A 115,343-nucleotide genomic window follows, 5' to 3' on the forward strand; every position below is an offset into this window, starting at 1 on the left:
CCTCTCCGGCATCTCCACAAAGCTGATCCCCCTGGTGCTCTATGTGGTCGCCGGGGGCTCTGCGGGGCTCGCGGGTGCGCTCACGGCTGCGCGGCTCAACAGCGCCCCTGCAGGGCAGCTCGGTGCAGGATTCGAACTGGCGGTGCTCACGGCGGTGCTCATCGGCGGCATCGCCCTGACCGGCGGCGAAGGGAACATGTTCGGCGTGCTGATCGGGGTGCTGTTCATGGGGCTGCTCTCCAACAGCCTGACGCTGCTCGGGGTGGAGACCTTCTGGCAGAACGTGGTCAGCGGCCTTGCGCTGGTCGCCGCGGTCATCATCTCGCTGGGGACCCAGCGGCTGCGCGGGAGGCTGCTCACCCTCGAGGCGAAGAAGGTGGCCGCCCCGCAGGCGCTCAGTTCACCCGGGCCAGCACGAACCCGTCCCAGCCCTTGAGTCCCACGGTCTGCAGCGCGGTGGCGGTCAGTCGGTCATCGGCGGCGATCATCTCCAACAGCGTGCGGATGCCCTGGATGTCCGGATCCGCGCTGTCCTGGTCGAGCACGGCGCCGCCTCGCACAACGTTGTCCACCACGATCACAGTCCCGGGATGAGACAGCGCGATGGCGGCCTCAAGGTAGTGCGGGTTGTTGGCCTTGTCCGCATCGATGAAGACCAGATCGAAGGGTTCGGCGCCCTCTCCGATCAGGGTCTGCGCGGAGTCCCTGCCCGGTCCGACACGCACCTGCACGCGGTCTCCGACGCCCGCCGTGTCGCAGTTCCGCCGGGCCACGGCGGCCGCCGCCGGGTCGATCTCCAAGGTGACCACGGCGCCGTCGTCGTCCATCGCCCGGGCCATCCAGATGCTCGAGTACCCGGCCAGGGTGCCGAACTCGAGCACCCGCTTGGCACCGGAGACCTGCACGAGCAGCCCGAGGAACGCGCCCATGCCCTCGGTGACATCGATCCCCGGAGTTGATGTCTTCGAGGAGCTGCGCCGGGTTTCCGCGAGCGCCTCATCCTCGTCGACCAGCGTCTCGATCAGGTACTGGTCCACGGCCTGCCATGTGTTCTGCTCTTCATCCATATCAGCACCCTAGGCCCGCCGGGGTCCCCTCGGCCATGGCTGGCAGACCCCGACGGGCACAGGTCTATGCTCCTGGTATGCCCGACGCCGCGCTCATGATTCGACCCGCCGAGCTCCGTGACCTCTCCCAGGTCGTGATGATCCAGACCCATTACGCGCACCACACGGTGATCACCTTCAGCGAGGAGCCGATGAGCGTGGCCGAGTGGGCGGCCGCTCTTGAGGAGAAGCGGCAGGCCGCCCACCCCTTCCTGGTGGCGGTGCAGGCCGGCGTCGTCCTCGGTTTCGCCTACGCCGGGCATTGGCGGAAGAAGTCCGCCTACCGGCACACCGTGGAAGACACGGTGTATCTGCGACCGGGCTCGCAGGGGCGCGGGATCGGCCACGCGCTGCTGGGCGAGCTGCTGGACCGCTGCGAGCAGGCAGGTCACCGGGAGGTGATCGCGGTGATCTCCGAGGACGAGTCCACCCGCGCCTCGTACTCCCTGCACCTGAAGCTGGGGTTCACCGAGGTGGGGCGGCTCGCTGACGTGGGGGTCAAGCGCGGGCACACTTTGAGCACGATCCTGATGCAGCGGTCGCTGGGGCGCTGAAGCCTGCCTGGTAGGGAGGCCCGCCTGGTGCAGCGGCGTCACCGGCGGGCGATCGCCGCACGGACCTGCTCTGCTGCCTGGGCGAAGCCCTCGCGGGAATCCTCCAGGTTGAAGCGCAGCACCAGCCAGCCCGCCGCGAGAAACACGTTGTCTCGGCGCTGGTCGGCGCGCTGCTGCACCGGGGTGAAGTGCGTGTCACCTTCGTACTGGATCGCGATCTTCCATGCCGGGTAGCCCAGGTCTGCACGAGGAGAGCTCCGCCTTCCCGGCTGCGCGGGGACCTGGAGCTCCGGCTCCGGCAGCCCTGCTCGGACCAGCGCGAGCCGGAGCAGGGTCTCCTGCACGGAGTCGGACCCCATGCGGATCGACCCGAGAGCTGCGAGGCACCGTCGTCGTCCCGGCGCGCCGTGGGAGTGGTCGAGCAGGGCCTGGAGTTCCTGGATCGTGGCGTGTGCCTTCGAGCGCCCATCGAACTTGGGGTACGGGCGCCGCACCAGCTGATCCCCCAGGATGATCAGCTCTCCCACGCTGCAGAGTCCTGCGACATCCAACCAGACCCTTGCGGGGGAACTCAGCCTCACCCCCGAGCGTTCGACCACGTCTTCAGGTCTGACCGAGACGCGGTGCCCGCAGATGCCGCTGCGGCGTGCCCGAAGATCAGATGCCGCCGGAAAGGACAGGTGCACACGCTGATCACGCAGCACCCTGTCCGGCAGCCACAATCCATGAAGCCGCGCCGCACTGACATGGGAGAGCCACATGCCCGGGTGATCCCCGAGGAGAGCCGCGGCCTTGAGCTGCAACGTTCCGAATGGAGTCTGCGCAGCGGCGAGCCCTCGCCGGGCGTAGACGCCGGATCCGAGCGCAACGATGTCTCTGCGTCGCAGCCGCTCCCGGGAGACGCCCCGGCGCAGGGCCTGAGCCGCCGTGAAGGCCCGGCCTGAGAACTCCGGCGGGAGCGTATCCACCATGAACTCAGTGTGCCCAGAACCTTCCGGATCCTTGAGTTATCCACAACGGCACATCCAGTGGGCGATTTGAGGGAATTACTCGGCCGATCCGGGCCCAAGATTCCCTCATATCGCCCACTCGATGGGGACGGGCGAGGAGCGGGCGAGGAGCGGGCGAGACTGGGGTGAGGCGCGCTCACCCGTGAGATTTCCGGCCGGGAAGACTCGCGGCGATCGCCGCCATACCGAGCAGGGCCAGTCCGGCCAGGACGCCGAACATCGCCTCGTAGCTGCCCAGCCATTCGGCCAGGATCGCTCCCAGAAAGGGCGCCACCGCCACGGAGAGCATCATCGGACCGTTGAGCACCCCGGAGAGGCGTCCATACTCGCGGGTCCCCCACCTGTCGGTGACCGCTGTGGCCTGGAGCAGCGTCAGGATCCCGCGGGCGACGCCGGCGGCCATGGAGATCAGCACCAGCAGGACCGTCGGCGTGATGTCCCAGGCCAGGGCCCCCGTGGTCAGCGCCAGCAGGGCGTAGATGATCACGCTGCGCTGCCGAACCGAGGTGCGGCGGTCCAGCCGCGCGTAGAAGAGCCGTCCGAGGACCTGTCCCACGCCGCCCAGACCCAGCACCCACGCGGCGATCATCGGGGAGACCCCGCGCTCCACCAGCATCGGCACCAGGTTGATCAGGCCCGCGTACATGGCCACGGCACCCAGCGCCATCCCCACCACGAGCAGGATGTAGGGGCGACTGCGCATGATCCGAGGCGCGTAGCCGGTATCGGCGAGCACGGGCTCAGCGTGCGGGGTCTCGGAGTTCGCCGCAGCAGACCGCGCGGGGCGGGCGGCAGCGCGCGTGACATCCGCCTCGACGCGTCCGCGGGACGTTGCGGCTGCTTCGACCTCTTCGGCAGGCCAGGGTCGGCGCAGCACCAGAGCATGGACCGGGACCACGACCGCTCCCAGGACCATCGCCAGCACGACATAGGCCTCTCGCCAGCTCAGCTGGACGGCGAGGATCTCGGTCAGCGGGGCGAAGACCGTGCTCGCCAGGCCTCCGGCGAGGGTGACCATGGTCAGGGCGAAGATCCGCCGCGACCCGTACCAGCGGGTCAGCGCGGCGAAGGCCGGCGGGTACAGCGTGCCTGACATCGCCATGCCGATGCCCAGCCAGCCCAGCAGGAACACCCAGTACGACGGCGCCGCGGCCACACCCAGCAGCCCGAGGACGGCGAGCGCGGCCCCTGCGGTCATGATCAGTCGCGGACCGCGCCGGTCCAAGACGCGTCCCAGGGGAATGCCGAGCAGACCTGAGACCACCAGTCCAACAGAGAACGCAGCGGTCAGCGCGGTGGCTGACCAGCCGGTCTCCTCGGCGATGCGCGGCTGCAGGACCGGGAAGGTATAGAAGAGCACGCCCCAGGAGATGATCTGGGTCAGGCAGAGTCCTGCGAGGACCGTCCGTCTGGAGGGATGCACCCGCTCAGTGTTGCTGACCTCAGCCGTGGCGACCATGGAGCACGCCGGTGGACGCGCCGAGGCCCGCCCCGAGCGGCTCTGGAACCGCGACCCCGTTCTCTGTCTCCGATCGTTCCGGGGCAGAGCAGGACTGCGTCTGATCAGCCGCCGGGACTCCGCAGGACTGCTCGTCCTGCGGGCCGGGCGCGCTCACCCCCGAGCAGACCCCGGTCTCCGGCAGATGCAGATTCCGGACCGCCGCGTCAGCGCCTGCGAGGTGGGCCGCGATGGAACGAACCTGCTCGTAGCCGGTCGCGAGGAGGAACGTGGGTGCCCGCCCATAGGACTTCATCCCGGCCATGAAGAAGCCCTCCTCCGGGTGGGCCAGCACATCGGCACCGTGGGCCTCCACGGTGCCGCAGGAGTGGAACTCGGGATCGATGAGCGTGGCCAGCCGGCGCGGAGACTCCACGGCGGGATCCAGCTCCAGGCGCAGCTCGCGCAGCATCTCGAGCTGCGGCCGGAACCCGGTGGCAGCGGCCAGGAAATCGACCCGGACGCGGCGACCGTCGGCGAAGGCGACCTGCAGGGAGGAGGTGATCACGGCGTCGTCGTCGGTCTTCTCCTGAACTCCAGCGCTGCTCCCGGTGCTGCTCCCGGTGCTGACCACGGCACCCTCCAGAGCGTGGATCTCGGCATCCGTGACCAGCGTGATCTCGCCCTCTTCCACGAGCCGGCGGAGTCGTTGACCCAGGGCGCCTCTGGCCGGCAGCTGGTCCGCGTCCCCGCCGCCGTAGACGCGCTCGGCGGACTCGCCGCGGATGGCCCAGGTGATGCTGGTGGCACGATCTCGGCGCTTGAGCGCGGCGAGATTCAGCAGAGTGTTGACCGCACTGTGCCCGGCGCCCACCACCAGGGTGTGCCGGCCGGCCAGGCGCTCCGCCTCGGCGCCGAGCACATCGGGCAGCGAACCCAGCAGTCGCTGCACCACGGCGGGATCCTCCTCGCCCAGGGCGGGAAGTCCGGCGGCGCCGAGCGGGTTCGGGGTTCCCCAGGTCCCGGAGGCGTCGATCACGGCACGGGCCTGAAGCTCGGTCACCGCCCCGGCGTGGGCCACGCGAAGCACGAACGGCCGGCCCGCGCGGGCCTTGACGTGGGTCTTGTCGCGCTGACCGCGGCTGATGGCCAGCACCCGGTGATCAGTCCGGATCCGACCAGCGAGCCCCGGAAGTGCCGCCAGCGGTTCCAGGTAGTCCCGCACGAGGTCAGCGCCGGTCGGCAGTGCCGTGGGGCGCGGAGACTCCCAGCCGGTGGGCTCGAGAAGCGCTGCTGCGGCAGTGTCGATGTTGTACCGCCACGGCGAGAAGAGCTTGATATGACCCCACTCCCGAATGGTGGCACCGACCTGGTGCTCAGCCTCCAGAATCAGCGGTTCCAGGCCCTGGACCAGCAGGTGTGCGGCGGCGGCGAGGCCGATCGGCCCGGCTCCGATGACGACGACGGGCAGTTCAGCGGTGCTGGCGGTCTCGGTTGTCATGAAGGCTCCATCTCGGCGGTCGGTGCGCGAAGAAGGTGGAGGCATCGATGCGCATCGATATCATTCGATGAACTGAGCTTAACTCTGTTCATCGATGGACGTCAATGGACCGGGGATCGGGCTTCGGCGGATCAGTCGAGGCCGAGGTCGTTCCTCGAATACGCGAAGAGGTACGGAACCCCCGCCGTGGCTTCGATGTGCTCCTTGGCACCCGTGTCGCGATCGACGATCACGGCCACGGCCTGGACCAGGCCGCCAGCGGCGCGCACGGCCTCCACCGCAGTCAGGGCAGATCCGCCGGTGGTGGAGGTGTCCTCCAGCACGACGACCTTTCTGCCGTCCACGCCTGGCCCCTCGACCTGGCGCCCCATGCCGTGGGACTTCTGGGCCTTGCGGACCACGAAGGTGTCTGTGGCGACACCCTCCTGCGCCGCCGCATGCATCACCGCAGTGCCCACCGGATCCGCCCCCATGGTCAGGCCGCCGGCGGCCACATAGTCGATGTCGGCCTCACCGAGGAGATGTCGCATGACCCGTCCCACCAGCGGGGCGGCCTCGTGCTGCAGCGTGATGCGCCGAAGGTCGATGTAGTAGTCGGCCTCCTTGCCCGAGGACAGCGTGACCCGGCCGCGCACGACGGCGAGCTCACTGATCAGCTCCTGCAGGCGGCGTCGGTCGGCGGCGTGAGCGGAGGCGGACTGCGGAGTGCCGGGGGTGCTGGGGGTGCTGGGGGTGCTGGATGTCATGGAATCCATCCTATTGCGCGGAGGCAGGCTCTGACGGAGGTCCGGCCTCCTCGGCAGGCTCCTGCTGGGTCTCAGCGATCTTCTCCACGAACCACGAGGCCAGGGTCGCCGTCACCGAACCGATCAGCGCGATGCCAGAAACCATCAGACCGACCGCGATCAGCCGGCCCAGGCCGGTGACCGGATAGTGATCGCCATATCCCACTGTGGTGATCGTGACGAACGCCCACCACACGGCATCGGCGAAGCTGTTGATGTTGGCTCCCTCCGCGTTCTGCTCCGCATCAAGGACGCCCAGGGAGGCGACCAGCACGAGGATCCCGGACGTGCCCGCCACATACAGCGTGACCCGACCGCGCAGCGCAGAGCCAGCCGTCTTGTGCAGCACCGAGAGCAGCTTCACGAGACGCAGCAGCTGAAGCGGCCGGAGAAACGGCAGCAGGGCCATCGCCAGCTCATGGAGATGGGTGAAGAACCACCGCCTCCGGTTCTGCACCAGCACCAGGCTCACGACATAGTGCAGCGCGAAGATTACCCAGACGCCCGTCATGAATGCCTGCGGCCAGGAGACATCAGTGGGCCTGAGATTGGAGATCACGACATAGGCGTAGATCCCGAGGAAGAGCAGCGCAATGACGGCCATCGGCCACTCTGTGAACCGATCCCACCGCTCATAGCGCGATTCTGAAGTCTGTAGCATCAGGCATTCCCCTCGGACCCGCGGTGTGATGGACGTCCAGCGTACCGAGCAGGGCTTCGCACCCACCCCGGACCACGGGAGTGTCGAGCAGACTCACAGGAAGCGGAGACCTGACAGAAACGTCTCGCTGAGTAGACTCGGCTCATGCGAGAGCTACAGAGTGTCATCGTCGAGGAAATGGGCGTCAAGCCCGAGATCGATCCCGCCGAGGAGGTCGCCCGACGGGTGGACTTCCTGGTGGACTACGCGAAGGCGGCCGGCTCCACGGGCTTCGTGCTGGGCATCTCCGGCGGCGTGGACTCCTCTCTGGCCGGCAGGCTCTGCCAGCTGGCGGTCGAGAAGCTGCGAGTCGTATTTTCACGCCGTGCGCCTGCCCCACGGTGTTCAGCATGACGCCGACGATGCCGCCAAGGCAGTGGACTTCATCGCCCCCGACCAGACCGACACCTTCAACATCGAGAAGGCCGTCACCGGCGTCGATGTCGCCTTCCGTGAGTCCTTCGGGCGCCCCTTGGAGGACTACCATCGCGGCAATGTGAAGGCTCGACTGCGCATGACCGTGCAGTACGCCATTGGCGGGGAGCATGATCTGTTGGTGGTCGGCACCGACCACGGAGCTGAATCCACCACTGGCTTCTTCACCAAATACGGCGACGGCGGGGCCGATGTCCTGCCGCTGTTCACGCTGAACAAGCGTCAGGTGCGCCAGCTGCTGAAGCATCTCGGGGCCTCCGAGACCCTCTGGGCGAAGGCTCCCACGGCGGACCTTCTCGATGACAAGCCCGGCCAGCTCGATGAGACCGAGCTCGGCATCAGCTACGACCACATCGATGACTACCTCGAGGGCCGGGAGATCCCGGACAGCGAAGCAGAGGTGCTCGAGAAGCACTTCCTGCGCACCCGACACAAGCGCACCGTCCCGGTGAGCATCGCGGACGACTGGTGGCGCGAGAGCTGAACCGTGTGCCCGCGTGCGGGCCGTCCGTGAACCTGCGCGACGGGGTCCACGTCGCCGACCAGCGCCGCGGGTTCCACTGGCAGCCGCTGGTAGTTTGGGGGCCATGCGGATTGCGACATGGAATGTGAACTCGATGCGGGCCCGGGCCGACCGGGTCGAGGCATGGCTGGACCGATCAGACGTGGACGTCCTGGCCCTCCAGGAGACCAAGTGCAAGGACGAGAACTTCCCCTGGGAGGTCTTCGAGAACAACGGATATGACGTCGCGCATTTCGGGCTGAGCCAGTGGAACGGCGTCGCCATCGCCTCGCGTGTGGGCCTCACTGATGTCGAACGCACCTTCCCGGACCAGCCGAGCTTCGGCAAAGGTGGCAAGGACCCCATCCAGGAGGCCCGCGCCATCGCGGCCACCTGCGGCGGGGTCCGCATATGGAGCCTCTACGTCCCCAACGGCCGCGCGCTCGAGGACGAGCACATGGGCTATAAGCTCTCCTGGCTCCGCCACCTGCAGGTTCATGCGCAGACCTGGCTCGCCGAGGATCCGCAGGCGCAGATCGCGCTCATGGGTGATTGGAACATCGCGCCGCAGGACGAGGACGTCTGGGACATCGAGCTCTTCCGCAGACAGGGGCTGACCCATGTCTCGACGCCTGAGCGTGAGGTCTTCCAGACGTTCCTGGACAGCGGCTTCGCCGACGTCGTCCGTCCGCATACTCCCGGTCCCGGGGTCTACACCTATTGGGACTACACCAAGCTGCGCTTCCCCAAGAAAGAGGGCATGCGCATTGACTTCGTGCTGGGCTCCCCGGCGCTGAGCGAGCGCGTGAGCTCGGCCTTCATCGATCGCGAAGAGCGCAAGGGCAAGGGCGCCTCAGACCATGCCCCCGTGGTCGTGGAGCTGGACTGACCCCGCAGACACAGACCATACGACGACGGCACCTGAGCCTCCCCGGGGAGGTTCAGGCGCCGTCGTCGTTGCGTGCAGTATGGCGGATCAGGCTCAGCGGCGGCTTCTCAGTTCGCCGCGCAGCTGCTCCATCTCGACCCGGACTCCTGCAGTGTTCTGCGAGGTGCGGACCATGGCGATCATGAATTCCAGCGTGATGCGGATCAGGATCAGATAGATCGCGGCAGGGATCCATCCCAGCAGCAGCACCAGCAGCCCTGCGACAGGCCCCTCGGTGAAGGCAGAGATGACGGCCACCAGATACCCCAGGGCGATGAAGACCATCAGGATCACGTAGATGAACTTGGCGAACTTCACCGTCACGAAGCTCTGGAACGAGAGATCGAACAGCGCGGCGAAGAAGTTCTTGCCCTCGACTGAGTTCCGCTGCTGGGGCTGCTGCGGGTAGGGGTGCTGCTGGTACGGCTGGGGCTGGCCCCCGTATGGCGGGCCACCCTGGCCGGACTGTGGCTGGCCGCCGTACTGGGGCCCACCGGGACCGGGCTGACCCTGGGGCGGGTACCCACCGGACTGCTGGGAATAGCCGTAGCCAGAGGAGGCTGAGGCTGCCGACTGCGCCTGGTGCGCGCCCGAGGTGGGCTGCCCGTAGGGACTCTGGGTCGGCTGCCCGTATCCCGGAGCAATGGGTTCGGTCGGCCTGTGTCCCCCGGAGCCTGCTGCCTGCCCGCCTGTCTGATCGCCGGCTTCGGGTGTGTCCCCGTCCATCTCATTCGGAGTCTCACGACTCGGAGTCTCTTCGCCGTCTTCGGACCTGTCCTGACCTGGGTGTTCAGTCATTGCGCCTCCTGTACTGTGCGGTCATTACGCCCTGGACTCAACCTATACGAGCCCCTCCTGAACAGTCGAGGACTCTGGGTTGCCCCCGCCCCGCGTTTTACCTGGACCAAGGCGATCTACCGCCCCCACCGTAGGCCCCGTAGATTCCGCTCTGACGCCATAGGTCCGGGTCCGCTTGCCCCAGGCCACCAGACGACATAACTTGAGAACCGCAGCCTCATCGTCCCCTTCTTCCAGGAGGGATGAGGGCGATTCGAGTCGGTCGAGGGATGCCCGTGCGAACTGTCCCACGGCGGAGTCCGCCACGAGAACAACCGGAGGAGCCCAATGTTTCTGCATGAACAAGCCCTTCCGTGCAGGGCCGCCCCAGAACAGACCGCAGTTGCGCTCCAGGACAGGCTCGACAAGGAATAGACCCCTCCCCGCCCCCTGCGAACCCCAGAGGACCGATGAGCTTCTCCCTCCCATCTGAAATCGACGCCCTGGTAGTGGGCGGCGGCCCCGCTGGCCTGGCCGCCGCAACCTGGTTGGGCCGCTACCAGCGGCGCACCCTGGTGGTCGACGCCGGGGAGCACCGCAACCGGTTCACCGACCAAGTCCATGGACTGCTGGGTCGAGACCCCATCAGCCCCCAGGACCTGCTGGCTGAGGCTCACGCTGGACTTGAGCAGTACCAGCAGGTGGTCATCCACAGCGGGACGGTCACCGCCGTGGACCGCACCGAGGACGGCAGGTTCCGCGCCACGGTCGACGGCGCCCCAGTCTTCGCCGAGCGCGTCGTGCTGGCCACCGGGGTCCGGGACCAGCTCCCAGCGATCACCGGCATCGAGGAGCACTACGGCACAGATGTGTACCACTGTCCCGCCTGCGACGGCCACGAGTTCCGAGGGGGAAACGTGATCGCCCTGGGCGCGGGCGAACACGTGCCGGCCTACGCTGCCGAGCTGCTGGAGTGGGCCCAGGCTGTATGCGTCGTCACCGACGCCGACGAGCCGGTCTTCGACGAAACCCAGTATGAGACTCTGTCCCGGCATGGAATCAGAGTGGTCGACGGGGTAGCCCAGGCCCTGATCGGTCCTCCCGGGGCCTTGGAAGGGCTTCGACTGGACGATGGCACCGTGGTGGACGCCGATGCCGTGTTCTTCTCCTACGCGCATCATCCGACCAACGACCTCGCTCGCCACCTCGGGTGTGAACTGGATCAGGAAGGTCTGATCCAGGTGGACGGTGACCAGCTCACCAGCGTCGAGGGGGTCTACGCCGTCGGGGACATCACTCCCGGCATCCAGCTCGTCCCGGTGGCCATCAGTCAAGGTGTCGTCGCCGGAGTGGCGTGTGCGACCTCGCTGCGTGAGAACCGCACCACCCACGGGCCGGATCCAGCTCCGCCTGTGCGACGGTTCACCCTCGACCGATAGCGGCAGCACCCGTACTCCGACCGCACAGTCTGATCAGTCTCGGTCGCCTGTGGAGGACTTCGGCACGACCGTTCGACGACCAGGTATGGACACCGGCGCGGGGTACATGCGTACCCTGAAGGACCATCCACCGAACTGAGGTGAGTTCATGTGAGCATCTGCTCCGAACCCTCAGTCATCGTGCGTGCTCTGCGTCGAGCATCCTGCTGAGGCCATACTTCAGCCCCGCTTCCACACTCAGAGGTGAGCAGGATGAACAACGTGACTCCGCGATCCAAGAATCTCCGTGAACTGCTCCACCCCATAGGTCTCACGGTCTGTCAGACCCAGGGACTGGCCCGGGCAGCCCGACTGCTCCGTGACACCGGGGCCGGTCACGTCGTCATCACCAATATGTCCGAACAGCCCCTGGGACTGATCACCGAGCGCGATATCGAGAAGTTCAAGCAGCTGCACCCGGCAAAGTGGGCTTCCAAACGGTGCGCCTGCGCTGTGCGGGAACAACTCCGTGTGCAGATCGATGATCCTATGGACAGCGTTGTAGAGGTGCTCAGCCACAACGAGATTCGCCCCCCTTCTGGTCTTCGATGGCCATGCACTCGCGGGCGTTCTGCCTCCTGCCGAAGTCTTCCAATGGTGCGCTGCTCACAGGCGCCGAGATCTTGACCGGCTTGCTGCCCGAGCCCGCCGGGAAGAGCAGCAGCTCACCCGGGAGACGCCACCGCCGTCTCAGACAGGAACACAGCGAATACCGAGGTCCTCGGACCAGTCTTGAACACCGAGCAGCTCCAGAGCCCTCAGCTTCGCGGATGCCCCAAGACACTGCCCGCCGATCTACGATGGTGATACCTGCCTGGAAGACCATCTCTCTGATGTGGAAGGACGCGAGGTGCCGCCCTATGAGCGCCCCAGCACAACCCGATATCGCACTGGATCGCCGCTTCGCCGAGGAGTTCCCCGAGCTGTCGATTCCCTGGACTGCTGAAGAGGCGCCCGCCCCGCGGCTGATCGTGCTCAACACCCCGCTGGCTCATCAGCTGGGACTCGACCCCGCAGACCTGCGGAGCCCTGATGGCCTCCGCCTGCTGGTCGGCAACAGAGTGCCACCCGGCGCCGCGCCGGTGGCGCAGGGGTACTCCGGCCACCAGTTCGGCGCATACTCTCCGCGCCTGGGTGACGGACGGGCACTGCTGTTGGGCGAGCTCACCGACAGCGACGGCCAACTGTGCGACATACACCTGAAAGGATCGGGACGGACCCCCTTCGCCCGCGGCAACGCCGACGGTCAGGCTGCTCTCGGTCCGATGCTGCGCGAATACGTCATCAGCGAGGCCATGCACGCCCTCGGCATTCCTACCACCCGTTCTCTGGCGGTCCTCGCCACAGGTGACGTCGTCCAGCGTGAGAAGCCATTGCCCGGTGCGGTGCTCACCCGAGTGGCCAAGAGCCACCTGCGCGTCGGCAGCTTCCAGTATGCCCGCGCCACCGGCGGCAGCGAGCTGGTCCGCCGTCTGGCCGATCACGCCATTGCCCGGCATGCCCCTGAGGCCGTCAACGCTGAGAACCCATATCTCGCACTGTTCGCCTCGGTGGTCTCTGCTCAAGCGCAACTGTTGGCCCAGTGGATGCTCGTCGGCTTCGTCCACGGGGTGATGAACACCGACAATATGACCATCTCCGGGGAATCCATCGATTACGGCCCCTGCGCCTTCATAGATGTCTTTGACCCCGCTGCGGTCTACAGCTCCATCGATCAGACCGGCCGCTACGCCTACCGGAACCAGCCCGTGATCGCCGAATGGAACCTCGCCCGTTTCGCCGAGACTCTGCTCCCCCTCTTCGACGATGACGACGAGCATGCCGTTGCCCTGGCCCAGGAGGCCCTGGGGGCCTTCCGAGGTGAGTACAGTGCTGCCTGGTCGCGCGGCATGAAGACGAAGCTCGGTCTGCCGGAGGACCTGGACGACGAGATCAGCTCACCGGTGGTCGATGACCTGTTGACCCTGCTACAGCAGCAGTCGATCGACTACACCTCGTTCTTCCGGGCACTCAGCGACGCTGCCCGCGGCGACACTGAACCTGTTCGACAGAAGGCCCTGAATCTGGAGACACTCGACGCCTGGCTCGAAGGCTGGCGCAGCCTCGCCCCGGACGCCGAACAGATGGACAGGGTCAACCCTGCCTACATTCCGCGGAACCATCTGGTGGAGGAAGCTCTCGAGGCGGCAACCGATGGCGACACCGCACCGCTGCACCAGCTCCTGGAAGCCGTGACCGATCCCTACCAGGAACGGGACGGCTTCACTCGCTATGCTTCTCCAGCGCCGGCGAGCTTCGGCCCCTACCGAACCTTCTGCGGGACGTGAGGTCCCGGCACGTGTGAACCAGCAGAGCTGCCTCTTCGGGGTCACTCTTCTCACGAGTTCACTGAAAGTGCACTATAGTGCTCGAGTGAAGCACAGTCAGAACACTCTCTCCGCCGCAATCGGGGACCGAGTCCGGCACCATCGGCTCCGGCGCGGTTGGACTCTCGACCACCTTGCCGAGGCCTCCTCGGTCAGTCGGCGCATGTTGATCAACGTTGAACAGGGAGCCGCCAACCCAAGCGTCGGGACCCTGTTGAAACTCAGCGAAGCCTTGAGCGTGGGACTGCCCGAGCTGGTGGAGTCCCCCGAGGCCGGGTCCATCAAGGTCACGCGCGGTGGCCAGGGGGCGCTCCTCTGGTCAGGAGACTCCGGAGGGCGTGGAGTGCTCGTGGCATCAGTCGAGACCCCCGATGTGCTGGAGCTGTGGGACTGGAGTCTCGGTGCACACGACGCTCACACCAGCACCGCCCACACTCCCGGCACTCGAGAGCTGCTCCAGGTGCTGGACGGCTCGGTGACGCTCGACGTCGACGGACAGCTCCATCTGCTGGAGAACGGCGATGCCATCACCTTCCCCGGCGACGTGCCCCATTCCTACACCAATCCACACCCGCACCCCGCCCGCTTCACCCTGACCGTCTTTGAACCCGGCAGGACACCTACACACCGCAGGGAGACCAACCATGCCTGAGTCCACGGACGACCAGAAGCTTCTCGCGGCCGCGCACGTGGACGACGCGGTCTTCGACCTGCGGCCGGATTACCAGGCGCTGCTGCTCATCGTCGAGGGAATCGTCCCCGGTGCCTCCGACGAGTCCAGCGAGGCGCTGCTGAGCCAGGCCGAAGCATCCACCGCGCAGAGAGTGACCGAGGGTCCCATCGAGGAGCTCGAACACGTCGCCGCCTGGCGGGAGGCCTACCGAGCCTTCGGTGCCAAGCCTCAGCGCACCCGCAACAGCCTCGAAGCGCTGACCAGGCGCGCCGAGACCGGGCTTCCGCGAGTGAACCGACTGACCGACATCTACAACGCGATCTCGGTGCTCCACCAGATCCCCCTGGGCGGGGAGGACCTCGCCGGCTATGTCGGGGCCCCGCACCTGGTCCGTGCCAGCGGCGAGGAACCTTTCGAGGTGACCTCCGACGGTGAACCCAGCCTTGAATACCCCAAGCCGGGCGAGGTGATCTGGCGCGACGACGCCGGTGTGACCTGCCGGCGGTGGAACTGGCGCCAGGGTCCGCGCACCCAGCTCACCGCAGAGACAACCCAGGCATTGTTCATCCTGGACGCGCTGGCACCCGTGACCATCGAGGACCTGACCATGGCAGCAGATGCCCTCGTGCAGCACCTGAGTGACTTCAGTCCGAATCTGCGGACCTCCCGCCGGATCATCTCCGCCGAGACCACCGGGCAGACCCGCCTGTGATCTCGGGCTGGGGGCAGGCGCGAGCACCCGCTCTTGGAGACCAGCCCCCTTCCCACCCTCGGCCCCCACGACTGACCCCATAGGTGTCACAGACCCCGTAAGGGAAGCATGATGTTCACCGGCCGCAGTGCCTTTCCGCTCACGCCCATCAAAGACGACGCCGTCGATGAGACAGCTTTCGCCCGTCTGGTAGAACGCCTCGCCGCCGAGAACGTGGACTCGGTCACGGCTCTGGGCTCGACCGGATCCTACGCCTACCTCTCCACGCGGGAACGAGCCCGTGTCACCGAACTCGCTGTGGAGCATGCACAGCATGTTCCGGTCCTCGTCGGAGTCGGGGCTCTGCGCACCTCCGATGTCATGACGCACGTGGAGAACGCCCAACGCGCTGGGGCCTCCGGACTGCTGCTAGCGCCGATGAGCTACCAGCCACTGACCGAGGACGAGGTCTACTCGCTGTTTCGCACCGTCACCCAGAACGCCTCAGCACCTGTGGTCGTCTATGACAACCCGGGCACCACCCGGTTCACCTTCAGCACTGAGCTCTACGGGCGAATCGCCGCCCTTCCCGGCATCGCCTCGATCAAGATCCCTGCCGTCTCCGGGGAACTCCACCAGGCACGGACGCGCATCGATGAGATCCGTGCGGTGATCCCCGAGCACGTCACCATCGGAGTCTCGGGTGATCCGACCGCCGTCACCGGCATGCTGGCAGGATGCGATGCCTGGTACTCCGTCCTCGCGGGCACCCTGCCCCGCGCCGCGAAGCGCATCATCGGACCCGCCCTCGCAGGACACGCCGCCGAGGCGGTGGCCGAGTCTCAGCGGCTCGCTCCGCTGTGGGGCCTCTTCACCGACCACGGCAGCCTTCGTGTCGTGGCCGCGATCGCCGAACATCTCCGCCTCACGGACCACCCGAATCTGCCTGCCCCGCTCCGCGGACTCCCACCGACGGCGCGACACCATCTCAGAGAGGCTATAGAGAAACTCGCTCTTCTCCCGTGAGACTGATTCTTGTCGAAGTCACCAGGCGATGTTGGGACCACAGGGCAGTGGCCCACGCCTGCAGGTCTTCCTCGGTGACCCACTCGGCCAGTCGGAGACTGTGGTTCTTGGTCTAGTTGAGCATCCCCGGGTCAGCTGCCTTGAGCCGAGGCAGCTGAGTACTCCGGTCATTCCTCGCCAAGGGGTATCTTGGGTTGAAATTCTCCGTTTCCCTATGAGACAGCCCGTCGAGACGTATTCGAGGAGCCGATCCCATGTTGACCCGATTCCACGACCTGCTGCGGCTGCGCACCTCGCCGGCGGTGTTCTTCGGTGCCGCTGCAGTGATCATCCTGTTCGTGGTCACCACCGTGGCCTTCACTGACCCGCTCGATGCAGCCGTGACCGCCGCCTCGGACTGGTTGTACACCAACCTGGGCTGGTTCTACATCTTCGGGTTGACGCTGTTCCTGCTGTTCCTGATCCTCATCGCGATCAGCCGGTTCGGACGGGTGAGGCTGGGCCCCGACGAGGAACCTCCCGAGCATTCGGGCCTGACCTGGTTCGGCATGCTGTTCGCCGCCGGCATCGGCAGCATCCTGATGTTCTGGGGCGTGGCCGAACCGGTGAGCCACTTCGGAAATCCCCCGCGTGGACCTTCGCTGGGGGTGGAAGCCGAGACGACCGCAGCGGCCGTCGACGCCATGAACTTCACCTTTTACCACTTCACCCTGCACACCTGGGCGATCTTCACCTTGCCAGCGCTTTGCTTCGCCTACTTCATTCACAAGCGCAACCTCCCACCCCGGGTCAGCTCAATCTTCCAGCCGATCCTCGGGGACAGGATCCATGGACCGGTGGGCAAGTTCATCGACGTGGTCGCCATCGTCGGCACCGTCTTCGGCGTCGCCGTCTCCGTGGGGCTGGGAGCACTGCAGATCAACGGAGGCCTCTCCCGAGTCCTCGACGTTGACGAGAGTGCCATGTGGCAGCTGATCATCATCGGAGTGGTCGGCGGGACGGCCATGATCTCAGTCTCCTTAGGGCTGGACCGGGGCATCAAGGTGATCTCCAACGTCAACGTCTGGATGGCCGTAGGACTGCTGGTGTTCATCCTCATCGCAGGACCCACCCTCTTCGTGCTCGAGGGCACCATCGAGTCAGCGGGCCGCTACGTGATGAATCTCCCCGAGCTCGCACTGTGGAACAACGCCTACGCCGACACCGGGTGGCAGGACTCCTGGACGGTGTTCTACTGGGCCTGGACGATCAGCTGGTCGCCCTTCGTGGGGATCTTCATCGCCCGGATCTCGAAGGGTCGCACGGTCCGTGAGTTCGTCGCCGGGGTGCTTGGGATTCCAGCAGGCTTCTCACTGTTGTGGTTCGGGATCTTCGGGCACTCCGCCTTCGACATCGAACTCAATGGCGAGGGCGGACTCGTCCAGACCGTCGTCGAAGAAGAAGACATCCCCGGGGCACTGTTCGCGTTCCTCGAGCACTATCCCGCGACCACCTTCATCTCGGTGATCGCCATCATCCTGGTCGTGGTCTTCTTCATCACCGCGGTCGACTCTGCAGCGCTGGTGGCCGACACGATGGCCAACGGCCATGACGACTTCAACCCCCTGGGCCAGCGAATCTTCTGGGCCATCGCCATCGCGGTCATCTCTGCCACCCTGCTGGTGTTCTCCGGATCGGGCGGGCTGGAGGCGCTGGAGAAGACCATCGTTCTGGTCGGTCTGCCCTTCTTCGTGATGGGCTACTTCCAGATGTACGCCCTGTACCGGGGCCTGAGAGAGGACACCAGTGAGCTGCCTGTCATGCGCACGCGCTCCTGGAAGAAGGTGCTCCCACCCAAGGAGCATCGCCGTCGCCAAGGGGAGCACGGCCACAACGCAGCTGAGGTCGTCGTCGAACCCGAGGCTGCGGATCAACCCCCGGTGAGACGTGATCCCTATATCGACCAGGATTGAGGGATGGAGATTCGGATCCCTGGACAGAGCCCAATCCACGGAGCGATCGACTGAAAGCGTCTTCTGCGTCGCATTCGAGGCCCCCGGATCTCGGGGTATATGAGGCCCCGCGGCGATGCTGGAACCACAGAAGGACCAGCGCCTCTCCCCCGGCTTCCCCGCCAGGGGGTGAAGGGCCCGCAGTTGCAGCTGGTATTTGTCGATACACGCGGTGAGCCAATCGAGGCTGAGACGGTGAAGACGACACGGATGACAAGCCTCGTCGGCTCATCCGCGTAAACCCGCTCCGAACGGCTTGCCCCCGAGTATCGGACTACGTCACCCAGAAAGTCTCTATGCTGAGGGAAATAGCCGACACCCCGGAGGTGCCTGTGTTGACGGAGTTCGTGCGGGATCAATGCGTTCTGTATCGCGTGGTTCGGGCTTATGGCGATGGCATGGTTTGGCTGGGCCCAGGAGGACCCGCCCCGGCACTGGCAGGTGCGCCTGGGAATAGGGTCAGCTCTTGGGTTGCTCTTGGCAGGCGTATTCGGTTACAGCGTCTTTATGCACTGGGATCAGAACAGTGTCCTTGAAGGCCACTATGAGTGGTTCGGCCTTCTCGTTGGGTTTGAAGTCCTCTTAGCAGGTGCCGGGTGCTTTTATCTCTGGCGGAAAGACAGGCGTCGTTGGATGGCCTGGTGGGTAGCGCTCGTGGTGGCTCTGCACTTCTTCCCTCTTGCGCTGCTCCTTCAAGACATCTCCATCGCTCTCCTGGGCCTTTTGCAGGCAGGCCTTCTGGTGCCGCTGACGCGGCGACTCGGGGGACACGATTGGACTACCAGCCGTATCGTGGGACCGCTTATGGGGGTCTCGTTTCTAGCTTTCGCGGGAGCATCGACTGGGTTCTACCTACTCAGAACGGGACTTCCTTGGTAGGTGTTGAGCCATTGAAATCGCGACTCCGTTGCTCGTGTCAACGACGGCCGAAAACTGAACACTCAGCGACGGGTAAAAACTGAACGCCGTGTTTTCCTTACGGGGTTCTAGAGGTAGTGGTCTCGATGAGCTCGCGGCGGCTCCGTGTGCGGTAGGACTCTCCATCGAGGGTGAGGACCTCCGCGTGATGGACCAGCCGATCGATCATCGCCGCCGCGACGGTGTCATCGCTGAAGATCTCACCCCACCTGCCGAAGGAGAGGTTGCTCGTGATCAGCAAAGACTCCTGTTCATAGCGGGCAGCGACCAGTTGGAAGAACAGATTCGCCGCATCAGCATCGAAGGGCAGATAGCCGAGCTCATCAATGATCAACAGCCGGTACCTGCGAAGCCTTTTGAGCTCCTGATCCAGACCACCGTGGCGCTGATGCGCGTCGCTGAGCCGGTTGACCCACCCCGCAGCAGTGTCGAAGAGCGCCGGGTACCCGGCCTGGCAGGCCTTGATTCCTAGCCCGATGCCCAGATGAGTCTTACCCACCCCTGGGGGTCCCAGCAGGATGACGTTCTCTGCCTTGGGCACGAAGCTCGTGTTCTGCAGATGAGCCAGCACGTCACGGCGCAGGCCGGGCTGATAGTCGGTGTTGAAGTCCTCGAGGGTCTTGATCGCGGGGAACTTCGCGGTCTGGATCCGCAGAGCGGTGCCGTTGGCCTCTCGATCAGCGACTTGGCGCTCCAAGACAGCAGCGAGGTATTCCTCGTGGGACCAGCCCTGCTCCCGGGCAATCTCGGCGAGGTCTTCCCAGACCCTGCCGATCGTGGGAGTCTTCATCACCTTCACCAGATGCGCCAGGGTCGAGCCGATCTTCTCACCACTGGTGGCACTCATGCGGCACTCCTGTGATCATCAGCCGGCACCGTGGTGTGGGTGAGTCCGAAAAGCTCGTCATAGACGCTCAGCGGCCGGTAGGCCACCTCAGTGTCCTTGGTCCCGCGCACCTGGTGGCGCACGGTGTCGTTGTAATGAGCCCGCATGGCCTTCGCGGTGCCCACATGAGCCGGGTCTGTGATCACCTGGGCTCGGGCCCAGCACCGCCGGTGATCAGCAGCGATCTCACCGTCACACACGGCCACCACCCGGTCCAAGGTCGCGGTGACCTGGACCAACCGACCGATGAACCGCGGATCCACCGAGTAGTCATTCGCATCGATCCGCAGATAGTAGTCCCGGGCCAGACGCACCTGGTGCGAGAAACCTGTCGAAGGTGGGGAGGGCGGTAGCGCGGTCATCGCCGCCAGATCTCGGCCCAGGACGTTGACCGGTCTGTCCCCGAGGCTGCGGATCATGCGCTGATTGGCCCGGCCAGTGATCCACGTGCTGATCTGGGTGTTGAAATCTTGCGGTGAAGCGAAGGATCGGCCGGGCAGGAAGCTGGTCTCGAAGTACCCGTTGTTGCGCTCGGTCATGCCCTTGAACTCCGGGTCCCTGGGTGGAGCGATCACCATCTTCGTCGCGGTGGTCCCCGCGAAGGCCTGCAACGGCGGCAGCGGTCTGCCCTTGGGGGCGATCGCAGCTTCACGGTCCCAGATCAAGGACTTCGAGACCGCTCCGACTCCGCTGATCAGCTGCCACATCCCGGCCAGCAGGTCGCCGGACTGCCGCGAGGGCAGCATCGTGGCGGTCAGGAATCTCGAGAACGTCAGGGTCATCACCAGCACCGGCAAGGTGCGGGTCTGTCCGAAACCGACCGGGATCTGAGGTTCGGGGAACCATAGATCAAACTGAGCGGCTTCCCCAGGGCGGTGGACCAATCGGTCAGCCGGATCGACCCCGGTGTAGAGGGGGCGCAGTTCCCGGACCTTGTCTTTGAGCACCGTCATCGAGTGTTCCCACCCGATCCGTTCAGCGATCACCGTCGCTGGCATCCGGGGAGTGTCTTTGAGCAGCTTGTGGATCTCTGGGACGTACTCGTCGGCGATCGAGCCCTTAGGTTCGCGCTGGTACTTCGGAGGTCCACTGGATTCCAAGGCCTTATAGACAGTGGTTCGGGAGACCCCGAGCTTCTCAGCGATCTGCTTCTTCGGCATGGACTCGGCAAAATGTAGCCGACGGATTTCAGCCCAATCTTCCACAGTGATCATGTCTCCTAGCATGGTCCGGGTGTCCAGAATTCACCCGTCGCTAAGTGACCAGTATTCACGCGTCGTCGACAGCTCGATACGACTTCTAATCCGCGCCACCCGTGCCGGTCCTCTATGCCACGGCAACGCAGAACGCCGCAATATGGGAAAGATCCTTCCCGATCGCGAGTTTGAGGACAAAAGTCACCTCAACCCGAAGAAGTACGAGCACTTGAGGCTCTCCTGCGTTCACCCAACAGGGAAGCTCCGCATCGGATCATCGCCGGCGTCGCCATGACCCGCTTGGGGACGCCAGAACGACCTCATCGATGCGGGCCGCCGGACTATCATCAGATCATCCCGTGGGTCCGAGCAACTTGGTCTGCCGGGTTGGACGGCATCAAAGGTGCTCCGTCGACATCTGCGTGAAATCCCTGAGATCGTTGAAGCTTTCACCGGCTGATGTGCGTCCCCCGCGCGTCAGTCCAGCAGCGAGGTCCGGGAATCTAGGTATCGCCGCGCCACGCTGAGCCCGATGGTGGAACGGGTCCGGAGGATTCGCGCAGGATCAGCTGGTTCGCCTCCGGACTCACCACGGGAGGTGCCTCATCCCGCACCAGTGCGATCAGTCGGCTCATCGCCTGCCTGCCTTGGCCCTGCCGGTCCACCGAGACGGTGGACAGCGAGGGCGTGGCGTACCGTCCGGTGCCCAGGTCGTCCCAGCCGGTCACGCTCAGGTCCTGGGGCACGCGCCAGCCACGCTCGTGCGCCGCGCGCATGGCACCCATAGCCACATAGTCATTAGCAGCAACAACAGCCGTTACTCCACTTGCCGCATCCAAGTCGCTGACGGCCGCGTAACCGACCTCAGGACCCCACCCGCCGCCGACAACGCCACCACAGACGAGCCCAAGCTCAGCGACCGTCTCCTCGAAGACCCGACGCCGCGCCCGTGCTGAAGCCCAGTCCTGGGGCCCCGCGATGTGGAGGAACTTCCTGTGCCCCAACTCGGCAAGGCTGCGCACGATATCGGCCATAACGGACGCGTCGGCCAGGGGGCCGATGCCCCGCAGGTCATCATCGTACTGGTCCAGGACCGTAAGGGCGGCCGTGCCCGGGCCCTTGGGGCGGTCCGTCAAACCCGGAAGAGCGCTCAGTGAGAGTACACCCTCCACTCGTCCTGATTCCAGAAGCTCGATCGCCCGTGCCGCGCGGTCCTGCGCCGTGCCATCAACTACCGAAATCTCCATGAAACAGCCAGCGGCATGGGCGGCCTTCGCGGCTCCTGCGAGCGTGGGAGTGGGCATGGCGTCGAGCTGGGAGGGGAGGATCACTGCGAGCACCCCGGTTCGCCGGGTGCGCATGGACCGGGCAATCATGTTCGGCCGATAGTTCAACTCCCGGATCGCCTTCTCCACCCGCTCCGTGGTGGCCGGCTTGAAGGGACCCATGTCGCGCAGATAACGAGAGACGGTCTGGTGCGATACCCCGGCCCGCCGTGCCACCTCATGGATGGTGGGCGCCCGTGAGGTCCCTCCCACATCAATTGCCACTACGATGCCGCCTCCTTGGTCCTGCTGTGGATGGCGTCCTTTTACACGCTTGCCCTGCAGAGGCGCGAAAAAGTGACCTTTCTTACATTTTCCTATTGACAGCCTACTCGGTGCCTCAATACGCTCATGAACGCCACAATGTGATCGTTCACACAACGAGCGATCACCCTCCGCCCGCCGCTCAGTCAGGAATCTCATGGCCACTGAAACAGTCCCCAGCCCCCCTGGACGTGTCCGCGTTGGACTCGTCGGAGCCGGCGGCATCGCCACTGTCGCCCACTTGCCGACATTGAGATCTTTGGAGAGTCGCGTCGAGGTGGTGGGCATCACCGATCTGGATGCCGACCGAGTCACCCAGGTCGCCGATGAATGGGGTATCGCGGGGCGCTACGACTCAGTCGACGACCTGCTCTCTTCCGAAGAACCGGACCTGCTGATCGTGTGCACCCCCCCTTCGGCCCACCGCGATGCCGTGATCAAAGGTCTACGCTCAGGGGCCTGGGTGTGGTGTGAAAAGCCCCCGGTGCTCTCACTCGCCGAGTATGACGAAATCCAGGCAGAGGAATCCAACGGCGGGCCCTACGCCTCCTTCGTAGTCCAACATCGCTTCGGCTCCGGCGCTGCCGCATTGAAACAGCAGGTGCAAGACGGGGACTTGGGGCGGCCCCTGGTGGCGCTGTGCAACACGCTCTGGTTCCGGCCCCACTCCTACTACGAGGTGCCCTGGCGCGGACGGTGGGACACCGAAGGGGGCGGGCCAGCCATGGGGCACGGCATCCACCAGATGGACCTACTCTTTGAGATCCTTGGCGACTGGTCAGAGGTCACAGCAAGAGCTGAGGCTCTGGACCGGGACGTGGAGACTGAGGATGTCTCCTTCGCGATTGTGCGATTCGAGAACGGAGCCCTCGCCTCGGTAGTCAACAGCGTCCTGTCCCCGCGGGAAACAAGCTACCTGCGCTTCGACTTCCAAGACGCCACGGTCGAGTTGGAGCACCTTTATGGCTATGACAACTCCTCATGGACCTGGACCCCCGCGCCGCACCTCGCTCAAGACGATGGCGAGCGAGAGCGTGTCACCGAGTCCTGGCGGCCAAAGGAGGACGTGCCGTCCTCCCACAAGCAACAACTCAGCGAACTCCTGGACGCCATGGCCGCCAGAGTCCGTCCCCGCGCCTCCGGCCATGACGGCCGGCGAACCCTGGAATTCATTTCCGCGCTGTACCAGTCCGCGGAGACCGACCGGACCATCCGCCGGGACGAGCTAGTCAGCGAGGGGGTCTATTACACCGGGATGCACGACTCCAATTTCATCTACGGCAGCGCCCGCTTAGCCGAAGCTTCGCCCAGCAGCACCAAGACCACCCGCTGACAGCTTCCCAAGACCACCAAAGGACACACCCGCCGTGAACCAATTCGATGTCGAAACCTCCCGGGACGCGATCGCCGTCACTGTCGGAGACACCGAGATCCTTCGGTACGTCATCCACCCTGACTCTCCGAAGGACGAGGCTCCCAAGCCCTACCTCTACCCGTTGCGCTTCCTCGACGGCGGAGACGCCGCAGTCCGCCGCCCCTGGGACCACCGCTGGCACACCGGCCTGCAGTTCACCTGGTCCCACGTGGCAGACCAGAACTTCTGGGGTGGTCCCACCTTCGCCGTGGAGGACGGCTATCAGATGCGCGGAAATCTAGGAAGCATGAAGCACACCGGTTTCGCCACTGAGCCCGTCGGCGGAGATGACGTCGTCTTCGACGAAACCTTGGAATGGATGACCTCCCGGGACGAGCACTGGGTTGACGAGCACCGTGTGCAACGCGTCCATTCCTTGGACGCAGCGCGCGGAATCTGGACCATCGACCTGACCACGGAGCTCACGAACGTCTCCGACCAGACTCTCCCACTCGGTAGCCCGACGACGGCAGGACGCCCCAATGCCGGCTACACCGGATGGTTCTGGCGCGGACCACGGGCGTGGACTGGCTGCACAGTGGTCAATTCCAACGGCGATGAAGGTGAAGACAACACGATGGGCAAGGTCGCCGACTGGGTTGCCTTCTCATCCGAGCACGATGACATCGACGGTGGAGGCACCGTATTGGTGTTCGCCGGGACCTCCACCTCTGATGACGCCGAGGTTCCGCCCATCAAGTGGTTCACTCGCACCGGCATCTTCGCAGTGGCCAGCCAGTCTCCCGCCTTCGACCAGGAAATCCATCTTCCCGCCCAAGGCAAACTCACGCTGAACCATCGCTTCGTCTTCATTGCCAAGGTATGTGATCCTCAGGAACTCAACGCCCTCGGAGAGGAGTTTGCGCTCTGATGGCGGTCTCACCTGTGGAACGATCCCTCCCGAGGTTCCCCGGCGGGACCTCACTGAGCCACCTGTGCGTCTACGACTGGGAGACCGCTGACGGGCTCCACGGCGGATCCCCCCACCTACACACTGTGTCCACGGAAGCTTATGTCGTCACCTCGGGCCGCGGAGAAGTCCAGACCATCAGTTCGGCGGGATCCGCCCGGGACGAGCTGTCCGCAGGTTCGCTGCTGTGGTTCACCCCCGGCACAGTGCACAGGCTGATCAATCATGACCAGCTGGAGATGCAGGTGGTGATGTCCAATGCCGGGCTGCCAGAGTCCGGTGACGCCGTACTCACCTTCCCTGCCGAAGTTCTCGCAGACCCTGAGAAGTACAGGGCTGCTACAGCCCTACCCGTCGACGCCGACGAGCCCACGCGGGCGAAGGCCGCCCGGGCCCGCCGCGACCTGGCCATCAAGGGCTACGAAGAGCTGGTGAAGACCGTTACCGAACAAGGCCCCCAGGCCCTGGAAGATCTCTACGCGGCAGCAGTGAACCTGGTCCGGCCCAAGACCGCTCACTGGAGGGAGATCTGGGAAGCCAACGTCCTCGCAGAGGCCGAACGTACTCGCGCCCAACTCGACGCACTCGCCCAGGGCGATGGCGCCCATCTGAAACAGGCCCTCGTCATCCGCGGTGAACCACGCCCCCAACCGCGCCTCTACGGAATGTGCGGCCGCCTCCAGACATGGACAGGCGAAGAACCCGTTGCAGGATAAGTCCACCCGAGAACACCACACATCGGAGTAACCATGAACAAGACAGCACGCGGTGCCAAGACCGTCGCCATCGCTTCCCTCGCTGCGCTGACGATATCTGCCTGCGGCGGAGGCAGTGGGGACGATGACGAGAACGTCAACCTCCGCTTCACCTGGTGGGGCGGAGATACCCGTCACGCCTATACCCAAGAGATCATCGATGCCTTCGAAGAGGAGCACCCGGACATCACGATCAGCCCGGAGTTCGACTCCTGGGAGGGTTACTGGGACTCTCTCGCTACACAGTCCGCAGCGCGGGACACCCCGGACATCATGCAAATGGACTTGTCGTACATCCGTGAATACATCGAGAACGGACTGTTGCACGAGCTGGATCAGGTGGAGACGGCCGCATTCACCGACCAGCTCTTGGATACCGGCAGCTACGAGGGTTCACTCTACGGGATGCCTGTCGGAAGCACATCTCTCACCATGATGGCGAACGAAGCGGTCTTCGAGGACGCCGGTGTGGAGATGCCCGACGACGATACGTGGACATGGGACGAGGTGGCACAGACAGCCGCAGAGATCTCTGAGAACTCGGAGGCCTACGGCCAGGCAAGGCCTTTCAACGATGCTGGTCTGGGGGTCTGGCTGCGCCAACACAACGGGACAAACATGGTCACCGAAGACGGGGAAGTGGCCTGGGACCCAGAAGACGTCGTCCCCTACTTCGAGATGCTGGGCGAATCCCTGGATTCGGGAGCGATCCCCTCGGGATCGCAGGTCAACGAGGACCGCGCCGCTGCACTGGAACAGACCATGATCGCGACTGGCGACGCGGCGATGGACGTCTGGTGGGACACTCAAGTCATCGTTCTCTCCAGCAACGAAGGCGTCCAGCTCACGCCGTTGAAGCTTCCCAGCGAATCAGGAGACGCTCAGAACGCGCAACTGTACTACAAGCCCTCGATGTTCTACTCGGTGTACGAAGGTACTGAGCATCCAGAGGAGGCTCAACTCTTCATCGACTACCTGGTCAATAGCGAAGAGGCCGGCCAGCTCCAGCAGCTCGAGCGCGGCATCCCCGGCAATGCGGACGTCCGCGAAGCAATCCGGGATGACCTGGACGAGGCGGAGACCACTCTCTTGGAATACAACGAAGGTCTCGAAGAAGTCGTCGCTGATGCTCCGCCTCTCCCACCCGAGGGCTTTGGCGCTGTCCAGGAGATCATCTGGCGGTACGAGGAGGAGTTCCTCTTCGGCCGGGTCAGCGCCGAAGAGGCGGCACAGCGCATGCATGACGAGATCGAAGGTGCCCTGGGGTGAACCCAGCAACGTCAAAGAAGACGGACTACGCCCAAATCGTTCCGTTTCAGTCGTCAGAGCCAACACAAAAAAGGGGCCCCTGCCGTGCGGCGGGAGGCCCCCTTTGTGGAACGAAGATTCACTTTGTCCCAGAGCGTGGAGCCTCCACGGGCGTACCGACGACGACCAGCCCGAGCCGGGTCATACCGGCCTCGAGAATTCCTCTCGTGCGTCGAGGCGGTGGCGGCCTGTCGCAGTGCGGCGCGGGCATTCTTCAATCCGCAAGGGAGAAGCGTGGGACGTGGCGCAGATCCCAGACACAAGAAAACCCCTGGAAATCCAGGGGTTCTCTCACCCGATATCGGGTAAAGGTGGCTCCGACCGGCGTCGATCCGGTGACCTTTCGAGTAAGAGTCAGGCCCTATCAAGGGTTTCTACGGAATAGCACGAGCAGACGTTGTCCCAGGTCAGCGTTCTATCTGCCTACAGACAGCTCGCACCGGATGCTTGGAAATATACGGAATAGATCCGGAACGGGCTCCAGTCGCTATTCAGATCCACAGCTGCGTGTCCTCGATCTCGACCTGCCGCACCTCTCAACGATTCGGGCGCCCGACCGCGGCGTTCACTTGCCGTATCCATCCTGCCAGGAAACTCATCACCCTCCCGCCCTGCGCAACGACACTCGAACCTCTAATGCCATCGCTGCTCTCATGGCCCAGCATCGGACGAGGCGGCCCGGGGACGCAGGGACGGCCTGGTGCCTAGCTGCTGGACTCCGCGCGGGGGTTCGGAACACGGCCCGCATAGAGCGCGAGCTTCAGCAGCTCGGTGAGCACCAGGACCAGCACGCCTGAGCTGAGCGTGATCAACAGGTAGAACGGATCCAGCACGGCGGTGTCGAAGATGGTGTGCATCCAGGGCAGGTAGACGAATCCGACCTGCAGCAGGGTCAGCACCGCGACCATCAGCCAGGCGACCTTGTTCTTGAACACGACCGAGGGTCGCAGGCTGAATCTCTCCAGGGACTTCACGCTGAAGAGGTAGAAGACCTGGCAGACCACCAGCACCGTGGTGGCCAGGGTGCGCGCGCCCTCGAGGTCATCCCCGACGTCGATGCGCCAGCGGAACACGATGATCGTCACCGCCGCGATCAGCAGCGAGACCACCACGATCTGCACCACGTGACGCGACTCCACGATCGCGGCCTTGGGGTCCCGCGGCCGACGCCGCATGATCCCCTCCTCGGCGGGCTCGAAGGCGAACGCGAAGGCCAGCGTGACGGCGGTGACCATGTTGACCCAGAGCACCTGCAGCGGGGTCAGCGGCAGCGTCCAGCCGAACGCCACGGCGAAGAGCACCACGGTGGCCTGGGCGCCGTTGGTGGGCAGCAGGAAGACCAGCGCCTTGCGCAGATTGTCATAGATCCTGCGCCCCTCCTCCACGGCGGTCTCGATGCTGGTGAAGTTGTCATCGGCGAGCACGACCTCGGCGGCGTCCTTGGTGACCTCGGTGCCCTTGAGCCCCATGGCGACGCCGACGTCGGCCCGGCGCAGCGCGGGGGCGTCGTTGACACCGTCACCGGTCATGGCGACGACCTCACCCTCCGCCTGCAGGGCGCGGACCAGGCGCAGCTTGTGCTCCGGGGAGGTGCGGGCGAACACGTGGTGGCGCTGGGCCAGCTCGCGCAGCGCCTCGTCGTCGGTGGCCTCGAGCTGAGGGCCCGAGATGGCGCCCTCACCGTTGTCCAGACCCATGTGGCGGGCGATCGCGGTGGCGGTGCCGGCATGGTCGCCGGTGATCATCTTGACCTGAATCCCGGCGTCGTGACAGATCTTGATCGCGTCGATCGCCTCCTGCCGCGGGGGATCCACGATCCCGACCACTCCGGCGAAGGTCAGCTCCTCACCGAGCTGCTCCACCGCCAGGGATTCGCCGTCCTGCGCGTGAGCAGGCCGGAAGGCGGCGCCGAGGACGCGAAGACCATCGGCGGAGAGGGCGTCGATGTGTTCGTTCCAGGCTGCCGCGTCGAGCGCCTCGATCTGGCCCGCGGAGGTGAGCTGGGTGCTGGAGCGGGCCAGCAGCCGGTCCGGGGCACCCTTGACCAGGACGAGAGTCTCCCCCTCGGGCAGCTCGGCGGTGGTGGCCATCAGCTTGTTCTGTGAGCTGAAGGGCAGCGTGGTCAGTCGGGTGCTGGCGGCGTCGTCGAAGTCGAGCTTGCCGGCCAGGGACTTCAGCGCCCCCTCGGTGGGTTCCCCCGCGATGCCCCAGCCGCCGGCTTCGTTGCGGATCAGCTCGGTGTCATTGGTCAGGCTCATGATCTCCACGAACCGACGCAGACCCGAATGCTCGAGGGTGAGGTGCCGCCCGTCCTGGGTCACGGTGCCCTCGGGGATGTAGCCGGTGCCGGAGACCTCGAGGGTCGCGTCGGCGAGTATCACCCGCTCGGCGGTCATCTCGTTCTTGGTCAGCGTGCCGGTCTTGTCCGAACAGATGGTGGTCACGCTGCCCAGGGTCTGGACTGCGGAGAGCTTGCGGGTGATCGCGTTGCGCTTGGCCATGGTCTGCACGCCCAGCGCCAGGGTGATGGTGATCAGCGCCGGCAGCCCCTCGGGGATCGCGGCCACGGCGAACCCTGCGGCGGCCTGGAGCAGCTCGGTGATCGGGGTGCCGTGCACGAACCAGCCGAGGCCCACCAGCAGCAGCGTCAGCACCAGGACGCCCAGAGAGAGCGCCTTCCCGAATCGGGCGATCTGCTGGGTCAGGGGAGTCTCGAGGGTCTCCACCTCGGACATCATCGTGTTGATGCGCCCGATCTCGGTGTCATCACCAGTGCCGACGACGACGCCGGTCGCGGTCCCCGAGGTGAGCATGGTGCCGGAGAACGCCATGGAGGTGCGGTCCCCCAGCGGCGCGCCCTCCTCGCTGGGGTCGGTGGTCTTCTCGGCGGGGACGGATTCACCGGTCAGCGCGGATTCCTCGATCGCCAGGTCGGCGGTGTCGGTCAGCCGCACATCGGCCGGGACCTTGTCTCCGGTGCGCAGTCGCACGATGTCCCCCGGGACGACCAGCTCGGCGTCGACCGTGGTCCACGAACCCTCACGGCGGACATCCGCGCTGGGCGAGAGCATTTTGCGGATGCCTTCCAGGGCTCGTTCGGCGCGGCCCTCCTGCAGGAAGCCCACGAGTGCGTTGATCAGGACCACCAACAGGATCACGATGGTGTCGGCCCAGTGCTGCAGCACCGCGGTCAGGACTCCCGCGCCCAGGAGCACGTAGATCAACACGTCGTTGAAGTGCGCGATGAACCGGATGAAGGCGTTGTCCTTGTCCGGCTCCGCGAGCCGGTTCGGGCCGTGATGTTCCAGATTGGTCGCGGCGGCCTCGGTGCTGAGTCCCTGCTCGGGCTCGACCTTCAGGCGGCGCAGCACCTCCTGGTGTTCGAGTGCGTAGGCCGTGGCGACATCGACAGCCGCTGCATCGCTGGCAGCGGAGGAGGCGGCGGAGGGGTCGAGCGCGGACGGGGTCTGGGCGGGTGAGCTCACAGCGGCTTCTTTCATCGCCGGGGTCATCGGGTGCCCTCAGCCTACGGGGGCTGTCTGTGCGCTGGTCTGGATGGGCGTCCAGGGTGCTGAAGCTCACGGTGACGGCGATGACGGCGAATCAGCGCAGGGGGTGCTCGTCCGCATTGGGCTCGAGTCCCTCGTCGAGCCCTTCGGGGTCTGCGTCGAGGTCCTCCTGGGGCCACTCGGTCGCGGAGGCGAGCAGCTTGGCGGTCAGCTGATCCTGATCGGACATCAGCTCGGCGACTGCGGTGACCAGGTCCGCGTCCAGAGCCGTCCTGCCCTCCGCCGCGGCGTTGACCACCGCCCGGCGGATGGCCTCCTTCGCGAAGGATGCCGTGATGCCCTCGGTGGCGTCTGCGGCGTCCTCCAGACATTCCAAGGAGAACTCGAGCTTCTCGGAATACAGGGTGAAGAGCTTGAGCCGTCCTTCACGGTCGGGGAGCGGGATCTCGATCGCCAGGTCGACCCGCCCTGGGCGCTGGGCCAGGGCCGGTTCCAGCACGTCGGCGCGGTTGGTGGTCAGCACGAAGGCGACGTCGGCGTCCTCGGAGAGTCCGTCGAGGGTGTCGAAGAGCAAGGGTCGTCCGGCGTCGCCGAAGTCTCGGTCCTCGGCGACCAGGTCGCAGTCTTCGAGCACCACGAGGGACGGCTGCAGCGCTCTGGCGGTCTCGGCCGCCATGGAGATGTTCCTCGGGAGCCAAAAAGGCTGTTGGAATTCCACGGGCGCGTCCTTCTTTTGGAACGTCTCGCATATCACTGGTGAAGTACCAAGCTGGCCCCTCAACGCCTCGGCGCAGGGTTGGAAGTCTATGAACACCGTCTGGAACTTCTGAAAGATCGCTGACGAGACTCTCGTCTACTATCCAGGGTCGAGATGCCACTGATTCAGCCATTGGAACCACTCCTCATACGGTTTACCGATGCCATAGAGCTTACGAGAAGGTACCCGGAGAACAGCACGACGGGGATGAGGATGCCAGTGTGTAGCAAGGAACGAGCGGAACACCGGACCACTAGCTGTACTGACCTGACAGGTTAATCAATCTGGTGATGGGAGCCTTGTTCCCGCAGGCGGTGTGGGGCCGGTGATGATTATATTCGTGGAGCCATCCCGCAAGGTCATCCCGGCGCTGTGTCTCGCTGGTATAACAACGCGCATAACCCCACCCATCAGCCAGGGTGCGATGGAATCGTTCGATCTTGCCGTTGGTCTGTGGCCGGCGAGGCCGAGTCCGGCAGTGCCGGATGCCGAGTTCGATACATGTGTCTCGCCACAGGTGTGAGACGTAGGCCGAACCGTTGTCTGAGAGAACCCTTCGGGTGGTGACCCCGCGCTCGGCGAACCACGTCACGGCCCGTTTCAGCACCGCGGTGGCCGTGGCGGCGGTCTCGTCATCGTGGACCTCGGCGTAGGCCACCCGGGAGTGGTCATCGATCACCGTATGCACGAAGGCGTACCCCATTTTGGGGTTGCGATACTGATTCTTCGGCTTTCCCAGGGTCGCGGCCCGGTTCCGTCCACCCTGGGAGCGACCTACGAAGCGCCAGCCGCCGCCGTCGGGGATGTTGCCGAGCTTCTTGACATCTACGTGGAGCAGATCCCCGGGTGCAGCGTGTTCGTAGCGGCGAACGGGCTCACCGGTGGCCCGGTCCACATGGGCGAGCCGATGCAGCCCGCACCGAGTCAGCACCCGGTGAGCGGTCGAGGGAGCGACCCCGGTCGCGGCGGCGAGCTGGACCGGACCGACCCGCTTACGAAGCCGCAGCGACACGATCCGCTTCGTCACCGCAGGCGGGGTCTTTGCCGGCATGCGGTCTGGACGGCTGGAGCGATCGGCCATCGGCTCCCCGGCTGCGTACCGGTCCGCCCAGCGCTTCACGGTCGGCCAGGCGCATTGAAACCGTGCCGCGACTTCGGAGATCGGGACGCCTCGATCGATGACCAGCTGGGCGACCTTCAGGCGGTGACGCGGAGTCAGAGCAGCGTTAGCGTGGGACATGGGAGCCTCCTGTGCGTGAGCGGATACTTAGGCAGTTCCACTCCACCGCAGGAGGCTCTCTTTGTGCCAGGGTTCAGATCAGCGGATCACACAGAGTTAACCAACGTCCCCGGTCAGTACAACTAGCGCAGCGCACGGCTTTCGCGCTGCGCAGCGGAGCGCGAGGGCGGGCAGCTCTCGCCCGCTGCGCGCCCTCGCGGCGGTACGCAGCGGTCCCCCGATTTTCAGGCAAAGGACCGGGCCGGCCCTAGCTAGTTTGGATAGCTAGGACCGAGCCGGATTCGCCTCTACTCGATCACTGGTTGCGGTGGCGGTTCCACTGGCCCCAGGAGTGCTCTCGCACTGCGGCCCATCGGCAAACACCCATCCCGTCCAGCATCCGGGCAACTGGATCGTGGGGTTCATAGCCAGTGCCTTGTCTCCGAACTCTCCCCCGATGGAGCCCCGGCCCTTAGTCCACTCAACCCAGTTCATGACTGTGTAGGACTGCGCCGTGATCGGCCCGTTCGCCTTCAAGCCTGAGACGATCACCGCGAGGATCTCCGCTAGCGCGTCGATCCCTGCCCAGTTGGGGGCCTGCCCGGTGAGTCCGAGACGCAGTTTCTCGGCGCGCTCGTGCTGGGGCGCATCAGCACCGAGGTAGATAGCTCCGACGGCGGCGCGATCTCCTGCCGCCAGCACCATCACCGCGTCGCGGTGCTTGGTGCGCTCTAGGGACACTGCCAGGGTGGCCAGGGTGCTCGACAGGATCGGATCGTGCTACGTGATCCGCTCTAGTGCCGACTCCCAGACGGTAAGCACCTGGGCGGCATCGAGGTCAGCGGCTCGGGCCTCGTCCAAGAGGTCCGCAAACTCGGGGGCCTCCACGGTGGCGAACCGTTCCACCCGCTGAGCCGGGGTCACCAATGATTCCGTGGTGAGTCCTGCCAACTGTCGATCGCATATCTCGGTGACTACCTGCGCCACGTTCGATGATGCTTCCGGGGTGTTGAACCCGTGCATATCGTCTGCACCGACATACCAACCCATGACCACCTCGGGGCCGTTGAACAGCTCCAACTCGGCCGTGATCTCCGAGACCAGCGGGGCCAGGGCCTCGGCACCGCCCGGGGCCTGGTGGGCGTCGTAGATGCCAACGACGATTGCCTCAGCTCCGTTGCCCACCGTCGCGTCTCGGACCATTGCCAATATGCGGCCCGTGTCGTTGAGGTCCGGCAGATCAACGCGCAACGAGTAGGTCAGGATTCCGTCGTGGATACCCTGCACCACAAGGGAACGCTCTGGCAGGTATCCGAACTGCATCACGACAGTGGCAAGGTAGCCGGTCGCCTCGGTGATCTTCAGGGCCTTGTCGCTCTCGTTCTCAAACATCAGATGTTCCGTATCCGGACTATGAGACGGTGCCAGCTCCCCGACCCAAGCCCCTCATCGTTTTTTCTTCGTGCTGGCGAGCTTGTGAGCTGCTCGCGACGGAGCTGCCACACAGAAGCCCAGCCGGTTAAGGAGTTTTTCGAGGAAATAAGCGAGGAACGAGCGCCGAAAGAAAGTCTTGGTCGGCGCAGACCCGGTGAGGAACGAACCGGGTTGTGTCAGCGGCGCGCGGGCGTACGATCCGAAGGACAGCACGAGAGAAAAAACTGAGACGGTACTGTAGTGAGAAACGAGCACAAGGGCCGGACCAGCACAGCCGGACGCGCCAGCGGCCGTCCTCTAGTGTTGCACGCGGGATTCGGGCTACAGAATAATTAGTGTGGGCGATTCGATAAGCTACAAAACCCTCAGGAGGACCTTTTGCAGTCGTCAGTAAAGGGTGACCCCAGCACCGAGGCATGACAGAACAGTTGTCCCAGCGAGCCTTGGCTGGCTGGGCACTGTCTGGTCAATAGGGTCTACCTAGCGGTAGGTGTACTAATCTGACCGCGATCCAGGGCCAAATCTGAGTACCTAATATGCATCAGCCGTTTGGAGTATCAGGGGTGAACGACCAAGCGAACTGTTCTCTCATGACATGGGATCTGACAGGCTAGGGCTATGCGCCAATACTCTGCCCCACTGACTTCCGACCTGGCCCGAGCAGCGAGAGCCCTCACCCAGGTATCAGTAGAGGAAATCAGCGAGGCAGCCGCGCTTGATCCTGCGCTGGTCCGCGACTTTGAGCACCGCGGATCCCCCTTGCCGGCTGACGCGAACAAAAGACTTCGTGCAGCCCTGGAGGAATTCGGCGCTGTGATCTTCGCCGAAGATGATTTCGGTGGCCGCGGAGTGCGACACAAGTACACGGCTGCCAAGACTCGACAGTTGAACCGCTGGGAAGGCGAGGGCGGCCCCGCCTTCGGAGACCACACTTGAGGCACGCAGACCTGCCCGATTCCGCTGAACACCAAAATTTGCCACTTCGAGAAACTAGTGCACCCATAAGTCGCTCCTGGGTCAGTGCTTCTCACTGAGAGCGGGAACTCTTCACAAAGTCAGCCGATCTCCCGAGACACGGCGCAGGAGAGCTAGCTTCTAGCCTCCCCGCCGCGCTGGTAGACGCACACAGGCGACATTTCCTCAGTCTCACTCCTCATGATTTCGTCATACGGTGAAGGGTCCGCACACCCTAAGACCGCAGTCCCAACACCGCCCAGAAAACTTGTCCCCGCCCGAGGCGACAGACAGGCGATGGAAGTCTAAAAAACTACGCGTCACTCATTACACGATCTCTTTGTCCCGCTGATCCGCCGGGCCAAAAATCTTTCCACCCGGTGTCTGCAGGGTATGACGGTCAGCGAGCTCAGGTGATGGAGGTCCAACGCGGGACGCTCGGAGCGGATCCGCGGCAGCGAGTAGAAGTTGTGCCGCGGTGGCGGGCAGGAGGTCGCCCACTCGAGCGAACCGCCGAAGCCCCACGGGTCATCGACGAGGACCTTCTTGCCCTTACGGGAGGTGATCCACACGTTCCATAAGAACGGGATCAGCGACGCGCCCAGGAGCATCGAGAACACCGTGGAGAACTGGTTCATGGTGCTGAATCCGTCCTCGACCATGTAGTCCGCATAACGACGGGGCATACCCATGACGCCGAGCCAGTGCTGGATCAAGAAGGTGCCGTGGAAACCGACGAACAGCATCCAGAAGTTGATCTTGCCCAGACGCTCGTTGAGCATCTTGCCGGTCCACTTGGGCCACCAGAAGTAGAATCCGGCGAACATCGCGAAGACCACGGTGCCGAAGACCACGTAGTTGAAGTGCGCCACCACGAAGTAGGTGTCCGAGACGTGGAAATTCAACGGCGGCGCCGCGAGGATCACGCCAGTGAGACCACCGAGGAGGAACGTCACCAAGAAGCCCAGGCTCCAGAGCATCGGCGTCTCGAACGTCAGGGACCCTCGCCACATCGTGGCGACCCAGTTGAAGAACTTCACTCCCGTGGGCACCGCGATCAACATGGTCATCAGGGCGAAAAACGGCAGCAGCACCACACCGGTGACGTACATGTGGTGTGCCCACACGGTCACTGACAAGGCGGCGATGGAGATGGTCGCATAGACCAGACCCTTATAGCCGAAGATCGGCTTGCGGCTGAAGACCGGAAGGATCTCCGAGACGACGCCGAAGAACGGCAGCGCGATGATGTAGACCTCCGGGTGTCCGAAGAACCAGAACAGGTGTTGCCAGAGGACCGCACCGCCTGCTTCCGGGTCGAAGATGTGACCGCCGAACCGCCGGTCCAGTCCCAGTCCGAACAGCGCCGCCGCCAGCGGCGGAAAGGCCATCAGCACCAGGATCGAGGTGGTCAGCGTGTTCCAGGTGAAGATCGACATCCGCCACATGGTCATGCCCGGGGCCCGCATACAGAGGATCGTGGTGATGAAGTTGACGCCACCCATGATCGTGCCGAAGCCGGTCAGAACCAGCCCGAACACCCAGAGGTCTCCGCCGACCCCAGACGAGTAGGTGGTGTCAGACAGTGGAGCGTAGGCGAACCAGCCGAAGGACGCCGCACCCTGCGGGGTGAGGAAACCCATCATCGCGACCAGCGCGCCGAAGAGGAAGAACCAGAAAGCCAGCGCATTCAGGCGCGGGAACGCCACATCCGGGGCGCCGATCTGCAGCGGCATGATGACGTTCGCGAAACCCGCGAACAGCGGCGTCGCGAACATCAGCAGCATGACGTGCCATGCATGGTGAAGAGCTGGTTGTACTGCTCCTTGGTCTGCAGCAGCTGCATGCCGGGCTCGAAGAGCTCCGCGCGCATCAGCAGCGCCATCACGCCGCCGACGCAGAAGAACACGAAGGACGTGATCAGGTACATGTACCCGATCACCTTGTGATCGGCGGTCGTCAGCCAGTTAACGACGATCGTCCCCTTGGACCGAGGCACGACCCGCGACGCCTCACGTGGGTCGTCAGCGGTGTAATGGAACGTTGTCGCCATGACGCTTGTCCTCCGAGATTTTGGTGCCCTAGTGCGCACTCAATTGGTGGATGGTGCAGCGATGAGGACGCTGCAGTTCGAGGACTTCCATTTCGACCGATCCAGTGCACCCCCGCCCGGCACCGCGATCTGCAGCGGAGAGGAAAACAGTGCTCCGAGGTTGCACCGCAGAGCAGCTCACAGAGTTTTCTGGGTACAACCGAGCCTCAAGCAGTATATGATCATTACATCAAACAGTAAATATGTCGATCTTGAGCAGGAGACAGCCGTGAAGGATCTTGTAACCGGTCAAGGCTCCCTCAACCAGGTGAAGGCCAACCTCTTCAAGGGTTTGTCTCACCCAGTGCGGATCCGCGTGCTAGAACTCCTCACCGAGGAACAAGAGGTCTCAGTGACGGAACTGCTAGCGAAGACGGAGCTGGAAGCCTCACACCTGTCCCAGCACCTGGCCGTGCTGCGACGCTACGACCTGGTTGTCTCCCAGCGTCGCGGGCTGCAAATGTTTTACTCTCTTGCCCACCCCCAGGTGGCGCAACTTCTAGCGGTTGCGAAAGTACTCCTGCAGGAGATCCTGCGCACCACCGAACGCAATCTAGCGTTGGCAGCAGACTCGGAAGCACGGGCCACGCATACCGACGCCGAGACCCGATGAAGGCTGTCGCGTCCATCAAGGCGCTGCTGCCCAGACGCTCCGACTACACGCAAGTCCCCCGCACCTGGAAGGGCGATCTCGTCGCCGGGGTCACCGTGGGCATCGTGGCGCTGCCGCTGGCGCTGGCCTTCGGGGTCAGCTCCGGCGCCGGGGCCGCGAGCGGCCTGATCACCGCGGTGGTCGCCGGATTCGTGGCCGCGGTCTTCGGCGGTTCCAACGTGCAGGTCTCAGGCCCCACCGGTGCCATGGTGGTCGTGCTGGGCCCGGTGATCGCTTCCCAGGGCATCGCGGCCTTGGCCGTGGTCACCGTCCTGGCCGGGGTCATGGTGATCGCCGCCGGAGCATTGAAGCTGGGCCGGGTGGTCTCCTTCCTGCCCTGGCCGGTGGTCGAAGGCTTCACCCTCGGCATCGCGGTCATCATCTTCCTGCAGCAGGTCCCCGCAGCTTTCGGCGTCCTCGCCGGCCCCAGCGCCAATGCGGCGATCTCCGCGGCGCAGAGTCTGGCCACCGTGCCCTGGCAGGAGATCGCCGCCCCCGTGGGACTCGTCACCCTGGTCGCGGTGATCATGATCGGCACTCCTCGGATCCATCCGCAGATGCCCGGTTCGATCCTGGCGATCATCGGCGCCACCGTCCTGGCCACAATGCTGGACGTGCCCACCGCTCGGATCGGGGCCCTGCCCGACTCCCTCCCCGCCCCAGTGCTGCCAGCCTTCGACGGCGCCACCCTCATGGCGCTGGCCGCCCCAGCTGCCACCATCGCCGCTCTGGTAGCGATCGAATCGCTGCTCTCCGCCAGGGTCGCAACCTCGATCTCCGACACCGGCCCCTACGACGCCGACCGCGAGCTCGTCGGACAGGGGCTGGCCTCGGTGGCATCGGGCTTCTTCGGCGGCATGCCGGCCACCGGAGCGATCGCGCGCACCGCGGTGAACCTCCGCTCCGGAGCCCGCACCCGACTGGCCGCTATCACCCACGCCGCGGTACTTCTCGGTGTCGTCTATCTGGCCACCGGTCCGGTCTCCCAGATCCCACTCGCCGCACTGGCAGGAGTGCTGATGGTCACCGCGGCGCGCATGGTCTCGATCGCCACCGTCCGCGCGATCGTCGGCTCGACCCGCGCAGACACCATGGTCTTCCTCGTCACCGCGGTGATCACAGTCTCGCTGGACCTGATCGTAGCCGTGCAGATCGGCGTCGTCGTCGCCGCCTTCTTCGCACTGCGCTCCATGGTCGCCACCAGCGGGGTGCACCGAGAGGTGATTCCCGGACCCGCCCACTCCGGAGATGCGCACATCGCGATCTTCCGGCTCGACGGGGCCCTGTTCTTCGGCGCCGCTGAACGCGTCCTGGAGAAGGTCACCGAGATCCGCAACGTCGACGTGGTGATCATCCGGATGTCCCAGCTGCAGATCCTCGACGCGACCGGCGCCCGGGTGGTGTCAGAGATGGTCACCGCGCTGGAACGACGCGGTATCACGGTCCTAGTGAAGGGCATCCAGGACAGACATCTGGTCCTGGTCACCCGGGTCGGAGTGCTGGAATCCCTTCGTCACCACAACCACCTCTTCGCGGAGCTCGAGCCCGCAGTCGAACACGCCCGCAGTCACGTGAAGCGCAACCGTGACGAGCCCTAGCGCGTCGCAGAGGCCCTGCCGATCATGGGCTGCCACATCTCGGCGTGCGGCCACCACCACCCGTTTTCCACCAGCCCTCTAGTAAGGCCGCTTGTCGCCAGGCCAAGGAGAATCTCATGACGAACTCCGCAGAACGTGGCCTGAAATCTCCATCGAATTCGTCACCTGGATCTCGACTCGTGGGAGTTGGTGCCCACAACCCGATCAGCTCATCACCAACGACCAGCTAAGTCATATCGTCGATACCAACGACGAATGGATCACGAGCCGAGTCGGCATCCGTACGCGACGAATCGCTGGCACCGAATCCGTCACCGAGATGGCGACCTACGCAGGACGAGCAGCCCTTGCGGACGCGGGAATGGCAGCTGCAGAAGTTGATCTCGTGATCGTAGCGACCGTCACCAACCAAGATCGAGCACCCAGTACGGCAGGACGAGTCTCCGCGAATCTCGGAGCAAAAGCGCCGACCGTATTCGACATCAATGCTGCATGTTCAGGATTCACACACGCATTGGCAGCCGCTGACCACGCCATCAAGGCGGGGGCGGCCACGACCGCACTGGTGATCGGAGCAGAGAAGCTCAGCGACTTTACCGACTGGACTGACCGAAGCACCTGCATTCTGGTCGGCGATGGGGCCGGAGCAGTCGTTCTCACCGCCTCAGAGACCCCTGGAGTCGGCCCAGTGCACTGGGGATCAGTGCCAGAATTGGTCGAGACAGTGCGCATCGAACGTCCCAGCCTGCGCTTCGCGCAAGAAGGAATGTCAGTGATGCGTTGGGCCATCACCGAGGCAGCAGACCTGGCCCGCCAGACCTGCCACCTTGCCGGAATTGAGCCGCAGGACCTCGCTGCCTTCGTTCCACACCAACCGAACCTGCGCATTATCGAGCCACTCGCTAAGCAACTGGGCATCTCCATGGATATCACGGCCCGCGATGTGATCGACTCCGGAAACACGTCGTCCGCAAGCGTCCCCATTGCCTCAGCCAAAATTCTCTCTACCGACGCCGTGCCTCCGAATAGTCCCGTGTTGTTGTTCGCGTTCGGCGGTGGATTCTCCTACGCCGGACAAGTAGTCAATACACCCTCCAGAGGCACGTCCCACTGACTCTGCGCCAGTCACGCTCGCTTCAGAAGATTCAGACGTCTGCTTCAATCCCAACCACGTGCGCTCCACCGACCATCGAGGAGAACCAATGCCCGAGAACACATCCCACTCGACTGTCCACCCGTCCCACGTTCCGGATGACGCACCCGCTCAGAAAATTGCGGTTCGTGGACCGATCGTCGAGCTCGATGGCGACGAGATGGCAGGAATCCTCTGGCAGTTCATCAAAGAACGACTTATCCTCCCCTATCTCGAAGTAGACCTCCGCTACTTCGACCTCTCCATTGAGAATCGGGACGCCACCGCGGACCGCATCACCATCGAGGCTGCCGAGGCCATCAAAGAACACGGAGTGGGCATCAAATGCGCCACTATCACTCCCGATGAGGCCCGAGTCGCAGAGTTCGGTCTACGGAAGATGTGGGCCTCCCCCAACGGCACGGTCCGCAACATCTTAGGTGGGGTGGTGTTCCGCGAGCCCATCATCCTCTCCAATATCCCGAGGCTCGTCCCTGGATGGAACAAGCCGATCGTCATCGGACGTCATGCCTTCGGTGACCAGTACCGCGCCACCAACTTCAAAGTTCCCGGCGCCGGCACTCTCACCCTGACCTTCGTCCCGCAAGACGGAGGAGAGACGATCGACCAGGAAGTTGTCACTTTTCCCGCGAATGGAGGCGTGGCAATGGGGATGTATAACTTTACTGACTCCATCCGAGACTTCGCACGAGCCTCGTTTGCCTACGGGCTCAAGCGGAACTACCCGGTCTACCTCTCGACGAAAAACACGATCCTCAAAGCCTACGACGGTGCCTTCAAGGACATCTTCCAGGAAATCTTCGATGCAGAGTACGGGGATCTCTTCGCTAAAGCGGGACTGACCTACGAGCACCGTCTGATCGACGACATGGTCGCCTCAGCCATGAAATGGGAGGGAGGTTACGTCTGGGCCTGTAAGAACTATGACGGAGACGTCCAATCCGACACCATCGCCCAAGGATACGGCTCGCTGGGACTGATGGCCTCGGTGCTCATGACCCCCGATGGCAACACGGTGGAAGCTGAGGCCGCCCACGGCACCATTACCCGTCACTATCGACAGCACCAGCAGGGAAACCCACTTCTACAAATCCCATCGCCTCGATCTACGCCTGGACCGGGGGGCTCCGGCACAGAGGCGACCTCGATGGCACTCCCGAGGTTGTCGTGTTCGCGAACGACCTGGAAGATGTCGTGGTTTCCACGGTGGAATCGGGCCAGATGACGAAGGACCTGGCTTCCCTCATCGGCCCGGATCAGCCCTACCTCACGACCGAGGAGTTCCTCGCTGCCTTGGAGAGCAACCTCAGAACCCGTCTTGGATAAAGAGCCCCTGTGGGCGACCCCAAGCAACTACCAGACATCAGGCCCAAACTGACGGGGGGGGATTCGTCAGACACGATGTGACGCAGGTGGACCCAGCAGCAGGTCCAGCTCCGTGAGCATATCGATGCTCACCACGAAGGAAAGCCTGACCCGAGCGAACCGCTCGCCTCGCGCCCAGAGACTACCTCTCTGCATCTCCTACGCCCTCTACACCGAGCCGTAGCTGTAGTCACTGACCAACAGCTCCCCGTCGTCGCCTTCCTCGAAATTGAAGAAGAACAGCCGGCGCTCGGTAGGGTTGCTGACCACGTCCCCGTCCTCGGTGACCCACACCCACATTGCCTCGATAGAGACGACCTCGTTCGAGGTCGCCCGGTTCGGCTTCACCGTGGGCTGGCTCGTTGCCCCGGACTCGGCGGCTTCAAGCCATTCGGTGCCGGTAGTAGGCCGCTCGGGCGCGGTGATGGACTCTGCCAGTTCTTCGGTCATGAGGTCCGCTGCGCGTATTTCTGCAGCGGTCTGATTAAAGTCCTCGTTGAGGTCCCAGGTGATCATGATCTCGGCGACCTCCATCCCCAGTTTCTCCATCGCCTCTCGATCCGCTAGCGGATCTTCGTCCTGACCTTCATCCAAGGTCGCTTCGGCCGACTCAGGCTGAGACGCTGACGGGCTCGGCGGCGTGGTCCGCGCGGGCGCGGGATCCTGAACGGCGGGGTCGATGAGGTTTTCCACCCTGGAATGCTCTCGTCACCGTTGGGGGTACCGATTTGGAAGTGTAGGTGCTCCCCTGCCGATGAGCCGGTGTTGCCCTGGGTACATAGCGGGGTTCCTGCTGCCACGGTGTCACCGGGGTTTACCTCGATGCTGTTGGCCGCGCAGTGAGCGAATTCAACGTGCAACCCTGGGGTGTCGGGCATCCTTCCCAGTACTACCCAGCCGAGTTGTCCCCAACCGTCGATCACTCCGGTTGCGCGGATCACTAGATCCATCGGCGCGACGACGATTGAGCCAGATGGTCCGGCGAAGTCGATTCCCCGGTGATCGGAGACGCCGCCTGAGCAGTTCAAGGCGTTAAGGATCGGGCAGGTATATCCGGGCCTCGGCCACGGAGGTCTTCAGTCGGTCTATCCGTCTGCATCCGATCCAAATCGCGGGGAATCTTCCGCGAAACACCTAGAAGTCCGGGAGACCCCGACACCGGTTTAGGACACGGCGGCCTCCACCCAGGAAAAACGGTATTTCTCCGATGTCATCCTCAAACGTGCGCAGGCCCGCCTTCGCCCTCCCATCGCGACAATTGACGAATCTTGGCAGCCGTGTGCTTACGCCGCACCCCGTAGCCGCCCTGTCCGTCCTCTGTGAAGAAGACAGCCCCGAATTCTTCCAGTGCCACCCGCAGTCGGTAATTGTCGTCCACGGACAAAGGGATTCCACGGTGTTCGAAGTCGCGGACCCGCGCGAGATCAAGCGAAGCTGAACGACCGATCTCGTCCACGGAAACCTGGGTGAGCGCCCTAGCTGCCCGTGCCAAGTCGGGGGTCAACGGGACTGAGTAGTGTTTCATTTCTTGTGTCTCCTCATTGCAGATGGCACGGGGTAGACATCACCTCGGGACGGTGAGTGTCGTGTTTAGTCACTGAGATGCGGCGCTCTAGATGGATTGCCTGTAGCCGAAGAACTCGTGGTCGTTGTTGTAGCCACCTTCACCGCCACCGATCTCCGCGAAATCTTCAACAAACTCGATCCCCTTGAGCCACTTGACGAGCTTGAAGCCGAGCTGAACCTCGTTGCGCAGCCGCAGCGGCGCCCCGTGTCCGTAAGGAAGGGCCTCGTTATTCATGTCGTAGGCCAGCATCGTCAGGTGGTACCCCATCTGTTCGATCGGGTGTGCGTCGTAGTAGATTCCGCCATCAGGCCCTTCCGCGAACGAGTAGAAGATGACCCATTTGGCTTCCGGTGCTGGCTTCACCAGATCGACGATGGTCTGCATCGAGACGCCTCCCCATTTGGCGATCCCGGACCAACCCTGAATGCAGAAGTGCTGGGTGATCTGCTCATGGTGCGGAAGCTCGCGCAGCTGCTTCAGGTCCAGCTCCACAGGGTTACCGACCAGCCCGGAGACCCTCAACCGGTACTCGGCAAAGTCGTTGTCCAAGAGTTCCTTGTACTCGGTCGTCTCCGGATATTTGCCGTTGTGCCACATATACGGCGAGATGTCCTTCTCCGTGTACTGGCCGGGCTTTGAATCAAGGTGCTCGAAGAGCCGCTGCGCCGGTCCGATCAACGCATAGCCGATGCGTTGAACGGCGCGCGGATGCCGGTAGGTGAAGGGGGTGGCGCCAACCCAGAGGATGATCATCAGGACCAGGGAACCTGCAAAGATCCAGAACCCGGTCCAGCTGTCGGCATCGTTGCTGCTGGCGTACATCTTGTTGAAGTTGTGCAGCGCATCGGTCGCCACGACCAAGGTGACATGGACGATGATGAAAAGCAGGAACCAGATCAGCACCAAGAAGTGCAGTGACCGTGCAAACTGGATGCTGAAGACACGGCTGATCCTTCGGAACTTCGTCGACAGTGCGGGCGACATACCGAGACCGGTGATGAACGCCAATGGGGCTGCGACGAAGACGGTGATGAAGTAGACGATGATCTGGAGGCTGTTATAGGCCACCCAGGAATCGTCGGTGGGCCAGTTCAGGGACAGGTACTGAATCATGACCGAGACCGCATTGGGGATGACGTCCCAGCTGGTGGGGATCAGTCGCTGCCAGTGGCCGGTGGTGAAGACCAGGATGTAGAAGGCGATTCCGTTGAGCAGCCACAGCACATTGATCCCCAGATGCCACCAGCGGGCCAGGCCGATGGAATGTCGCCTTCCGGGAAGGCCGATGCTGTCGGGCAGCGTGATGGAATCCTGTTTGGCGGTCCACAGCGGATCGGCTGGGACCGGCTTCTGCACGCGGAACCAGTCTCTTCCGGGGGTGGAATGTCGGGTCCAGTAGAAGCGCGGGTGATCCGCAATGATGGTCAGGCCCGAGCGGATGATGGGGATCATCAGGAGCATGTTGAAGAGGTGCTGCCAGCCCACCCACGTCGGGATGCCCTGGCGGTCTTCTGCACCTGATGGCAGGACCGTGCCGGGGTGCTCAGAGACGAACTGGGCCACCGCGGGGACCTCGCGCAGACCTTTCGCGACCGCGATGGCGGTGATGAGCAGCACGAATCCGATCGGCACCAGCCACAGCAGGTTGAACCACCTGCTGCGGCCGATACGCACCCTCGGTGCCACCCCGTACTGCGCCGGCACCGAACCAGCCCAGGAATCTTCAACGGCGCTGTACTGCTTCTGATCAGTTTCCGCCCGGAAGCTTTTCGAGGCTGCAGAGGCCGGGTCGAAAGCGCCCGCCGGTGAGTCGTCTCCTGGAATGGAGCTCTCGTCGTGTGCCATACGTTTGTTCCTCGATTGTTGGTTTGACCAGTCCATCCCAAGCCAGGCAAAGGAGAATGTACCTTTGAAAAACTGAACCACACTGGGATTGATGGAGACTCCGGCTATAGGGATTCCACCAGGTCATTGGGTCTGGTGTTGTCATCGTAGAACAGGGCCTCGAATTCAGCCGGCGGCCGGTCACCGAGGTACCCATGGAGCCGCTCAGTGTTGTGCCAGTGCACCCACCCCAGAGTCGCCAGCTCCACATCTTCGACCGTCTTCCATGGACCGCGCTGCGTGCGCACCGGTCCTCGGATGAGCTCGGCCTTGTAGCAGCCGTTGACGCTCTCGGCCAGAGCATTGTCGTAGCTATCCCCAACGGTGCCGATCGAGGGAGTGGCCCCGATTTCGGCCAGTCTCTCGCCGTAGCGAATGGATGTGAATTGAGATCCTGCATCGCTGTGGCACCGTAGCTGCATATGCCGCGGGCCTCGAGACCAGCGGGCCATCTCGATGGCATCGAGCACCGTGTCGGTGCGCATAGTGGAAGCGACCCGCCAGCCGACGATCGTGCGGCTGAAGGCATCGATGATGAAGCAGACATAGGCCACACCGGCCCAGGTCGGCACGTAGGTCAGATCGGTGACCCAGAGCCGGTTCGGCGCGATCGCGGTGAACTCGCGGTTGACCAGATCCGGATGCCGCGGGGCTTCAGGGTCAGGTGTGGTGGTGCGGATCTTCTTGCGCCGGAGCACACCTTCGAGGCCAGCGTGGCGCATCAGTCTCGCCGTCTGATCTCTACCGATCTGCAGGCCGGCCCGGTTCGCGGTTTTCCAGAGTTTCCTGGCTCCGTAGACTCCGTAGTTCTGGGCATGGAGTTTCACCAGCTGCGGGATCAGCTCGGCATGCCTGAGGCTCCGAGCTGAGGGGGCGCGGTGTTTCGCGGCGTAGTAGGTGCTCGGAGCCACCTGCAGCATCGTGCAGATGGGCTCGACTCCGAGTCGACGGCCTTCAACAACGTCGTCCTTGTTGGCTTCGATGAAGGCGACTATCTCGGTGACTGGCGGTCGAGCTCCGCCCCGAAGAAAGTCGCGGCCCGTTTCAGAATCTCGTTGGCGCGCCGTAGTTCTCGGTTCTCTTGTTCCAGGGCTTTCTCTCGCGCGGACTGCTCGGTGCTCTGGCCCGGGGCGTGGCCTTTATCGATGTCAGCTTGGCGGACCCAGGACCGGACTGACTCAGGGCCGTAGCCCAGCTGGGTAGCGACTCGCTTCACGGTGCCGCGGTCGGTGCCCAGCTCCTTGCGCAGCTGGCGGACCATGCGGACTGCTGCGGCCTTCTCCTGCTCCGAGTATCGGCGCGTGGTCGCGTTGCCCGGGTTGATCTCTTTCGGCATGTCTCCATCATCCTTTCCAAACGATGGAGTCTCCAAGAATCCCAGTGCGGTTCAAACAATAGGACCAGGGCTTTGCTTGGGTTCTCTAGACCTGCCGGCCGCCGTACGAGCGACCCCTGCTCAGAGTTGCTTGACCACGGTCAACAGGAATGCAGAGTCCTCGACCGCATCGAGTGAATGCAGGCCCGCGGGGACGGTGATCAGGTCGCCGACCGAACCGTTCCAGGAGGCTCCCCCGCCGTGCAGCTCCACGCGACCCTCGAGAACCTGAATCGTCGCCTCCCCGGGATTCTCGTGCTCGGAAAGCTTTTCGCCTGCGGTGAGCGTCATGAGTGTCTGACGGAGCTGATGTTCATGGCCTCCAAAGACAGTCTTGGCGCTCCTGCCGCTGGACGCTTCACGCGCCTGCGCGAGTTCATGCCGGGCTAGTGCGATCAAAGAGGTTTTCTGCATGGGATCGTTCCGATCTGTTGAGAGAAGGACGTGTGACGTGCGATCAGCCGGTGGCGATGCCGATGAGCTGCCCCACACCCCAGGTGAACGCCATCGCCAAGGCTCCGCCGACCAGCAGGCGCAGGGCTGCGACCACACGGTTCGCTCCGCCGAGTGATGCGCTGATGGTTCCGGTGATGATGAGGGCGAGGACGACCACCACCACGGTGATCGGCACCAGCATGGACAGCGGGGCCAGCAGAATGGCGATGAGTGGGAACAGCGCACCCACGGTGAAGGAACCGGCAGAGGCTGCGGCCGCATGCCAGGGATTCACTAGCGCGTCCGGGTCGATGCCTAATTCCGCGTCGACGTGGGCGGCGAACGCATCATGCTTGGTGAGTTCCTCCGCGACCGTCCACGCAGTCAGGGAGGAGAGGCCCTTGGCCTCATACACGGCGGCGAGATGTGCACATTCCAGGCTTGGTTGTGCAGCGATGTCGGAGCGCTGCTCGGTGAGGACCGCGCGCTCGGTATCGCGCTGCGAGCTGACGGAGACGTACTCCCCTAGCGCCATAGATGCGGCCCCTGCGACGAGACCAGCGATTCCGGCAATCACGATGGGCTCCCGCGTAAGTCCCACCGCGGCGACACCCACGACAAGACCCGCGGTGGAGATGATGCCGTCATTCGCTCCTAGGACCCCGGCGCGGAGCCAGTTCATCCGCGAGGCGAGGCTCCTTGCATACACGTTGGAGGAAGGTACCTCTCCGGGTCGGTGGTCGGAAGGCAAGTAATCGGCAGGTGAGCAATCGGTGTCGCGCGCACCGTTCCGCGCCTGCGCATCCGAAGGATTTCCAGAGCGCGCACCGGGCGCCGGGGCGGGTGCTGGGTGAGTGTCGTTCTTCATATGATCCTTCACAGATTCTGGTGGGGACGGACCAAGACCCTTGTCCGTCGATACAGGTGTGGCTCACACACCGGCCATGGCTGGACCGCCTCGGATCTATCTGAAGAGTCCTGGCTGATCACGCAGTCGCTCGTCCTGCATATCGGGAACCACCATCACCGGACCGGCCGCGCGAAGCAGCAGTCCGCGGGACACCGAACCGAGCAGCGCACCGGCGAACCCGCTGTGGCCGCGCGTTCCGACCACGGTCAGCTGAGCTTCTCGAGCCTGTTTGACGAGCTCAGCAACGGGGTCGCCGGCGCGCACCGTCGCGGTGATCTCCAGTGACGGGTAGTGTGTCTTGACCCAGACGACCTCGGAGTCGAGTGACTCCTCCAGCTGGGTCTTTCGTCGGTCCGTGACGCTCTCGGTCGGGGAATCGAGTTCCGGATACCACTCGAGCGCCCCCCTCGGGGACGGCAGCGCCAGCAGCATGCGCAGGGGAGCTTCGTTGCTCTGTGCTGCCTGGGCCGCCTGCAGCACCGCGGTCCTGCTCTCCGAGGAACCGTCGAATCCTGCCAGGACTGGCCGTGAATCCACGTCCTGCGTGAAACGTTCCGCACCGTCGGTCGTGCTGACCTCATACTGCCGGGGCACGACTACCGTGGGGCAGTGAGCATGGGCTGGCAGCGCCGAGGACACGGACCCGAGCACACGGCCCAGGAAGCCTCCTCGACCCCTGGCTCCTACCACCGCGAAGTCCGCCTGTGCAGACAGGTCCACCAACACTCCGGAGGGGTCGCCGTGCTGTGCCCTATACGTAACCTCGCCCGGATAATCCTCCAGGTACGCCCGGGCGTCCTCAAGCATCGTCTCCGCTGCGGCGACCGCCGCTTCCGCCTCGGACGCCGCAGGAAGGGCAGCGAGAGTGGTGTACACGGGTGTGGGGATGGTGAACGCGCTCACCACGGTCAGGACTCGTCCGTGGCGCAGAGCCGCCACCGCACCGTAGTGCAGTGCCAAGATCGCCTGCTGGGAGCCGTCGAAGCCGACCATCACGCCCAACGCACGATGGGAGGCATCGTCAGTGCTGGGGCGGGCTGCGGGATAGGTGTCGCTCTTCATGATGCTTCTCCAGAATGTGTTGATGGGGATGATCGGATTTCGAGGCGGTTGTCGATTTCGGTCACATAGGGCGAAGACCAGGTGGCCATTCCCGCCTGATGCTTCTCTGCCAGCGACTGGACATGACCGGTTAGGGTAGCCACGGTCCCCGTGACAGTGACTTCCAGATGCTCCACATCGACGCGAGCATTGCGAAGCAGCGCGTTCTTGATCCGCTCCTCGGCAGCCTCATCAGAGGCTCGCGCCGTGAGCGAGATCTGGTTGTCCACGGAGTGGATCCCTGGAAGGTATTGGACGGCCCGCTTGGCAGCGACGCGCTGGAAGTTCCATCCGACCTCGCCGGCGAGCGTGACCGAGTGCCCATCCACCTCGGCCCTGACGGAGTCTGGGACGGTGATCTTCCACGCCAGCGCATGCGTGGCCTCGCGAGCAATGTCCGCCTCGGTCACCGTGGCACCGGAAGCCGGATCCACGAGCAGGTCCTCGACGATGGTGGAGACGCCTCGCACCCGTCGAGCGGCGCGTTTCGCGGCGAACAGCTCCGGGTAGTCACCCACCTCGCCTGAGAGGGTCACCACAGAGTTCAGGACGTTCACGCTGATCCCTGAGGCGTCGACCTCCGGGGTCCATTCAAGTTCAGCGAGGATCGCGGTCTGTAGGGTGCGGTCTGTGCGGGTCGGGGCGACGGCGCTCATGGCATGGTCCTTAGGGATCGGGACGAGCTTGTCTGCCCGTTGTCCCGAGTCTCCATCAGCCGCCCGGCGTGCGGCAGGGCCCTTGGTCCTATCGGCCGCCGCCCAACGGACCGATGCTCCACATGTCTGAGAAGGTCATGACAGCACTAGGTCTCGCGTGAAGCCTGCATCCCTTCACGGGCGCCGTAGGTCGCGACCTGAGTGCGGCGCTCCATGCCAAGTTTGGCCAACAGTCCAGAGACGTAGTTCTTCACGGTCTTCTCTGCAATACCCAGGCGTTCACCGATCTGCCGGTTGGTGAGACCCTCGGTGATCAGTTCCACGGCCTGGCGTTCTCGCAGCGTCAGGTCCACCGACGGCGTCTTGGCGTCGTCCTGGCGCGCGAGCAGGGAGAGTCGCACGCGTTCGGTCAGCTGCCGCGTGATGAGAGTCTTGCCCTCAGCCACCCGGTAGATGGCATCGACGAGGTGCCCACCCCGGATGTTCTTGAGCACGTACCCAGAAGCCCCTGCGATCACCGCCGCGAGACTGGCTGCATCCTCGTCGAAAGCCGTCAGGATAAGCGTGCGCATCTCCGGGTGCGCTGAGGTGATCGTGCGGCAGAGATCAATTCCGTTGCCATCCGGCAGATGCACATCGAGCACGACGACGTCCGGAAGCACCGCGTTGATGCGGTCGAGGGTCCCACGCACCGTCTCCGATTCACCCACCACCTCCAGCCCCGGCTGGGCGGAGATGAGCTGCGACAGTCCACGACGCACGATCTCATGGTCATCGACTAAGAACACTCGGGTCATGTTGTTTCCTCCAAAACACTCGGGAGCGGCACCTGCCAACACGCGCGCGCTCCGTGTGAACTCCGGTTGGTGAGGGTGAACTCGCCGCTGTGTGCACGAGCGCGAACCAACAGGTTCGCCGTTCCACTGGCCCGAACAGGCCCTGACGGAAGACCGACGCCGTCATCGACGACTTGAACCCTGACGAGGGCATCTGTCACGTCCACGCTGACGAGGGCGGTCGTCGCCCGGGAGTGGCGGGCAACATTGGTCAGCGACTCTCGGACCACGGCGACGACGTCGTCGGCCAGCTGGCCGATGACGATTAGGTCCACGGGCCCTCCAAACGTCACGCGTGGGGAGTAGTTCAGAGCTGGAGTCAGCTCAGCGGCCACGTCCATGAGTCGGTGACGCACGGACTCGAAAGAGTCGTCGACGTTCAGGCTGAAGATGGCTGTTCTGATGTCAGCAATGGCCGCATCGATCTGAGCCACATGCATGTCGAGCGTCTCGGCATGGGCGGGCTCCGTGGCGGCAAGAGCCTGCAGGCCCAGACCCATGCCGAACAGTCTCTGGATCACGTGGTCGTGAAGGTCCCGAGCCATCCGGGCCCGGTCTTCCACGACGTCGAGACGCTGTCTGTCGGCCCTGGCCCAGGCGAGCGCAACGGTGATGCCGACCTTCTCAGCAAACTCGGACAGTGTGTCGAAATCCTGCGCGGTGAACGATGGCCCGTGTGCGCGGCGGCTGGCACAGAGAAACCCGAGCGTTTCCCCTGAGATGACAAAAGGGGCCGCGAGAGTCGCCCCTCCCCGCAGCGGCTCCTCGAAGGGCGGCCTTCCCCGGGCTTCGTGCTCCCGACCCTCATCGCTGCCGGTATCGCCCCGCGTGTGTCCTCGATCTTCCGAGGGCAGCCTCATCCCCCGCACGCTCGGCGCCTGATCACCGCGGGCTGTCTCCACGCGAAACTCTCCGGCCTCGCGCCCCGGCACGACGATGCTCACCAGGTCGGCCTCGATGAGGTCAGAGACATGATCTGCCACCACGCCGAACGCGTCCTTGCCAGAAGATGCCAGAAGCTCTCCGCTGACCTCCGTCAGCGTTGCACTCATACGTTGAGCGTTCTGAGCGGCGAGATAGAGCCGGGCATTGGTGATGGCAGTGGCCGCCGTGGAGGCGAGCGCGGCGACGAGTTCTTCGTCCTCCTCCGTGAACGGCCCGTCGGCACGGTTCGTGAGGTAGAGATTCCCGTAGGTCTCCCCGCGAATTCGAATGGGCACCCCGAGAAACGCGTCCATGGGCGGATGGCGTTCAGGGAACCCGATGGACCGTGGATCTGCTCCAAGATGATCGATCCGGATGGGGCCGTCCTGATAGAGCTCCGCTCCAAGAAGCCCATGGCCCCTAGGGAGGCTCCCGATCTCCTGCGCCACCTGCTCCGGCATCCCGACGTGAATGAAACGTTCCAGGCGACCGTCGGAGTCCACGATGCCCAAAGCTCCATACTGGGCGTCCACCAGCGAGACCGCAGTGTCCACCACATGGCGAAGGACATGCTCAAGATCGAGCTCCTCCACCACGGAGCTGCTGGCAGTCATAAGGCTGCGCAGCCTCTGATGAGCGGTGAGGACGCGGTGCGTCTCCTCGACGAGCTCCGCGATCTTGCTATCCCGGGCCGATCGCGGCGCGTCCGGAGTTTCGCTTCTCTTCTGGTCCATCGGTGATCAGGCCTGCCGTCGTTGCCACATAGGACGACCGACAGATACACCCACCACTCTCGGTGCAATGCGCCGTGAGTGATGAATCGTTCGCAAGCCGCGGGGAAAGCGTTCTTCTCTCAAGGTACAAGACCGGTCAACTGGACGCTACGGGCAAGCCGGTCCGGTTCAGGCATCACCTTTGGCCAGGCGGGCGCGATCCTCCGCCGAGGACTCCCTGTCTGTTTTGGAATCAGCGCGGTCCTGGGCTGCCGCTCGCCGCTCACCATGACCCGAGTATGAACGGCCTGAGTCTGTGAACGCTTCTCGGTCCGCGACACGGGCCCGTTGCTCTGCCACAGCATCTCTGGCCGCCGCCGCATCGTCTCTGTCGTCTGCATCCTCGAGGATCTTCTGGGTCTTCTCACCGCGTCGGGCCCGATCGAGGTCAGCAGACTCGCCCTTGGACAGGTGGCGCAACGTCGACTCGGAGTCTGGATCGCCGTCTGAGTCGTCTGCGTGGAATGAGGTTCGCATATGACAACCCAACACCACCTTCGACGTCGTGTCGAGAACTGAAGTAGAGTTCCAGGGACGCGGCTTTACCCCAGGTCGAGGTGCGAATCGGCGGTGACACTGCTGGGCTCGCCATTCATATGGCGCACCTAGCCGACCCCGCTGCGCACGCGCCCGACAGACACCGCCGATCGTCCGGAGCTGCTGATTGACGTCGGTGTCGATGAGCGCAGCGACATCCGTGGCTGCATACATCGGATCCACCATCAGGTCTGCGCCGACGCGGCGATCAGACCCGCGACGGATCAGCTTCCATTGGCTCACTCACGTCCTGGCCTCTAGAGGCCGAGTCAAGTGCTAAGAAGTAGCAGACGACAGCGAGGAATGACACGAACATCAGGAGAAGGACCCCGACGGAGGACCAGATCGCGTTGACGTAGTAGCTCAGGTCGGACATGTGTACCTCGTCCTAGATTTTTTGGGCAGCTTGGTGGGTTTCGCCGAGTCAAGTGAATGAACGTCCGGAACCGATTGCAATGCTCTGTGCAGGGATCATGCGCCTTCTCAGCGGGACGACGCCTCTCAGGATGCCCTCCTTGAAATCAGCCGGTATCAGCGCCGGGTCTGCCTGTCCGGGCAGGGAGATGCTCCGGTAGAAGCTGCTGCTGCTTTCTCTGATCAGATAGGACCTCGGCTTCTGATCGTCCTGGTCCTGCCGTTCGGCATGGATCAGGAGATTTCCTCGATCCACTGTGATGGCGACATCGCTGTGGGAGTAGTTGTGCAGGTGCGCCTCGATGACAAGGTCCTCGTCGCCTGCGGTATAAACATCGATGGTGGGTGATTTACCGCGGAGGTCCCGACACATGTTGTCGAGCCCGGAGAAGGGAATGCAACGCAGGAGAGTGCGTGGCATGTGAAGTTCCTCGGGGCTGTGGAAGGGTGGGCGGAGCGGACTCTGTTGCGTGAGGGCGTCGGCGCGCAGTCGGCTTAGGTGGGCGATCCGACCAGTGCGTTCCCAACCTGTCCTCAGCCTCGGCAGTCCGATGGGCCAGGACCAGTCGATTGTCGACGGAGTGCACCCCGGGAAGATGCTGGACAGCCCGTACGGCGGCCATGCGTTGGACGTTCCGCTCGACCTGGCCCGAGAGGATCACGACGTGGTCGCGTATTTCGACCTGCACTCCATCGGGCACATTGATCGCGCTGCCCAGTGCGTGGGTCACACCTTGGGCGATATCAGCCTCTGTCGCGGGCTCGTCTGCTGCCGAGTGCAAGGTGAGATCGTTGACAATGGTCGTGACCCCTTTGACACGACACGCAGCTCGTTTCGCAGCGAACACTGTGGAGTGCTCTCCGACTTCCCCGGAGAGGGTGACCACGCAGTGGTGAACCCCGACTCCGATCCTGGAGCTCTCGACCTCGGAGAGCGATGCGATCTCGGTCTGAACCTTGGCTCGAATCAGGTGGTCGGTGCTGCCTGAAGTGAGGGTGCCCACGGGGGAGTCCTTTCGTTGCGGCGCGCTGATGTGCCCGCTAGATCCACTCTGGGGCCACGGGCCGGATCCGAGTAGGGCACTAGGTCCTATAGAGCTCCGTGCAGTCGATCCTTGTGCGCGTGAGCAGGCCCTCTCGGCCGTATGCCCGCTCCCCGCGAGAGCAACACTTAGAGGACGACTCATCGCACCCGCGCCCGCCCCTGAGCAATGACATGCTCAAGCTGCAGAACACCTACCCGTGTCTCGTGACGGGTCTGGTGAATGGGCGTGGTTTGCATCATGTTGTGTTGCGTCTTGCCTTGGGCCTCAAAGGACGGGAATGGATCATAGAGTTCGTCTTATGATGGCGTTCTTGACTTCGGAAATCGCTTTGGTGACCTCGATGCCGCGCGGGCACGCCTCGGTGCAGTTGAAGGTGGTGCGGCAGCGCCACACACCCTCCTTGTCGTTGAGGATCTCCAGGCGCATGTCGCCGGCGTCGTCGCGGGAGTCGAAGATGAATCGGTGCGCATTGACGATCGCCGCCGGACCGAAGTACTGCCCATCGGTCCAGAAGACCGGGCAGGCAGAGGTGCAGGCGGCGCAGAGGATGCACTTGGTGGTGTCGTCGAAGCGCTCGCGCTCCTCCGGGGACTGCAGGCGCTCGGCGGTCGGCGCCGGCGAGTTGTTGACCATGAAGGGCATGATCTCGCGGTAGGACTGGAAGAAGGGCTCCATGTCCACAATCAGGTCCTTCTCCACCGGCAGGCCCTTGATCGGCTCGACCAGGATCGGCTTGGAGGTGTCCAGGTCCTTCAGCAGCACCTTGCAGGCGAGGCGGTTGCGACCATTGATGCGCATGGCATCGGAGCCGCAGACGCCGTGGGCACAGGAACGGCGGAACGTGAGGGATCCGTCGATCTCCCACTTGACCTTGTGCAGGGCGTCCAGCACCCGGTCGGTGCCGTACATCGTCAGCTTCCACTCGTCCCAGCGGACGTCGTCGGAGAACTCGGGGTCGTAGCGGCGCACCTGGAGGGTGATCTCGAAGCTGGGGGCCTCACCGCCGCCGGTGCTCTCGGCCAGGTGGATCTTGGAAGCGGGCTCTACGACTTCTTTGGTGGGGGTGCTCATTAGTACTTACGCTCCATCGGCTCGTAACGGGTCATGGCGACTGGCTTGGGCCCTAGCCAGTTCTCGGCTGCTCAGAGAACTCCGTGATCCCGTGGTGGTTATCCTCGCGAGTGCCGAGCTGCGTGTCGTGAAAGCTGCGACGAAGGCGCCGCTGACACCTAACACCCAGCAACAGCGCCTGTCGGAGTAACCCGCTAACTTTTTCCATTCTCAGAGGAGGCTCTAGGGGCCACAGCCCGAGATCAGCTCTGGATCGTTGCTGTCAGAGCTGGAAGACGAGGCGACCAGTGACTTTCCCCGAGAGGACTTCAGCCATCGCCTCGTTGACTTCAACGAGCTCACGTGTCTCGGCGACCACTCGGGTGCGACCAGCCGCATGTAGCGCGAAAACCTCGACGAGGTCCTGACGGGTACCAACGATCGTTCCGATCACCGAGATGCCCTTGAGGACGGTGTCGAAAATCGAGATGCTCATCGTTCCCTCGGCTGGCAGTGCCACACAGATAAGACGCCCTCCCCGGCGCAGGGACTGGAAAGCCTGCTCGAACACCCTGGGTGATGCGGCCAGGACAACAGCAACATCGAGCCCGCCCTCCGCTTGAATCGTCGCCACCGGGTCTACTTCTAGAGCGTTGACAAGTTGTTCGGCCCCGAGTTCCGCGGCAAGGTCGAGCTTGGTCTTCTCGATGTCGACGGCCACGACGGTGCCGCCCATGATGCGTGCGTACTGCACGGCAAGATGGCCAAGACCACCGACGCCGAAGATGCCGACACGCTCGGTCGGGGTCACCTGCGCGACTTTCAGTGCCTTGTACGTGGTCAGGCCAGCGCAGCTGAGCGGAGCGGCGTCAATGGAGCTGATGCCATCGGGTACGGCAACGACGTACTTCGAGCTGGCTACCGCGTATTCGGAGAATGCTCCGTCGATGGAATAGCCGCTGTTTTTCTGTGACTCGCAGAGGGTCTCACGACCGTCGATGCAATAACGGCACTCACCGCATGCTTCCCCGAGCCAGGCGATCGCGACCCGATCGCCGACGTGGCGGTCCCGAACCCCTGCGCCAAGTTCTTCGACGATACCGATACCCTCATGTCCTGGAACGACGGGAAGCACCGGCTGAACAGGCCAGTCACCATGTGCCGCGTGGATGTCGGTGTGGCAGAGACCGCAGGTCTCGAGACGCACGAGTACCTCACCGGTCGACGGACGCGGCGTATCGCGGTCCACGATCTCGAGCGGGGCTTTGAACGATGTGACGACTGCTGACTTCATAGTCTGGTGCCTTCCGATTCAGGCGCCGCATGGCCTTCCCGGCCTGGTCGGCCGGGATCTGCTGTGCGCCCGTCGCTACTACTATCCCTGGCGTCCTAGATCAGGAACTAGAGGCGTAAGTCCCAATGACCTGTCGTATCTACCCGGAGAAATATGACCAGGACGGAGACCATGGGCGAAGCACCTCAGCCTGGATAGACGTCAAGACAGGCGGTGAAGTTCCGACCGCTGGCCCGCGGGTCAGCGGCGCTTAGCGGCGGTTAACTCTCTTCGACAAGCAGTCCTGCTCCACTCCCGAGCATGAAGACGTCGCTGGCGATGCTCATGCCGGCTGGGGTGGGTCGGATTCCGTCGTCCCTGGTCAATTCGGGTGTCTTGAGGTAAACGCCCATCAGCGTTCCGGAGAACCCGCCCAGACCGGCGGATACGAGCCACGTCGGCACTATGGGAATCAGAAGTGCTGTGCCGAGACTGATTTCGAAGGCTGAGAGGAGCTTCCCGAACCGCACGGGTTCCCTCCTTTTGAGTGGCGGGCAGAGACGGGCTGCTTGGTCCCGGAGACCTGTCGCCTTCTCTGCGCTCAACGATCTCTTGCTCATTCCGGTGTTGAGGATGAAAGCGCCGCATGCCAGTCGGGGCGGGAGCTGATGAATCTTGATGGTCATGATGTTCTCCATACGTGAAGTGGTGATCGTCGGTGATCGAATGGTGACCACGATCTGCTGTCCGGGATCCAGGTCATGTGTCGCGGATCTGGCACCGTGCATCACGGCCTGGTGCCGTGCGTCGCGGTCGGCTTGGCCTGACGGGCACGCTGCGGTTCCGTTAGTAGTGACTATCCCCAACGATTTCTCACAGCAGAAGACGCGAAAGTCCCTGTCACGCCGGTGGGATTTTCGACCCTGTCCCCGCAGGTGGGGAGGCTCGACACTCGGATGAGTAAACAAAGTTCTGCCCGTGGGCAGGACTTTCGACTCTGCCCCCCGCCTCGGGCCGCCTTCACACTCAGATGAGTACCGGGGGAATCAGAGGGCACGCCAACCGTCCATGAGGACCTCGGGCATCACCGAGACGGTGGGCAGCAATCCGTGCAGGCACTTCCCAGAGCATTGACCCGCCTGGTGTAAGGAGCCATATCGAATTCGCGCGCGGTCGGTCAAAAGTAGACGCTTCGGCACGAGCTACCGGTCCCACTGATGCGCCCCGATCCCTCACCCAGTATCTGTATATCCCTGAAAGGGAAGACACATCATGAGCGTTACCGCTTCGACCACCCTCCACACGATCCTCCGTGCTGAGAACTTTTCCTGCCCCTCCTGCGTCACCAAGATCGAGAAGCAGGTCGGACGAGTCGAGGGTGTGTCCGCCGTCAAGGTTCGGTTTGCCTCCGCCCGAATCGAGATAGAGCACGACCCGTCGGTAGTCAGTGTCGAGGACCTGATCACCGCCGTGGCAAAGGCCGGCTACAGCTCGCGCCTGGCCACCTTCTAATCGTCCCGCCACTCAGGAATGCACACCCCATGAACGCTCTCACCACATGGATGAACAACCGGTGGGCCATCCCGGCTCTCTCCGGATCCTTGATCATCGCCGCACTGGTCCTGCGGCAGGTAAACAGCACCGACACAGCAGGAAACATCGTCATGATCGCCGCCGCTGTGATCGCAGGCACGCATATCGTGATCGCCGCTGCACGATCACTTTGGGCGAAGGTGATCGGGATCGACCTTCTGGTCTCGGTCGCGGCTATCGGCGCCGTGATCATCGGCCAGTACTGGGAGGCCGCCGCGGTCACTTTCCTCTTCGCCATCGGTCACGCCCTCGAGGCGGCGACGCTGAACAAGACACGCTCGGCGCTAGCCGAGCTGATCGCGGTCGCTCCTGACGTCGCCGTCGTCGTGCGCGACGGAGAACAGGTGGAGGTTCCAGCCGGTGCCGTCATGATGGGAGAGACCGTGCTCATCAAGAACGGCACGAAAGTGCCCGTGGACGGACAGGTCATCGGCGGTACCGGTTCGTTGGACGAGGCGTCCATCACGGGCGAATCGATGCCGGTCGAGAAGGTGCCCGACGACCGCGTCTTCGCCGGGACCGTCGCTCGTAGCGGGTTCCTTCAGGTGCGCGCGACCGGTGTCGGCGCGGATACTACCCTCGCCAGGATCATTCACCGTGTCGAAGACGCCCAGGACGCAAAGGCGAAGACCCAGGTGTTCATGGACAAGTTCTCCGCCTGGTACACCCCCGCGATCATGGTGCTCGCAATTGTGGTCGGCGTACTCACCGGCGATGTCGTGCTCGCGTTGACCCTACTGGTCATCGGCTGCCCAGGAGCGCTCGTCATCTCCATCCCTGTGTCGATCGTCGCGGGGATCGGCAGGGCCGCAAAGGACGGCATCCTCATCAAGGGCGGAGAGTTCCTCGAAACCTCAGCGAAGATCACCGCCGTAGCGGTCGACAAGACAGGGACCCTCACCATGGGCCGCCCACGTGTCACCGACGTCGTGCTGCTCGACCCGACCATGACCGCCGACGAAGTTCTAGGCTGGGCCGCCCACAGTGAGGCGGGCTCCGAGCATCCACTGGCCCGCGCGATCCTTGACGCCGCAACGGAAAAGGGCATCAGCGTCACCGGCCTGCCCGACGTCACCGACCCGATCCCCGGTAAGGGCCTTGCCGCCACCGTCACCGGGCATCGCGTGCTGATCGGCAACCCAGCGCTGCTCGATGAGTACGGCATCGCTGACAACGAGGCCGCGGTCCGCGCCGCTCACCGCCTGGCCGAGGAAGGTCGCACGCCCATGATCGTCGTCCTCGACGACACCGTCGCCGGCGTGATCGGAGTTGCCGATGAGGTTCGACCCGCTGCAGCCCGCATGGTCTCCGATCTACACGCGGCGGGCGTGACGCGCGTGCTCATGCTCACCGGTGACGCGCCCCTGGTGGCAAACGCCGTCGGCGCGATCACGGGAGTCGACGAAGTACGTGCCTCGCTGCTGCCAGAGGACAAACTCGACATCGTCACGGCGCTGCAGGCCGACGGCTTCGTAGTCGCCATGGTGGGCGACGGCGTCAACGACGCTCCCGCCCTCGCAACCGCGGACATCGGTGTCGCAATGGGGGCTGCGGGCTCCGCCGTCGCCGTGGAGACCGCCGACATCGCCCTCATAGGCGATGACCTCCTCAAGCTCCCCGAGGCCATCTCCCTCGCCCGGCGCACCGTCAACAACATGCGCCAGAACATTGCCATCGCACTGATCACGGTGACCCTGCTGCTGTTCGGTGTGCTGCTGGGCGGAGTCACGATGTCGATCGGGATGCTCGTGCACGAGGCGTCCGTGCTCATCGTGATCGCCAACGCCATGCGCCTCCTACGCAGCCACGCACCGGTGGGTAAAGACGTCCGCACACCACCGACACACCGTGACCTGCCCTCACCGTCAACGGACGACCGCAACCACGCAGACCACGAAACACTGGCGAGCTGATGTCCGACACCATGCACGACCGGACCGGTAACCACCACCCTGAAAGAGGAAACACCATGTCCAAGGTCTACGTCCACAACCGCACGGGTGGCCCCGAAACCCAAGAGCTCATCGACCGCACCATCCCGCAACCTGGCCCGGGAGAACTGGGGGTGACCGTCCATGCCGCCGCAGTGAATCCGATGGATTGGAAAATCCGATCCGGGCTGTTCGGATCACAGCGTGATCTACCAGCACCCATGGGTCGCGAGGTGGCAGGAACCGTCAACGGCGTCGGAGCCGGTGTCGACGGTTTCACAGTCGGCGACGCGATCCTCGGGCCGGTGTCCCCGGACTTCGGTGGGTTCGCTGAGGACACGATCATGGTCGCTTCCGATGCTGTGGCGAAGCCGGAGGAGCTCTCCTTCATCGAGGCTGCGACGATTCCTATCGCGGCCGCGACCGCCTATGACGGTACCCACCAGATCGAGCTCACCCCCGGTCAGACGCTCCTCATCACCGGCATCGGAGGCGGCGTGGGCCTTATGGCCGCGCAGATCGGCAAGGTGCACGAGTTCCGCGTCATCGGCACCGGAAGCGAATCGAAGCGCACCATTGTCGAATCCACCGGCGCGACCCTCGTGCCCTCCGGCGACGGTCTCCTCAGCCGGTTGCGCACGGCAGCCCCGGACGGGGTGGACCTCATACTCGACCTCGTCGGCGGCGACGCCCTCCGCGAGGTCGCCGAGCTTGCTACCAGCCCGGAGCGGATTGTGTCCGCCGCCGATCCGACTACCGCGGTCCAACTGGGAGGCACAGCTCTCGTACACACCAAGGAAGCGCTAACCAGGATTACCAGTGTCATCGAGTACGACCTGGTCGACCCGCACATCACCGCAACCTTCTCGCTAGCCCGAGCCGGTGAGGCCATCGCCGCCGTAGAACAGGGACACGTCACTGGAAAGGTCGTCATCGACATGGACCTGCTATGACCACCAAATCACGGTGAAGGACTACCAGCTCATGATGGCCGCTACTCAATAACCAGCTACAGAAGCTGCCAAAGCGCTCATGCATAAAGATTCGGCTAACAACCGCGGTTACACCCGGTCCGCCCGAACGGGCGATGCCAGACCATCCAAAAGTCCACCAGGTCGTGGTGGCTAAGTGCTACACAGAAGGCCCACTAATGAAACTTTCTTCAGAGTCCACCATCGTCGTCGAGCAGACCGCCGGCGTGGTCGCCGAATACGCTGAGGAGATCAGCAAGCTCTTCTACGCGGACATGTTCGACGCCCACCCAGAGCTGCTGAACGTCTTCAACCAAGCCAACCAGGCGGTCGGTGAGCAGCCAAAAGCACTGGCGGCATCGGTCGTGGCGTTCGCGGTGCATCTGATCGACCCAGCTGCACCAAACTTCACACCCGTGATGAGACGTATCGCCCATAAGCACGTCTCGCTCGGCATTCAGGCCGCCCAATACCTGATCGTCGGACGCTACCTGCTTGCTGCGGTCAAGAAGGTACTCGGGGAAGCGATCACCCCGCAGGTCGCCGCCGCATGGGACGAGGTCTACTGGCTCTTCGCCACCTCGCTGATCGCCGAGGAAGGCAAGCTCTACGCCGAGGGCGGCACGGACCCCGAGCACCCCTACGCCAAGTACCGAGTCGTGGAGCGATTCGAGGAGTCCGACGAGGTGTTCTCGCTACTGCTCGCCCCGGTGCAGGGCCAGATTCCTTCACATCGGACCGGACAATATGTGGGGATCGCTGTGGATCTCCCCGACGGGCTGCGTCAGCCCAGGCAGTACACCATCTCTTCAGGACCGCGCGGCGACTCGCTGCGGGTCACGATCAAGCGGGTCCGCGGCGTCGACGGCACCCCCGACGGTCAGGTCTCGGGCTGGTTGTACGCCAACGCCCAACCGGGCACGCTCCTGGATGTGTCACAGCCCGCAGGCGACGTGTTGCTCGACGAGACCGATGTCCCGCTGGTGCTGGTCTCGGCGGGGATCGGTATCACCCCGGTGGCTGCCATCATGGAGGACCTCTCGCGGCGTCAGCCCGACCGCACGGTGCGGCTCTTCCACGCCGACAAGTCCCACGCCGACCATGCGCTCTACGACGGTCTCCGCCGGCAGGTTCTCGCGATGACCGATGCGCGAGCCCAGAACTGGTACAAGGAGGACGCCGAGATCGCCCCGACCCTGCATCCGGCGAAATCTGGATTCATGGATCTCTCCGACGTGGAACTTCCCGAAGAGACCCAGGTGTTCATGTGCGGATCACTACCCTTCATGCAGAGCGCGCGGCGATCGCTCATCGATCAGGGCGTGCCGAGCGAGAACATCCACTACGAGGTGTTCGGCCCGGACCTGTGGGCGCAGCAACCCGCGTAGACGCCATGTGGCGCCTGGGGGTCGTGGTCGCAGCGTGCTGCGTCGCATGGACGTGACTCCCCGCGGGGTTGACTCTCCTACACCCGAAAAACGCCTGGCACCGGAGGACCTCAGGAAGACGAAGACTTTGACAGCGACCATGGGAGCATTCGCCTTCGCCACAACCTTGACCGGCCGCGGAGCGTCGATGAGTAGCCCAGCGAGTCCGCTCCTGAGACTGCATAGAGCACAGAAGAGGTCTCGGACCAGCACAACGAGGCAGACGTCGACTACATCTCTGGGATGGTCATGCATCTCGCCCAAGCCGTAGAGATGTCAGAGATTCTGCTGGAAAAAGACGACATCGAAACCAGAGTCTCGACCCTTGCCGAGATGGACCCCAAATTTTATCCGCGGTCCTGGCGGTGACAGACGCGGTTTGCCTGACGGTTCCAGGAGCCCGACGCGGCAATCACTCTTGTGGTATACCCCTCAGGGGTATATACAGAAGGTACGGGACACCCCTGGTACCGTCCGATGCGATTCAAGGAGCCTGAGATGACCACCGAATCCCGACCTTTGCTGCCGATGGCCTCCACCGGCTGCAGCTGCTGCGCCCCGTCCACCACTGACGACCGAGAAGTTTCCGCCCCTCCCACTGCAGAGCTCTCGGCCCGGACCGACTCCTACGCCGTAGAAGGCCTGACCTGCGGTCACTGTGTCGGCACGGTCATCGAGGCCATCAGGGCGCTGGAGGGAGTCGAAGATGTGCGGATCGATCTGCAGGCCGGCGGCGTTTCTCCTGTGGCCGTGACCGGTTCAACGACCTCTGCGGCCGTGCGCACCGCCATCGAGGAAGCCGGTTACTCCCTGGCCACATCCTGAGCGCTGAGTCCTGAGTACTCATCCGGTCACTCCACACCGACTCTCCAGCAACCCCTGGACCTACTGACTCTCCCAGGATCCTGATTCCCCGGGCTCAGTGGAAGGAACACTATGACCACCTCTCACCACCACGGCGACCATGCTGACGCGGAGACCCACGGACAGACCATGCCCGACGGCCACGCACACTCAGGCCTGGACGAGGACCATCAGAAACACAGCCACGGGGAGCACGCAGGGCACTCCACGGCGATGTTCAAGAACAAGTTCTGGGTCTCCCTGGTGCTCGCGATCCCGGTGGTCATCTTCAGCCCCATGGTGGGACACCTGCTCGGCTACGACCTCCCCGAGTTCCCGGGATCCGGCTGGATCGCCCCAGCCCTAGGCACCGTGATCTTCTTCTACGGCGGGACCCCCTTCCTCAAAGGCGGGGTCACCGAGGTGAAATCACGCCAACCCGGCATGATGCTGCTCATCGCCATGGCCATCACCGTGGCATTCATCGCGTCCTGGATCACCACCCTGGGAATCAGGGACTTCAACCTCGACTTCTGGTGGGAACTGGCCCTACTGGTGGTCATCATGCTGCTGGGTCACTGGATGGAGATGCGCGCCCTGGGCGCAGCCTCCTCCGCCCTGGACGCCCTGGCTGAACTCCTGCCCGATGAGGCAGAAAAACTCGTCGACGGTGAGCCCACCACCGTTTCCATCGCCGAACTGGCCGTCGACGACATCGTGTTGGTTCGCTCCGGAGCCAGGGTTCCAGCGGACGGGACGATCACCGTTGGTGCGGCCGCGTTCGACGAGTCCATGATCACCGGAGAGTCCCAGGCGGTCTCCCGCGAGGTCGGCGACGCCGTGGTCGCGGGCACAGTAGCCACCGACAGCGCCGTGCGAGTCCGAGTCGGGGCGACAGGTGAGGACACCACTCTGGCCGGTATCCAGCGGATGGTGGCCGATGCCCAGGATTCCTCTTCCCGGGCCCAGGCCTTGGCAGACCGCGCCGCCGCCCTGTTGTTCTGGTTCGCACTGGCCGCAGGGGTCCTCACTGCCATTGCCTGGACCGCCCTCGGCAGTCCCGACGATGCGGTGGTGCGCACGGTCACCGTGTTGGTCATCGCCTGCCCCCACGCCTTGGGGCTCGCCATCCCGCTGGTCACTGCCATCTCCACCGAACGGGCAGCCCGCTCCGGAGTGTTGATCAAGGACCGGCTGGCGCTGGAGCGGATGCGCACCATCGACGTCGTGCTCTTCGACAAGACCGGGACACTCACCGAGGGCGCTCATGCCGTGACCGGTGCCTTTGCAGCTGCTGGGACCAGCGAGGGACGCTTGTTGGCCTATGCCGCGGCGGCGGAGGCCGACAGTGAGCACCCGGTGGCTCGAGCCATCGTCGCCGCCGCCGGGGATCATGCGGAGGCCGCGCGACTGGGTCTGCGTGGGACCGGGTTTCGCTCCACCTCCGGCCGCGGAGTGACAGCCACCGTCGAAGGCACGGAGATCACCGTCGGCGGACCTAACATGCTCCGCGAGCACAACGTGTCCATCCCCTCTGATGTCGCTGAGCAGACACAGGCCTGGACTGACCGTGGTGCGGGCGTCCTTCATGTCCTCGCCGACGGTGAAGTCGTCGGGGCGCTGGCACTGGAGGACAAGGTCAGACCCGAATCTCGGGCCGCAGTGGCGGCCCTGCAGGCACGCGGGGTGAAAGTCGCCCTGATCACCGGAGACGCGAACCAGGTCGCCCAGGCCATAGGTGCAGAGTTGGGCATCGATGAAGTCTTCGCCGAGGTCATGCCCCAGGACAAGGACACCAAGGTCGCCCAGCTGCAGGAACGCGGCAACACCGTGGCCATGGTCGGAGACGGTGTCAACGATGCCCCTGCCCTGGCCCGGGCTGAGGTCGGCATCGCCATCGGCGCCGGCACCGATGTGGCCATGGAATCTGCCGGAGTCGTCCTTGCCAACAATGACCCTCGAGCGGTGCTGTCAATGATCGAGCTGTCTCGAGCCAGCTACACCAAGATGATCCAGAACCTCATATGGGCCGCCGGTTATAACGTCGTTGCAGTTCCACTGGCCGCAGGGGTGCTCGCACCCGTCGGGTTCGTACTCTCCCCCGCCGTCGGGGCGGTACTGATGTCGGCATCGACCATTGTGGTGGCCCTCAACGCCCAACTCCTGCGACGCATCGACCTCAACCCCGCACACCTTGCCGTGATCGCGACAACCAACAAAAACGCTTCAAATCTAGGTCCGCGCGCCACGGCCTCCGCGTCCTGACGTTGACCTCCGCCCCTTCTCCTCGGGTTGGAGATCCGGTACAGCGAAGATGAAACCTCAGTACCGCGACCGAAGGCATGTCCAGGTATAGGCGCTCCGCGACATCGTCTTTCCGAGCTCGGGAGCACAGACGGACATCCGGTTCGGGAGAGGCTTGCGCCCCTGGCCCGGACTGGTCTACCTCAGTGCGCTGTGGGTCTACCCCCGCGCGTTGAGGAGCTCGTCGCAGGCCGCCTCGCAGCGTCGGCGAGCCTCTGCACACAAGCGGCAGTGCTCGTGCATCTTGGCGTGTTCCTCACATTCCTGGGCGCAGGCCCGAGACTTGCCACCTATTGCCTGTATGGCACTCGCTCAGCGGACACTCCCCACAGACCTAGCGCGAGTTGCAGCAATAGGTGGCGGCAGAATCGCAGAGCTAAATGTCATCCCGCTGCACGCAAGCCGATGGTCATCAGAGACGGCCTGAGAGACTGGGCGGATGGACGCCATGAGCATGTTGCCGGTCAGACGGCTCGAAGAGCACGCCTTGGCTCCCATGGATCGACACCGCTGGCCAGCCACGCTCGCGCCGATACGGCAGACTCTCGACTCAGGCCTGGACCTTGGCCCTGTCACTGTTTTCGTCGGCGACAACGGCGTGGGGAAATCGACGTTGGTCGAAGCATTGGCCGCCGCCTTCGGTCTCAACCCCGAAGGCGGAACTCACGCTGCAACGCATGAAACCCGTCCCACGGAATCTGACCTCGCTGATCATCTTCAGCTCGTGCGTGGCGCAGGTGCCTCCAAGAGAGGCGTTTTCCTGCGCGCGGAGACTATGCACGGCCACTTCAGTTACTTAGAAGCGATCGGTCCAAGCAGTCTGCATGAACACAGTCACGGCGAGGCGTTCCTCGACTTTCTGAGTACACGGTCGAGCGTGCGCGGTCTGTGGATTCTGGATGAACCGGAATCGGCACTCTCTTTCTCGGGATGTCTCGCCCTGATCACCCTGTTGCGCCAAGTCCAGTCGCAAGGGTCCCAAATCGTGCTCTCAACACACTCGCCGATTCTGGCGGCATTTCCTGGCGCTGAGGTGTTCGAGTTTGGACCTTGGGGCATCCGAGGTTCTTCCTACGATGACCTCGACCTCGTCCATAGCTGGCGACTGTTTCTCCAGGCACCTGAACGTTACCTCCGCCATCTCGATTGATCTCCACACAGGGACATCCACACCAAACCGCCCGCTGAGGGATCATCAAGCGAGCACCATACGATCCAACAGCGGGAGCTGAGTCCAGGCCCGGTAGACCGGAGGATCGGATTATGACTCGAAATTCGTCGATGTCGGCCCGTGTCCGACTGAGGCGATGACCTGCTCAGCCAGAACGCGCAGTTTGATGTTGCGGAGATTCGACGCGTCTTTCAGGATCCTGACCGCATCGTCCTGACTGCAACGGTTCTGACCCATGATGATGCCCGCCGCGAGATCAATCGTGGTGCGTGATTCCATAGCGATTCGCCGGTCTTCAGCGTTCTCTGCGTGGGCTGCGATGTGCAGCGCGATCGCTACCACTGTGGAGGCCAGCTCGGCGTATTCCTTGGCGGCCTCAACGTCTTCTTCTGTGAAGGCTGCGGCTTCGTGCGTGTAGAAGTTCATGGCGGCTGTGGCGGTGGCGTTCACGGTCAGCGGCACGGCCAGGGCGCTGCGGAGTCCGTGGCTGCGCACCTCGTCCATGTACTGGGGCCATCGCTTCTCCTGGCGCACATCGAAGACCCGGATGATCGTGTTGGACCGCTGCGCCTGAAGGCAAGGTCCTTCGTCGAAACCAGCCTGGGCCTCGTCCATCTGCTGGGCCTCAGGGGAGCTGCTGGCGACCACAGTGTTCTTCCTGGCACGTTCGAGAACGATCCCGCAGAGAATCCGCCGCCCGGTCGAGAGGCGCTGCGCGGCCAGGCGAGAAATGGAACTCAGGACTCCAGAGATGTCCTGGTGTTTGAGAAGAACTTTGGTGAGTTCTGCGGAATGATCGCGCGCAGCGTACGAGGTGTTTATGACGGACTCCATCCGGTGGGGTGCCCAGCTCAGACGGGGACCGGTACAGCTGACTTTACGCGCCCGGCCCAGTTGTCCCTGCTTCGCAGGGCTTAGTTCGCCATTAAAACTTTCGCCGTGCTGGTGCGCAGGGATGATCTGGTTCTAGCTCTAGCCACGAGCATTCGAATCATTCTTCTAGGGCCGGCTATGAAACACACCTCCCGGTGTCGACATCGGCGTTGCGGCTCCTTCAGGCCTCGTCCTCCCAGAGACGGCGGGGCACCTCACGCGGGACCCCTCTGGCCCCCTATACGGAATCTTGCCCTCCTGACTAGGGTGGGACACGTAATTCCTGTCCCACGGACGAACAGGTCGATTGCCGCGAACGGTGCACGGCAGGTGATGGGATCCCGGCGATCTAGCAGCGGGTTGGCGGGGTTCCTTCGTTGCGCCCTGCAGACCTGGAGTCCCTCTCTGTGTGATCGTGATCGTCATCCTGAACCGGGAACGTGCGGACCCGCATTGGCGTGGCCCCAATAAGGTGGCTGTATGACCACAGGTGAGATGACCACGGACCCGGCAGCGAACAATGGTCAACCGCGGCCGGCTAAACGTCGGTTGGCCTGGCTGACCGAGCTGGTGAAGAGACCGGTGTTCCTCACGGGCGCGTCGCAGATCCTCAAGAGCGTGATCGCGGCGGCGGGCGCCTGGTGGTTCTCAGTCGCGGTCCTGGAAACACCGTTGCCGTTCTTGTCGCCGTGGACGGCGCTGCTGACCGTGCATGCCACGGTGTACCAGTCATTGTCACGCGGCGTGCAGATGTCGATTGCCTCCGCCCTCGGCGTCGGCCTGTCCTTCCTGGTCGGCACCTACCTCGGCGTCGACGTGTGGACCTTCGCCCTGGCGCTGCTGGTCGGGTTGGTGGCGGCCCGCATTCCGTGGATCCGCGACGAGGGGGTTGCGGTTGCCACCACGGCGATCTTCATTCTCAGCAACGGCTTCGGCGAAGAGGCGCCCGTGTTGCTCGATCGTCTGCTCGAGGTCGGAGTAGGAGTCACGGCCGGTATTGCCGTCAATTTCTTGATTGTCCCGCCTCTGCGGGACCGGCAGGCCGCCCGCCACGTCGATTCCATCAATCGACGCATGGGCGACGTCCTGGTCAACATGGCCGAGGAGCTCTCCACCTCCTGGAGCACGGACCGCGCAGATGCCTGGCTCGAAGAGACACGATCGATGGAGCGGGAAGTGAACTCGGCCTGGCAGTTAGTGTGGTTCGCCCGAGAAAGCCACCGGGCCAATCCACGCGACTACCTGGGCCCCCATCGCCGCACGAAAAACCGCTCAGGACCATCCTCGGACTCCGGGCAGGCCGATTATGGGGAGATCTTGGTCCGCGTCGATGAAGGTATCTCGCATCTGCGCAACCTGGCCCGTACTCTGCGGGAGGCCACCTACGCCGGGGGTGAATGGGATGCTCGTTTCCGCAAACGCTGGGTCGCGGTGGTCCGTGACTGCGGGCGGTCGATCGCCGACCCCGACGCCGACGTCGAGCCCATCCGCGACCGCCTGACCGTCCTGGCCCAAGACATGTCGGACGGCCATGACCTGCCCAAGAGCGCGTGGCCGACCTATGGCTCGCTCATCACCAGCATGCGTCACGTCGCCACGATCGTCGACGATGTCGCGTCTTCCCGGGAAGCCAGGGAGGACGACTAATCAATCCGCCGCATCCGTGTCGCGCCACGACGGCGAACCACATCAGCTCAGCCCCCCCCAGGCACGAGACTCGACACGATTCGAGAAGACACTAAGTGGCTTAGCACCTTCACGACCTAGGGCACTTTTCGGGGGCTTATTAGCAGCGCTAAATGACACCCTGCTGCCCGCAAGATGATCGATTTACAGGCGATCTGTGAATGGAAGAGGAGGAGCGAGCCAGGAGATCCCTGGAATCGCAGGAAGAATCTACACAACGGATTCTGAAGCCCTCGACGCGACGGTCCCGTCAACAAGGCTCCAATGCGGATTCACCCTCCAGAAACACTGAGGTAGGCTGAACTGGCAGCTCAAGCAGTGGGCTCTTGACCAACTTTCAAGGGTGACTTCTTGCAACGCTGTTTTTCATTCCCCGCCCCTGGCGCGTCTTGGCTTACGACGGCTACCAACGCTCCAGGATCGTGGCTTCGATGGGGCCCGGCATGACCGAGGTCAACGATCGGGTCTGCTGACGGTTTAGTTGACCTCGGGGTTTACGCCGCCAGAGCGACGGTCGTTTTGTAAACGGTCTCGTATTCAACCGGGGTCAGCTTACCCAGACGACGCTGTCGACGACGCCGGTGATAAGTCCGCTCGATCCAGTAGACGATCTCTCTGCGAAGCTCATCCCGGGAGGACCAGCGGCGCTTGTTGAGCACGTTCTTCTGCAACGTGGAGAAGAAGCTCTCCATCGCGGCATTATCGCCTGCCGCACCGACCCGGCCCATCGATCCGAACAGACCATGAGCCTTGATCGCCCGCTGATACTTCCGAGATCGAAATTGAGACCCTCGGTCGCTATGAACGGTGCACCCCGCCGCTGCGCGAGCTCCGCGGCGGGCCACCGCGTCGTTCAGAGCAGCCACCGCCAGGTGCGACTTCATCCTGGGCCCGATCGAGTAGCCCACGATCCGATTCGAGAACACGTCCTTGACCGCGCAGGCGTAGAGCTTGCCTTCCGCGGTGCGATGCTCGGTGATATCGGTAAGCCATAGCTGATTCGGAGCAGTCGCGGTGAAGTCCCGTTCCACCAGATCGTCACTCACGGGAGGGCCTGGTTTCTTGTTCATCCTTCTGGCTCTGCGGATGGTGGCCGAGAAGATCCGCTGTTGCGAGCACAGCCGCCAGACCCGGCGCTCTGAGACATGATGTCCGGCTGCGCAGAGTTCATCAGCGATGAACCGGTGTCCGAACTCAGGGTCATCGGCATGGATCTCATAGGCGGCGTTGAGCAGCTGGGCCTCCTGCCAGTCACCTTCAGATTCGCTTGTGACAAGTACGCCGTGGCTCGACGCAGGATCTCGTTTTCTTGTTCGAGTTCGCGGATGCGTTTGAGCATCTTCGACTGGTCAGCTCGGCCAGCCGCATCCTCAGCAGGCTCGACACCGTGGTGATGTGCTCGATCCTTGCTCACCCACATCTGCAGGGCGGACTTCGAGATGCCCAGGTCTTCGCAGACCTGCTTCTGAGTCATCCCGGAATCGAGCAGCTCCAACGCGGAGGCCTTGAACTCCTCGGAGTAGATCTTCGGCATGGGACTATCCTCTCTGCTTTCTTAGCAGTCAGGAAGTCAACCGAACCGTCAGCAGACCCCGCAGATGCTTCGCTCCGAGCCGCCCCAGCACTGACTGGAATGCTCGGGACCGGGTATAGGCCATCGCGTTATCGGTCATCACTCGTTTCACCGGGGCCCCGTGAGCGGCCATGAACACCGCCGCCCGGGCCAGGAAGTCGGCACAGGTCTGCCCTGTCTCATCGGGCAGCGCCTCGGCGTAGGCGAGCCGGGAGTGATCATCGACGGCCACGTGGATGTAGTCGAAACCCACCCGCTGTCGCCCGGTGTTGTGGACTTCGCGCGTCTGGCCTGGGTCTGCTCGCCATCCGCCACCGTCGGGGATGCGTCCGATCTTCTTCACATCCACATGCAGCAGATCCCCAGGGCCGGCATGTTCGTAGCGGCGTTCGGTGGCTCGACCTGCTCGGATCCTGGCGCCGGTGATCGGGTCCAGCTCCCAGAGCCGGGGCCACCCGGCGCGGGCGATGATTCGCGAGATCGTGCGGGCCGGTACCCCTGTGCGCACGGAGAGGTCTGCGGGGCCTTCCCGGTGGTGCTGGCGTGCGTGGAGCACCTGCTGAACCCTCTGCGGTGTGGTGGCGCCGGGGCTGCGTCGTGGTCGAGAAGACCGGTCGACCAGGCCGGTGGGGCCCTCTTCGCGGTAGCGGCGCAGCCACCGGTAGGCCGCAGTGCGCGAGATGCCGAGTTCCTTCGCGACGTGGGCTGCTGGCTGGCCATCAGCGACACGTTGGACCAGCAGAAATCGGCCATGCGGGGTCAGCCGGGAGTTGTGGTTCAGCGCAGGGCGGCGGGCGGTACGGTGAGACAAGGAGACCTCTTAGATCAGTTGGCTGCGTGTGGTAACCACCAACCTAAGAGGTCTCCGCCCTCTTCACATGTCAACAACGTCGTGGCCGAGTACACCTAGGCCGCGCACCCCGATAGGCACCTACGGAGAGATCCGGGTCGAGATCCCACAGAAGGTCATGGACGACAACCTGCAGCGCACCCAAGCGGGAAAGCCGGTACGCGCCAAGCAGTACCGGGCCCGCACGTACTATCGCTTCTCGAACGGCAAGAACCAGCAGATCGAGCCGTGGGGCACAAGCCGCTCACGGGCGACCGCAGCGTTGAAAGCAGCGATTCTGACGATAGAGCCCGACGTCGGCAGTGAACTGAAACCCAGCACAAGTCTGCGCGCGCTTGGTCAGAGGTTCCTAGTCAGCAAGCGAGACTTGGGGCGCTCGGAAGGGACACTGGAGACCTACAGCTACGCCGTGGACGCGCATATCTCGAAGAAGATCGGCGACCTCAGCATTGCTGAGGCCAACCCGGAGCGGCTCCAGAGGTTCCTCACTCGCGTCGAGAAGGAGTCTGGACCTGGAGCTGCGAAGAACTGTCGATCGACACTAAGCGGGATGATGGGCCTCGCGGTGCGAAACGGCGCCATCACCCACAATCCCGTTCGAGAGCTTGAGCGCATCACGCAGCGCAAGAAGAAGGGCAGTTCGGCAATCCCCGTAGGCGAGCTCCCCACCTTCTTAGAGAAGGTGCACGCCGACTCAAGCTTGCTCGCCTGGGACACCGCGGAATTGATTGACTTCATGTTGTCGTCTGGCTGGCGCGTGGCAGAAGTCTGCGCCTTGGATGTGAAGTCGGTGAACTTCGCCGCGGGCACTGCCACGGTCGAAGCCATCAACGTTCGGGTGAAGGGTCAGGGCGTCATCCGTCAGGCGTTCCCCAAGACCACGAAGTCTGGCCGCACGACTCCTCTACCGAAGCCCACCATGAACCTGCTGCGCCGTCGCCACGAACGACTGAAGCACGAGACCACCCTGCTGTTCCCGACGCCGTTGTTGCGACTGAGGGACCCCTCCAACACTCAACGTGAGGTTCGGGATCGACGAGACCTTTTGGGCTACCCCGAACTTTCCACACACTCGTTCCGGAAGACCGTCGCTACGATCCTGGACAAGGCGGGGCTCTCGGCCACCGATATTGCCGACTACCTCGGCCATGAGAACCCGTCCATGACTCAGGATGTCTACATGAACACCGTGAAGGGGGCGGCGGAAGCAGCCAGAGTCATGGAGAAACAGCTCGTTGGACTGATTTGAATTTACGGAATTTATACGGAACGACTGACTGAAAGCATGGGTTATAGGAACAAATGTGTGTACAGCACGGCCCTGGATGCCTGATCTGACGCTGATGTAGAGGGTTGCACATGCTTTGAAAGCATGTGCTGTGACTCCTCCCTCGAATCAGCCGGTCTGTGGTGTATGCGCGACCAAGCTGGTGAAGAACGGTAAGACCAGCGCCGGGCGCACCCGATGGCGATGCAAATCATGCGGGTCCTCAGCGACACAGTCCCGGGCTGATATCTCTCGACGCGCAGAGCTGAGCTGGTTCCTGGACTGGCTGTTGGGCCGAGCGATTCAGAGCGACTTCGGGCTCACTGACCGAGGCTTCCGGAAGAAGACCGCCTGGTGCTGGGAGATCGAGGTCCCTCAGCCTGGGCCCACCGGTGAGATTCACCGACAGGTCATCTTTGATGGGACCTACTTCTCCGGCTGGTGCGTACTCATCGCCCACAAGGGCCAACATGTGCTGGGCTGGCAGTGGTGTGATCAAGAGAAGAAGGCCGCCTGGGAAGCGCTGCTGAAGCAGCTCCCTGCCCCAGACGTGGTGGTCACCGACGGCGGCACCGGACTCCGCGCCGCGCTGGATCAGCAGTGGCGGCACACCCGGATCCAGCGGTGTTATTTCCACATCTACGCCGCGGTACGCAGGCACACCACCTTGGCCCCGAGATTGCCGGCGGGCCAAGAGATCCTGGGGCTGACCAGGGATCTCATGCGGGTCAGGGACCTCGATGCCGCCGTGGCCTGGATGGGCGCCTACGCCTCCTGGGAAGCACGATGGGAGTCGTTTCTGAAACAGCGCACCTACGCCAGGGCCGGGGTGGACCGACCCTCGTGGGTGAAGCCGAATCAAGCGTGGTGGTACACCCACATCCGGCTGCGCCGAGTCCAAGGACTCTACCGGCAACTCCTGCGGGATCGATCGCTGTTCACCTGGCTCGAGGACCGTTTTCACACCGAGGGCAGCGCCACGGTGGAGCGGACGACTTCACGGTTAGAAGGTGGACCGAATAACGCGATCAAGCATCTGCTGCGTGGCCACCGCGGACTGAGCGAGAGTCATGCTCGCAGCGCTGTGGACTGGCTGCTCAACACCATGATTGAACACCCACACGACCCATGGATGCTGGCCCACCGGCATCGTGAGGGGACTGCAGAACCTGCACGGCGCAGATTCATCGCGGAAGAACATATCGGACCTGCGACCTATGGCACGGCTGCCACTGCTGAAGAGGGGCTCTGGGGCCGTTCAGGATGGGCAGGGATGCCATGACACGCCGGGGCTATACACACATTTGTTCCGATAACCCGAAAGCATTTCCGGATCTGGTCCCAGACCCAAGAAAACCCCCGGAAATCCAGGGGTTTTCTGTCCCGTTACCGGGTAAAGGTGGCTCCGACCGGCGTCGATCCGGTGACCTTTCGATTTTCAGTCGAACGCTCTACCAACTGAGCTACAGAGCCATCGACGCCATCTCAAGCGACGACTCGCTCTCCGGCCAGATCCTCTGTACAGAGAGTGAAGCGACCCTGACGGGACTTGAACCCGCGACCTCCGCCGTGACAGGGCGGCGCGCTAACCAACTGCGCTACAGGGCCTTACTTTGTGCCTTTTGGCACGGAGAGAAACTTTACCAGTCCCGCTCCTGCTGTCCAAATCACGCGCTCTCTCGAAGCTCCGCGCAACACTGGACCTGACGTCGCGACCACTGGCCGCGACTCTTCATTGCTGAAGCGTACCCCCAACGGGATTCGAACCCGTGCCGCCGCCGTGAAAGGGCGGTGTCCTAGGCCGCTAGACGATGGGGGCCCGATCCCCATGAGGGAACTGTAAAAGTCTAGGTCGAACAGCTCGCACAGAGCAAATCCGACGACAGCGTCACACCTCTGTGCATGCGTCCCTAGACTGTGCTCATGGCCTTTGAGATGAGCGACGAGGAGTTCGACTCCGCCACGGCCGACGCCCTGGACAGAATCCCGCCGAATCTCGCCGATCAGCTCGAGAACGTCGCCGTCTTTGTGGAGGATCGCTACGAGCCCCAGCCCTGGGAGGATCCCTCCACTGTGCTGCTGGGACTCTATGAAGGCATCCCTCTGACCGAGCGTGGTGGGGAGGGGTGGTCGATGCCTGATCGCATCACCTTATATAAGGAGCCGATCCTGGAGATCTGTCAGAGCCGCACCGAGGTGACCACCCAGATCACGATCACCGTGATCCACGAAGTCGCCCACTTCTTCGGCATTGATGACCAGACATTGCACCGCCTGGGCTGGGGCTGAACTGCGCACAACTGCCGAATGAATCAGCGACGCTGAAAATCGTTAGCACAGAGTGATTCGAATGTCTGGGAACCTCCAACCTTCAACCTACTTGAAGGTTGAGCCAAGCAGCTTTTACTCCTGCATCCCCGGAATGACGCGGAAGCAGCGTTCACAGCTTGATCACAGGAACGACACGACCTGTTGCCAATATGACGAATTCACAACTATCGTTGCCGGCGTAGCGCCAAAAGGCTCGAATCGCGGTTCCCATCGTTTCGCTTCGGCCTCTGAATCACATGGCTAGCACCGCACGGCGATCACTTCACGGTTGAGGGTTTCCCAGACCTTCTTCCCAGGGTCCGCCTGGCCACATGGACTCAGGAGCTGAGGCACCCGCGTTTCGACCGGCCCCTGAGAAGGGCTGCGGCGCTGCCCCCAGTGAGGACTAAGTGAGGATCTACCGTGAAATACCGTCGCAATCTTGCGGTGGCCGCAGTCACTGCCGCCGTCGTGACGACAGCATTGGTCGGGACGACGCTCCCGGATCTCGTGGCAGACCGTGCCGCCAATGCCGTCGAACAGAATGACAACAACAACTCCGACTCCGTCGCCCTGACCGAGCTCCCCGCCGTCCCCTCCGCCAAGGAGATCTCCTCCGCCCGAGGTTCCTCTCAGGCTACGGAGCAGATGATCGATGAGATCTCTGATCGCATCTCCCAGGCCAGCCAGCGAGCGCTGGAACTGGAAGCGGCGATGCAGGAGCAGCACCAGGCGGCAGTGCAGTCACAGGTCGAGGCCGATGAAGCCGCCGCCGCCGCCGATGAGGCCCGTGCAGCAGCTGAAGAGACTCAGGCCGCCGCCGCGGAGGAGTACCAGGAGCCGGACACCACCGCCGCAGAGGTCCTGCTGACCGAAGAGGACAGCCTGGCCGACGCCGCCACCGACACGCAGCTGGAGGAGCAGGCCGAACAGGACGCCGTCTCCGCCGAGCAGGAAGCTCAGGAGGCCGAGAGCCTCGCGGAGCAGGCTCGGCAGGACTCCACGAGTGCCGCCGAGGCCAGCGAGAACGCTGAGCGTGCCACCGAGACCACTCGCACAGATGTGGAACAGGTGGGCGATACCCTCCAGGACCTCCTCAAGACGCTCATGGAGCTCGAGGGCTGGGAGGGTGACCTGCAGAGCTTCTTCGAACAGATCCTCGGCAACGCCGACTTCGTCGACGAGGACGGCCAGGTCGACAACGAGGAGCTCACCTACCGCATCACTGCCCTCCGCGCCGATGCCGAGCAGGCTCGGGTCACCGACGAGGATGCAGAGGCAGCCGAGGCTGAAGAGGCCGACGCCGCTGAAGAAGACGAGGCCGCCGAGGCAGAAGCAGCCGAAGAGGCAGCAGAGGCCGAGGAAGCTGAGGCTGCTGAGGCGCAGGCCGCAGAAGATGCCGCCGCACAGGAAGCCGCAGATGAGGCCGCGGCAGCCGAAGCCGCTGAGGCCCAGGCCGCAGAAGATGCCGCGGCAGCCGCAGAGGCTGAGGCTGAAGAGACTTCCTCGGAAGGTGCGGACGGGGAAGCCGCACCTTCCGAGGAACCAGAACCGGAACCGGCTCCAGAACCAGTCATCGCCTCCTTCAGTGATCTCAGCGCCAGCATGCAGACGCTGATGCGTCAGGGTGCCGAGCTGGAGTCTGCGGACGGCGGTGCCCAGGATTATTACCGGACCGTGCTGAACAACGATGCGCTGACCAACGCGGACGGCAACGCTTCCTGGAGCAAGCTGCGTGGGCATGTCAGCTACCTTCAGGACCAGGTCGAGCCGGAACCAGAGCCCGAACCTGAGCCCGAGCCCGAGCCCGAGCCTGAGCCTGAGCCGGTCATCTCCTCCTACGGCGACCTCAGCACCAGCATGCAGACGCTGATGCGCCAGGGCGCCGAGCTGGAGTCTTCCTTCAACGGAGGCGCGCAGGACTACTACCGAGCCGTGCTGAACAATGGGGCACTGACCAACGCGGACGGAAACGTCTCGTGGAACAAGCTGCGGTGGCATGTCGATTACCTGCAGGACCAGGTCGAACCCGAGCCAGAGCCCGAGCCGGAGCCGGAGCCCGAGCCCGTCGAGCAGACTCAGGCTCCTGCACCGACTCAGTCGCAGAATCAGTCGCAGTCGTCGGCGAACGTGACCCCGGCCAGCAGCAACTCAAACGCTGCCGAGATCGCGATCAACTGGGCCGTGGGACAGGCGAACCGCGGCGACGTCCGCTACGTGCTGGGCGCAAACGGGCCCAATGCGTTTGACTGCTCGTCCCTGGTGCAGCAGGCCTTCGGTCAGGCTGGAGTCAGCCTGAGCCGGACCACCTACACCCAGGTCTATGAGGGCCGGGCGGTGTCTCAGGGAGATATGCAGCGCGGGGATCTGCTCTTCTTCGGAAGCGCGACCGCCCCGGGACACGTGGGCATCTACCTCGGCAATGGGCAGATGGTCGATGCCTCGAACCCCACACGGGGTCTGACTGTTCGCTCGGTCTACCAGACGCCCTCAGCGGTTCGCCGCGTGGTGTGAGCTGGAGAATACCCACAACTGAATAACCTCTCACTGGATTCTCCCGCTCGCGGTAGGGCGGAGAGATGATCACACGAATGAGGGCTCCCGGCGTCGGACACCGGGAGCCCTCATCTCTGCGTCTGTGCTGCTCGCGAATGGGCTGCGAGGCAGGGTCCTCTCCACTGCCGGGAGGGCAGGGGGCTCACTCTCCGAGCACGGGTCCGAACTCTGGCCTGTTGTCCAGTCGCGTGTCCTCGCTGTCGGGCACCACCATCAGCGGACCCTCGGCGTGGTGCAGCACGCCCTGTGAGGTGGATCCGAGCAGCATCCCCGCGAAGCCGCCGCGGCCACGGGTCCCGATCACGGTGAGCTGGGCCCCGCGAGTCTCCTGCACCAGGACATCCACTGCTGTGCCGTCGATGACCTCGGCGTCGATCTGCAGGTCCGGATAGTGGCTGTGCAGCCACAGCCGTCCCGCCTCGAGCTTCTCGCGCAGCTCCCCCAGAGCGGACTCGTTGTCGATGCTGGTGGGGATCCACACCAGCGTGGCGCCCACCGGAGGCAGCGCGCAGACGATGCGCAGGCTCGTCCCCCGTTCACTGGCCTCTCGGGCCGCCACCAGCGCTGCCACACGACCGAAGTCTGAACCGTCCACGCCGGCGGCCACGGGCCTGGGATCCTGCTGCGGAAGCGGGTGCGCACCCTGGGCGATCACCGATTCGGGAACCGGAGCCCCGGGCTGCGGAGATGCGGCCACGATGGGAATGGCCCCCGTGGCGGTGGTCACCGCGTTGGACTCCTTGGAGGAGAACTTCAGCGGCACCAGGACTGTGGGACACTTCGCGTGCGCCGGCAGCGCAGAGGAGACGGACCCGAGCAGCCGCCCGAAGAACCCGCCCCGGCCCCGGCTGCCGACCACCAGGACGACTGCCTCGTGCGAGTAGTCCAGCAGCACCCCGGCGGGATCACCGGACTCCACCTCATAGTGGACCTCACCCGGGTAGTCGCGGAGGAACTCAGCGGCCTGCTCGATGACCTTCTCCGAGCCCTGGCGCAGCGCAGAATCATCCATCAGCGCGTATCCGCCATCCATGGAGGAGGCGGCGAAAGCTGGGATGGAATAGGCAGTGACCACTGTCAGCGGCAGTCTCCGGCGATGCGCCTCGGCCGCCGCCCAATGAGCGGCGCGCAGGGACTGCTCCGAGCCGTCCACTCCGACGACGACGCCGCGTGACCGGCGTTTCGAGGCGGGATCACGAGATGCGTGGTTCTGTGGATCGTTCATGGTGGGCTCCTCTGGCCGTGGCGGTCAGCTTGCGCCCATGATATCGCCCCAGCCCCGAGCACACACCCGCTTCGGTGCCCGCAGACGGAAGACCGCATCCCAGAGCGTCGAATGCCTGCACGTCAGCGAGGTCCGGGTTCCCGCACGTCGGGGGGCTCAGGGGCGGAGGGTCACCGCATCGAGCAGGCGAGCGGGATAGTTCGTGGTGATCTCCTGGACTCCGAGGTCCAGCAGGAAACCCGCGTCCTGGGGATCATCCACGGTCCAGACGCGCAGCCGAGATCCGCGGGCGAGCCAGGCCTTCACCTGGGCCCGGTGATCTCTGACGTAGGTGATGCCGGGGCCTGCGATTCCCGCCCGCCCGTTCCAGACCAGGGCTTCAGAGTCACGCAGGGTCCCACGCATCACCGCGGCCACCAGAGGGCGCACTGCGAAGGCCAGGGGCACGCCGTGAAGCCGCTTCTGGACCTGGGCCTCGGTCACCCTGCTCAGCAGAGCGCACAGCTTGTCCGGTGCCACCATATCCGCGAGGTAGAGCAGCGAGCCGGGGTAGAAGCTCATGAATGACACCGTCACTGCGTACTTGTCAGCGCCCCCGGCAGGGATCACGGAGGTCTCGGGATCCCAGCCGAAGCGCAGCAGGGTCCGCAGGACCTTGGTCTCCAGACGATCCCCGAACGGAGACGGATGCTTGAGCTCGATGGCCAGGCTGAGGTCTCGTCCCGCCTCGGTGAGCAGCTCCAGGACATCGGCGAGCGTCATCAACTGATCCTGGCGACGCCCATATTCTCCGGGGAGTCTGGGGGTCTTCCAGCTGGTGACATCGAGTGATCGCATCTGCTGAAGGCTCAGCTCGGCCACGGCACCTGTGCCGTTGCTCGTGCGGTCCACTGTGGCGTCATGGAAGCAGACGGGCTCCCCATCAGCGGTCAGGTGCAGATCGATCTCCAGTCCGTCCGCTCCCTCCTCGAGAGCTCGCTGGTACGCGGCTCGACTGTGTTCGGGAAAGAGCCCGGAGGATCCTCGGTGGGCGTAGATCTTCGCCCGTCGCGTCGCCGGGTCCAGCTCACGGTCCAGCTGCCGGTCCAGCTCGAGGTCGAGAACATCCGCGCAGCGGAGCCCCTGCCCGGTCCGCACTTCGCGGCCCAGGGGAGACGCCGCACGCAGTGTGTCAGGAGCTTCGCGGGCGTGTGCGAGATCTGTGGTCACAGCTTCAGCCTGCTCCTGGAAGGACAACGGGGCACGACCATCCTGCGGCATGTTCGGAGAACAACCGGTGAACACGGGGTGCATGGCTCTGCGCGAGGCTCCTGAGCTCAGTGGCCGACGGTCTTGACCGGGGCCTCGGCGCCGACGTCTGTGATCTGCTGCGGGTCCTCGTCGCCGCGCCGCCTCCTGCGCTGCGTGAGTATCTGGCGCTTGCGGCCCCGACGCTCTCTGCGTTCAGCCCGCAGCCGCTCGCGCTCCAAGGAACGCAGCATGTCCTTGACCAGGGACTCCGGCGTCTGCTCGGGAAGCTCACCGAAGGTGAGATGGGCCGATTTCACGATCTGTCTCGCCAGAGAGTGGTTCGCCGCCCCACCGACGACGGCGCCGATGCCGAAGGGTATTGCCCGGCCCACCATGGAGGTGCCCTGGCGGATGAAGAACCGCCGGACGAACTGGCGCTTGAGCTGGTCGACCACTGCCCCCGTCAAGCCCGAGGGGCTCGCGGAGGACTTCAGCGGCACCAGCGAGGCGAACGGGCCCGTGCCCTTTCCTCCGGCCTGCGCCGAGAGCTCTCCCAGGAGCTTGCGGCCCTGTTCACCGAGCATCACGCCCATCACCAGCAGCTTGGCCCGCTCGGGATCGGCAGTGCTGATCCCGGAGAGCTCCGCCATGGACTGCGCGTAGAGGGCGCATGCCTCGAGGAAGGTGCCGGTGGCCGCGGCGGAGAGGCCGAGCGAGGTCAGCGTCCCGACGGCAGGCACCGCCGCGGTGGCTCCGATGAGCGCACCTCCCCCGGTCAGGCCGCGGACGAACTCACGCTCCAGCTGGGCTGCGAGCTGGCGATTCGAGAAGCTGGGGTGCGCCTTGCGCAGGCGGCGCAGATTGGCGAGCACCAGGGGACGCTGCACGGTGACAGCACGCGTCAACATGCTCTCGGCGCGGGGAGTCAGGCCGCCATGGTCGTCGAAGGCCTGGTCCTTGGCCATGGCGACTGTGCGCTGGAGGAAGAATCCAGTGGCTGCAGTGCGCATGATCGTCCCTTTGGTCGAAGACCCTGACGTGTGCGGAGCCGTGCCGCGTGATGCCATCCGGCGTGAGGGTGCCATGAGTTCAGTCTAGAGCTTCGACCGGCCTGCCGGGGAAGCGGTTCAGCTCCCGGCGATGTCGAGCCAGACCAGCCGACCAGCGGGGGCGGCCGGTTCATCCGGGTCCACGAGGTCATAGCCGAACTCCCCCTCCGCCGGCCAGAACACCCCGGTCTGTTCGACGTCCAGCGCGGCGGCCGGAAGCACATAGGAGGCGCGCACGGCCCCACCGCTGTCCAGGCCCTGGGTGGCCTGCAGGTCCGATGCCGGGTCGCGGCGCTCCGGGAGCGGCTCCTCGGTGATCGCCTGCGGCGCCGGGTCCTGCAGCGCATCGCCCTCCAGGAGTGTGGAGAGCTCCGGGACCTCCTCGGTGGAGAAGTCCAGCAGCTCCCGCTCCTCGGCGAGGCCGCCGGCGACTACGAAGGATGATCCGTGGTCGAGGCCGCCGTACGCGCCGTCGTCGTCGTAGAGGTACCAGGAAGAGTCCGAGACGAAGTCCGCCACCAGGCGGCGCTGGTCCTCGTTGCGGGCCGTGTCGAGTGCCCCGGACCCGGGTGAGCTGTTCAGGTCGGTGGCAACTACGTGGACATGCTTGTCTTGGTCTGGGACCTCGATCGGGATGTCCCACATGCTGGTGCTGGGGAGTCGGAGCACGGACTGCTCCAGCTCCGAGAACCGCCCCGCGGGCATCGCGTTCCCTGGCATGTCCTGCCAGAGGAACTCCTGGAAGGTGCGGATCTCGTCCTCGGCGATGGGGTGGGCGGAGAAGACCGCCATGCCCCGCTCACCGGCGTGACGTCCGTAGCCGATCGCGTCCTCGGGGCCACCGATGCGTCCATCGCCGTCCAGGTCCGCACCGGAATCGATCCCCGAATTGGTCGGCGCGGTGAAGGTGTAGGGGTACTGCATCCCGGTCTGGCCGTTCTGGCCGCGGGAGAGGTACTGCTGATTCAGCGTCTCGGTGATCTGCTGACTCTCGTCATAGCTGACTCCGGTGAGCACCAGCACGTCCGGGGCGTTGATCTGCACGGTCTCGGCGAGCATTCGCGCTGAGGGGTCCATGCCGCCCTGCAGGGCCTCGAGCAGCTCGGCCGAGGAATCGGCGCTCAGTCCCGCGTGCAGAGTGGCGACGCGGACATCACTCTCCTGCTTCGCCACCGTGGTCGAGGGCTGGTCATCACCAGCGGGAGCGGCGGGCTGCCCCGGCGTCGGGTAGCCGGAGGCCCGCTGCGGCGCGTCCACAGTGGAAGCGTTCGGGTTCGGGGCCTGAGCGGAGGCACTGGCCCCGGTGGTTCCGGCAAGCATCAGGCCGGTCACGAGACAGGTGCATAATCCGCTGCGCATCGCTCCCCCGGCCCGGAGCGCGGGTGAGTTCTGGCCATTGGGCATGGGTTACACCGTAACCGGGCACCCTGTCCCTGCCAACCCCAGGCGGGCACCTGTGGAAACAGTTATGAAGGCGTGACAGTCACCGCCGGGTCGACGCCTGGCCTGGGAGGCCGCGTGAGGGCCAGGTGCGCGAGAGTCTGAACGGCATCTCCCCCGGCGGACGGCGCTTGCATTATAAGCGCATGAAGTGTGTAAATAGTAGGAGAACGATCTTGGTGAGTCTGCTCAGTGACACGCAGTCACCACAGCACTTCTGACGACGACGCAGGACCTCTTCCGCCTGTCACGCCGGGCTCGGGACACACCCCGCCGGTGAGGCGACAGAGTCGGCGTCGTCTTTTGCGTGTCCGCGGGGAATCGACTGCGCAGAGCTGAATCACATTGCACTCAACCAAAGAGAACACTCTCACCTGACTGAGGAGGAACACATGGCTTCGCAACCCGAAGCTCGACTACGGGACTGGTCGCCGGCTGATGCCTGGCGCGGCCTGAACAAGCCCGTTTTCATTCCGGCGGTGCTCATCATCGTCATCGGCCTGATCTTCGCCACGTATTGGGGTGCTGCGAACGGCGCTGATGCATTTGAAACGCTGAACTCCACCATCGTGAACACCGTCGGCTGGTGGTACGTCCTGATCGCGACCGGCTTCGTGGTCTTCGCCATCTGGGCCGGTGCGTCCAAGGCGGGCAACATCCGCCTCGGCCGCGACGACGAGAAGCCTGAATTCTCGCTCGGCTCCTGGTTCACGATGCTCTTCGCCGCAGGCATGGGCATCGGACTCGTCTTCTGGGGCGTGGCCGAGCCGCTGTGGCACTTCATCGCTCCCCCGGAGGTCACCGGCGAGATGGGCATGGATGCCAACGGGGAGATGATCTCTGCTTCCGAGTCCGCGCTCTCAGGCACCGCCATGGGACAGTCGGTCTTCCACTGGGGCCTGCATGCCTGGGCCATCTACGTGGTGATCGGTCTCGGCCTGGCCTATATGACCTTCCGTCGCGGGCGCCCGCTCTCGATCCGTTGGCTGCTGGAGCCGATCTTCGGCCGCAAGCTCATCGAGTCCTGGGTGGGCCACGTCATCGACGTGGTCGCCATCGTGGGCACCGTGTTCGGCATCGTCACCTCGCTGGGCATCGGCACGCAGCAGATTGCGGCCGGCCTGGGCTTCATGGGCTGGATCGAAGACCCGGCGAACACCACGCTGCTGACACTGATCGTCGTCATCATCATGGCGATCGCCACCTTCTCGGTGATCTCCGGCGTGAACAAGGGCCTGAAATGGCTCTCGAACTTCAACATGGTGATTGCTGCGCTGCTGGCGCTGTTCGTGCTGATCGCAGGGCCCACGCTCTTCCTGCTCCAGTCCTTCGTGGGCAACCTGGGCGAATACCTCATGGCCTTCCCCCAGCTCATGTTCGAGACCGGCGCCAGCTATGCCGGCGGCGACGAGGGCGGATGGTCCGCTGACTGGACCATCTACTACTGGGGCTGGTGGATGAGCTGGGCGCCGTTCGTCGGCATGTTCATCGCACGGATCTCCCGCGGTCGCACCATCCGCCAGTTCGTCATAGGCGTGCTGCTGGCTCCGACTCTGGTCGGATTGATCTGGTTCACCATCTTCGGCTCCTCCGGCATCTGGTACCAGATGACTGAGGGCGTCATGGTCGGCGAGGACGGCAGCATCGACACCGTCGGCGCCACCTTCACGCTGCTGGAGCAGCTGCCGCTGGCCTCCATCACGGCCGTGGTCGCCATCCTCGTGATCGCCATCTTCTTCATCACCTCCGGCGACTCCGGGTCACTGGTCACCGATGTGCTCGCCTACGGCGGACGCACCGACACGCCGAAGCTGACACGGGTCTTCTGGACCGTGTTCATCGCCATCACCGCCATCGTGCTGCTGGCCGCCGGTGGCGGCGAGGCGGCGGACGCCTCCCTGCGCGTGCTGCAGGTGGCATCCATCGCCGCGGCGGCCCCGCTGTCCATCGTGATGGTGCTGGCCGTGATCGCACAGATCAGGATGTTCAACTACGAGACCAAGACCATGCCTCGCTACATCCGGATCCGTCCGACCGCGAGCAAGTCGGCTCTGGTGGACACTGCTCGCAGCGCCGCCGGCGGCGGGGACTCCACGCCTGGAGTCCACCGCAATCTGCGCACACTCCTGACCGGTCAGCGCACCGCGCTGAAGGGCTTCCTGGGCACCACCTCAGCGACGCTGTCCGGCCTGGACAAGCCGGAGTCGAAGGAGACTGGCGCAGCCGATCCCTTCTCCTCCGACGACATGGTGTTCGCGATCCAGGACGTGCCGTCGCATTCCACCACGGTCAACCCGGAGACGGGAACCCTGGGGTGGGACGAGGACGTCGCGTTCAGCGATCCGATCGCTGATCAGGTGTTCGAGACTCCCGAGTTCGCTGAATCGGCCACTGGTCAGCAGCTGGAATCCGAGCAGCTCTACGACGACGCCGTCAGCAACACAGGGGCGGGGACGACCCCTCCGGCTGCGCCCGATGAGGAGACGCCGCGCTAGAACCCTGGTCGAAAGACAGAGAGCGGGGCCCCAGTTCACCGTGAACTGGGGCCCCGCTCTCTGTCACTGAGTCAGCGCGAACATCACTGTGTCTGCGTGAACGTCAGGACGGGTTGAACTCTGCCGGGTTCGGGCCGGAGCGGCCGTCGCGCTCCAGCGAGTCGATCGCCGAGAGCTCGGCCTCGCTGAGCTCGAAGCCGAACACGTCGAAGTTCGACGCGATGCGCTCTGGAGTCACCGACTTCGGGAAGAGGATGCGTCCCCGCTGCAGGTGCCAGCGGATGACCGCCTGAGCCGGCGAGACGCCATGCGCCTGAGCGGCCGCCACGACGGGCTCGTCCTCGAAGACCGCGCCCTGGGCGAGCGGGCTCCAGGCCTGGGTCTTGATGCCGTGCTTCTCATCGGCCTCCTGGATGCTGCGCTGCTGCAGGGCCGGGTGGATCTCGACCTGATTGATCGCAGGCACGATGGTCCCGGCTTCCAGGACACGATCCAGGTGCTCCGGCAGGAAGTTGGACACGCCGATGCTGCGTGTCAGTCCCTCCGCCTGCAGCTCCTCCATGGCCTTCCACGCGTCGAGGTAAGCCTCATCGGCCGGTGATGGCCAGTGGATCAGGTACAGATCGACGTAGTCCAGGCCGAGCTTCTGCAGCGAGGTGCGCAGAGCCTCCTTCGTCCGGCCCGCCTTGAAGTCACCGACCCAGAGCTTCGTGGTGACGTAGAGCTCCTCGCGAGGAATGCCGGAGTTCGCGATCGCGCGTCCCACGCCCTCTTCATTTCCGTAGACGGCCGCGGTGTCGATGTGCCGGTAGCCGACCTTCAGTGCTTCGGCGACGACATCGGCGGCATCATCCGCCGGCACCTGCCAGACACCGAAGCCGAGCTGGGGAATCTCAGTCCCGTCGTTGAGCGCGATGGTGGGAACTGCAGTCATGTGAACCTCTCTCGTCCTGCGTGCATGGGCAGAGCATCAGTGCTCTCCTGAACTGCGAACCACTCCGTGCACAGGTTCATTCCACAGGATGAGCGGGCGGACCTGCCTGATGCCCTCCACGCATCACACGAGCCTGTCCTCACTGGTCAGCTGATGCTCACGGGCTTAGGCTGAGATCGCGGCCTGCTCCTGAGCAGCGCAGCGCACCATGTACGTCACGACACGCCCCACGCAGAGGATCTCCCATGATGGCAGAGGCCACGACATCACGACGCCGAGCAACTGGGCGCACCCTGCTGATCGTCTCAGCGCTGGGGACCGCGGGATTCGCCGGCTGGTCCATGGCGCAGCTGCAGCTCTCGACACCCGAGACATTCCTCGCGGAGGCATGGCACGCCTTCGGACTCGTGGTCTTCGCAGGCCTGTTCGCCCTGGTGGCCTGGCGTCCTCGGGCTTATCCAGGGCTGATGGAGCTGACCATCCTGCACAGCGCCGGGATGTTCACGCTGGCCTTCATCAACCAGGACGCGGAGGGATCCACCGCGAACATGGTCCTGCACGGCCTGCTGACCCTCGCCCTGCTGGTGGCGTATGTGGTGCTCGGCTGCGTCAAGGCCTGGGGACGCCAGTCGACCGGCGCACCGGCGGTCTCCTCCAGCGCGAGGACGGGCGGGACAGCGAAGGAGGCCCCGCGTGCCTCGTCAAGCAGCTCCAGCCCCACGAACAGCTCCGGGCCCGCGCAGGGCACGGCGGCCGATTCCACGAAGAAGCCGGCCCCCGGGGCCCAACCGCAGCGCGGCCTGGATCGCGGGACTTCGCCCGCGAACCGCGAATCCTCGCCGACGACTCAGCCGGGCACCCAGCCCACCAAGCCGATACCGCAGAGCCTCCCCGAGGATCGCCCGCGGGGCTGAGGTCCCGGGGACCCGAGAATCCGAGGCCGGGCCTCAGATGCCGAGCCGACGGCGCAGCTCCGGCGCGTGCCTCCGTGAGACCTCCACCCGGCTGCGCTGACGGTCGTTGAGCACCAGCACCAGAGTGCCGCGGAAATCTGGGACGAGCTCCCGGACATAGCGCAGATTGACCAGGTAGGAGCGGTGCACGCGGAAGAAGTGGCCCTGCAGCCTGCGTTCGAGCTCGTTGAGCGAGAAGGACACCAGCACGCGGTCATCGGCAAGCTTCAGTGACGCGTATCCGCGCGCCGCGACCGCGTAGACGATCGCATCACCCTCCACCAGGACAGTGCGACCATCCCGCTGGACCGGGATGCGCACGAGCTGGTTCTGCGCTTCCCTGACGCCGGCCTGCGCGAGAGCGGAGCGCGGGGCAGCCGTCGCCGAGGCGAGAGCACCTGGACCGTGGCCCGGCGCGTGATCTGGGGCGGAGCCCGTGATCTGGCCCGCACCCTCGCCCGGTGCTCCGGCCGAGGAGGGAGAGGCGGTGGCCTCCGCGCTGGAGAGCGCCCTCTCCACCGAACGCTGAAGCCGCTCTGCTGAGAAGGGCTTGACCAGGTAGTCAGCCGCGGCCAGATCGAATGCCTGCACCGCGTGGTCGGGGTAAGCCGTGGTGAAGATGACCTGGGGTCGGCGAGCACCCTCGACGCCCGCCGAGCCGCGCAGCCGCTCGGCCACCTCGAGCCCGGTGAGGCCCGGCATGCGGATGTCCAGGAAGACCAGGTCATAGGCCAGCGAGTTCAGCAGCAGCAGCGCCTCTTCGCCGTTGGTGGCCTCACCCACGACCTGGACTCCGCCGATCTCCTCCAGCAGAAACCGCAGTTCCTCGCGGGCGGGCGCCTCGTCGTCCACGATCAGTGCCCGGGGGTGCATTCGCCCAGTATAGGGTCAATGCCCAGCTTCCTGTGATCCGGATCACCGAAGCGGTATCGTCAGCTCCACCACAGTGCCGCCCGAGCGCGGCGTGGAGATCGACAGCTCATAGCGGTCGCCGAACAGCGAGCTGAGCCGTTCACTGATGTTCTGCAGTCCGACCCCGGCATGGCTGGGGTCCTCCTGGACGGCCTCGCGGCCGCGCAGCTCTCCGGTGCTGTCCGCCATCTCCGCCAACACCTCGGGAGCCATCCCGACGCCGTCGTCGCTGACCCTGATCGTGGTGGTGCGCGCCAACGGATCCACCCGGGCCCGCAGATGCACCGTGCCGCCCGCCGCCTTGCCGGCGATGCCGTGCTTGACCGCGTTCTCCACCAGCGGCTGGATCATCAGCACCGGCACTCTGGTGGTCAGCACCTGGGGGTCGATGTCATAGCGGACCTTGAGCCGGTCCCCGAAGCGCGCCTGCTCCAGGGAGACATAGGTCCGCACGAAGTAGTACTCCTGGGCGAACTCGGCGTAGTGCCCCTCCTGCCGCACGGCATAGCGGAAGAACTCGGAGAGTCGCAGCAGCAGCTCACGAGCCTCGTCGGGGCGGGTGCGCGCCTTCGAGGCGATGGTGTTGAGGATGTTGAACAGGAAGTGTGGGTTGATCTGGGCGCGCAGAGCGTTCAGCCTCGCATCGGTGGCGAGCTGCTTCTCCCGGTCCAGCTCCGCGAGCTCCAGGTGCAGGGAGAGCATCGACGCCATGTCCTCCACGAGCTGCCGCGGCGGGATCTCCGTCTCGGCCTGATAGACCCCCAGCGTTCCGATCACGCGGGCGCCGACGCGCAGCGGGACGATCACGGCGGAGATCAGCTCGCACCCGGGGACGCGGCAGCCCAGTCCGGCCCGGTCCCGGACCACCTGGGTCTTGCCCTTGGCGATGGTGCGGGGGGCGGCCGAGGTCTGCATCTGCGCACCCTCCCGATGATGGTCCGCCCCAGGTCCCACATAGGCGAGGATCTGCTCGCGGTCGGTGATCGAGACCGCGTCCCCGGAGAGCATCGGGCGCAGCAGCTCGCAGGTGCGCCGGGCGGCCTCCGGGGTGAGCCCGGCGCGGAGCGGCATGGAGCGCCCTGCCGCGGCGAGGTTCCGCACTCCGCGGCTCACCTCCACCTCGCGCGGGGAGACGGGACGCTGACGCCGCCTCCCGCTGGCGCCGCGCAGGGCCGAGGGGTAGCCCAGCACCGCGCCGACCGTCAGGGCGAGCCCCAGCCCGAGCGTGGGCAGCATGGGCAGGGCGGGATCGGCGAAGATCTGGGTGCCGAGATAGACCAGGACCCAGATGAGCGTGACCGCCGCCGCCAGCACCGCACTACCGCGCATCCATGCCTCCTCGGGTCAGTCGGGCCATGCGTTCGGCTCGGCGGTCAGCCGCCGTGCCGTGCATGCGCACCCAGTGGCTCTGGACTCCGGCGGGGGCCGTCGTGCGCAGCGAGACCAGCACCACCACCGCCACGGTGATCGGAGCCACCACCAGGGTCGGCGCGGCGAACAGCTCCCGAAGCCATACGACCTCGATGAATCCCGCGCTCAGGAACATGCTCACGGAGAGTCCCGCTCCGGTGAGCAGTCCGGCCAGGGAACCGGCCGCCGTCGTCCTGTGCCACCAGATGGCGAGCACCAGCACCGGGGTGAGCGCAGAGCCTGCGACGGCGAAGGCCCAGGTCACCATGGTGGCGACAAGGGAGGGCATCGCGGGGGCGAAGGCTTCGGGGCGCAGCGCGATGGCCAGCGCGGCCGCGAGCGCCGCACCGACCAGAGTGGTGATCCGACCGGCCCAGACCGCCTGACGCTGCGTGGCCCTGGGATTGATGTGGCGTTCATAGACGTCATGTCCCCAGGTGGCCGCCGAGGCGAGCAGCAGGCCCGCCACCGTGGACATCGCAGCGATCAGCGCCGCCGCGGCGATGAGACCCAGACCGGTCTGGTCACCATAGATGCGTCCCAGCACCGGCAGGGCATGTTCCGGAGTGTGCAGCACGCCGTTGACGGTCAGCTCTTCGAGCCAGGGCCGTCCCCGCACCGCGTCCGGGATGATGTCTCGAGCGGCGGTGCCGAGCATGATCGCCATCGCATAGAACGCCCCGATCAGGATCAGCACCCAGACCGTCGTGGTCCGTGCCGCCTTTCCGGTGGGCGAGGTGAAATACCGGTTCATCACGTGCGGCAGCCCGGCGGTGCCCAGACCCAGCGTCACCACCAGCGCCACCTGGCCCAGCGGCCCGTAGCGTGCGCCCGGCTCTCCGAAGCGCGCCGGCTCATCCGGGTGCATGTGATTGGTCTCCTCGGTCAGCACCCAGGTCTGTCCTCCAGCTCCCGCGCCTTCGAGCGAGGGATTCGCCAGCGGAGACCGGCTCAGGCTCTCCACTGCCTCCCCGTAGCGGAAGCCATCGGCGGTGACCACCGCCGCGAGCCAGACCAGTGCGGCGAAGAGCAGCAGAAACTGGACCGCCTGGTTCCAGGTGGTCCCGCGCATTCCGCCGAAGGCGACGACGACGGCGACCACTGCGGTCGAGAGCAGCACTCCGGTCGCGTAGGGGGAGAATCCCAGCAGACCCTGCCCGACCAGCAGCTCCCAGGTGATCCCGCCGCCCACTGACTGCGGGACGAGATAGCAGAGGATGACCAGCTGGACCACGCCCACCGAGGCCAGGCGCACCGGGTCCGAGTCCATCCGGCGTCCGAGGAAGTCTGCCAGCGAGAACTCCCCGAAGCGGCGCAGCGGGGCGGCGATCAGCAGCAGCACCGGCACGAATCCCGCGGCGAAGCCCACTGCGTACCAGGCTCCGTCGAGCCCAGAGACGTATACGGCGGCGGCCACCCCCAGGAAGGACGCTGCAGAGAGGTAGTCGCCGCAGATGGCCCAGGAGTTCGTCATCACTCCCACACGCTGTCCTGCGAGGTAGAAGTCCACCGTCGAGGGGCCGCGGGGACGGCTGATGAAGGAGACACCGAGCACGATCACCAGCACAGCGGCCAGAGTCACCACTGCGGTGGAGGTCATGGCGGGTTCTCCTCAGCCGAGACCTCTGGATCGTCGAGCTCCTGCTGACCACCCAGCATCCGGGACTCCACCGAGGCGCTCAGCCGAGCGGCGGCGATGCCGAGGATCGCGAAGACCAGATAGAGGCCGCCGGCCGCGGCCACGAAGCCGGGGCTGAGCTCCCCGAGGACACGCGCTCCGGTCCACCACTGCAGGGTCATGGTCAGCACGGGGAAGGCCGCCACGAGGATGAGGAACACGAAGAAGTAGGCCAGGGCGATCGCGCGCTGGGCGCGGAATGCCGCGTCCACCTCGGCGGGGGTGTCGCGCACCTCGCGGTCCGAGGATGCGCCGAGACCGGCCTGCGACACCGCGTGCTCGGGTCGGCTCAGGCGGGGATCCACGTTCGGTACATGGTCCAGGCAGACTTGATCAGCACGACGGCGCCGCCGCCTGCCAGCACGAGGCCCATGCCCGGCAGCAGTCCGCCCCAGGCGTCTGCCTGGACCGAGAACGCGATGATTTTCCATGCCTGGAGCAGCACGATCACGGCGACGATGAGCCCCGGGATCGCCGCGTGAGCGATGGCCAGCCTGCGCCGGGGGACGAATGCCCCGGCGAAGGAGAGAAAGCCGACGGCCAGCGTGATGACTCCCGGCCCGTCGGTGCCGCGCAGTGCGTAGGTCTCACCGGTGACCTGCTCCATGAAGGGCAGATAGACCCAGGGGAGGAACGCGGAGACGATCAGCATGAGTCCACCGAGGATCATCGCCTTGCTGCCGGGATGGAAGACGCCCCAGCCGGTGGCGCTGCCAGCCTTCAGCCGAGCACTGATGCCGCCGTAGATGCCTTTGTCCGCTGTCGTGGTCATGCCGTCATCCTAGATGTGATCAGCACCACAGACTAAGCGGGTGTCGGGGAAACTGATCAGCGGTGCTTTTTCGACGCTGAACGGCGGTTTCTGCCGATCGAGTGGTCGTTCTGGCCTGCTTCTCCGCTCAACGTGCGATTCACGCCGCTGGCAAACACAGATGCACCGTTGAGGGTCCTCGCACTTGTGATCTGAGCCACATTTTGACTGTCTTAGAGGACTCCCTGCGCATCCCGCGCGGGTGAATCGCCTCGCACTAGGAAGAAGGGAGCCTCCCATGTCCGATGTGGCACATGAGGGAACCTCAGGTGTACCGCCTGAGGCGGAGGACACCAGTTGGCGCCAGCGCTACTGGAAGAAGAACCTCCGGCTGATGATCGTTCTGCTGGCCATCTGGTTCACCGTCTCATTCGGCTTCGGCATCCTGCTGATCGAACCGCTCAACAACATCGTCATCATGGGCTTCCCGCTGGGCCTGTGGTTCGCCCAGCAGGGATCCATCTACGTCTTCGTGATCCTGATCCTGGTCTATGCGCTGTGGATGGACCGGATCGATGACGAGTTCGGCGTCGCCGAACGCAATGGAGAGGGTGGTTACAAGTGACTGAAACCCAGTTCTGGACCTTCTTCTTCATCATCCTGACCTTCGGCCTCTACATCATCATCGCGTGGCGCTCCCGCGTGAAGGAGACCAAAGAGTTCTACGTCGCCTCTCAGGGCGTCCCGACCCTCGCCAATGGTGCGGCCATCGCCGCGGACTGGATGAGTGCGGCGAGCTTCATCGGCATGGCGGGCCTGATCGCCTTCCTGGGCTCCGACGGCTCGGTCTATCTGATGGGCTGGACCGGCGGCTACGTTCTGCTTGCACTGCTGCTGGCCCCCTACCTTCGCAAATGGGGCAAGTTCACGGTGCCCGAGTTCGTCGGGGATCGCTATTCAGAGTCGGTGCGCATCGTCGCAGCGGTCTGCGCCATCGTCGTCTCCTTCACCTATGTGGTCGGACAGATGGCCGGCGGCGGCATCGTCTTCAGCCGTTTCCTGGGCCTGAGCATCGAGTGGGGCGTGGTGCTGGTCGCCGTCGTCATCTTCTTCTACGCCGTGCTCGGGGGCATGAAGGGCATCACCTACACTCAGGTCGCCCAGTACACCGTGCTGATCATCGCGTACCTGATCCCGGCCTTCGCCGTGGCGTACCAGACCACGGGCATTCCGGTCCCGCAGATCTCCTACGGACGGATCCTCGCCGAGCTGGACGCGCTGAGCACCGAGTTCGGGCTGAGTGAATTCACCGAGGCCTTCGCCGGCCGTGCCGGCGGACAGGTCGACGTGTTCCTGGTGACGCTCTCGCTGATGCTGGGCACGGCGGGTCTGCCGCATGTGATCATCCGCTTCTACACGACCAAGACGGTCCGCGGTGCTCGCTATTCGGCCTTCTGGGCGCTCTTCTTCATCTCGCTGCTCTACCTCACGGCTCCGGCTGTGGGCGCGTTCACCAAGCTGAACCTGCTCCAGGGCGTCCAGGGACAGGGTCCTGACACCCTGCCCAACTGGATCAACACCTGGGGTGCGACAGGGCTGGTGACCGTCAACGAGGACGCGGAGACGATTCAAACCGTGTCCAACCTGGCGACATCCGGCGCGGATCTGATCGTCAACAATGACATCCTGGTCCTCGCCTCACCGGAGATCGGAGGGCTTCCCGCTCCGATCGTCGGCCTGATGGCCGCCGGCGGCATGGCGGCAGCCATGTCCACCGCTGCAGGCCTGCTGCTCGTGATCTCCTCGGCCGCTTCCCATGACCTGTACTTCCGGGTCATCAAGAAGACCGGTGCTTCAGAGAAGGAGCAGATGCTGGTCGGACGCATCGCCATGGCGGTCGCGATCCTCGTGGCGATCTGGGCCGGCATCAACCCGCCGGCCTTCGTGGCTCAGGTGGTCGCATTCGCCTTCGGACTCGCGGCCTCGACGTTCTTCCCGATCCTGATCCTCGGGATCTTCTGGAAGAAGGCGAACGGGCCGGGTGCCACCGCAGGCATGCTCTCCGGTCTGGCGTTCACCGCGACGTACATGATCTACACGCTGGAGGTCTTCGGAACCGGCGCCAACGATCACATCCTGAACGTCTCCCCGGAGGGAATCGGCGCGATCGGTGCTGCGGTGAACTTCACCGTGACCATCATCGTCTCGAAGCTGACGAAGCCGCCGAGCCCACTGGTCCAGGAGATGGTCGAAGAGATCCGGTATCCGCAGACCCGAACGGCTGCTGTGCGGTCCTGAATCGAGACCGCACGGGTCAGAGAGGACCCCGGCGGGAGATGAACCACGAAGCGGCCCCCGCACCAGACCTGGTGCGGGGGCCGCTTCGTGGTTCATGTTCGTGGTTCATGCTGTGTCGCTGTGCCGCCTGCTCGCTGGGTGTCAGCCTTCTTCGGTCAGCGAGGATTCGGCATCTCGCCACGAGTGTCTGGGCTCATAGCCCAGCTCGCGGCGGGCCTTCTCGATGGAGAGCAGCGTGTCATTGACACCCAGGTCCGCAACGAGCGGAACGTCGGGATAGACCTCCGCGACCAGTTCAGCATTGGGACGGGACATCACGGTGTCGGCCGCAGCGATGATGTAGCGCTCGAATCCCGGACCCGCCACAGCAAGAGCACGTTCGATGGCCTGTGCCCCGTCGCGGGCGTCGATGTACCCCCAGAGGTTCCACCTGCGCTGCATCGCGTCCGCGTCGAAGTCGGGGAATGCCGCATAGTCCTCGGGGTTCATGACATTGGAGAACCGCAGGGCGGTGATGGAGAGCTCCGGGTTCCAGCGCACGAGCTCGACGGCCATCGTCTCCTCGAGGTGCTTGCCCAGGGAGTAGGTGGATTCTGGACGCGCCGGATACTCCTCATCGACAGGGATGTACGGCGGAGGGGTGTCGAAGGGCAGCCCGAGCACGGTCTCGCTGGAGGCTGCGACGATGCGTCTGATCCCGAGCCGTGACGCGGCCCAGAACACGTTGAAGCTGGCGGTGATGTTGTTGTGGAACGTCGCGGCGTCCGGCCGGATGCCCGGGGCGGGCACCGCTGCCAGGTGCACCACGGCGTCCACGCCCTCGTGCCGGTCCCCCACCGCGCCGAGGGCGTCGATGACCTGGCCATAATCGGTGAGGTCGACCTTGACGAAGCCCGGCGCACGCGCACCTTCGACGTCGAGGCCGATCACCTCGTGGCCTGCCGCGCGGAGCTCCCGCGCGACGACCGTGCCGAGCTTGCCTGTTGATCCTGTGACTGCGATTCTCATGCCGCCACGCTACTTCACATATGGGGTTCCATTCGCTGCTGGGGGGCGGACCCGACCGACGAAGCCCGCCACCGCGAGGATCGTGATCACATAGGGCAGCATCAGCAGCGCCTCGGAGGGGACCGGAGTGCCGATCGCGGCGAGCACGTTGCCCAGCGAGGTGGAGAAGCCGAACAGCAGAGCCGCCAGGACCGCTCCGATCGGGTGCCAGCGACCGAGGATCATCGCGGCCAGGGCGATGAATCCTGCGCCGGCGGACATCTCCTTGCCGAAGGCCAGCCCCTGACCGATGGTGAAGAAGGAGCCGCCCAGCCCGGCGATGGCCCCCGCCAGGATGACGTTGTACACGCGCATCCGGTTGACCTTGATGCCCACCGTGTCCGCCGCCCTGGGGTGCTCCCCCACGGCCCGAGTCCGCAGACCCCAGCGGGAGCGGAACAGGAAGACGTTCAGCACCGCGACCAGGACGTACATCAGGTAGACCAGGATCGTCTGGTCGAAGAGCACCGGACCGATGACCGGGATCTGGGAGAGCACCGGGATCGGCAGGTCAGGCAGCTGCTGGCGGGCGTTCCAGAGCTCGGCGTTCTGCGTCAGCGTGGTGGAGAAGAGGAAGCCGGTCAGACCGATGACCAGCACGTTGAGCACCACGCCGACGATGATCTGGTTGACCTGATACTTCACCGAGAAGAACACCAGCACCGCGCCGACCAGGGCCCCCGCCAGCGGCGAGAAGAGCAGACCCAGATACGCGCTGGTGAAGACGGAGGCGGCGACAGCCGCCAGGAAGGCCCCGGCCAGCAGCTGCGCCTCGATGGCGATGTTGATGACCCCGGAGCGTTCGCCCACGAGTCCGCACATGGCGCCGAAGATCAGCGGCACCGAGAGCGCCAGGGCCCCGGTGAGCATGGTGACCAGCGGGATGACCGCCCCACGGTCAGCGCCGGCCCAGACCAGGAACGCCACGACGAAGAGCACCCCGAAGAGCAGCGGGAGCCAGAGCCTCGCCTGCGCCCTGTTCGAGGCCCGCCAGAACGCGTAGACGGTCAGCGCGAGGAGTGTCGCTGCCAGCACCCACCCGGCAGGCCGGGAGGGAAGCTCGATGACCGGAATCTCGAAGAAGTCCCCTGCGGAGGCCAGACGGAAGTGCGTCCGCCCTCCTGCAGGGCTTCCCAGCGCGAAGAGCAGCCCGAGCACAGCCAGGATCGCGTAGGTGATGGGGTATTTCCAGGAGACGGGCCGGACGCTGGCGGCGGCTCGCTCGGCCGGCTGCGCCTGAACAGCGGCGGGACTCACGGTCTGGTCGCTCACTTGCCAACCTCCTGTGACGTGGTGCTGGACGGTTGGTGAGCGGGACTCGGCCTGCTGTGATCCTGGTCCTCCGCCGCATCGGTGCCGACGGACCCGGAGGAACCGGAGGAACCGCCGCTGCGGCGTCGACTCTTCTTGAACCGTGGACGGCCGTCGGCATGCGGAAGGAAGAAGATGGCGCGCACCAGCGGAGGCGCCGCGATCATCAGCACGATCACCGCCTGGAGCACCAGCACGATGTCGATGGGGGTGCCGGTCTGTGCCTGCATGAGCACGCCGCCGGCACGGAGACCGCCGAGCAGAAGCCCAGCGAGGAAGGTGCCCAGCGGCTTCGAGCGCCCGAGCAGGGCCACGGTGATCGCGTCGAAGCCCAGGGTGCCTGCGATGCCTCCGGCGATCCGGTACTCGGTGCCCAGCACGTGGGCGGCGCCGCCCAGGCCCGCGAGACCGCCGGCCACGATCAGCACCAGGGCGGTGGCCTTGGACACGTTGATCCCCGCCGTGCGGGCAGCCTCAGGGTTCTCACCGATGGCGCGGAACTCGAAGCCGAGAGCAGAGCGTTCCAGCAGCCACCAGACGAAGAGCGTGGCGAGGATTGCGATGAGGAACCCGGCATGGATCCGGAAGCCCGGTCCCAGCAGCGAGAAGAGCTGGGCGGAATCGTCGACCGAGCTTGAGAGCGGCTGGTTGGAGCCGGTCTGCTTGTACCACTGCTGCTTCAGCAGCCATGCCAACAGGTAGATCGCAATATTGTTGAGCATGATCGTCACGATCACCTCATTGGCTCCGGTGCGCGCCTTGAGCACACCGGCGATGCCGCCCCAGATGGCGCCGCCGAGGATGCCGCCGGCGAGCGCCAGCAGCACATGCAGCCCGGCCGGGAGGGAGAGCGCATAGCCCAGGAAGCCCGCCGAGGTGGCGCCCAGGATGATCTGACCCTGGCCGCCGATGTTCAGCATCCCGGAGCGGAAGCCGATGGCGATGCCCAGACCTGCCAGGATCAGCGGCACCGAGTAGACCATGGTCTCGGTCAGCGGGCGGATGGATCGCGCGGCCGAGGGTGCCTGCCAGTCGAAGACGGCGCCGCGGAAGAGCGAGGAGTAGGCCTCGCGCAGAACCTGGAAGGAGGTCTCCAGGAAGTCGGTGGGCTGGGCGAAGAAGTAGCTCAGGCTGCCCTGGACCTCCTGATTGGCGCCGAGGATCAGCACTGCTCCGACCACCAGTGCGACGACGACGGCCAAGACCGTGACCACCCAGGAGGTCTGGCCCAGTTCACGCAGGGCGCGGGAGAGCCTGCCTTCCGCCTCGGCCCATGCTCCCTGATGGTTCGGGGCAGGGGCAGGGGACGTCCCGGACTGGGACCCTGAATCGGTCACGTGCTCTCCTCTGCTTCGGCCGAGTGATCGGTCCCGGACAGCGCTGTGTGATGGGTGGCGGCCTGCTCCTCGGCCTCCTCCACGGGCACACCGGCCATCATCAGCCCCAGCACATCACGGCTGGTGCCGGCCGGGACGATGCCCACGATCCGACCGCGGTACATGACTGCGATGCGGTCGGCGAGGTTCAAAGCCTCGTCCAGCTCGGTGGAGACGATCAGACACGGGGTGCCCTTGTCCCGCTCCTCGATGACGGTGCGGTGGACGAACTCGATGGAGCCGACGTCGAGCCCACGGGTGGGCTGGCTCGCCACGAACAGCCGCAGGTCCCGGCTCATCTCTCGGGCCAGCACGACCTTCTGCTGGTTGCCGCCGGAGAGCGTGGAGATCGGGTCATCCACGCTGCCCATGCGGACGTCGAAGCGCTCAGCCTGGGCCTGCGCAGCCTCGCGCATCACCGGCAGGCGCAGTGCGATGTTCCCCGGGCCCCCGGAGTAGGGCGCCCGATCGTACATGTCCAGCACATAGTTCTCCGTGACGGTGAAGGCCCCGATGACACCGTCGGTGCTGCGGTCCTCCGGCACGAAGCCCAGTCCTGCGGCCAGCCGCTGTTTGACGCTGAGCGGAGCAAGGTCCTGGTCATCGAGGAGGATCCGACCCGCCACAGGCTCGCGGATCCCCAGGATGGTCTGGGCGAGCTCGCTCTGACCGTTGCCGTCCACCCCGGCGATGACGAGGATCTCTCCCCGGCGCACCTCGAGATCGACATCATCGACGACGACCTTGTCCATCGAACTGAGCACGGTCAGTCCCTCCACCGCGAAGCTCACCTCCCCGGGGGATGCCGGCTCCTTGGCGGTGGTGAGGTTGACCTCACGCCCGACCATGAGCCCGGCCAGCTCCGTCTCCGTGGACTCGGGGGTGGTCTCTCCGACGACGGCGCCGCGCCGGATCACGGTGATCCGGTCGGCCACCGCGCGGACTTCGCGCAGCTTGTGCGTGATGAAGACGATGGAGGTCCCGGAGTCCCGGAGCTGACCCATGATGGTGATCAGTTCGTCGGTCTCCTGCGGGGTCAGCACGGCGGTGGGCTCATCGAGGATCAGCACCTTCGCGTCGCGGGAGAGCGCCTTGATGATCTCCACCCGCTGCTGGGCGCCGACGGGCAGATCCTCGATGCGCGCATCGGGGTCCACGTCGAATCCGAAGCGCGCGGAGATCTCCAGCACCTTCTCGCGCGCCTGACCCATGTCCATGATGCCTGCGGCGCGGGTGGGCTCGTAGCCCAGCGCCACTGACTCGGTGACGGTGAACACCGGGATCAGCATGAAGTGCTGGTGCACCATGCCGATCCCGGCGGCCACCGCGTCCCCGGGCCCGTTGAAGCTGACCGGCTCGTCGTCCAGCAGAATCTCACCATCGTCCGGGGCGTAGAGCCCGTAGATGGTGTTCATCAGGGTGGACTTGCCGGCCCCGTTCTCACCGAGCAGAGCGTGGATCTCGCCCGGTTCGACGGTGAGCGATATCCGGTCATTCGCGGTGAAGGAGCCGAACCGCTTGGTGACCCCTCTCAGCTCAAGCTTCATCTCTGCGGTGTCACCAATCAGCTCAGCGTGGGTCAGGAAGGAGCGTTCTCGGACTCGATGACGGTCTCGCCATCGATGATCTCCTGGCGGAGCTGCTCGATGGCATCCTGCACCTCAGAGGGGACCTCGTCCTCGAAGTCGTGGAAGGGAGCCAGGCCGACGCCGTCGTTCTCCAGGGTGCCCACATACGGCTCACTGGTGAACTCGCCCGCTGCGCCCTCTTCGATCGTGGTGTAGACGGCGGTGCCGATCTCCTTCATCACCGAGGTGAGCATGATGTCTGGGAAGTCGGTGGACTCATAACCGTCGGAGTCGACCCAGATCATCTTTGCCTCGGCGTTCTCCAGCACGGGGCCTGCGCCGACACCGGCGTTGCCGGCCACCGGCATGATGATGTCGGCGTCCTGGCTCAGCAGCTGCTCGGTGACTTCGCCGCCCTGAGTCTGGTCGCTGAAGTCGCCGGAGAAGGTGCCGGACTGCTCTTCCTTGTCCCAGCCCACCAGCTCGACCTCGGCGTCGTTGTCCTCGTTGTACCGATCCACGCCGTCGGCATAGCCGTCCATGAACACGGTCACCGAGGGGATCTGGACTCCGCCCCAGGTGCCGACCACGCCGGTCTCGCTCATCGAGGCGGCGACGTAGCCCGCCAGGTAGGCGGCCTCACCGGTGTTGAACACCAGCGGCTTGCCGTTGGTGAGCTCCCCCTCGAGCTCCTCCTCGTTGAAGTAGGAGTCGATCAGCGCGAAGTTGGTCTCTTCATTGGCCTCCGCGGCGAGGCGCAGCCCCTCCTCCAGCAGGAAGCCGACTCCGAAGACGACGTCGCAGCCCTGCTGGACCATGGTGTCCACATTGGGGGCGTACTCGGATTCCGCAGTGGACTGCGCCTCAGCGTGCTCGATGCCCAGATCCTCGATGGCCATCTCCAGGCCCTCATAGGCCGACTGGTTGAAGGAGCGGTCGTCCCAGCCGCCCTCATCGGAGACGACACAGGCCTTGTAGTCGACTTCTTCGGAGGCGGCGGCGTCGCCGTTCTCCGACTCTTCCTCGGGCGCCTCGCCGCAGGAGGAGAGGACGAGTGCTGCGGCTGCGGTCACGGCGAACGCGCCGCTGGTCTTGAAGGACCTCTTCATGGGGATGCTCCTCATGGTGCAAGAACGGCACCCCGAGGGTGCCGTGAAACGAGTGATGCAGGCAATGGTACGACACATTTCCACACGAAACATTGCACAGATGTTTCATCCGATGTTCACCGGCGCAATGCCCGCCGTCATCCCTCAGTCAAGGTGCTTGGAGGTGGTGTCCGGTGCGAGCTTGAGCATCAGCAGGACCGCGAGCACGACGCCGACCAGACAGATTCCGAAGGCCCCGGAGAGCCCGAAGGTCGGCTCCATCCACGCGATGAAGACGAGCGGGCCCAGACCGGCGCCGATCCTGGAGATGGTCGAGGCCCAGCCGAATCCTGAACCGCGCAGCTCGGTGGGATAGAGCTCGGAGACGTAGGTGTAGAGCACCGGGATGCTGATCTGGATCACCATTCCGAAGCCGAGCAGAAGCAGCAGCACGGCCGTGGGCAGATGCATCGTCAGTCCGAGCACCACCAGCATCGCGGTGGCCACCGGGGCGGAGACGGCGAGCAGCACCCGGCGCCCGGTGATCTCGACCAGGACGGTGGAGATCACCACGCCCACCAGTCCGACGGCGGCCATGCCGGCCGTGCGGATGAAGGCCTGGTCCTGCTCGTAGCCAGCCTCGATCAGCAGCGTGGGCATCCACTGGATGGCGATGTAGTAGACGGTCATGATGGCGAGGAAGAGCACCCAGGAGACGGTGGTGACCCTCCAGCTGTGCGCCCAGACCAGCTTGAGCTGCTCTCCCACCGCGGCGAAGGTCAGCTTCGCCGGAGCCTGAGTGGCTTCAAGCGTGTACTGGCGCACTGGCGCACCGGTGCGGGCGACCAGCCCGTCGATGACCCTGCGGGCCTCGGCCATCTGTCCCTGGCGCATCAGATACATCGGTGACTCGGGGACGAAGAGCCGCACCGCAAAGACCAGCAGCGCGGGCAGGATCATCGCCAGCAGGGGGAGCCGCCAGTCTCCCCAGGTGCCCACCAGCCATGCCGAGACGAAGCCTGCGAGCGCCGCACCGATGGGCCACCAGCCGTCCATGGCCGTCAGCACACGTCCGCGCTGCCTGGCCGGGGTGAACTCTCCGACCAGGGCGTAGTCCACCGGGATGCAGCCGCCGAGCCCGACCCCGGCGAGGAAGCGGAAGAGCACGAACCATTCAAGGCTCCCGGTCATCGCCCCGGCCACGGTGAACAGCGAGAAGATCAGCAGGGTCCAGGCGAAGGCCTTCCTGCGGCCGATCCGGTCTGCGATCGTGCCCCAGAGCACTGCGCCGACGGCCATGCCGATGAGGTTCGCGGTGCCGATCCACGCCGCGTCCGAGGCGGTCAGGTTCCACTCTTCGGAGAGCAGCGGGATCAGGATGCCGTTGAGCGAGACGTCCCAGGCGTCGAACATGAATCCGAGCCCGCCGACGACGAAGATCCGACCCTGCGTGTTCCATCGCCAGGGGAGGTTCTGCAGGACTGATTCACCGGTGGGCAGCGCCGCAGCGGGCGTGGAGGTGTTCTGATGCACGAGGAGAGTGTAAGCCACTCACCCCCGCCGCCTACTCCCAGATGACCTCGGGCTCATCGGCGGTCATGTCGACCAGCGGTGTGCCCAGCGTGCCCGGATCCCCGAAGTAGAGCTCGTAGAGGCTGGTCACGCCGCCCTCCTCCGCCTCGTATTCGACGTTGACCTGACCGGTGAAGTACTCGGCCTTGACCAGCGTGGGCGTGGTGTAGCTCGGACTGGGAGTCAGCCGCTGCAGCGCCTGGTCAGTCTCGGCCGGAAGCGATCGGGAGATGCTCCCCTCCACGACTGCGGCACCGGAGACGTCCGCCGGCATGTCCAGTCCGCAGCCCGCCTCCATCTCCTTGGAGGCGATGCAGTCCTCCACGTCGGCGATGATCAGCTCGCGCCAGGTCTCAGTGGCCGCTTCGGTGAGGGCCACCTCCAGGGTCGTGGCCGTGGTGTAGGTCTCGGTCACTTCGACCACTCCGTCACCGTCGAAGCTGAAGTTCTCCTCCTCGAGATCAAGCTGGTACATCAGACCGAGGAACACCGTGGCCTCGCCACCCTCCACGGCTTCACCGTTGACCGTGACAGCCAGGTCTCCGAGATCCGGCTGCATGAGCTCTGCCTCAGCATCGACCTCCCAGGCATCAGTGTCCGGGTTCTGGTAGGTGTAGACCCGTTTGGTCACGCCGACCTCGCCGAGGGTGTAGCTGACCTGGACCTCCTGGGAGTACGCGGCCTCTTCAGCCGCGGCATCCTCAGTGACCTCGACGTCAGTGATCGGAGCCAGCTCCAGTGAAGCCGCAAGCACCTCCTCCGTCATCAGGCTGTCGTCACTGACCTCATAGAGCAGTGACCGCGCGGCCTCCGCCTCGCCGTCTGCCAGCGCGGTGAAGTAGGACTCCACCGCGGCGGCGGGGCTCTCGGCATCCACGGCAGGCGCCTCGGCCGCCGCAGAGTCCTGAGGCTGGGTGGTGTCATCATCGGCCGCAGCCTCACCCCCGCGCACCAGCAGGAGGATGAGAGCGATCACAGCGACCACGACGAGGACGCCGACGGCTATCAGCGTCCAGAACAGCCCCTTGCCGTGCCCGCTGCCTCCTCCGCTGGGCCCGCCCGGGCCCTGGGGATACATCGGATCGCCGGGCCCGTCGGGATAGCTCGGTCCCCCGGGAGTGTTCGCAGGACCCTGGTATCCGTACCCGGACTGGCCCTGCGATCCGTACCCGGACTGGCCCTGGTATCCGTACCCGGACTGGCCCTGCGGCCCGTAGGTCGGCTGGTGATCTGACATGTAGCGCCCCGTTCGCTGCCAGCCTGCACTGGCTCCTGACCTGCTGTGTCCGCCGAAACCGCATGGCTCGGTCGTGGAGGCGCGACATCTGCCCGACCCGCGCCTCTGAGAACAAACAGTACTGCCAAAATCGCCTCGATCGGCTTATCGGCGGGGATCCGTCTCAGTCGAGAGTGCCGGCGCGGGAGCCGCGCGCCGCGCCCTCGAGCTCCTCGGCGGTGCGCAGCAGCTGATTGGCACGTTCGGTGAGCCTTCGGGCGGCTTCTGGACTGTGCCGTTCGGAGCCTCCGGCCCAGAGCGCCTGACCTCGTGCCACGACGCGGCAGAACGCGCCCGCACGATCGAAGGCGGAGTCGATGTCCCCGCGGTACATGCCCGCCAGGACGAGATCAGCCAGTCGGTCCATCTCCTGCGCGGTGGGCGGCTCCGCGATGCCGGCGATGGCATGCGGAGCGGAATCCGTCTTGCCCAGGCTGTAGTACTCGCTCATCCGCTGAGGGTCCTTGTTCACCGCGGCACGGATCGCGTAGATCCGCCAGAGACCGCCGGCGAGCGAGTGCGCGGGGGAATCGGACCACAGCTCCGCGATGGCCTCGATGCCCTCGGTCTCCGCCAGCCGGATGAACCGCTCGGTGACCTCCGGGTCATCGGAGTCCCGCCCGTGGAAGACGAGCGCGTGGGCGGTGTCGTGAGCCGCCTGGGCGATGATCGCCGGATCAGCCCCGCCTTCCCGCTGGTCGAAAGCTGCTGGGTCGATGTACCTGGGCCTGCGGTGGCGAGGCTGGCTGCTCATCGCGTCCTCCTAGAAGAGATTCGCTTCGGTCCTTCATCGGCTGCACTGCCGTGCTCGCACGGTGTGCGTCATTATGCCGCAGGCCGCGGCGGCGATACCATAGGGCACGTCTTCAGGGGCTTCACAGGGGCCTTTAGCTCAGTTGGTAGAGCATCGGACTTTTAATCCGCTGGTCGCGGGTTCGAGTCCCGCAGGGCCCACCGCGCTCCGCCGAGGAAGACAGTGATGCCCAGGTCAGCGCCGTGCGCGGACCTGGGCATCACTCGTCCACAGGACTTTTCTGCAGCCGGGGCACCGGCCCGGGCTGCCCGGTTGACCTCGCCCCTGCCGAAGGAGCACACTGGAGATGTGCCGGGCTGTGGTAACCCCCGGGCTCCATTCTCGAGCCGCTTCGAGCGGCCACGCGCCGTGAGGCGTTCCCAGCCCGGCACACCCCCACTCAGCGTCACCCGTTCGCCAGGCATCGTCAGAGCGTCCGCGGGACAGGCAGCCGGGCAAGGTGTCCGAGGGCGTCGCCCGGATGGCGCAGGGATGTTCATCTCTGCGCTATACACTCGGGCCCGACACGTCGACAATCGTTCATCCTGGGGACATTCATCGCATGATCGTACGCAGAGGCCAGCGCCAGCCTGTGGCCACCGACCTTCTGGCCGGCATCGCCCGGGAAGTGCGCTCCGGAGTCCACCTGATCTCCCAGCTGCTGGGCAGCACCCACGAGAACCGAGCGGAACTGCGTGAACAGCTGATCGATCTCGAGGGCCGCGCGATGGACCTCCATTTCAACCTGATGACACACATCCGCAGCGTCTTCCTCACCCCGCTGCCGCGGCAGGACATCTACGCCCTCTCGCAGCAGCTGAACCGCACGATGGAGCATGTGGTGGCCGCCGGTGATCTCATCCTGGCTCGGCCGAATCTGAGTCTGCCGGCGCAGAGCGCCGACCAGCTGGAGACCCTGAGCCGGCAGCTGGACCTCACCGTCGCGGCCATGTCCCGACTCGAAGACTTCGACCTGCTCGAGGAATACTGGATCCAGATGCAGCGCCTGACCAAACAGGCGAATCGGACCCACCGGGTCTGGATGACCTCCAGTGACAATGCCTTCCAGCCGAACATCGCACTGCAGCAGTCGCAGATCGCCGACGCTCTGCTTGCCGCCGTCCACGATCAGCGGACTGTGGCGGTCACTGCCGGTTCGATCATCGTCCGCGAGTCCTGAGGCCGCCGGGTGGAGCCGATTCTGCTCGGGCTCATCTGCCTGCTGCTCGTCCCCAACGCCTTCCTCGCCGGGCTCCACGACGTGCCCAACGCGATCGCGATCCCGGTGCGCACGCGTGCGCTCACCGCGCAGGCCGCTTCTCGGCTCGCGGCCATCTTCAACACCTTGGGGGTGCTGCTCGCGCTGCCGCTGGGCATGTATCTCTACACCTGGTTCGACTTCCCACAGATGAGGTCGAGCGTGCTGCTCGCCGTCGTCCTCTCGGCCCTGATCTCTCTGCTCGGCTGGAACCTCTTCACGTATCTGCGCGGGATGCCCACCTCCACCACCCATGCGCTGCTGGCCGCATTTCTGGGCGGAACGGTGGCCGCCTCCACAGTGGCCGACCTCGACTTCGCAGAGGTCCTCGCCATGCCGTGGGCCGGTGCGGTGCTGACGCTTCTGCTCTCGCCGCTGGTCGCGTTCGGATTCGCGTATCTCCTGGTCTTCGCCGCCGTGCGCGTCGCCCGCGGAGAGGACCCGGACGCGGTGAACACCACCTCCCGGATGGCGCAGTCGGTCAGCGTCGGGGTCACCTCGCTGGGAACCGGACTTCAGCAGGGCCAGCGGTTCTCCTTCGTCCTGCTCACCGCACTGATCGCCGCCCAGGTCGAGGACGCCCAGTCCTGGCTCCCCGCCGCATATTGCACGTTCGCCGTGCTGATCGGCGCCGGATGCCTGACCGGGGGCTGGCGGATCGGGCACACGCTGGGGCACCGGCTGGTGGACATCGACCCGCTGCGCGGCATGGTCGCGACGACGACGACCTCGGCGCTGCTCTTCGTCGGCTCACTGAGCTTCGCCCTGCCGCTCTCCACCTCGCTGACCGCGGCGTCCACGATCATCGGTGCAGGGTCGAATCAGCGCTTCGCCACAGTGCACTGGCGCCAGTTCCGCCGGATCTGTCTCTACTGGGTGCTGACCCCGCTGGCCGCGGGTGCAGCGACGGCGATCTTCACCCTGGCCATCAGCCCGCTGCTGGGCTGACGGCCGCCGAGCCCGCCGGGGCCCGCCCTCCGCTCACCCGAAGCGGCCGGAGACGTAATCCTCGGTGGACTTCTCGTTCGGAGTGTTGAAGATCGCGGAGGTGTCGTTGTATTCGATCAGCTTGCCGGGTTTTCCGGTGCCTGCGATGTTGAAGAACGCGGTCTTCTGCGAGACGCGGGCAGCCTGCTGCATGTTGTGGGTCACGATGATCACCGTGTAATCCTGCTGGAGCTCACCGATGAGGTCCTCGATGGCCAGTGTGGAGATGGGGTCCAATGCGGAGCAGGGCTCATCCATGAGGATCACGTCAGGCTTGACCGCGATCGTCCGGGCGATGCAGAGACGCTGCTGCTGGCCGCCGGAGAGACCAGAACCGGGCTTGTCGAGGCGGTCCTTGACCTCCGCCCACAGGTTGGCGCTGCTCAGCGCCGACTCCACGATGTCATCCGATTCGGACTTCGACAGGCGCGCGCCGTTGAGCTTATAGCCGGCCAGCACATTCTCGCGCAGACTCATGGTGGGGAACGGGTTCGGGCGCTGGAAGACCATGCCCACCTGGGTGCGCACCGTCACCGGGTCCACGCCCGGGTCATAGATGTTCTCACCATCGAGCAGGAGTTCACCTTTGACCCGCGCGCCGGGAAGCACCTCATGCATGCGGTTCAGCGACCGCAGAAATGTGGTCTTCCCACAGCCGGAGGGACCGATGAAGGCCGTCACGGCCCGGGCATCGATGCTGATGTTGATGCCTTCCACGGCAAGGAAGTCGCCGTAATAGACGTTGAGGTCAACGGCATCTACACGCTTAGACATATCTGGTCATCACACTTTCTCTGGGTGGATCAGGGGCAGCCCGCAGCGACGGCTGTCAGCGCCCGGCCTGCTTGGGAGCGAAGAGCGTGGCGATGAGGCGGGCGAACAGGTTCAGCCCCATCACGATCAGGATCAGCACCAGGGCCGCGGCCCAGGCGCGCTGCTCCGACGGGTCGGAGAAGTTCGGCGAGGTGGGATTCTGGAACTGGCGGAAGATGTAGACCGGCAGTGCCGTCATCCAGCCCTGGAACAGATTCCAGTTGGTGTTGACCACGAATCCGGCTGTGACCAGGATCGGTGCGGTCTCACCGATGACGCGGGCGATCGCCAGCGTGACGCCCGAGGCGATGCCGGAGATCGCCGTGGGGAGGACCACCTTGAGGATCGTCCGCCATTTGCGCACTCCCAGGGCGTAGGAGGCCTCGCGCAGCTCATTGGGCACCACGCGCAGGATCTCTTCTGTGGTGCGCACCACCACCGGGACCATGAGCACCGAGAGCGCGATGGCGGCGGTGACCCCCAGCGTGGAGCGCTGGGTGGAGAGCAGTCCGGTCAGGCCGCTGAAGACCGAGAGGAACCACGCCATGGCGGCACCGGCGAAGAGCCCGGCCACGATGGAGGGGATGCCCGTCATCACGTCGACGAAGAAGGTGATCGCTCGAGAGAGCGGACCGCCACGCGAGTATTCCACCAGGTAGATGGACGTCATCAGCCCGATCGGCACTGAGATGAAGGTGGCGGCGAGCGTGATCAACAGCGAACCGATCATCGCGTGGCGGATGCCTCCGAGCACCGGTTCACCCTCGGTCTGGGATCCCTCGTCAACGAGGCCCGTGACGCCCTGCATGTCCGAACTCAGGAACCCCGGCTCCATCAGGCCCTGGATGCCGACCGAGGCGACCGACCAGATCACCGAGATCAGCGGAAGGATCGCCAATGTGAAGGCCAGATAGATCAGGTTGGTCCACAGCGCATCAGTGGCCCTGCGCCGGTTCACCCGGGTGCGGGTGACGATGTAGCTGCTGGCCACATAGATCACGGCGGTGAAGATGAACCAGGTGGCGAGGTTGAATCCCAGCAGCGCCGAGAGTGCCGCGCCGAGCACCACGGCGGCGGCGAGCAGGGCCATCCACAGCCACGACGGGAGCACGTTCTGCGTGAGCGAGCTCCGGCGCGGAGTGGGCTCGCTGAGCTGCGGCGGACCTGCGGGTCCCTGGACAGAGGTGGGAGTGGGCGTCTGTGTCATCAGTTGGCTCCCGAGAATTCCTTGTGGCGGCTGACGATCCAGCGTGCTGTCATGTTCACCAGCAGAGTGATCACAAAGAGGACCAGGCCGATGGCGATGAGCTGGGCCTGGCGCTCCGACCCAGGTGGAGCCTCGGGGAAGCCGAGGGCGATCTCCGCGGGGATGGTGCTGTTGCCGTTGGAGATCAGCGAGGCGGTGAGCATGCCCGGGGAGAGCACGAGCGCCACTGCCATGGTCTCGCCGAGCGCGCGGCCCAGTCCGAGCATGATCCCGGAGATGATGCCGGCCCGGGCGAACGGGAAGACCGACATCTTGATCATCTCCCACCGGGTGGCGCCCAGCGCGAGGGCGGCCTCTTCATGCAGCTTCGGCGTCTGGATGAAGATCTCTCTACAGACCGAGGTGATGATCGGCAGGATCATCACGCCCAGCACGATTCCAGCCGTGAAGATGGTCCGACCGGTCTGCGAGGGGTCACCGGCGAAGAACGGGATGAAACCGAGGTTCTCATGCAGCCAGTTGTACACCGGGATCAGCTCTGGTCCGAGGAAGCTCATGCCCCACGCGCCGTAGACCACTGAAGGGATCGCGGCCAGGAGGTCGATCACGTAGCCGATGGACTTGGACCACCGCGGGGGCGCGAAATGGGAGATGTACAGCGCGACCCCGACCGCCACCGGGGCGGCCAGCACAAGCGCGATGAGGGAGGCTATGAGCGTGCCGATCACCAGCGGATAGGCGTAGTCGAAGAACGCACCGACGATCCATCCGCCCTGTTCCTCCTGATAGACCGCATCCCGGGAGTTTGCCGCCAGGAACAGGACCACAAAGATCAGGGTCAGCAGGATGATCACGCCGGCGGACACCGTCAGCGCGGAGAAGACGCGGTCTCCTGCGACTCCCCGTTTATCGGACTGAGTCAGTGAGCTGCTCACCTGGTCTGCCTCTCAAATCTCGGTCGATAGTGCTGGGTAAAGCATGTACGGACGTCGGACGGTCGAAGTCTGAACTGCGACCCGACCTGCCCGACGTCCGCATCATTCATGCGTTGCAGTACTCGCTCAAGCTCACTCTGCGACGGTGATGGCGGAGAGGGACTCCATGGCCCCGTCACGCAGCTCGTCTGAGATGGGCGCGTTTCCTGCGGCGGCTTCGGCAGTCGCCTGGCCATCCTCGGAGAGGACATACTCGCCGAAGGCGACAGCCAGATCGGCAGTCTCCTGCTCGGGATACTCGTTGCAGAAGATGTGGTAGCTCACCAGGACGATCGGGTAGGCGCCGGACTCTTCGGTCCTGCGGTCCAGCTCGAAGGCCATGTTGTTCGAAGCCTGTCCCTCCACAGCGGAGGATGAGGCGACGGCCTGGGAGGCGGCTTCCGGCGAGTACTCGACGTACTCCTCGCCGACCTGGACGGCGACCGTGTTGAGGTCACCGATCTGGGAGGCATCGGCATAGGTGATGGCACCGTCGGTCTCTGAAGTCAGACCGACCACGCCCGAGGTCTGCTGAGCGGACTCGGCGGCGATCTCACCGGGCCACTCGCCGGAGACTTCGTAGTCCCAGACATCCGAGGCCGTGGCCAGGTAGTCCACGAAGTTCTCGGTGGTGCCTGAGTCGTCGGCGCGGTGCACGACCGAGATCGGAGTGGACGGCAGCTCCATGTCCTCGTTGTGCTCCGCGATGGCCTCGTCGTCCCAGCTGGTGATCTCACCGGCGAAGATCGAGGCGATGGTGTCGGCGTCGAGGTTCAGGGTCTCGTCGATGCCTTCGACGTTGAACGCCACGGCGACCGGAGAGATGTAGGACGGAACGTGGAAGGCGCCCTCAGTGCCGCAGATCTCTTTGGAGGACTCCCACTCGTCATCGCTCATCGCCGCGTCAGAACCGGCGAAATCGTACTCGCCGCCGAGGAAGCCGTCGCGACCGCCGCCGGATCCGACGGAGGCGTAGTTGACCTGCGCGTCGGGTGCGACCGAGGTGAAGCCGTCGGTCCAGGCAGTCATGGCAGCCTCCTGTGAGGAGGCACCGCCACCCACGAGGGTGCCCGCAACCTCGCTGCTCGCGCTGTCGCCGCCGTCGGCATTGCCCTCCGCCGCCGGGGTGTTGGACTCGCCGCAGGCCACGAGGGCCAGGGATGACACGGACAGGATGGCCGCTGCGCGACCGAAGTTCTTCATCTTCACGTTTACATGCCTCTCTAAGGTTTCATCGGGCGACATTGGCGCCGTTTGAAGGAGTCTGTGCGGCCTGCCGGGGGTGCGTCCGGCGAACCTCGATTCACATTAGGCAGTGCAGATGACACTGCGACCCTCCCAAAGTGTCGGGCGCTCCCATGTTGGGTGAACGCTTGGTGAACGACCACGCCGTCGGCGTGACGGATGTGCCGAGCAGGGCACCGGTGTCCGCACTGTGAGCCGACTCGTATCCCTGGGGAGCCCTGCGGAATAGACTCTTGGGGTGACATCTGAGCGCACCCCCTCCTCCCCACTGGCCCGTGCGCGCCGTTTCGCGAAGCGACGTGCCCGGGTCGGTCTTCGCAGGGCCCGGCGCTCAGTGGTCCCTGCACTGCAGATGACTGTCGCCGGGGTGGGTGCCTATACCGTGGCTGAACGGGTCGTCGGCCACGATGCCCCGCTCTTCGCCGCCATCGCGGCCCTCATCGCGCTGGGGTTCTCCAAAGAGCCGCGGATGCGCAAGGTCCTCGAGGTCAGTGTGGGCTGCACCCTGGGCATCCTCATCGGCGATCTGCTGCTGCACCTGCTGGGCGCGAACCTGGCCACGGCAGCTGTGGTGCTGTTCCTCTCGATCATGCTGGCCCGCTTCCTGGACTCGGGCCCGGTTCTGGCCATGCAGATGGGGCTGCAGGCGCTGCTCGTGGTCCTGATCCCGCCGCCGGAGGGCGGAGCGCTGGGGCCCTTCACGCGCAGCCTCGACGCCATCATCGGCGGAGCGGTGGCCCTGGTCATCACGCTGCTGACCCCGAAGGATCCTCGCCGGGAGCCCATCGCGGAGCTCAAGAGCGTGGTGGACGCGATGACCGCCTCCTTCCGCGATGTCGCGGAGGCCGTGCGCAGCTCAGACTCCCGCCAGGCGTGGCATTCGCTCATCCGCTGCCGCGGCCTGCAGCCGCAGATCGATGAGCTGCGCAGCGCGGTGAGCTCGGCCAAGGAGCTCACCAGCTTCTCCCCCGCCTACCGCAAGCACCGCCACTACGTCCGGCATATGGGGGAGGTGGCGGATCATGTCGACCTCTCGGTGCGCAGCATGCGAGTGGTGGCCCGGCGGATCATCAGCACCGTGGACAACGCCTCCCTCAGCGACGCCGGAGTCGAGAACCTCTCCGCCGTGCTGGACGAGTTCGCCGACGCCTCACTGCTGCTGTCCCAGGCAGTCTCGGAACCAGGTTCGGCGTACTCGCAGCGGATGGAGACGGCCCAGGAGGCGCTCGCCTCGCTTGCCCAGCAGCTGCACCCGAAGTGGCTGGGGATCGTGACCCTGGAGGGAGAGACGGTGGTGCTGCTGCTGCGCACGCTGGTCGTCGATCTGCTGCAGGCGGCCGGGGCCAGCCACGAGGATGCGCGCGACCAGCTGCCAGAACTCTAGGCGGCGCCTGCGGATCAGAGGGTCACACAGGTCAGCGCTCGAGGACCAGAGACCGAGGATCAGAGCTCGAGGATCATGCGGGTGTTGCCGAGGGTGTTCGGCTTGACCCGGGCCAGGTCCAGGAACTCGGCCACACCTTCATCCGGGGAGCGCAGCAGCTCGGTATAGACCTCAGGGTCCACGGTCTCCTGGTCATTCATGATCCCGAACCCGTGCCGGGTGAAGAAGTCGACCTCGAAGGTCAGACAGAAGACGCGGGCCACGCCCAGTTCACGGGCCCGCGTGGTGAGTCCCTCCAGCAGCGCCGATCCCACTCCGTGACCTCGCCAGCGTGAATCCGTCGCCAGGGTGCGCACTTCGGCCAGGTCCTTCCACATCACATGCAGCGCACCGAAGCCGATGAGGCTCTGATCCTCTGCCTCGGCGACGAGGAACTCCTGGATGGACTCGTAGTAGGCCACGGCTTCCTTGGGCACCAGGACCCTCTGGTCGACCAGCGGCTCCGCCATGCCCATGATGGCCGAGACATCGGCGGTGCGTGCCGGCCTGGTGATGAAGGAACCCATCTGCTCAGTCTAGGCCGCGGCCTGTTCAGCCCTCGCTGAGGATGAACTCATGGGGCTCGGAGCGGACCCCCTGCAGGCTGACGGTCAGCTCATAGCTGCCGGGGCTCAGCGAGCGGTCCGGTTCGGTGCAGTCCGCGGAGGAGTCCGAGCGCGGCCAGGTGAAATGGGCCTGCTCGACCTGCCCCGGCTCCAGCTCGACCTCGAGGGACTCGCGGGTGAGGGTGCACTCCGCCGTGGAGAAGACTGTGGCGCCGGCGTGGGCGACGACGAACTCCTGCTCCGTGGTGCCGAGATCGGCCGTGCATGCGTAGTCGGCGGTGTTCTCCACCTCCATCACGAGCATCGGAGCGAAGCCGGGCGCGTAGGACTCCGATCCGGTGTCGGCGCGGACCTGAAGGTCTCCGCTGCGGCAGCTGCCATCCTCGGGCGGTCCGTCCGCGGAGTCCTGGTCCTGGGCTGACTCCTCGCCGCTCTCCCCGGTCTCGGATGCCTCAGGGTCCTCAGTGTCCTCGGGGTCCTGCCCAGCTTCAGAGGAGGGCTGCGTCGGCGAACCGGTCTCGGCGGGACCGGAGGACTCCGCGCTGGAGCTCGAGGAGCCTGCCGGAGCTCGGGTCTCCGCAGAGTCGAACCAGCCCGTCACGATCAGGGCCAGCCATGCGCCCAGCGCCATGAACAGCACGGCCAGGACACCGACGAGGATGCGCCGGCGCCGGTACACCTCGGCAGACTGCCGCCTTCGCTTCGAACCCATGGCCCCAGGTTAGCGGAGGTCCCCGGTGGTGATCCTCAGCCGAGCAGGCGGTCGCGCAGCTCCCGCACACGCAGGTGGATGTCGTCGCGGACAAGCTCCATGCGTTCGCGCCCCGTGATGCCGCGCGCACTGGGCTCGTCGACCTCCCAGCGCTCCACCTCCACGCCGTCGAGGTCCGGAACCTCAGCCTCGGCTCCGATGAGCACAACGTGCCCAGCCTCACGCATCGCCTCGGGCGTCAGCTGCGTCGGAGTCTCTCCCGTGATGTCGGCTCCGATGTCCTGCAGGACCTCCGCAGAGAGCGCGTTGATCTCAGATCCTGGCTGCGTCCCGGCGGAGGAGACGAGGACGGCACCTTCTTCTCCCGCGACGGCGAGGTCATGCCGCAGCAGTCCGGCCGCCATCTGGGACTTGCCGCCGTTCTTGACACAGACGAAGAGCACAGCAGGAGCCTCGGTGCGCGGAGCGGGAACTGCCACCGGTGCGACCTCCTCCTCGGCGGCGCGAACTGGCCGCTCGGCGGGGTGCGTGGATGATGCGTCCTGGCTGCTCGCTGCTGCTGGTTCCGTCACCGGGCGGTCCTCTCGGTCATGGCATTGAAGAGTCTGGGCAGGGCACCCTGCACGACAGAATAGTAGGACCAGGTCCCCCGCTTCTCGCGGGTGAGGAACCCGGCGTCGACAAGGACCTTCAGATGGTGGGACACCGTGGGCTGGCCCAGCCCGAGCGGCTCGGTGAGGTCACAGACGCAGGCTTCCCGCTTCTCCTCCGCGGCGATCAGCGTCAGCAGCGTGATCCGGTGCGGGTCAGCGAGCGCCTTGAATCCTGCGGCGAGCTCGGCAGCCTCTTCCGGATCCAGTGAGACGCTGGCCGTCATGGGAGTCTGACAGTCGGTCTGGAGGGTCATCGCAGCTCCTGGATTCTCAAGTGCAGTGCGGCCGCGCCGCATGGATTGACATCTGTCGATGTTTCTGAGGATACTCGTTGCATCGAAGCTTGTCGATCCGTTCAGGAGACCCCGTGAGTCAGTCTGCTCCACCCATGCCCAACACCTCAGCTGTCGTGGCCAAGCTCTCGGTCCTGGACCGATTCCTGCCGGTGTGGATCCTCGCCGCCATGGCGCTGGGGCTCGCGCTGGGCGCCGTCGTCCCTCAGGTGGGCACCGCCATGGAGTCCATGGAGGTCGCCGGAGTCTCACTGCCCATCGCCATCGGACTGCTGGTGATGATGTACCCCGTGCTGGCCAAGGTCCGCTATGACGAGACCGGCAGGGTCCTGACGGACAAGAAGCTCGTGGTCACCTCGCTGCTGATCAACTGGCTGCTGGCCCCCGCCTTCATGTTCGCGCTGGCCTGGGCCTTCCTCCCCGACCTGCCGGAGTACCGGACGGGCCTGATCATCGTGGGACTTGCTCGCTGCATCGCCATGGTGCTGATCTGGAACGATCTGGCCTGCGGTGATCGCGAGGCAGCCGCGGTGCTCGTCGCGATCAACTCGGTGTTCCAGGTGTTCATGTTCGGTGTGCTCGGCTGGTTCTACCTCCAGGTCCTGCCCGGCTGGCTGGGGCTGGAGACCACCTCCGCTGAATTCTCCGTCGCTGCGATCACCATCTCCGTCCTCGTCTTCCTGGGCATACCGCTCGTGGCCGGCTTCCTCACCCGCACCTTCGGCGAGCGCGTGCGGGGCCGTGAATGGTACGAGACCACGGTCCTGCCGAAGATCGGACCCTGGGCCCTCTACGGCCTGCTCTTCACGATCGTGGTGCTCTTCGCCCTGCAGGGTGAACAGGTGCTGACCAACCCGATGGACGTGGTCCGGATCGCCCTGCCGCTGCTGGTCTACTTCGTGGTCATCTTCGGCGCCTCGATGCTCATCGGCTGGATGCTGCGCATGGGCTACGAGCGCACCACCACGCTGTCCTTCACGGCCGCCGGAAACAACTTCGA

Annotated in this window: 96 protein-coding genes, 4 tRNA genes and 6 pseudogenes (2 of these 106 cut by a window edge); 39 read left to right on the plus strand and 67 right to left on the minus strand. The window is 64.8% G+C overall.

Going from position 1 to position 115,343, the window contains the following annotated elements:
- Positions 1-436, plus strand: partial view of an ABC transporter permease gene (locus H4W27_RS10435; RefSeq protein WP_225939085.1) — the 3' portion only. It extends 590 nt beyond the left edge of the window; only the last 436 of its 1,026 coding nucleotides appear in the window; the start codon falls outside the window, past its left edge; the stop codon is at positions 434-436.
- Here H4W27_RS10435 and H4W27_RS10440 read toward each other — a convergent pair.
- Positions 396-1,067, minus strand: coding sequence for an O-methyltransferase (locus tag H4W27_RS10440; protein WP_192595880.1), 672 nt, complete (start codon positions 1,065-1,067; stop codon positions 396-398). The two genes, H4W27_RS10435 and H4W27_RS10440, sit on opposite strands and share 41 nt — an antisense overlap.
- A gap of 77 nt (positions 1,068-1,144) precedes the next feature.
- Between H4W27_RS10440 and H4W27_RS10445 the strand changes: the two genes are divergently transcribed.
- A complete protein-coding gene (locus H4W27_RS10445; protein WP_192595881.1) occupies positions 1,145-1,660 on the plus strand; it encodes a GNAT family N-acetyltransferase in 516 nt (171 codons plus the stop codon).
- 38 nt (positions 1,661-1,698) lie between these two features.
- Here the strand turns inward: H4W27_RS10445 and H4W27_RS10450 are convergent, their stop codons facing one another.
- From H4W27_RS10450 to H4W27_RS10470, 5 genes are all read right to left on the minus strand, one after another.
- Positions 1,699-2,631: a PDDEXK family nuclease gene (locus H4W27_RS10450; RefSeq protein WP_192595882.1), complete on the minus strand. Its 933-nt coding sequence runs from the start codon at positions 2,629-2,631 to the stop codon at positions 1,699-1,701.
- Positions 2,632-2,806: 175 nt separating this feature from the next.
- Positions 2,807-4,093, minus strand: coding sequence for an MFS transporter (locus H4W27_RS10455; RefSeq protein WP_318782295.1), 1,287 nt, complete (start codon positions 4,091-4,093; stop codon positions 2,807-2,809).
- A 19-nt stretch (positions 4,094-4,112) separates the two neighbouring features.
- Positions 4,113-5,609 (minus strand): NAD(P)-binding domain-containing protein, encoded by a 1,497-nt coding sequence (locus H4W27_RS10460; RefSeq protein WP_192595884.1) that lies wholly within the window; start codon positions 5,607-5,609, stop codon positions 4,113-4,115.
- Between the two features lie 131 nt (positions 5,610-5,740).
- A complete protein-coding gene (pyrE, locus tag H4W27_RS10465) occupies positions 5,741-6,355 on the minus strand; it encodes an orotate phosphoribosyltransferase (RefSeq protein WP_404821851.1) in 615 nt (204 codons plus the stop codon).
- Positions 6,356-6,365: 10 nt separating this feature from the next.
- A complete protein-coding gene (locus H4W27_RS10470) occupies positions 6,366-7,055 on the minus strand; it encodes a potassium channel family protein (protein ID WP_192595886.1) in 690 nt (229 codons plus the stop codon).
- A gap of 144 nt (positions 7,056-7,199) precedes the next feature.
- On the opposite strand from H4W27_RS10470, the pseudogene nadE reads away from it, so the two are divergent.
- A pseudogene (gene nadE, locus H4W27_RS10475) lies at positions 7,200-8,013 on the plus strand (ammonia-dependent NAD(+) synthetase).
- Positions 8,014-8,116: 103 nt separating this feature from the next.
- Positions 8,117-8,920 carry an exodeoxyribonuclease III gene (locus H4W27_RS10480; protein WP_192595887.1) on the plus strand — a complete coding sequence of 268 codons (804 nt, stop codon included), beginning with the start codon at positions 8,117-8,119 and terminating at the stop codon, positions 8,918-8,920.
- A gap of 93 nt (positions 8,921-9,013) precedes the next feature.
- Here the strand turns inward: H4W27_RS10480 and H4W27_RS10485 are convergent, their stop codons facing one another.
- Positions 9,014-9,757 (minus strand): DUF4282 domain-containing protein, encoded by a 744-nt coding sequence (locus H4W27_RS10485; RefSeq protein ID WP_192595888.1) that lies wholly within the window; start codon positions 9,755-9,757, stop codon positions 9,014-9,016.
- 449 nt (positions 9,758-10,206) lie between these two features.
- On the opposite strand from H4W27_RS10485, the gene H4W27_RS10490 reads away from it, so the two are divergent.
- A complete protein-coding gene (locus tag H4W27_RS10490; RefSeq protein WP_192595889.1) occupies positions 10,207-11,175 on the plus strand; it encodes an NAD(P)/FAD-dependent oxidoreductase in 969 nt (322 codons plus the stop codon).
- A 237-nt stretch (positions 11,176-11,412) separates the two neighbouring features.
- Here the strand turns inward: H4W27_RS10490 and H4W27_RS10495 are convergent, their stop codons facing one another.
- Complete coding sequence (locus tag H4W27_RS10495; RefSeq protein ID WP_192595890.1) at positions 11,413-11,733, minus strand: hypothetical protein; 321 nt, start codon at positions 11,731-11,733, stop codon at positions 11,413-11,415.
- 341 nt (positions 11,734-12,074) lie between these two features.
- On the opposite strand from H4W27_RS10495, the gene H4W27_RS10500 reads away from it, so the two are divergent.
- The 5 genes from H4W27_RS10500 (at position 12,075) to H4W27_RS10520 (ending at position 17,922) form a co-directional block, all read left to right on the plus strand.
- On the plus strand, positions 12,075-13,541 hold the full coding sequence (locus H4W27_RS10500; RefSeq protein WP_192595891.1) for a protein adenylyltransferase SelO: 1,467 nt from the start codon (positions 12,075-12,077) through the stop codon (positions 13,539-13,541).
- An 85-nt stretch (positions 13,542-13,626) separates the two neighbouring features.
- Positions 13,627-14,232, plus strand: coding sequence for a helix-turn-helix domain-containing protein (locus H4W27_RS10505; RefSeq protein WP_318782297.1), 606 nt, complete (start codon positions 13,627-13,629; stop codon positions 14,230-14,232).
- Positions 14,225-14,965, plus strand: a complete 741-nt coding sequence (locus H4W27_RS10510) for a B3/B4 domain-containing protein (RefSeq protein WP_192595893.1) — start codon at positions 14,225-14,227, stop codon at positions 14,963-14,965. Before H4W27_RS10505 ends, H4W27_RS10510 begins: the two co-directional genes overlap by 8 nt.
- Positions 14,966-15,076: 111 nt before the next feature.
- A complete protein-coding gene (locus H4W27_RS10515; protein ID WP_192596554.1) occupies positions 15,077-15,970 on the plus strand; it encodes a dihydrodipicolinate synthase family protein in 894 nt (297 codons plus the stop codon).
- A 254-nt stretch (positions 15,971-16,224) separates the two neighbouring features.
- Positions 16,225-17,922 carry a BCCT family transporter gene (locus H4W27_RS10520; protein ID WP_192595894.1) on the plus strand — a complete coding sequence of 566 codons (1,698 nt, stop codon included), beginning with the start codon at positions 16,225-16,227 and terminating at the stop codon, positions 17,920-17,922.
- A gap of 1,015 nt (positions 17,923-18,937) precedes the next feature.
- Here H4W27_RS10520 and istB read toward each other — a convergent pair.
- From istB to H4W27_RS10535, 3 genes are all read right to left on the minus strand, one after another.
- Positions 18,938-19,669 carry an IS21-like element helper ATPase IstB gene (istB, locus tag H4W27_RS10525; RefSeq protein WP_449867020.1) on the minus strand — a complete coding sequence of 244 codons (732 nt, stop codon included), beginning with the start codon at positions 19,667-19,669 and terminating at the stop codon, positions 18,938-18,940.
- Between the two features lie 53 nt (positions 19,670-19,722).
- Positions 19,723-20,979: an IS21 family transposase gene (gene istA / locus H4W27_RS10530; RefSeq protein ID WP_192594411.1), complete on the minus strand. Its 1,257-nt coding sequence runs from the start codon at positions 20,977-20,979 to the stop codon at positions 19,723-19,725.
- 485 nt (positions 20,980-21,464) lie between these two features.
- A complete protein-coding gene (locus tag H4W27_RS10535) occupies positions 21,465-22,511 on the minus strand; it encodes a LacI family DNA-binding transcriptional regulator (RefSeq protein ID WP_318782299.1) in 1,047 nt (348 codons plus the stop codon).
- Between the two features lie 196 nt (positions 22,512-22,707).
- Here H4W27_RS10535 and H4W27_RS10540 point away from each other — a divergent pair, with 196 nt between their 5' ends.
- From H4W27_RS10540 to H4W27_RS10555, 4 genes are read left to right on the plus strand one after another with little or no spacing between them, the layout of a single operon-like run.
- Positions 22,708-23,883 (plus strand): Gfo/Idh/MocA family protein, encoded by a 1,176-nt coding sequence (locus tag H4W27_RS10540; protein ID WP_192595895.1) that lies wholly within the window; start codon positions 22,708-22,710, stop codon positions 23,881-23,883.
- Between the two features lie 34 nt (positions 23,884-23,917).
- Positions 23,918-24,835 carry a DUF6807 domain-containing protein gene (locus H4W27_RS10545; RefSeq protein ID WP_192595896.1) on the plus strand — a complete coding sequence of 306 codons (918 nt, stop codon included), beginning with the start codon at positions 23,918-23,920 and terminating at the stop codon, positions 24,833-24,835.
- On the plus strand, positions 24,835-25,590 hold the full coding sequence (locus H4W27_RS10550) for a cupin domain-containing protein (RefSeq protein ID WP_192595897.1): 756 nt from the start codon (positions 24,835-24,837) through the stop codon (positions 25,588-25,590). Before H4W27_RS10545 ends, H4W27_RS10550 begins: the two co-directional genes overlap by 1 nt.
- A gap of 33 nt (positions 25,591-25,623) precedes the next feature.
- Positions 25,624-26,898: an ABC transporter substrate-binding protein gene (locus tag H4W27_RS10555; protein WP_192595898.1), complete on the plus strand. Its 1,275-nt coding sequence runs from the start codon at positions 25,624-25,626 to the stop codon at positions 26,896-26,898.
- A 743-nt stretch (positions 26,899-27,641) separates the two neighbouring features.
- On the opposite strand, the gene H4W27_RS10560 is transcribed toward H4W27_RS10555, so the two are convergent.
- The 7 genes and pseudogenes from H4W27_RS10560 to ctaD form a co-directional block, all read right to left on the minus strand.
- A complete protein-coding gene (locus tag H4W27_RS10560; protein ID WP_318782301.1) occupies positions 27,642-30,422 on the minus strand; it encodes an HAD-IC family P-type ATPase in 2,781 nt (926 codons plus the stop codon).
- Between the two features lie 118 nt (positions 30,423-30,540).
- Entirely contained in the window at positions 30,541-31,122 is a 582-nt protein-coding gene (locus H4W27_RS10565) for an AAA family ATPase (RefSeq protein ID WP_192595900.1), read from the minus strand.
- Between the two features lie 334 nt (positions 31,123-31,456).
- The gene (locus H4W27_RS10570) at positions 31,457-32,443 is read right to left on the minus strand and encodes an IS481 family transposase (RefSeq protein WP_192595901.1); all 987 of its coding nucleotides are present in this window, start codon (positions 32,441-32,443) and stop codon (positions 31,457-31,459) included.
- A gap of 264 nt (positions 32,444-32,707) precedes the next feature.
- On the minus strand, positions 32,708-33,163 hold the full coding sequence (locus H4W27_RS10575) for a hypothetical protein (RefSeq protein ID WP_192595902.1): 456 nt from the start codon (positions 33,161-33,163) through the stop codon (positions 32,708-32,710).
- Positions 33,164-33,202: 39 nt separating this feature from the next.
- Entirely contained in the window at positions 33,203-33,814 is a 612-nt protein-coding gene (locus tag H4W27_RS10580; RefSeq protein ID WP_192595903.1) for a DUF4192 family protein, read from the minus strand.
- Positions 33,815-34,540: 726 nt separating this feature from the next.
- Entirely contained in the window at positions 34,541-34,837 is a 297-nt protein-coding gene (locus H4W27_RS10585) for a hypothetical protein (RefSeq protein WP_192595904.1), read from the minus strand.
- Positions 34,838-35,137: 300 nt separating this feature from the next.
- A pseudogene (gene ctaD / locus H4W27_RS10590) lies at positions 35,138-36,863 on the minus strand (aa3-type cytochrome oxidase subunit I).
- On the opposite strand from ctaD, the gene H4W27_RS13955 reads away from it, so the two are divergent.
- From H4W27_RS13955 to H4W27_RS10610, 4 genes and pseudogenes are all read left to right on the plus strand, one after another.
- On the plus strand, positions 36,862-37,515 hold the full coding sequence (locus H4W27_RS13955) for an ArsR/SmtB family transcription factor (RefSeq protein WP_404821852.1): 654 nt from the start codon (positions 36,862-36,864) through the stop codon (positions 37,513-37,515). The pseudogene ctaD and the gene H4W27_RS13955 sit on opposite strands and share 2 nt — an antisense overlap.
- Positions 37,512-39,152: a SulP family inorganic anion transporter gene (locus tag H4W27_RS10600; protein WP_192595905.1), complete on the plus strand. Its 1,641-nt coding sequence runs from the start codon at positions 37,512-37,514 to the stop codon at positions 39,150-39,152. Before H4W27_RS13955 ends, H4W27_RS10600 begins: the two co-directional genes overlap by 4 nt.
- Positions 39,153-39,243: 91 nt before the next feature.
- Positions 39,244-40,266: a beta-ketoacyl-ACP synthase III gene (locus tag H4W27_RS10605; RefSeq protein ID WP_318782302.1), complete on the plus strand. Its 1,023-nt coding sequence runs from the start codon at positions 39,244-39,246 to the stop codon at positions 40,264-40,266.
- Positions 40,267-40,465: 199 nt separating this feature from the next.
- Positions 40,466-41,631: pseudogene (locus tag H4W27_RS10610) on the plus strand (NADP-dependent isocitrate dehydrogenase).
- A gap of 207 nt (positions 41,632-41,838) precedes the next feature.
- Here the strand turns inward: H4W27_RS10610 and H4W27_RS10615 are convergent.
- The 17 genes and pseudogenes from H4W27_RS10615 to H4W27_RS10695 form a co-directional block, all read right to left on the minus strand.
- Positions 41,839-42,363, minus strand: a complete 525-nt coding sequence (locus H4W27_RS10615) for a hypothetical protein (protein ID WP_318782399.1) — start codon at positions 42,361-42,363, stop codon at positions 41,839-41,841.
- Positions 42,364-42,404: 41 nt separating this feature from the next.
- Positions 42,405-42,698 (minus strand): annotated as a pseudogene (locus tag H4W27_RS10620) (M23 family metallopeptidase); the annotation flags it as partial.
- 188 nt (positions 42,699-42,886) lie between these two features.
- Positions 42,887-43,195: a hypothetical protein gene (locus tag H4W27_RS10625; protein ID WP_192595908.1), complete on the minus strand. Its 309-nt coding sequence runs from the start codon at positions 43,193-43,195 to the stop codon at positions 42,887-42,889.
- An 87-nt stretch (positions 43,196-43,282) separates the two neighbouring features.
- Positions 43,283-45,082: a molybdopterin-dependent oxidoreductase gene (locus H4W27_RS10630; protein WP_192595909.1), complete on the minus strand. Its 1,800-nt coding sequence runs from the start codon at positions 45,080-45,082 to the stop codon at positions 43,283-43,285.
- 104 nt (positions 45,083-45,186) lie between these two features.
- A protein-coding gene (locus H4W27_RS10635) for an IS3 family transposase (RefSeq protein WP_192595910.1) occupies positions 45,187-46,457 on the minus strand; the annotation gives its coding sequence in 2 pieces (ribosomal slippage) (positions 45,187-46,154 and positions 46,154-46,457; 1,272 coding nt in all).
- A 120-nt stretch (positions 46,458-46,577) separates the two neighbouring features.
- Positions 46,578-46,787, minus strand: coding sequence for a cupin domain-containing protein (locus H4W27_RS13885; RefSeq protein ID WP_318782304.1), 210 nt, complete (start codon positions 46,785-46,787; stop codon positions 46,578-46,580).
- A gap of 166 nt (positions 46,788-46,953) precedes the next feature.
- The gene (locus tag H4W27_RS10645; RefSeq protein WP_225939087.1) at positions 46,954-47,613 is read right to left on the minus strand and encodes a VIT1/CCC1 transporter family protein; all 660 of its coding nucleotides are present in this window, start codon (positions 47,611-47,613) and stop codon (positions 46,954-46,956) included.
- A gap of 282 nt (positions 47,614-47,895) precedes the next feature.
- Positions 47,896-48,903 (minus strand): universal stress protein, encoded by a 1,008-nt coding sequence (locus H4W27_RS10650; RefSeq protein WP_192595913.1) that lies wholly within the window; start codon positions 48,901-48,903, stop codon positions 47,896-47,898.
- A complete protein-coding gene (locus H4W27_RS10655) occupies positions 48,900-49,598 on the minus strand; it encodes a BON domain-containing protein (protein WP_192595914.1) in 699 nt (232 codons plus the stop codon). Before H4W27_RS10655 ends, H4W27_RS10650 begins: the two co-directional genes overlap by 4 nt.
- A 146-nt stretch (positions 49,599-49,744) precedes the next feature.
- Positions 49,745-50,395 carry a response regulator gene (locus H4W27_RS10660; RefSeq protein ID WP_192595915.1) on the minus strand — a complete coding sequence of 217 codons (651 nt, stop codon included), beginning with the start codon at positions 50,393-50,395 and terminating at the stop codon, positions 49,745-49,747.
- The gene (locus H4W27_RS10665; protein WP_192595916.1) at positions 50,392-51,972 is read right to left on the minus strand and encodes a sensor histidine kinase; all 1,581 of its coding nucleotides are present in this window, start codon (positions 51,970-51,972) and stop codon (positions 50,392-50,394) included. Before H4W27_RS10665 ends, H4W27_RS10660 begins: the two co-directional genes overlap by 4 nt.
- Before the next feature lie 288 nt (positions 51,973-52,260).
- Positions 52,261-52,608 carry a hypothetical protein gene (locus H4W27_RS10670; protein ID WP_192595917.1) on the minus strand — a complete coding sequence of 116 codons (348 nt, stop codon included), beginning with the start codon at positions 52,606-52,608 and terminating at the stop codon, positions 52,261-52,263.
- 484 nt (positions 52,609-53,092) lie between these two features.
- Complete coding sequence (locus H4W27_RS10675; RefSeq protein ID WP_192595918.1) at positions 53,093-53,503, minus strand: Hsp20/alpha crystallin family protein; 411 nt, start codon at positions 53,501-53,503, stop codon at positions 53,093-53,095.
- Positions 53,433-54,269, minus strand: coding sequence for a BON domain-containing protein (locus tag H4W27_RS13960; protein ID WP_225939088.1), 837 nt, complete (start codon positions 54,267-54,269; stop codon positions 53,433-53,435). Before H4W27_RS13960 ends, H4W27_RS10675 begins: the two co-directional genes overlap by 71 nt.
- 141 nt (positions 54,270-54,410) lie before the next feature.
- Entirely contained in the window at positions 54,411-55,199 is a 789-nt protein-coding gene (locus H4W27_RS10685) for a succinate dehydrogenase iron-sulfur subunit (protein WP_192595920.1), read from the minus strand.
- 262 nt (positions 55,200-55,461) lie between these two features.
- Positions 55,462-56,472 carry an alcohol dehydrogenase AdhP gene (gene adhP / locus H4W27_RS10690; protein WP_192595921.1) on the minus strand — a complete coding sequence of 337 codons (1,011 nt, stop codon included), beginning with the start codon at positions 56,470-56,472 and terminating at the stop codon, positions 55,462-55,464.
- 260 nt (positions 56,473-56,732) lie between these two features.
- Positions 56,733-57,137, minus strand: a complete 405-nt coding sequence (locus H4W27_RS10695; protein ID WP_192595922.1) for a hypothetical protein — start codon at positions 57,135-57,137, stop codon at positions 56,733-56,735.
- A 586-nt stretch (positions 57,138-57,723) separates the two neighbouring features.
- Here H4W27_RS10695 and H4W27_RS10700 point away from each other — a divergent pair.
- The 7 genes from H4W27_RS10700 (at position 57,724) to H4W27_RS10735 (ending at position 66,670) form a co-directional block, all read left to right on the plus strand.
- Entirely contained in the window at positions 57,724-57,963 is a 240-nt protein-coding gene (locus H4W27_RS10700; RefSeq protein WP_192595923.1) for a heavy-metal-associated domain-containing protein, read from the plus strand.
- Between the two features lie 29 nt (positions 57,964-57,992).
- A complete protein-coding gene (locus H4W27_RS10705) occupies positions 57,993-59,957 on the plus strand; it encodes a heavy metal translocating P-type ATPase (protein ID WP_192595924.1) in 1,965 nt (654 codons plus the stop codon).
- Between the two features lie 56 nt (positions 59,958-60,013).
- Positions 60,014-60,928, plus strand: coding sequence for an NADP-dependent oxidoreductase (locus tag H4W27_RS10710; protein WP_192595925.1), 915 nt, complete (start codon positions 60,014-60,016; stop codon positions 60,926-60,928).
- Positions 60,929-61,125: 197 nt separating this feature from the next.
- Positions 61,126-62,334, plus strand: coding sequence for a globin domain-containing protein (locus H4W27_RS10715; RefSeq protein ID WP_192595926.1), 1,209 nt, complete (start codon positions 61,126-61,128; stop codon positions 62,332-62,334).
- 537 nt (positions 62,335-62,871) lie between these two features.
- Positions 62,872-63,198 (plus strand): heavy-metal-associated domain-containing protein, encoded by a 327-nt coding sequence (locus tag H4W27_RS10725; RefSeq protein ID WP_192595928.1) that lies wholly within the window; start codon positions 62,872-62,874, stop codon positions 63,196-63,198.
- A gap of 252 nt (positions 63,199-63,450) precedes the next feature.
- Positions 63,451-65,481: a copper-translocating P-type ATPase gene (locus H4W27_RS10730; protein ID WP_225939450.1), complete on the plus strand. Its 2,031-nt coding sequence runs from the start codon at positions 63,451-63,453 to the stop codon at positions 65,479-65,481.
- A gap of 478 nt (positions 65,482-65,959) precedes the next feature.
- The gene (locus H4W27_RS10735; protein ID WP_192595930.1) at positions 65,960-66,670 is read left to right on the plus strand and encodes an AAA family ATPase; all 711 of its coding nucleotides are present in this window, start codon (positions 65,960-65,962) and stop codon (positions 66,668-66,670) included.
- A gap of 111 nt (positions 66,671-66,781) precedes the next feature.
- Here the strand turns inward: H4W27_RS10735 and H4W27_RS10740 are convergent, their stop codons facing one another.
- Positions 66,782-67,525, minus strand: coding sequence for a GAF and ANTAR domain-containing protein (locus H4W27_RS10740; RefSeq protein WP_192595931.1), 744 nt, complete (start codon positions 67,523-67,525; stop codon positions 66,782-66,784).
- Positions 67,526-68,044: 519 nt separating this feature from the next.
- On the opposite strand from H4W27_RS10740, the gene H4W27_RS10745 reads away from it, so the two are divergent.
- Positions 68,045-69,211, plus strand: a complete 1,167-nt coding sequence (locus H4W27_RS10745; RefSeq protein ID WP_225939089.1) for an FUSC family protein — start codon at positions 68,045-68,047, stop codon at positions 69,209-69,211.
- Between the two features lie 533 nt (positions 69,212-69,744).
- Here the strand turns inward: H4W27_RS10745 and H4W27_RS10750 are convergent.
- Together H4W27_RS10750 and H4W27_RS10755 are read right to left on the minus strand one after the other, a co-directional pair.
- A pseudogene (locus H4W27_RS10750) lies at positions 69,745-70,784 on the minus strand (IS3 family transposase).
- Between the two features lie 67 nt (positions 70,785-70,851).
- A pseudogene (locus tag H4W27_RS10755) lies at positions 70,852-71,604 on the minus strand (leucine zipper domain-containing protein); the annotation flags it as partial.
- 187 nt (positions 71,605-71,791) lie between these two features.
- Between H4W27_RS10755 and H4W27_RS10760 the strand changes: the two are divergent.
- Both H4W27_RS10760 and H4W27_RS10765 read left to right on the plus strand, forming a co-directional pair.
- Complete coding sequence (locus tag H4W27_RS10760) at positions 71,792-72,922, plus strand: site-specific integrase (RefSeq protein ID WP_192595933.1); 1,131 nt, start codon at positions 71,792-71,794, stop codon at positions 72,920-72,922.
- 130 nt (positions 72,923-73,052) lie between these two features.
- Positions 73,053-74,222 (plus strand): IS1249 family transposase, encoded by a 1,170-nt coding sequence (locus H4W27_RS10765; RefSeq protein ID WP_192595934.1) that lies wholly within the window; start codon positions 73,053-73,055, stop codon positions 74,220-74,222.
- 118 nt (positions 74,223-74,340) lie between these two features.
- On the opposite strand, the gene H4W27_RS10770 is transcribed toward H4W27_RS10765, so the two are convergent.
- From H4W27_RS10770 to H4W27_RS10780, 3 genes are all read right to left on the minus strand, one after another.
- A tRNA-Phe gene (locus H4W27_RS10770) sits at positions 74,341-74,413 on the minus strand.
- Between the two features lie 61 nt (positions 74,414-74,474).
- A tRNA-Asp gene (locus tag H4W27_RS10775) sits at positions 74,475-74,548 on the minus strand.
- 138 nt (positions 74,549-74,686) lie between these two features.
- A tRNA-Glu gene (locus H4W27_RS10780) sits at positions 74,687-74,759 on the minus strand.
- A 104-nt stretch (positions 74,760-74,863) separates the two neighbouring features.
- On the opposite strand from H4W27_RS10780, the gene H4W27_RS10785 reads away from it, so the two are divergent.
- Both H4W27_RS10785 and H4W27_RS13890 read left to right on the plus strand, forming a co-directional pair.
- Positions 74,864-75,229: a metallopeptidase family protein gene (locus H4W27_RS10785; protein WP_192595935.1), complete on the plus strand. Its 366-nt coding sequence runs from the start codon at positions 74,864-74,866 to the stop codon at positions 75,227-75,229.
- Between the two features lie 444 nt (positions 75,230-75,673).
- A complete protein-coding gene (locus tag H4W27_RS13890) occupies positions 75,674-77,764 on the plus strand; it encodes a C40 family peptidase (protein ID WP_318782307.1) in 2,091 nt (696 codons plus the stop codon).
- A gap of 184 nt (positions 77,765-77,948) precedes the next feature.
- Here H4W27_RS13890 and H4W27_RS10795 read toward each other — a convergent pair whose 3' ends face one another.
- The 4 genes from H4W27_RS10795 to H4W27_RS10810 all read right to left on the minus strand — a co-directional run bounded on the left by H4W27_RS10795 (position 77,949) and on the right by H4W27_RS10810 (position 82,714).
- On the minus strand, positions 77,949-79,031 hold the full coding sequence (locus H4W27_RS10795; RefSeq protein WP_192595936.1) for a universal stress protein: 1,083 nt from the start codon (positions 79,029-79,031) through the stop codon (positions 77,949-77,951).
- 156 nt (positions 79,032-79,187) lie between these two features.
- Positions 79,188-80,240 (minus strand): glycerophosphodiester phosphodiesterase, encoded by a 1,053-nt coding sequence (locus H4W27_RS10800; RefSeq protein ID WP_318782308.1) that lies wholly within the window; start codon positions 80,238-80,240, stop codon positions 79,188-79,190.
- Positions 80,241-80,347: 107 nt separating this feature from the next.
- The gene (locus tag H4W27_RS10805; RefSeq protein ID WP_192595937.1) at positions 80,348-81,346 is read right to left on the minus strand and encodes a hypothetical protein; all 999 of its coding nucleotides are present in this window, start codon (positions 81,344-81,346) and stop codon (positions 80,348-80,350) included.
- Positions 81,347-81,388: 42 nt separating this feature from the next.
- Positions 81,389-82,714 (minus strand): endonuclease/exonuclease/phosphatase family protein, encoded by a 1,326-nt coding sequence (locus tag H4W27_RS10810; RefSeq protein ID WP_192595938.1) that lies wholly within the window; start codon positions 82,712-82,714, stop codon positions 81,389-81,391.
- A gap of 428 nt (positions 82,715-83,142) precedes the next feature.
- On the opposite strand from H4W27_RS10810, the gene H4W27_RS10815 reads away from it, so the two are divergent.
- The gene (locus tag H4W27_RS10815) at positions 83,143-85,245 is read left to right on the plus strand and encodes a BCCT family transporter (RefSeq protein ID WP_192595939.1); all 2,103 of its coding nucleotides are present in this window, start codon (positions 83,143-83,145) and stop codon (positions 85,243-85,245) included.
- Positions 85,246-85,348: 103 nt separating this feature from the next.
- On the opposite strand, the gene H4W27_RS10820 is transcribed toward H4W27_RS10815, so the two are convergent.
- Positions 85,349-86,179 (minus strand): aldo/keto reductase, encoded by an 831-nt coding sequence (locus H4W27_RS10820; protein WP_192595940.1) that lies wholly within the window; start codon positions 86,177-86,179, stop codon positions 85,349-85,351.
- Positions 86,180-86,424: 245 nt separating this feature from the next.
- Here H4W27_RS10820 and H4W27_RS10825 point away from each other — a divergent pair, with 245 nt between their 5' ends.
- Entirely contained in the window at positions 86,425-87,093 is a 669-nt protein-coding gene (locus H4W27_RS10825; RefSeq protein ID WP_192595941.1) for a hypothetical protein, read from the plus strand.
- A 33-nt stretch (positions 87,094-87,126) separates the two neighbouring features.
- On the opposite strand, the gene H4W27_RS10830 is transcribed toward H4W27_RS10825, so the two are convergent.
- The 5 genes from H4W27_RS10830 to H4W27_RS10850 are packed head-to-tail and all read right to left on the minus strand — an operon-like array spanning position 87,127 to position 91,904.
- Complete coding sequence (locus H4W27_RS10830; protein ID WP_192595942.1) at positions 87,127-88,005, minus strand: LytR/AlgR family response regulator transcription factor; 879 nt, start codon at positions 88,003-88,005, stop codon at positions 87,127-87,129.
- 42 nt (positions 88,006-88,047) lie between these two features.
- A complete protein-coding gene (locus H4W27_RS10835) occupies positions 88,048-89,373 on the minus strand; it encodes a histidine kinase (RefSeq protein ID WP_192595943.1) in 1,326 nt (441 codons plus the stop codon).
- Entirely contained in the window at positions 89,363-91,054 is a 1,692-nt protein-coding gene (locus H4W27_RS10840; protein WP_192595944.1) for a sodium/solute symporter, read from the minus strand. The genes H4W27_RS10835 and H4W27_RS10840 overlap by 11 nt, the downstream gene beginning before the upstream one ends.
- The gene (locus H4W27_RS10845; protein WP_225939091.1) at positions 91,051-91,437 is read right to left on the minus strand and encodes a hypothetical protein; all 387 of its coding nucleotides are present in this window, start codon (positions 91,435-91,437) and stop codon (positions 91,051-91,053) included. The genes H4W27_RS10840 and H4W27_RS10845 overlap by 4 nt, the downstream gene beginning before the upstream one ends.
- A complete protein-coding gene (locus tag H4W27_RS10850; protein WP_192595945.1) occupies positions 91,422-91,904 on the minus strand; it encodes a hypothetical protein in 483 nt (160 codons plus the stop codon). Before H4W27_RS10850 ends, H4W27_RS10845 begins: the two co-directional genes overlap by 16 nt.
- Positions 91,905-92,181: 277 nt before the next feature.
- Here H4W27_RS10850 and H4W27_RS10855 point away from each other — a divergent pair, with 277 nt between their 5' ends.
- Positions 92,182-92,508, plus strand: a complete 327-nt coding sequence (locus H4W27_RS10855; protein WP_192595946.1) for a DUF4212 domain-containing protein — start codon at positions 92,182-92,184, stop codon at positions 92,506-92,508.
- Positions 92,505-94,181, plus strand: a complete 1,677-nt coding sequence (locus H4W27_RS10860; RefSeq protein WP_192595947.1) for a sodium:solute symporter family protein — start codon at positions 92,505-92,507, stop codon at positions 94,179-94,181. The genes H4W27_RS10855 and H4W27_RS10860 overlap by 4 nt, the downstream gene beginning before the upstream one ends.
- Positions 94,182-94,322: 141 nt before the next feature.
- On the opposite strand, the gene H4W27_RS10865 is transcribed toward H4W27_RS10860, so the two are convergent.
- From H4W27_RS10865 to H4W27_RS10900, 8 genes are all read right to left on the minus strand, one after another.
- Entirely contained in the window at positions 94,323-95,189 is an 867-nt protein-coding gene (locus tag H4W27_RS10865) for an NAD-dependent epimerase/dehydratase family protein (protein WP_192595948.1), read from the minus strand.
- A 9-nt stretch (positions 95,190-95,198) separates the two neighbouring features.
- A complete protein-coding gene (locus H4W27_RS10870) occupies positions 95,199-96,500 on the minus strand; it encodes an ABC transporter permease (protein ID WP_404821853.1) in 1,302 nt (433 codons plus the stop codon).
- Positions 96,497-97,876 (minus strand): ABC transporter permease, encoded by a 1,380-nt coding sequence (locus H4W27_RS10875; protein WP_192595949.1) that lies wholly within the window; start codon positions 97,874-97,876, stop codon positions 96,497-96,499. The genes H4W27_RS10870 and H4W27_RS10875 overlap by 4 nt, the downstream gene beginning before the upstream one ends.
- Positions 97,873-99,462, minus strand: a complete 1,590-nt coding sequence (locus H4W27_RS10880; RefSeq protein ID WP_192595950.1) for an ABC transporter ATP-binding protein — start codon at positions 99,460-99,462, stop codon at positions 97,873-97,875. The genes H4W27_RS10875 and H4W27_RS10880 overlap by 4 nt, the downstream gene beginning before the upstream one ends.
- A 32-nt stretch (positions 99,463-99,494) precedes the next feature.
- A complete protein-coding gene (locus H4W27_RS10885; protein ID WP_192595951.1) occupies positions 99,495-100,592 on the minus strand; it encodes a BMP family lipoprotein in 1,098 nt (365 codons plus the stop codon).
- Positions 100,593-100,736: 144 nt separating this feature from the next.
- A complete protein-coding gene (locus H4W27_RS10890) occupies positions 100,737-102,104 on the minus strand; it encodes an MFS transporter (RefSeq protein ID WP_318782310.1) in 1,368 nt (455 codons plus the stop codon).
- Positions 102,105-102,135: 31 nt separating this feature from the next.
- On the minus strand, positions 102,136-103,380 hold the full coding sequence (locus H4W27_RS10895; RefSeq protein ID WP_192595952.1) for a hypothetical protein: 1,245 nt from the start codon (positions 103,378-103,380) through the stop codon (positions 102,136-102,138).
- 163 nt (positions 103,381-103,543) lie between these two features.
- Positions 103,544-104,173 carry a hypothetical protein gene (locus tag H4W27_RS10900; protein WP_192595953.1) on the minus strand — a complete coding sequence of 210 codons (630 nt, stop codon included), beginning with the start codon at positions 104,171-104,173 and terminating at the stop codon, positions 103,544-103,546.
- Positions 104,174-104,300: 127 nt separating this feature from the next.
- Here H4W27_RS10900 and H4W27_RS10905 point away from each other — a divergent pair.
- The 3 genes from H4W27_RS10905 to H4W27_RS10915 all read left to right on the plus strand — a co-directional run bounded on the left by H4W27_RS10905 (position 104,301) and on the right by H4W27_RS10915 (position 106,418).
- A tRNA-Lys gene (locus H4W27_RS10905) sits at positions 104,301-104,373 on the plus strand.
- Positions 104,374-104,774: 401 nt separating this feature from the next.
- Positions 104,775-105,392, plus strand: a complete 618-nt coding sequence (locus H4W27_RS10910; protein ID WP_192595954.1) for a DUF47 domain-containing protein — start codon at positions 104,775-104,777, stop codon at positions 105,390-105,392.
- 9 nt (positions 105,393-105,401) lie between these two features.
- A complete protein-coding gene (locus H4W27_RS10915) occupies positions 105,402-106,418 on the plus strand; it encodes an inorganic phosphate transporter (RefSeq protein WP_192595955.1) in 1,017 nt (338 codons plus the stop codon).
- Positions 106,419-106,451: 33 nt separating this feature from the next.
- On the opposite strand, the gene pstB is transcribed toward H4W27_RS10915, so the two are convergent.
- The 4 genes from pstB to pstS form a co-directional block, all read right to left on the minus strand.
- Positions 106,452-107,231 (minus strand): phosphate ABC transporter ATP-binding protein PstB, encoded by a 780-nt coding sequence (gene pstB, locus H4W27_RS10920; RefSeq protein ID WP_192595956.1) that lies wholly within the window; start codon positions 107,229-107,231, stop codon positions 106,452-106,454.
- Positions 107,232-107,286: 55 nt separating this feature from the next.
- Positions 107,287-108,477 carry a phosphate ABC transporter permease PstA gene (gene pstA / locus H4W27_RS10925; protein WP_192595957.1) on the minus strand — a complete coding sequence of 397 codons (1,191 nt, stop codon included), beginning with the start codon at positions 108,475-108,477 and terminating at the stop codon, positions 107,287-107,289.
- Positions 108,477-109,412, minus strand: a complete 936-nt coding sequence (pstC, locus tag H4W27_RS10930; protein WP_192595958.1) for a phosphate ABC transporter permease subunit PstC — start codon at positions 109,410-109,412, stop codon at positions 108,477-108,479. The genes pstA and pstC overlap by 1 nt, the downstream gene beginning before the upstream one ends.
- 132 nt (positions 109,413-109,544) lie before the next feature.
- Positions 109,545-110,660 (minus strand): phosphate ABC transporter substrate-binding protein PstS, encoded by a 1,116-nt coding sequence (gene pstS / locus H4W27_RS10935; RefSeq protein WP_318782311.1) that lies wholly within the window; start codon positions 110,658-110,660, stop codon positions 109,545-109,547.
- Between the two features lie 274 nt (positions 110,661-110,934).
- On the opposite strand from pstS, the gene H4W27_RS10940 reads away from it, so the two are divergent.
- Positions 110,935-112,080: an FUSC family protein gene (locus H4W27_RS10940; protein WP_318782312.1), complete on the plus strand. Its 1,146-nt coding sequence runs from the start codon at positions 110,935-110,937 to the stop codon at positions 112,078-112,080.
- 59 nt (positions 112,081-112,139) lie between these two features.
- On the opposite strand, the gene H4W27_RS10945 is transcribed toward H4W27_RS10940, so the two are convergent.
- From H4W27_RS10945 to H4W27_RS10960, 4 genes are read right to left on the minus strand one after another with little or no spacing between them, the layout of a single operon-like run.
- A complete protein-coding gene (locus tag H4W27_RS10945; protein WP_192595959.1) occupies positions 112,140-112,646 on the minus strand; it encodes an amino-acid N-acetyltransferase in 507 nt (168 codons plus the stop codon).
- Between the two features lie 25 nt (positions 112,647-112,671).
- Positions 112,672-113,397, minus strand: a complete 726-nt coding sequence (locus H4W27_RS10950) for a hypothetical protein (RefSeq protein WP_192595960.1) — start codon at positions 113,395-113,397, stop codon at positions 112,672-112,674.
- Between the two features lie 35 nt (positions 113,398-113,432).
- Positions 113,433-113,969 (minus strand): arsenate-mycothiol transferase ArsC, encoded by a 537-nt coding sequence (locus tag H4W27_RS10955; RefSeq protein WP_318782313.1) that lies wholly within the window; start codon positions 113,967-113,969, stop codon positions 113,433-113,435.
- Complete coding sequence (locus tag H4W27_RS10960; RefSeq protein ID WP_192595961.1) at positions 113,966-114,304, minus strand: ArsR/SmtB family transcription factor; 339 nt, start codon at positions 114,302-114,304, stop codon at positions 113,966-113,968. Before H4W27_RS10960 ends, H4W27_RS10955 begins: the two co-directional genes overlap by 4 nt.
- A gap of 134 nt (positions 114,305-114,438) precedes the next feature.
- On the opposite strand from H4W27_RS10960, the gene arsB reads away from it, so the two are divergent.
- Positions 114,439-115,343, plus strand: partial view of an ACR3 family arsenite efflux transporter gene (arsB, locus tag H4W27_RS10965; RefSeq protein WP_225939458.1) — the 5' portion only. 202 nt of this gene lie beyond the right edge of the window; only the first 905 of its 1,107 coding nucleotides appear in the window; its start codon is at positions 114,439-114,441; its stop codon lies beyond the right edge, outside the window.

The sequence above is a fragment of the Nesterenkonia lutea genome (assembly GCF_014873955.1).
GTDB lineage: Bacteria > Actinomycetota > Actinomycetes > Actinomycetales > Micrococcaceae > Nesterenkonia > Nesterenkonia lutea.

Coding starts and splice junctions, on each gene's coding strand:
- istB (WP_449867020.1), bottom strand. CDS start 19,669: ATGAAGACTCCCACGATCGGCAGGGTCTGGGAAGACCTCGCCGAGATT.
- H4W27_RS10440 (WP_192595880.1), bottom strand. CDS start 1,067: ATGGATGAAGAGCAGAACACATGGCAGGCCGTGGACCAGTACCTGATC.
- H4W27_RS10865 (WP_192595948.1), bottom strand. CDS start 95,189: ATGAGAATCGCAGTCACAGGATCAACAGGCAAGCTCGGCACGGTCGTC.
- H4W27_RS10655 (WP_192595914.1), bottom strand. CDS start 49,598: ATGAGCGCCGTCGCCCCGACCCGCACAGACCGCACCCTACAGACCGCG.
- H4W27_RS10850 (WP_192595945.1), bottom strand. CDS start 91,904: ATGACCACGACAGCGGACAAAGGCATCTACGGCGGCATCAGTGCTCGG.
- H4W27_RS10675 (WP_192595918.1), bottom strand. CDS start 53,503: ATGCCACGCACTCTCCTGCGTTGCATTCCCTTCTCCGGGCTCGACAAC.
- H4W27_RS10730 (WP_225939450.1), top strand. CDS start 63,451: ATGTTCAAGAACAAGTTCTGGGTCTCCCTGGTGCTCGCGATCCCGGTG.
- H4W27_RS10695 (WP_192595922.1), bottom strand. CDS start 57,137: ATGACCATCAAGATTCATCAGCTCCCGCCCCGACTGGCATGCGGCGCT.
- H4W27_RS10895 (WP_192595952.1), bottom strand. CDS start 103,380: ATGTCAGATCACCAGCCGACCTACGGGCCGCAGGGCCAGTCCGGGTAC.
- H4W27_RS10725 (WP_192595928.1), top strand. CDS start 62,872: ATGACCACCGAATCCCGACCTTTGCTGCCGATGGCCTCCACCGGCTGC.
- H4W27_RS10520 (WP_192595894.1), top strand. CDS start 16,225: ATGTTGACCCGATTCCACGACCTGCTGCGGCTGCGCACCTCGCCGGCG.
- H4W27_RS10450 (WP_192595882.1), bottom strand. CDS start 2,631: ATGGTGGATACGCTCCCGCCGGAGTTCTCAGGCCGGGCCTTCACGGCG.
- H4W27_RS13885 (WP_318782304.1), bottom strand. CDS start 46,787: ATGACGCTCACCGCAGGCGAAAAGCTTTCCGAGCACGAGAATCCCGGG.
- H4W27_RS10740 (WP_192595931.1), bottom strand. CDS start 67,525: ATGGAGTCCGTCATAAACACCTCGTACGCTGCGCGCGATCATTCCGCA.
- H4W27_RS10470 (WP_192595886.1), bottom strand. CDS start 7,055: ATGCTACAGACTTCAGAATCGCGCTATGAGCGGTGGGATCGGTTCACA.
- H4W27_RS10880 (WP_192595950.1), bottom strand. CDS start 99,462: ATGAAGCTTGAGCTGAGAGGGGTCACCAAGCGGTTCGGCTCCTTCACC.
- H4W27_RS10835 (WP_192595943.1), bottom strand. CDS start 89,373: ATGCGCGGTAGTGCGGTGCTGGCGGCGGCGGTCACGCTCATCTGGGTC.
- H4W27_RS10745 (WP_225939089.1), top strand. CDS start 68,045: ATGACCACAGGTGAGATGACCACGGACCCGGCAGCGAACAATGGTCAA.
- H4W27_RS10485 (WP_192595888.1), bottom strand. CDS start 9,757: ATGACTGAACACCCAGGTCAGGACAGGTCCGAAGACGGCGAAGAGACT.
- pstB (WP_192595956.1), bottom strand. CDS start 107,231: ATGTCTAAGCGTGTAGATGCCGTTGACCTCAACGTCTATTACGGCGAC.
- H4W27_RS10685 (WP_192595920.1), bottom strand. CDS start 55,199: ATGAGCACCCCCACCAAAGAAGTCGTAGAGCCCGCTTCCAAGATCCAC.
- istA (WP_192594411.1), bottom strand. CDS start 20,979: ATGATCACTGTGGAAGATTGGGCTGAAATCCGTCGGCTACATTTTGCC.
- H4W27_RS10760 (WP_192595933.1), top strand. CDS start 71,792: ATGGACGACAACCTGCAGCGCACCCAAGCGGGAAAGCCGGTACGCGCC.
- H4W27_RS10515 (WP_192596554.1), top strand. CDS start 15,077: ATGTTCACCGGCCGCAGTGCCTTTCCGCTCACGCCCATCAAAGACGAC.
- H4W27_RS10670 (WP_192595917.1), bottom strand. CDS start 52,608: ATGCGAACCTCATTCCACGCAGACGACTCAGACGGCGATCCAGACTCC.
- H4W27_RS10445 (WP_192595881.1), top strand. CDS start 1,145: ATGCCCGACGCCGCGCTCATGATTCGACCCGCCGAGCTCCGTGACCTC.
- H4W27_RS13960 (WP_225939088.1), bottom strand. CDS start 54,269: ATGAGTCGTCCTCTAAGTGTTGCTCTCGCGGGGAGCGGGCATACGGCC.
- H4W27_RS10910 (WP_192595954.1), top strand. CDS start 104,775: ATGATCGTACGCAGAGGCCAGCGCCAGCCTGTGGCCACCGACCTTCTG.
- H4W27_RS10840 (WP_192595944.1), bottom strand. CDS start 91,054: ATGACCTCCACCGCAGTGGTGACTCTGGCCGCTGTGCTGGTGATCGTG.
- H4W27_RS10785 (WP_192595935.1), top strand. CDS start 74,864: ATGGCCTTTGAGATGAGCGACGAGGAGTTCGACTCCGCCACGGCCGAC.
- H4W27_RS10830 (WP_192595942.1), bottom strand. CDS start 88,005: ATGCACCCCCGGGCACTGATCGTGGACGACGAGGCGCCCGCCCGCGAG.
- H4W27_RS10480 (WP_192595887.1), top strand. CDS start 8,117: ATGCGGATTGCGACATGGAATGTGAACTCGATGCGGGCCCGGGCCGAC.
- H4W27_RS10820 (WP_192595940.1), bottom strand. CDS start 86,179: ATGACTGCAGTTCCCACCATCGCGCTCAACGACGGGACTGAGATTCCC.
- H4W27_RS10555 (WP_192595898.1), top strand. CDS start 25,624: ATGAACAAGACAGCACGCGGTGCCAAGACCGTCGCCATCGCTTCCCTC.
- H4W27_RS10815 (WP_192595939.1), top strand. CDS start 83,143: ATGGCTTCGCAACCCGAAGCTCGACTACGGGACTGGTCGCCGGCTGAT.
- H4W27_RS10715 (WP_192595926.1), top strand. CDS start 61,126: ATGAAACTTTCTTCAGAGTCCACCATCGTCGTCGAGCAGACCGCCGGC.
- H4W27_RS10810 (WP_192595938.1), bottom strand. CDS start 82,714: ATGCCCAATGGCCAGAACTCACCCGCGCTCCGGGCCGGGGGAGCGATG.
- H4W27_RS10960 (WP_192595961.1), bottom strand. CDS start 114,304: ATGACCCTCCAGACCGACTGTCAGACTCCCATGACGGCCAGCGTCTCA.
- H4W27_RS10625 (WP_192595908.1), bottom strand. CDS start 43,195: ATGAAACACTACTCAGTCCCGTTGACCCCCGACTTGGCACGGGCAGCT.
- H4W27_RS10825 (WP_192595941.1), top strand. CDS start 86,425: ATGATGGCAGAGGCCACGACATCACGACGCCGAGCAACTGGGCGCACC.
- H4W27_RS10490 (WP_192595889.1), top strand. CDS start 10,207: ATGAGCTTCTCCCTCCCATCTGAAATCGACGCCCTGGTAGTGGGCGGC.
- H4W27_RS10570 (WP_192595901.1), bottom strand. CDS start 32,443: ATGTCCCACGCTAACGCTGCTCTGACTCCGCGTCACCGCCTGAAGGTC.
- H4W27_RS10855 (WP_192595946.1), top strand. CDS start 92,182: ATGTCCGATGTGGCACATGAGGGAACCTCAGGTGTACCGCCTGAGGCG.
- adhP (WP_192595921.1), bottom strand. CDS start 56,472: ATGAAGTCAGCAGTCGTCACATCGTTCAAAGCCCCGCTCGAGATCGTG.
- H4W27_RS13955 (WP_404821852.1), top strand. CDS start 36,862: ATGACGCTTGTCCTCCGAGATTTTGGTGCCCTAGTGCGCACTCAATTG.
- H4W27_RS10795 (WP_192595936.1), bottom strand. CDS start 79,031: ATGAACGATCCACAGAACCACGCATCTCGTGATCCCGCCTCGAAACGC.
- H4W27_RS10735 (WP_192595930.1), top strand. CDS start 65,960: ATGGACGCCATGAGCATGTTGCCGGTCAGACGGCTCGAAGAGCACGCC.
- H4W27_RS10710 (WP_192595925.1), top strand. CDS start 60,014: ATGTCCAAGGTCTACGTCCACAACCGCACGGGTGGCCCCGAAACCCAA.
- H4W27_RS10630 (WP_192595909.1), bottom strand. CDS start 45,082: ATGGCACACGACGAGAGCTCCATTCCAGGAGACGACTCACCGGCGGGC.
- H4W27_RS10945 (WP_192595959.1), bottom strand. CDS start 112,646: ATGGGTTCCTTCATCACCAGGCCGGCACGCACCGCCGATGTCTCGGCC.
- H4W27_RS10540 (WP_192595895.1), top strand. CDS start 22,708: ATGGCCACTGAAACAGTCCCCAGCCCCCCTGGACGTGTCCGCGTTGGA.
- H4W27_RS10600 (WP_192595905.1), top strand. CDS start 37,512: ATGAAGGCTGTCGCGTCCATCAAGGCGCTGCTGCCCAGACGCTCCGAC.
- H4W27_RS10705 (WP_192595924.1), top strand. CDS start 57,993: ATGAACGCTCTCACCACATGGATGAACAACCGGTGGGCCATCCCGGCT.
- pstA (WP_192595957.1), bottom strand. CDS start 108,477: ATGACACAGACGCCCACTCCCACCTCTGTCCAGGGACCCGCAGGTCCG.
- H4W27_RS10950 (WP_192595960.1), bottom strand. CDS start 113,397: ATGGGTTCGAAGCGAAGGCGGCAGTCTGCCGAGGTGTACCGGCGCCGG.
- H4W27_RS10550 (WP_192595897.1), top strand. CDS start 24,835: ATGGCGGTCTCACCTGTGGAACGATCCCTCCCGAGGTTCCCCGGCGGG.
- H4W27_RS10805 (WP_192595937.1), bottom strand. CDS start 81,346: ATGGCACCCTCACGCCGGATGGCATCACGCGGCACGGCTCCGCACACG.
- H4W27_RS10700 (WP_192595923.1), top strand. CDS start 57,724: ATGAGCGTTACCGCTTCGACCACCCTCCACACGATCCTCCGTGCTGAG.
- H4W27_RS10665 (WP_192595916.1), bottom strand. CDS start 51,972: ATGACTGCCAGCAGCTCCGTGGTGGAGGAGCTCGATCTTGAGCATGTC.
- H4W27_RS10645 (WP_225939087.1), bottom strand. CDS start 47,613: ATGAACTGGCTCCGCGCCGGGGTCCTAGGAGCGAATGACGGCATCATC.
- H4W27_RS10510 (WP_192595893.1), top strand. CDS start 14,225: ATGCCTGAGTCCACGGACGACCAGAAGCTTCTCGCGGCCGCGCACGTG.
- H4W27_RS10500 (WP_192595891.1), top strand. CDS start 12,075: ATGAGCGCCCCAGCACAACCCGATATCGCACTGGATCGCCGCTTCGCC.
- H4W27_RS10900 (WP_192595953.1), bottom strand. CDS start 104,173: ATGAGCAGCCAGCCTCGCCACCGCAGGCCCAGGTACATCGACCCAGCA.
- H4W27_RS10660 (WP_192595915.1), bottom strand. CDS start 50,395: ATGACCCGAGTGTTCTTAGTCGATGACCATGAGATCGTGCGTCGTGGA.
- H4W27_RS10885 (WP_192595951.1), bottom strand. CDS start 100,592: ATGAAGAGGTCCTTCAAGACCAGCGGCGCGTTCGCCGTGACCGCAGCC.
- H4W27_RS10580 (WP_192595903.1), bottom strand. CDS start 33,814: ATGTTTGAGAACGAGAGCGACAAGGCCCTGAAGATCACCGAGGCGACC.
- H4W27_RS10460 (WP_192595884.1), bottom strand. CDS start 5,609: ATGACAACCGAGACCGCCAGCACCGCTGAACTGCCCGTCGTCGTCATC.
- pyrE (WP_404821851.1), bottom strand. CDS start 6,355: ATGACATCCAGCACCCCCAGCACCCCCAGCACCCCCGGCACTCCGCAG.
- H4W27_RS10650 (WP_192595913.1), bottom strand. CDS start 48,903: ATGAAGAGCGACACCTATCCCGCAGCCCGCCCCAGCACTGACGATGCC.
- H4W27_RS10565 (WP_192595900.1), bottom strand. CDS start 31,122: ATGGCGGCCGAGACCGCCAGAGCGCTGCAGCCGTCCCTCGTGGTGCTC.